111 protein-coding genes, 2 tRNA genes and 1 other RNA gene (2 of these 114 cut by a window edge) are annotated in these 111,031 nt (G+C 71.9%); 43 read left to right on the top strand and 71 right to left on the bottom strand.

Annotation, left to right across the window (positions count from 1 at the left end; all coding sequences use genetic code 11):
* From ESZ52_RS12505 to ESZ52_RS12530, 6 genes are all read right to left on the bottom strand, one after another.
* Window positions 1–52, bottom strand: partial view of a YceD family protein gene (locus ESZ52_RS12505; protein WP_181009976.1) — the 5' end (the start) only. It extends 536 nt beyond the left edge of the window; the window shows 52 of its 588 coding nt (coding positions 1–52); it begins with the start codon at window positions 50–52; the stop codon falls past the left edge of the window.
* A gap of 142 nt (window positions 53–194) precedes the next feature.
* On the bottom strand, window positions 195–692 hold the full coding sequence (gene coaD, locus ESZ52_RS12510) for a pantetheine-phosphate adenylyltransferase (protein WP_131105218.1): 498 nt from the start codon (window positions 690–692) through the stop codon (window positions 195–197).
* A gap of 28 nt (window positions 693–720) precedes the next feature.
* Entirely contained in the window at window positions 721–1,269 is a 549-nt protein-coding gene (locus ESZ52_RS12515) for a hemerythrin domain-containing protein (protein ID WP_131105219.1), read from the bottom strand.
* Window positions 1,270–1,327: 58 nt separating this feature from the next.
* A complete protein-coding gene (gene rsmD / locus ESZ52_RS12520; RefSeq protein WP_131105220.1) occupies window positions 1,328–1,918 on the bottom strand; it encodes a 16S rRNA (guanine(966)-N(2))-methyltransferase RsmD in 591 nt (196 codons plus the stop codon).
* A gap of 7 nt (window positions 1,919–1,925) precedes the next feature.
* Window positions 1,926–4,166, bottom strand: a complete 2,241-nt coding sequence (locus ESZ52_RS12525) for an ATP-dependent DNA helicase RecG (RefSeq protein WP_131105221.1) — start codon at window positions 4,164–4,166, stop codon at window positions 1,926–1,928.
* Window positions 4,166–5,899, bottom strand: coding sequence for a DAK2 domain-containing protein (locus tag ESZ52_RS12530; protein WP_181009975.1), 1,734 nt, complete (start codon window positions 5,897–5,899; stop codon window positions 4,166–4,168). The genes ESZ52_RS12525 and ESZ52_RS12530 overlap by 1 nt, the downstream gene beginning before the upstream one ends.
* Before the next feature lie 321 nt (window positions 5,900–6,220).
* Between ESZ52_RS12530 and rpmB the strand changes: the two genes are divergently transcribed.
* Window positions 6,221–6,406: a 50S ribosomal protein L28 gene (gene rpmB, locus ESZ52_RS12535; RefSeq protein ID WP_084617151.1), complete on the top strand. Its 186-nt coding sequence runs from the start codon at window positions 6,221–6,223 to the stop codon at window positions 6,404–6,406.
* A 124-nt stretch (window positions 6,407–6,530) separates the two neighbouring features.
* Here rpmB and thiL read toward each other — a convergent pair whose 3' ends face one another.
* Window positions 6,531–7,583 carry a thiamine-phosphate kinase gene (gene thiL / locus ESZ52_RS12540; RefSeq protein WP_238154527.1) on the bottom strand — a complete coding sequence of 351 codons (1,053 nt, stop codon included), beginning with the start codon at window positions 7,581–7,583 and terminating at the stop codon, window positions 6,531–6,533.
* Between the two features lie 49 nt (window positions 7,584–7,632).
* Here thiL and ESZ52_RS12545 point away from each other — a divergent pair, with 49 nt between their 5' ends.
* A complete protein-coding gene (locus tag ESZ52_RS12545; RefSeq protein WP_131105223.1) occupies window positions 7,633–7,866 on the top strand; it encodes an Lrp/AsnC family transcriptional regulator in 234 nt (77 codons plus the stop codon).
* Window positions 7,867–7,904: 38 nt separating this feature from the next.
* Window positions 7,905–8,345, top strand: a complete 441-nt coding sequence (locus tag ESZ52_RS12550; protein ID WP_238154526.1) for a DUF3515 family protein — start codon at window positions 7,905–7,907, stop codon at window positions 8,343–8,345.
* A 48-nt stretch (window positions 8,346–8,393) separates the two neighbouring features.
* On the opposite strand, the gene ESZ52_RS12555 is transcribed toward ESZ52_RS12550, so the two are convergent.
* From ESZ52_RS12555 to ESZ52_RS12565, 3 genes are all read right to left on the bottom strand, one after another.
* Window positions 8,394–9,527: a D-alanine--D-alanine ligase family protein gene (locus ESZ52_RS12555; protein WP_131105225.1), complete on the bottom strand. Its 1,134-nt coding sequence runs from the start codon at window positions 9,525–9,527 to the stop codon at window positions 8,394–8,396.
* A gap of 121 nt (window positions 9,528–9,648) precedes the next feature.
* Window positions 9,649–10,650, bottom strand: a complete 1,002-nt coding sequence (locus tag ESZ52_RS12560; protein ID WP_131105226.1) for an NAD(P)H-dependent glycerol-3-phosphate dehydrogenase — start codon at window positions 10,648–10,650, stop codon at window positions 9,649–9,651.
* The gene (locus ESZ52_RS12565) at window positions 10,647–11,330 is read right to left on the bottom strand and encodes a lysophospholipid acyltransferase family protein (protein WP_238160621.1); all 684 of its coding nucleotides are present in this window, start codon (window positions 11,328–11,330) and stop codon (window positions 10,647–10,649) included. The genes ESZ52_RS12560 and ESZ52_RS12565 overlap by 4 nt, the downstream gene beginning before the upstream one ends.
* A 115-nt stretch (window positions 11,331–11,445) precedes the next feature.
* Here ESZ52_RS12565 and ESZ52_RS12570 point away from each other — a divergent pair, with 115 nt between their 5' ends.
* Together ESZ52_RS12570 and ESZ52_RS12575 are read left to right on the top strand one after the other, a co-directional pair.
* Window positions 11,446–12,231, top strand: a complete 786-nt coding sequence (locus ESZ52_RS12570; RefSeq protein WP_131105228.1) for a CofC family guanylyltransferase — start codon at window positions 11,446–11,448, stop codon at window positions 12,229–12,231.
* Between the two features lie 9 nt (window positions 12,232–12,240).
* Entirely contained in the window at window positions 12,241–12,471 is a 231-nt protein-coding gene (locus tag ESZ52_RS12575) for a hypothetical protein (protein WP_131105229.1), read from the top strand.
* Window positions 12,472–12,504: 33 nt separating this feature from the next.
* Here the strand turns inward: ESZ52_RS12575 and ESZ52_RS12580 are convergent, their stop codons facing one another.
* From ESZ52_RS12580 to clpS, 6 genes are all read right to left on the bottom strand, one after another.
* Window positions 12,505–13,332 carry an HU family DNA-binding protein gene (locus tag ESZ52_RS12580; protein WP_131105230.1) on the bottom strand — a complete coding sequence of 276 codons (828 nt, stop codon included), beginning with the start codon at window positions 13,330–13,332 and terminating at the stop codon, window positions 12,505–12,507.
* A gap of 222 nt (window positions 13,333–13,554) precedes the next feature.
* Window positions 13,555–13,627: transfer RNA gene (locus tag ESZ52_RS12585), tRNA-Glu, on the bottom strand.
* A gap of 82 nt (window positions 13,628–13,709) precedes the next feature.
* A tRNA-Gln gene (locus ESZ52_RS12590) sits at window positions 13,710–13,781 on the bottom strand.
* Window positions 13,782–13,886: 105 nt separating this feature from the next.
* Window positions 13,887–15,440: a glutamate--tRNA ligase gene (gene gltX / locus ESZ52_RS12595; RefSeq protein ID WP_131105231.1), complete on the bottom strand. Its 1,554-nt coding sequence runs from the start codon at window positions 15,438–15,440 to the stop codon at window positions 13,887–13,889.
* Between the two features lie 69 nt (window positions 15,441–15,509).
* On the bottom strand, window positions 15,510–16,094 hold the full coding sequence (locus tag ESZ52_RS12600; protein WP_131105232.1) for a DUF2017 family protein: 585 nt from the start codon (window positions 16,092–16,094) through the stop codon (window positions 15,510–15,512).
* A gap of 2 nt (window positions 16,095–16,096) precedes the next feature.
* Window positions 16,097–16,429 (bottom strand): ATP-dependent Clp protease adapter ClpS, encoded by a 333-nt coding sequence (gene clpS / locus ESZ52_RS12605; protein WP_131105233.1) that lies wholly within the window; start codon window positions 16,427–16,429, stop codon window positions 16,097–16,099.
* A 49-nt stretch (window positions 16,430–16,478) separates the two neighbouring features.
* Between clpS and ESZ52_RS12610 the strand changes: the two genes are divergently transcribed.
* Entirely contained in the window at window positions 16,479–17,789 is a 1,311-nt protein-coding gene (locus ESZ52_RS12610) for a nicotinate phosphoribosyltransferase (RefSeq protein ID WP_131105234.1), read from the top strand.
* Between the two features lie 86 nt (window positions 17,790–17,875).
* Here the strand turns inward: ESZ52_RS12610 and ESZ52_RS12615 are convergent, their stop codons facing one another.
* The gene (locus tag ESZ52_RS12615; RefSeq protein ID WP_181009974.1) at window positions 17,876–19,420 is read right to left on the bottom strand and encodes an HNH endonuclease; all 1,545 of its coding nucleotides are present in this window, start codon (window positions 19,418–19,420) and stop codon (window positions 17,876–17,878) included.
* Between the two features lie 253 nt (window positions 19,421–19,673).
* Here ESZ52_RS12615 and ESZ52_RS12620 point away from each other — a divergent pair, with 253 nt between their 5' ends.
* Window positions 19,674–20,243 carry a DUF1697 domain-containing protein gene (locus ESZ52_RS12620; protein ID WP_181009973.1) on the top strand — a complete coding sequence of 190 codons (570 nt, stop codon included), beginning with the start codon at window positions 19,674–19,676 and terminating at the stop codon, window positions 20,241–20,243.
* A gap of 98 nt (window positions 20,244–20,341) precedes the next feature.
* On the opposite strand, the gene mgrA is transcribed toward ESZ52_RS12620, so the two are convergent.
* The 4 genes from mgrA to ESZ52_RS12640 form a co-directional block, all read right to left on the bottom strand.
* Window positions 20,342–21,388 (bottom strand): L-glyceraldehyde 3-phosphate reductase, encoded by a 1,047-nt coding sequence (gene mgrA, locus ESZ52_RS12625; protein WP_131105237.1) that lies wholly within the window; start codon window positions 21,386–21,388, stop codon window positions 20,342–20,344.
* A 45-nt stretch (window positions 21,389–21,433) separates the two neighbouring features.
* Window positions 21,434–22,573, bottom strand: coding sequence for a DNA glycosylase AlkZ-like family protein (locus ESZ52_RS12630; RefSeq protein ID WP_131105238.1), 1,140 nt, complete (start codon window positions 22,571–22,573; stop codon window positions 21,434–21,436).
* A 77-nt stretch (window positions 22,574–22,650) separates the two neighbouring features.
* On the bottom strand, window positions 22,651–24,033 hold the full coding sequence (locus tag ESZ52_RS12635; protein ID WP_131105239.1) for an MBL fold metallo-hydrolase: 1,383 nt from the start codon (window positions 24,031–24,033) through the stop codon (window positions 22,651–22,653).
* A gap of 158 nt (window positions 24,034–24,191) precedes the next feature.
* The gene (locus ESZ52_RS12640; RefSeq protein ID WP_131105240.1) at window positions 24,192–25,517 is read right to left on the bottom strand and encodes a homogentisate 1,2-dioxygenase; all 1,326 of its coding nucleotides are present in this window, start codon (window positions 25,515–25,517) and stop codon (window positions 24,192–24,194) included.
* A 77-nt stretch (window positions 25,518–25,594) separates the two neighbouring features.
* Between ESZ52_RS12640 and ESZ52_RS12645 the strand changes: the two genes are divergently transcribed.
* Together ESZ52_RS12645 and fahA are read left to right on the top strand one after the other, a co-directional pair.
* On the top strand, window positions 25,595–26,473 hold the full coding sequence (locus ESZ52_RS12645) for a hypothetical protein (RefSeq protein WP_131105241.1): 879 nt from the start codon (window positions 25,595–25,597) through the stop codon (window positions 26,471–26,473).
* Window positions 26,474–26,517: 44 nt separating this feature from the next.
* Window positions 26,518–27,738, top strand: coding sequence for a fumarylacetoacetase (fahA, locus tag ESZ52_RS12650; protein ID WP_131105242.1), 1,221 nt, complete (start codon window positions 26,518–26,520; stop codon window positions 27,736–27,738).
* A 48-nt stretch (window positions 27,739–27,786) separates the two neighbouring features.
* Here fahA and ESZ52_RS19730 read toward each other — a convergent pair whose 3' ends face one another.
* Together ESZ52_RS19730 and hppD are read right to left on the bottom strand one after the other, a co-directional pair.
* Window positions 27,787–28,656 carry an RDD family protein gene (locus tag ESZ52_RS19730; protein WP_181009972.1) on the bottom strand — a complete coding sequence of 290 codons (870 nt, stop codon included), beginning with the start codon at window positions 28,654–28,656 and terminating at the stop codon, window positions 27,787–27,789.
* Between the two features lie 138 nt (window positions 28,657–28,794).
* On the bottom strand, window positions 28,795–30,021 hold the full coding sequence (gene hppD / locus ESZ52_RS12660; protein WP_131105244.1) for a 4-hydroxyphenylpyruvate dioxygenase: 1,227 nt from the start codon (window positions 30,019–30,021) through the stop codon (window positions 28,795–28,797).
* Window positions 30,022–30,129: 108 nt separating this feature from the next.
* Between hppD and ESZ52_RS12665 the strand changes: the two genes are divergently transcribed.
* Complete coding sequence (locus ESZ52_RS12665) at window positions 30,130–30,609, top strand: Lrp/AsnC family transcriptional regulator (RefSeq protein ID WP_131105245.1); 480 nt, start codon at window positions 30,130–30,132, stop codon at window positions 30,607–30,609.
* Between the two features lie 4 nt (window positions 30,610–30,613).
* Here ESZ52_RS12665 and ESZ52_RS12670 read toward each other — a convergent pair whose 3' ends face one another.
* Entirely contained in the window at window positions 30,614–31,267 is a 654-nt protein-coding gene (locus ESZ52_RS12670) for an IclR family transcriptional regulator (RefSeq protein ID WP_131105246.1), read from the bottom strand.
* Between the two features lie 158 nt (window positions 31,268–31,425).
* Between ESZ52_RS12670 and ESZ52_RS12675 the strand changes: the two genes are divergently transcribed.
* Complete coding sequence (locus tag ESZ52_RS12675; protein ID WP_131105247.1) at window positions 31,426–32,385, top strand: type IV toxin-antitoxin system AbiEi family antitoxin domain-containing protein; 960 nt, start codon at window positions 31,426–31,428, stop codon at window positions 32,383–32,385.
* A 225-nt stretch (window positions 32,386–32,610) separates the two neighbouring features.
* Here ESZ52_RS12675 and ESZ52_RS12680 read toward each other — a convergent pair whose 3' ends face one another.
* On the bottom strand, window positions 32,611–34,362 hold the full coding sequence (locus tag ESZ52_RS12680; RefSeq protein ID WP_131105248.1) for a DEAD/DEAH box helicase: 1,752 nt from the start codon (window positions 34,360–34,362) through the stop codon (window positions 32,611–32,613).
* A 159-nt stretch (window positions 34,363–34,521) separates the two neighbouring features.
* Window positions 34,522–34,890, bottom strand: coding sequence for a DUF3039 domain-containing protein (locus ESZ52_RS12685; RefSeq protein ID WP_131105249.1), 369 nt, complete (start codon window positions 34,888–34,890; stop codon window positions 34,522–34,524).
* Between the two features lie 77 nt (window positions 34,891–34,967).
* On the opposite strand from ESZ52_RS12685, the gene ESZ52_RS12690 reads away from it, so the two are divergent.
* The gene (locus tag ESZ52_RS12690; protein ID WP_202865336.1) at window positions 34,968–36,218 is read left to right on the top strand and encodes a PQQ-dependent sugar dehydrogenase; all 1,251 of its coding nucleotides are present in this window, start codon (window positions 34,968–34,970) and stop codon (window positions 36,216–36,218) included.
* A 97-nt stretch (window positions 36,219–36,315) separates the two neighbouring features.
* Here the strand turns inward: ESZ52_RS12690 and ESZ52_RS12695 are convergent, their stop codons facing one another.
* Genes ESZ52_RS12695 through ESZ52_RS12725 form a run of 7 tightly spaced genes read right to left on the bottom strand, consistent with a single transcriptional unit; the run spans window position 36,316 to window position 43,979 of the window.
* Entirely contained in the window at window positions 36,316–36,900 is a 585-nt protein-coding gene (locus tag ESZ52_RS12695) for a YqgE/AlgH family protein (RefSeq protein ID WP_131105250.1), read from the bottom strand.
* Window positions 36,897–37,295: a VanZ family protein gene (locus ESZ52_RS12700; RefSeq protein ID WP_131105251.1), complete on the bottom strand. Its 399-nt coding sequence runs from the start codon at window positions 37,293–37,295 to the stop codon at window positions 36,897–36,899. Before ESZ52_RS12700 ends, ESZ52_RS12695 begins: the two co-directional genes overlap by 4 nt.
* Before the next feature lie 5 nt (window positions 37,296–37,300).
* On the bottom strand, window positions 37,301–38,764 hold the full coding sequence (locus ESZ52_RS12705) for an NAD-dependent malic enzyme (RefSeq protein ID WP_131105252.1): 1,464 nt from the start codon (window positions 38,762–38,764) through the stop codon (window positions 37,301–37,303).
* A 44-nt stretch (window positions 38,765–38,808) separates the two neighbouring features.
* Window positions 38,809–40,425 carry an ABC transporter ATP-binding protein gene (locus ESZ52_RS12710; RefSeq protein ID WP_181009971.1) on the bottom strand — a complete coding sequence of 539 codons (1,617 nt, stop codon included), beginning with the start codon at window positions 40,423–40,425 and terminating at the stop codon, window positions 38,809–38,811.
* Entirely contained in the window at window positions 40,422–41,372 is a 951-nt protein-coding gene (locus ESZ52_RS12715) for an ABC transporter permease (protein WP_131105254.1), read from the bottom strand. The genes ESZ52_RS12710 and ESZ52_RS12715 overlap by 4 nt, the downstream gene beginning before the upstream one ends.
* Complete coding sequence (locus ESZ52_RS12720) at window positions 41,365–42,417, bottom strand: ABC transporter permease (RefSeq protein ID WP_202865337.1); 1,053 nt, start codon at window positions 42,415–42,417, stop codon at window positions 41,365–41,367. Before ESZ52_RS12720 ends, ESZ52_RS12715 begins: the two co-directional genes overlap by 8 nt.
* Window positions 42,381–43,979: an ABC transporter substrate-binding protein gene (locus ESZ52_RS12725; RefSeq protein ID WP_131105255.1), complete on the bottom strand. Its 1,599-nt coding sequence runs from the start codon at window positions 43,977–43,979 to the stop codon at window positions 42,381–42,383. The genes ESZ52_RS12720 and ESZ52_RS12725 overlap by 37 nt, the downstream gene beginning before the upstream one ends.
* Window positions 43,980–44,068: 89 nt before the next feature.
* Between ESZ52_RS12725 and trxA the strand changes: the two genes are divergently transcribed.
* The 6 genes from trxA (at window position 44,069) to ESZ52_RS12755 (ending at window position 50,358) form a co-directional block, all read left to right on the top strand.
* Window positions 44,069–44,458, top strand: coding sequence for a thioredoxin (gene trxA / locus ESZ52_RS12730; RefSeq protein WP_131105256.1), 390 nt, complete (start codon window positions 44,069–44,071; stop codon window positions 44,456–44,458).
* Between the two features lie 145 nt (window positions 44,459–44,603).
* A complete protein-coding gene (locus ESZ52_RS12735; RefSeq protein ID WP_145968830.1) occupies window positions 44,604–45,422 on the top strand; it encodes a hypothetical protein in 819 nt (272 codons plus the stop codon).
* Window positions 45,423–45,759: 337 nt separating this feature from the next.
* Window positions 45,760–47,199 carry a hemolysin family protein gene (locus ESZ52_RS12740; protein ID WP_131105258.1) on the top strand — a complete coding sequence of 480 codons (1,440 nt, stop codon included), beginning with the start codon at window positions 45,760–45,762 and terminating at the stop codon, window positions 47,197–47,199.
* The gene (locus ESZ52_RS12745; RefSeq protein WP_131105259.1) at window positions 47,196–48,212 is read left to right on the top strand and encodes a hemolysin family protein; all 1,017 of its coding nucleotides are present in this window, start codon (window positions 47,196–47,198) and stop codon (window positions 48,210–48,212) included. Before ESZ52_RS12740 ends, ESZ52_RS12745 begins: the two co-directional genes overlap by 4 nt.
* Window positions 48,213–48,416: 204 nt before the next feature.
* Window positions 48,417–48,917, top strand: a complete 501-nt coding sequence (locus tag ESZ52_RS12750) for a SigE family RNA polymerase sigma factor (protein ID WP_131105260.1) — start codon at window positions 48,417–48,419, stop codon at window positions 48,915–48,917.
* Window positions 48,910–50,358, top strand: coding sequence for a hypothetical protein (locus ESZ52_RS12755; protein WP_131105261.1), 1,449 nt, complete (start codon window positions 48,910–48,912; stop codon window positions 50,356–50,358). The genes ESZ52_RS12750 and ESZ52_RS12755 overlap by 8 nt, the downstream gene beginning before the upstream one ends.
* A 241-nt stretch (window positions 50,359–50,599) precedes the next feature.
* On the opposite strand, the gene ESZ52_RS19325 is transcribed toward ESZ52_RS12755, so the two are convergent.
* The 8 genes from ESZ52_RS19325 to ESZ52_RS12790 form a co-directional block, all read right to left on the bottom strand.
* Window positions 50,600–50,740, bottom strand: coding sequence for a hypothetical protein (locus tag ESZ52_RS19325; protein WP_181009970.1), 141 nt, complete (start codon window positions 50,738–50,740; stop codon window positions 50,600–50,602).
* A gap of 40 nt (window positions 50,741–50,780) precedes the next feature.
* The gene (locus ESZ52_RS12760; protein WP_131105262.1) at window positions 50,781–51,059 is read right to left on the bottom strand and encodes a type II toxin-antitoxin system RelE family toxin; all 279 of its coding nucleotides are present in this window, start codon (window positions 51,057–51,059) and stop codon (window positions 50,781–50,783) included.
* Window positions 51,056–51,322, bottom strand: coding sequence for a type II toxin-antitoxin system Phd/YefM family antitoxin (locus ESZ52_RS12765; protein WP_131105263.1), 267 nt, complete (start codon window positions 51,320–51,322; stop codon window positions 51,056–51,058). Before ESZ52_RS12765 ends, ESZ52_RS12760 begins: the two co-directional genes overlap by 4 nt.
* 160 nt (window positions 51,323–51,482) lie before the next feature.
* Complete coding sequence (locus ESZ52_RS12770) at window positions 51,483–51,959, bottom strand: hypothetical protein (RefSeq protein WP_131105264.1); 477 nt, start codon at window positions 51,957–51,959, stop codon at window positions 51,483–51,485.
* A gap of 77 nt (window positions 51,960–52,036) precedes the next feature.
* On the bottom strand, window positions 52,037–52,615 hold the full coding sequence (locus ESZ52_RS12775; protein WP_337590171.1) for a P-loop nucleotide/nucleoside kinase family protein: 579 nt from the start codon (window positions 52,613–52,615) through the stop codon (window positions 52,037–52,039).
* 42 nt (window positions 52,616–52,657) lie between these two features.
* Complete coding sequence (locus tag ESZ52_RS12780; RefSeq protein ID WP_131104656.1) at window positions 52,658–52,900, bottom strand: toxin; 243 nt, start codon at window positions 52,898–52,900, stop codon at window positions 52,658–52,660.
* A complete protein-coding gene (locus ESZ52_RS12785) occupies window positions 52,897–53,145 on the bottom strand; it encodes a ribbon-helix-helix protein, CopG family (protein WP_131104655.1) in 249 nt (82 codons plus the stop codon). Before ESZ52_RS12785 ends, ESZ52_RS12780 begins: the two co-directional genes overlap by 4 nt.
* 82 nt (window positions 53,146–53,227) lie before the next feature.
* On the bottom strand, window positions 53,228–53,479 hold the full coding sequence (locus ESZ52_RS12790; RefSeq protein WP_131104654.1) for a hypothetical protein: 252 nt from the start codon (window positions 53,477–53,479) through the stop codon (window positions 53,228–53,230).
* Window positions 53,480–53,617: 138 nt separating this feature from the next.
* Between ESZ52_RS12790 and ESZ52_RS12795 the strand changes: the two genes are divergently transcribed.
* The 3 genes from ESZ52_RS12795 (at window position 53,618) to ESZ52_RS12805 (ending at window position 56,045) form a co-directional block, all read left to right on the top strand.
* Window positions 53,618–54,124 carry a hypothetical protein gene (locus ESZ52_RS12795; RefSeq protein ID WP_131105266.1) on the top strand — a complete coding sequence of 169 codons (507 nt, stop codon included), beginning with the start codon at window positions 53,618–53,620 and terminating at the stop codon, window positions 54,122–54,124.
* A 481-nt stretch (window positions 54,125–54,605) separates the two neighbouring features.
* The gene (locus tag ESZ52_RS12800; RefSeq protein WP_181009902.1) at window positions 54,606–55,400 is read left to right on the top strand and encodes an HIRAN domain-containing protein; all 795 of its coding nucleotides are present in this window, start codon (window positions 54,606–54,608) and stop codon (window positions 55,398–55,400) included.
* Between the two features lie 54 nt (window positions 55,401–55,454).
* The gene (locus tag ESZ52_RS12805; RefSeq protein ID WP_131105268.1) at window positions 55,455–56,045 is read left to right on the top strand and encodes a radical SAM family protein; all 591 of its coding nucleotides are present in this window, start codon (window positions 55,455–55,457) and stop codon (window positions 56,043–56,045) included.
* Between the two features lie 124 nt (window positions 56,046–56,169).
* Here ESZ52_RS12805 and ESZ52_RS12810 read toward each other — a convergent pair whose 3' ends face one another.
* A complete protein-coding gene (locus ESZ52_RS12810; protein WP_238154426.1) occupies window positions 56,170–56,490 on the bottom strand; it encodes a WhiB family transcriptional regulator in 321 nt (106 codons plus the stop codon).
* A gap of 337 nt (window positions 56,491–56,827) precedes the next feature.
* Between ESZ52_RS12810 and ESZ52_RS12815 the strand changes: the two genes are divergently transcribed.
* On the top strand, window positions 56,828–57,514 hold the full coding sequence (locus ESZ52_RS12815; RefSeq protein WP_131105269.1) for a TetR/AcrR family transcriptional regulator: 687 nt from the start codon (window positions 56,828–56,830) through the stop codon (window positions 57,512–57,514).
* Between the two features lie 81 nt (window positions 57,515–57,595).
* Here the strand turns inward: ESZ52_RS12815 and ESZ52_RS12820 are convergent, their stop codons facing one another.
* Window positions 57,596–58,405: a DUF2382 domain-containing protein gene (locus ESZ52_RS12820; RefSeq protein ID WP_131105270.1), complete on the bottom strand. Its 810-nt coding sequence runs from the start codon at window positions 58,403–58,405 to the stop codon at window positions 57,596–57,598.
* A gap of 157 nt (window positions 58,406–58,562) precedes the next feature.
* Here ESZ52_RS12820 and ESZ52_RS12825 point away from each other — a divergent pair, with 157 nt between their 5' ends.
* A complete protein-coding gene (locus ESZ52_RS12825) occupies window positions 58,563–59,303 on the top strand; it encodes a TetR family transcriptional regulator (protein WP_131105271.1) in 741 nt (246 codons plus the stop codon).
* 439 nt (window positions 59,304–59,742) lie between these two features.
* Here ESZ52_RS12825 and ESZ52_RS12830 read toward each other — a convergent pair whose 3' ends face one another.
* Together ESZ52_RS12830 and ESZ52_RS12835 are read right to left on the bottom strand one after the other, a co-directional pair.
* Window positions 59,743–62,178 (bottom strand): heavy metal translocating P-type ATPase, encoded by a 2,436-nt coding sequence (locus tag ESZ52_RS12830; RefSeq protein WP_131105272.1) that lies wholly within the window; start codon window positions 62,176–62,178, stop codon window positions 59,743–59,745.
* The gene (locus ESZ52_RS12835) at window positions 62,175–62,390 is read right to left on the bottom strand and encodes a heavy-metal-associated domain-containing protein (protein WP_238154454.1); all 216 of its coding nucleotides are present in this window, start codon (window positions 62,388–62,390) and stop codon (window positions 62,175–62,177) included. Before ESZ52_RS12835 ends, ESZ52_RS12830 begins: the two co-directional genes overlap by 4 nt.
* 174 nt (window positions 62,391–62,564) lie before the next feature.
* On the opposite strand from ESZ52_RS12835, the gene ESZ52_RS19490 reads away from it, so the two are divergent.
* Entirely contained in the window at window positions 62,565–62,921 is a 357-nt protein-coding gene (locus tag ESZ52_RS19490) for a four-helix bundle copper-binding protein (RefSeq protein ID WP_202865339.1), read from the top strand.
* A 34-nt stretch (window positions 62,922–62,955) separates the two neighbouring features.
* Here the strand turns inward: ESZ52_RS19490 and ESZ52_RS12845 are convergent, their stop codons facing one another.
* Together ESZ52_RS12845 and ESZ52_RS12850 are read right to left on the bottom strand one after the other, a co-directional pair.
* The gene (locus ESZ52_RS12845) at window positions 62,956–63,396 is read right to left on the bottom strand and encodes a heavy metal-responsive transcriptional regulator (RefSeq protein ID WP_131105273.1); all 441 of its coding nucleotides are present in this window, start codon (window positions 63,394–63,396) and stop codon (window positions 62,956–62,958) included.
* A 117-nt stretch (window positions 63,397–63,513) separates the two neighbouring features.
* Window positions 63,514–63,903, bottom strand: a complete 390-nt coding sequence (locus tag ESZ52_RS12850; protein WP_131105274.1) for a heavy metal-responsive transcriptional regulator — start codon at window positions 63,901–63,903, stop codon at window positions 63,514–63,516.
* A 104-nt stretch (window positions 63,904–64,007) separates the two neighbouring features.
* Here ESZ52_RS12850 and merA point away from each other — a divergent pair, with 104 nt between their 5' ends.
* Entirely contained in the window at window positions 64,008–65,411 is a 1,404-nt protein-coding gene (gene merA, locus ESZ52_RS12855) for a mercury(II) reductase (RefSeq protein WP_131105275.1), read from the top strand.
* Window positions 65,412–65,730: 319 nt separating this feature from the next.
* Here the strand turns inward: merA and mobF are convergent, their stop codons facing one another.
* The 3 genes from mobF to ssrA form a co-directional block, all read right to left on the bottom strand.
* Window positions 65,731–69,591 carry a MobF family relaxase gene (mobF, locus tag ESZ52_RS12860; RefSeq protein ID WP_131105276.1) on the bottom strand — a complete coding sequence of 1,287 codons (3,861 nt, stop codon included), beginning with the start codon at window positions 69,589–69,591 and terminating at the stop codon, window positions 65,731–65,733.
* 227 nt (window positions 69,592–69,818) lie between these two features.
* A complete protein-coding gene (locus tag ESZ52_RS12865) occupies window positions 69,819–71,045 on the bottom strand; it encodes a tyrosine-type recombinase/integrase (protein WP_131105277.1) in 1,227 nt (408 codons plus the stop codon).
* Between the two features lie 181 nt (window positions 71,046–71,226).
* Window positions 71,227–71,593: a transfer-messenger RNA gene (gene ssrA / locus ESZ52_RS12870) on the bottom strand.
* 120 nt (window positions 71,594–71,713) lie between these two features.
* On the opposite strand from ssrA, the gene ESZ52_RS12875 reads away from it, so the two are divergent.
* Window positions 71,714–72,205: a hypothetical protein gene (locus ESZ52_RS12875; protein ID WP_131105278.1), complete on the top strand. Its 492-nt coding sequence runs from the start codon at window positions 71,714–71,716 to the stop codon at window positions 72,203–72,205.
* Here ESZ52_RS12875 and smpB read toward each other — a convergent pair.
* From smpB to ftsE, 4 genes are all read right to left on the bottom strand, one after another.
* Window positions 72,189–72,665, bottom strand: coding sequence for an SsrA-binding protein SmpB (smpB, locus tag ESZ52_RS12880; RefSeq protein ID WP_131105279.1), 477 nt, complete (start codon window positions 72,663–72,665; stop codon window positions 72,189–72,191). The two genes, ESZ52_RS12875 and smpB, sit on opposite strands and share 17 nt — an antisense overlap.
* 94 nt (window positions 72,666–72,759) lie before the next feature.
* A complete protein-coding gene (locus tag ESZ52_RS19915) occupies window positions 72,760–74,388 on the bottom strand; it encodes a M23 family metallopeptidase (protein ID WP_131105280.1) in 1,629 nt (542 codons plus the stop codon).
* Between the two features lie 143 nt (window positions 74,389–74,531).
* On the bottom strand, window positions 74,532–75,455 hold the full coding sequence (gene ftsX, locus ESZ52_RS12890) for a permease-like cell division protein FtsX (protein WP_131105281.1): 924 nt from the start codon (window positions 75,453–75,455) through the stop codon (window positions 74,532–74,534).
* Window positions 75,452–76,147: a cell division ATP-binding protein FtsE gene (gene ftsE / locus ESZ52_RS12895; RefSeq protein WP_131105282.1), complete on the bottom strand. Its 696-nt coding sequence runs from the start codon at window positions 76,145–76,147 to the stop codon at window positions 75,452–75,454. The genes ftsX and ftsE overlap by 4 nt, the downstream gene beginning before the upstream one ends.
* Before the next feature lie 142 nt (window positions 76,148–76,289).
* Between ftsE and ESZ52_RS12900 the strand changes: the two genes are divergently transcribed.
* The 3 genes from ESZ52_RS12900 (at window position 76,290) to ESZ52_RS12910 (ending at window position 81,553) form a co-directional block, all read left to right on the top strand.
* The gene (locus ESZ52_RS12900) at window positions 76,290–77,612 is read left to right on the top strand and encodes an alanine racemase (RefSeq protein WP_131105283.1); all 1,323 of its coding nucleotides are present in this window, start codon (window positions 76,290–76,292) and stop codon (window positions 77,610–77,612) included.
* Window positions 77,609–78,955, top strand: a complete 1,347-nt coding sequence (locus ESZ52_RS12905; protein WP_131105284.1) for a D-arabinono-1,4-lactone oxidase — start codon at window positions 77,609–77,611, stop codon at window positions 78,953–78,955. The genes ESZ52_RS12900 and ESZ52_RS12905 overlap by 4 nt, the downstream gene beginning before the upstream one ends.
* A gap of 123 nt (window positions 78,956–79,078) precedes the next feature.
* Window positions 79,079–81,553: an ExeM/NucH family extracellular endonuclease gene (locus ESZ52_RS12910; protein WP_131105285.1), complete on the top strand. Its 2,475-nt coding sequence runs from the start codon at window positions 79,079–79,081 to the stop codon at window positions 81,551–81,553.
* 18 nt (window positions 81,554–81,571) lie between these two features.
* Here ESZ52_RS12910 and ESZ52_RS12915 read toward each other — a convergent pair whose 3' ends face one another.
* Entirely contained in the window at window positions 81,572–83,071 is a 1,500-nt protein-coding gene (locus ESZ52_RS12915) for an aldehyde dehydrogenase family protein (protein ID WP_131105286.1), read from the bottom strand.
* Between the two features lie 103 nt (window positions 83,072–83,174).
* Between ESZ52_RS12915 and ESZ52_RS12920 the strand changes: the two genes are divergently transcribed.
* From ESZ52_RS12920 to ESZ52_RS12955, 8 genes are read left to right on the top strand one after another with little or no spacing between them, the layout of a single operon-like run.
* A complete protein-coding gene (locus ESZ52_RS12920) occupies window positions 83,175–83,438 on the top strand; it encodes a hypothetical protein (RefSeq protein WP_131105287.1) in 264 nt (87 codons plus the stop codon).
* Window positions 83,435–83,818 carry a cation:proton antiporter gene (locus tag ESZ52_RS12925; protein ID WP_131105288.1) on the top strand — a complete coding sequence of 128 codons (384 nt, stop codon included), beginning with the start codon at window positions 83,435–83,437 and terminating at the stop codon, window positions 83,816–83,818. Before ESZ52_RS12920 ends, ESZ52_RS12925 begins: the two co-directional genes overlap by 4 nt.
* The gene (locus ESZ52_RS19495; protein WP_131105289.1) at window positions 83,815–84,807 is read left to right on the top strand and encodes a hydrogenase subunit MbhD domain-containing protein; all 993 of its coding nucleotides are present in this window, start codon (window positions 83,815–83,817) and stop codon (window positions 84,805–84,807) included. Before ESZ52_RS12925 ends, ESZ52_RS19495 begins: the two co-directional genes overlap by 4 nt.
* Window positions 84,804–85,094, top strand: coding sequence for an NADH-quinone oxidoreductase subunit K (locus tag ESZ52_RS19500; protein WP_131105290.1), 291 nt, complete (start codon window positions 84,804–84,806; stop codon window positions 85,092–85,094). The genes ESZ52_RS19495 and ESZ52_RS19500 overlap by 4 nt, the downstream gene beginning before the upstream one ends.
* Entirely contained in the window at window positions 85,091–86,566 is a 1,476-nt protein-coding gene (locus tag ESZ52_RS12940) for a complex I subunit 5 family protein (RefSeq protein WP_131105291.1), read from the top strand. The genes ESZ52_RS19500 and ESZ52_RS12940 overlap by 4 nt, the downstream gene beginning before the upstream one ends.
* On the top strand, window positions 86,563–88,083 hold the full coding sequence (locus ESZ52_RS12945; protein WP_131105292.1) for a complex I subunit 5 family protein: 1,521 nt from the start codon (window positions 86,563–86,565) through the stop codon (window positions 88,081–88,083). Before ESZ52_RS12940 ends, ESZ52_RS12945 begins: the two co-directional genes overlap by 4 nt.
* Complete coding sequence (locus ESZ52_RS12950) at window positions 88,080–89,891, top strand: complex I subunit 5 family protein (RefSeq protein ID WP_131105293.1); 1,812 nt, start codon at window positions 88,080–88,082, stop codon at window positions 89,889–89,891. The genes ESZ52_RS12945 and ESZ52_RS12950 overlap by 4 nt, the downstream gene beginning before the upstream one ends.
* A complete protein-coding gene (locus tag ESZ52_RS12955; protein WP_131105294.1) occupies window positions 89,888–90,412 on the top strand; it encodes a Na+/H+ antiporter subunit E in 525 nt (174 codons plus the stop codon). Before ESZ52_RS12950 ends, ESZ52_RS12955 begins: the two co-directional genes overlap by 4 nt.
* Before the next feature lie 73 nt (window positions 90,413–90,485).
* Here ESZ52_RS12955 and prfB read toward each other — a convergent pair whose 3' ends face one another.
* On the bottom strand, window positions 90,486–91,607 hold the full coding sequence (gene prfB, locus ESZ52_RS12960; RefSeq protein ID WP_131105295.1) for a peptide chain release factor 2: 1,122 nt from the start codon (window positions 91,605–91,607) through the stop codon (window positions 90,486–90,488).
* Between the two features lie 76 nt (window positions 91,608–91,683).
* The gene (locus ESZ52_RS12965; protein WP_131105296.1) at window positions 91,684–93,198 is read right to left on the bottom strand and encodes a nitronate monooxygenase; all 1,515 of its coding nucleotides are present in this window, start codon (window positions 93,196–93,198) and stop codon (window positions 91,684–91,686) included.
* A 188-nt stretch (window positions 93,199–93,386) separates the two neighbouring features.
* On the opposite strand from ESZ52_RS12965, the gene ESZ52_RS12970 reads away from it, so the two are divergent.
* Window positions 93,387–94,079, top strand: a complete 693-nt coding sequence (locus ESZ52_RS12970) for an arsenate-mycothiol transferase ArsC (RefSeq protein ID WP_131105297.1) — start codon at window positions 93,387–93,389, stop codon at window positions 94,077–94,079.
* Between the two features lie 17 nt (window positions 94,080–94,096).
* Here ESZ52_RS12970 and ESZ52_RS12975 read toward each other — a convergent pair whose 3' ends face one another.
* From ESZ52_RS12975 to ESZ52_RS13010, 8 genes are read right to left on the bottom strand one after another with little or no spacing between them, the layout of a single operon-like run.
* Window positions 94,097–94,750 carry an HAD-IA family hydrolase gene (locus tag ESZ52_RS12975; protein ID WP_238154427.1) on the bottom strand — a complete coding sequence of 218 codons (654 nt, stop codon included), beginning with the start codon at window positions 94,748–94,750 and terminating at the stop codon, window positions 94,097–94,099.
* Between the two features lie 30 nt (window positions 94,751–94,780).
* Complete coding sequence (locus tag ESZ52_RS12980) at window positions 94,781–95,272, bottom strand: pilus assembly protein TadG-related protein (RefSeq protein WP_131105298.1); 492 nt, start codon at window positions 95,270–95,272, stop codon at window positions 94,781–94,783.
* Window positions 95,269–95,676, bottom strand: coding sequence for a pilus assembly protein (locus tag ESZ52_RS12985; RefSeq protein WP_238154428.1), 408 nt, complete (start codon window positions 95,674–95,676; stop codon window positions 95,269–95,271). Before ESZ52_RS12985 ends, ESZ52_RS12980 begins: the two co-directional genes overlap by 4 nt.
* A gap of 41 nt (window positions 95,677–95,717) precedes the next feature.
* Window positions 95,718–96,107 (bottom strand): TadE family protein, encoded by a 390-nt coding sequence (locus ESZ52_RS12990; RefSeq protein WP_131105300.1) that lies wholly within the window; start codon window positions 96,105–96,107, stop codon window positions 95,718–95,720.
* Entirely contained in the window at window positions 96,104–96,295 is a 192-nt protein-coding gene (locus ESZ52_RS12995; RefSeq protein WP_131105301.1) for a hypothetical protein, read from the bottom strand. Before ESZ52_RS12995 ends, ESZ52_RS12990 begins: the two co-directional genes overlap by 4 nt.
* A 46-nt stretch (window positions 96,296–96,341) precedes the next feature.
* Window positions 96,342–97,271: a type II secretion system F family protein gene (locus tag ESZ52_RS13000; protein WP_131105302.1), complete on the bottom strand. Its 930-nt coding sequence runs from the start codon at window positions 97,269–97,271 to the stop codon at window positions 96,342–96,344.
* A complete protein-coding gene (locus tag ESZ52_RS13005) occupies window positions 97,268–98,134 on the bottom strand; it encodes a type II secretion system F family protein (protein WP_131105303.1) in 867 nt (288 codons plus the stop codon). Before ESZ52_RS13005 ends, ESZ52_RS13000 begins: the two co-directional genes overlap by 4 nt.
* Entirely contained in the window at window positions 98,134–99,363 is a 1,230-nt protein-coding gene (locus ESZ52_RS13010) for a TadA family conjugal transfer-associated ATPase (RefSeq protein WP_131105304.1), read from the bottom strand. Before ESZ52_RS13010 ends, ESZ52_RS13005 begins: the two co-directional genes overlap by 1 nt.
* A gap of 228 nt (window positions 99,364–99,591) precedes the next feature.
* On the opposite strand from ESZ52_RS13010, the gene ESZ52_RS13015 reads away from it, so the two are divergent.
* Window positions 99,592–103,341 (top strand): FtsK/SpoIIIE domain-containing protein, encoded by a 3,750-nt coding sequence (locus ESZ52_RS13015; protein WP_131105305.1) that lies wholly within the window; start codon window positions 99,592–99,594, stop codon window positions 103,339–103,341.
* Window positions 103,342–103,411: 70 nt separating this feature from the next.
* On the opposite strand, the gene ESZ52_RS19740 is transcribed toward ESZ52_RS13015, so the two are convergent.
* Both ESZ52_RS19740 and ESZ52_RS13025 read right to left on the bottom strand, forming a co-directional pair.
* Window positions 103,412–103,834 carry a hypothetical protein gene (locus ESZ52_RS19740; RefSeq protein WP_238154429.1) on the bottom strand — a complete coding sequence of 141 codons (423 nt, stop codon included), beginning with the start codon at window positions 103,832–103,834 and terminating at the stop codon, window positions 103,412–103,414.
* Between the two features lie 5 nt (window positions 103,835–103,839).
* Window positions 103,840–104,634 (bottom strand): GNAT family N-acetyltransferase, encoded by a 795-nt coding sequence (locus tag ESZ52_RS13025; RefSeq protein WP_131105306.1) that lies wholly within the window; start codon window positions 104,632–104,634, stop codon window positions 103,840–103,842.
* 143 nt (window positions 104,635–104,777) lie between these two features.
* Between ESZ52_RS13025 and ESZ52_RS13030 the strand changes: the two genes are divergently transcribed.
* From ESZ52_RS13030 to ESZ52_RS13040, 3 genes are all read left to right on the top strand, one after another.
* Complete coding sequence (locus ESZ52_RS13030; RefSeq protein WP_131105307.1) at window positions 104,778–105,326, top strand: PGPGW domain-containing protein; 549 nt, start codon at window positions 104,778–104,780, stop codon at window positions 105,324–105,326.
* An 81-nt stretch (window positions 105,327–105,407) separates the two neighbouring features.
* A complete protein-coding gene (locus ESZ52_RS13035; protein WP_131105308.1) occupies window positions 105,408–106,436 on the top strand; it encodes a DNA polymerase III subunit beta family protein in 1,029 nt (342 codons plus the stop codon).
* Entirely contained in the window at window positions 106,433–106,711 is a 279-nt protein-coding gene (locus ESZ52_RS13040; protein WP_131105309.1) for a hypothetical protein, read from the top strand. The genes ESZ52_RS13035 and ESZ52_RS13040 overlap by 4 nt, the downstream gene beginning before the upstream one ends.
* Before the next feature lie 16 nt (window positions 106,712–106,727).
* Here ESZ52_RS13040 and miaB read toward each other — a convergent pair whose 3' ends face one another.
* The 3 genes from miaB to ESZ52_RS13055 are packed head-to-tail and all read right to left on the bottom strand — an operon-like array spanning window position 106,728 to window position 109,766.
* A complete protein-coding gene (miaB, locus tag ESZ52_RS13045) occupies window positions 106,728–108,260 on the bottom strand; it encodes a tRNA (N6-isopentenyl adenosine(37)-C2)-methylthiotransferase MiaB (RefSeq protein ID WP_131105310.1) in 1,533 nt (510 codons plus the stop codon).
* Between the two features lie 7 nt (window positions 108,261–108,267).
* A complete protein-coding gene (locus ESZ52_RS13050) occupies window positions 108,268–109,017 on the bottom strand; it encodes a YoaK family protein (protein WP_131105311.1) in 750 nt (249 codons plus the stop codon).
* Window positions 109,014–109,766, bottom strand: a complete 753-nt coding sequence (locus ESZ52_RS13055) for a sulfite exporter TauE/SafE family protein (RefSeq protein ID WP_131105312.1) — start codon at window positions 109,764–109,766, stop codon at window positions 109,014–109,016. Before ESZ52_RS13055 ends, ESZ52_RS13050 begins: the two co-directional genes overlap by 4 nt.
* Window positions 109,767–109,867: 101 nt before the next feature.
* Here ESZ52_RS13055 and ESZ52_RS13060 point away from each other — a divergent pair, with 101 nt between their 5' ends.
* Window positions 109,868–110,422 carry a DUF5709 domain-containing protein gene (locus tag ESZ52_RS13060; RefSeq protein ID WP_181009904.1) on the top strand — a complete coding sequence of 185 codons (555 nt, stop codon included), beginning with the start codon at window positions 109,868–109,870 and terminating at the stop codon, window positions 110,420–110,422.
* Between the two features lie 66 nt (window positions 110,423–110,488).
* Here the strand turns inward: ESZ52_RS13060 and ESZ52_RS13065 are convergent, their stop codons facing one another.
* Window positions 110,489–111,031: the 3' portion of a regulatory protein RecX gene (locus ESZ52_RS13065; RefSeq protein WP_131105313.1), read on the bottom strand. 138 nt of this gene lie beyond the right edge of the window; only the last 543 of its 681 coding nucleotides appear in the window; the start codon falls outside the window, past its right edge; it ends in the stop codon at window positions 110,489–110,491.

Genomic DNA, 111,031 nt, shown 5'->3' on the forward strand with positions numbered 1-111,031 from the left:
CCAGGTCGCGGGTGTCGAACACCCAGCCCTGCTCCGTCTGCTGCGCAGCCATGATGAAGTCCTCGTCCAGCGTGGTCGTGTGTGGTGTGGCGGCGGTGCGACCCTCGTCCGCGGATGACGCCGGAGGGGAAACACAAACCGACGCACCAGACTACCGGAGCGGCGGGCTCCTGCTCAAATCCCGCCGTCCAGGCTCAGCGGAGCTCGTCGAGCGCCTCCAGGACCTGCGGCGGCACCAGGGCCGAGACGTCCCCGCCGTAGTGGTGGACCTCCTTGACCAGCGAGCTCGAGACGTGCTCGAGCGACGGGTCGCCGGGCAGGAAGACGGTCTCCACGCCGGTGAGGTGCTTGTTCATCAGCGCCATCGGCAGCTCGTAGGCGAAGTCGGTCCCGCCGCGCAGGCCCTTGACGATGGCCCCGGCGTCCACCTCCCGGCACACGTCGACCAGCAACTGCCCGCCGAACGACTCCACCCGCACCCGGTCGGCCAGCTCGGCCGGCAGTGCCCCCAGGGCCTCCTGCACCATCGCCACCCGCCGGGGTACCTCGAAGGTCCCCCGCTTGGCCGGGTTGTGCAGGACCGCGGCGACGACCTCGTCGAAGAGGGTGGCGGCGCGGGCGATGATGTCCAGGTGTCCGAGGGTCACCGGGTCGAAGGAGCCGGGGCACACGCAACGGCGGGTGGGCGTCATGCGTTCACCCTAACGACCCTCGCCGCCCTCACTCCTCCTCGTCGGCGGGGAGCACGCCCTCGCGGTGGGCCTCCTCGACCAGCGCCCGCACCGTCTCCACGGTCACGCCGACGTCCAGGTGCTTGCCGCGGATCTCCAGGAAGGTCGCGCCCAGGTCCTTGCGGTCCTGGTCGGAGACCTCCTCACGGGCGGGGTTGAGGATGGTCAGCTCCTCCTCGGTGATGTGGTGCTGGAGGACCTCGTTCAGCGCCTCGACGGCGTCGTCGAACTTCTGGGTGTCGGTGCCCTTGCACTCCAGGAGGGCCAGCAACGCCTCGTTGATCTCGGCGTGCTCCTCCTCGCCGTGCTCGGCCTCCTCGGTGTCGATGGCATCCTTGCGGCGCAGTCGCGGGTAGACCTGCTGCTCCTCGGCCTCACCGTGCGCGACGAGCACGGCGGCCAGCGCGGCCCGTGCCGCGGCCCGGTCGGCCGTGCTGTCGCGCAGCTCGCGCATCAGCGTCTCGAACAGCCGGTGGTCGTCCAGGATGAGGTCGACGACGTCTCCGGACACGGGCCGGGGGATGGGGTATGCAGTCACGACGGTGATCCTGCCACCGCGGCTCGGCCGTCGCTCGGCCAGGTCGTCAGATCCCCGGTCAGGCAGGTGCCGCCGGGCCGCCCTCCTCGACCGCCTCGGCGAGATGCAGGGCGGCCTCGCCGTAGGTGCGGGTGTCGAGGTGCGCCAGGCCCGGTGGCCAGGTCGGGCTCGGCGTGCGCCTGCTGCGCTCGACCACGACCAGCGCGTCGGGCGTCAGCCACCCGTGCCGGACCAGGGCCTGCAGGGTCCGGGTCAGCTCCTCCTCCCCCAGCGGGTAGGGCGGGTCGGCCAGCACGAGGTCGTAGGCGTCACTGCTCGGTCCGGCGGCCAGGAGCGGCTCGACAGCGCCGGGATGGACCCGGACCTGGCCGGTGAGGCCGAGCAGCTCGGCGTTCTGCTCCACCAGGCGCGCGGTGGGGCGGTGCCGCTCGACGGCCAGCAGGGCCGAAGCACCCCGGGACAGCGCCTCCAGCCCCAGCGCGCCCGACCCGGCGTAGAGGTCGAGGACCCGGGCGCCGTCCAGGTCCAGCAGCGCCTCGACGCGGGAGAAGAGTGCCTCGCGGACGCGGTCGGTGGTCGGTCGGGTGTCCCGGCCGCGCGGGGTGCGGATGGTGCGCCCGCCTGCGACCCCAGCGATGATGCGGGTCATGGCGCGCTCACCCGCGCTCCAGGAAGGCCGCGCGTTCCTCGTCCAGGCGCTGCAGCTCGGTGGCCAGGTCGGGGTGCTGCTCCAGCTCGGGGTCGGCCTCGACGGTGGCCCAGGCGAGGTCGTGCGCCTGGACGATGAGCTCCTCGTCGCGGGAGAGCCGGAGGAAACGCAGCCCGCTGCGGCCGCCGCTCTGGCTGGCGCCGAGCACATCGCCCTCCCGGCGCGTCTCGAGGTCCAGGCGGGCCAGCTCGAAGCCGTCGGTCGTCGCGGCGACCGCCTCCAGCCGCTCCAGCGTGGCGGGGTCGATCCCCTCGCCCTGGGTGACCAGCAGGCACAGCCCGGGCTTGCCGCCCCGCCCCACCCGGCCGCGCAGCTGGTGCAGCTGGGAGATGCCGAAGCGGTCGGCGTCCAGCACGATCATCATCGTCGCGTTGGGCACGTCCACCCCGACCTCGATAACCGTGGTGGAGACGAGCACGTCGATGCCTCCCTCGGTGAAGGCGCGCATGATGCCGTCCTTGTCCTCGGCGACCATCCGGCCGTGCAGCTCGGCGATCACCAGCTCGCGGGTGACCTCCAGCGAGCGCAGGGACCGCGCCACCTGGTGCACGCCGTGCAGCCGGGCGTCCGCGCCCGCGCCGTCGGCCGACCCGTCCGCCGTGGGTGGGATCGGTGCCCCCGGGCCCAGGTCGTGGGCGAACGGCAGGTCCGGGTCCTCGGGCTCCCCGATCCGGGGGCAGACGACATACACCTGGCCGCCCGCCTCGACCTCCTCGGCGACCCGCCTCCAGGTCCGTTCCACCCAGGCCGGCCGGTCGCCCGGTACCACGTGGCTGCTGATCGGCTGGCGCCCCCGCGGCAGCTCGCGCAGGGTCGAGGTGGTCATGTCGCCGTAGACAGTCATCGCCACGGTCCGCGGGATCGGGGTGGCGGTCATCACCAGCACGTGCGGCGCCGCACCGTCCGCCTTGGCCCGCAACGCGTCCCGCTGCTCGACCCCGAAGCGGTGCTGCTCGTCGACCACGACCAGGCCGAGCTCGGCGAAGGAGACCTTGTCCTGGATGAGGGCATGCGTCCCGACGACGATGCCGGCCTCGCCGGAGGCAGCGGCCAGCAGGTTGGCCTTGCGTTCCGCGGCCCCCTGGCTGCCGGTGAGGAGCGCGACCCGGGTGCCGCCCTCCATCCCGCCGAGCATCCCGCCCTCGGCGATCGGGCCCAGCAGGTCCACGATCGAGCGGTGGTGCTGGGCCGCGAGCACCTCTGTCGGGGCCAGCAGCGCCGCCTGCCCGCCGGAGTCGACGACGGTCAGCATGGCCAGGAGCGCCAGCACCGTCTTGCCGGAACCGACCTCCCCCTGCAGCAGCCGGTGCATGGGGCTGTCGCGGTCGAGGTCGGCGAGCAGGTCGGCGAGCACCTCCTCCTGGCCGGCGGTGAGGGTGTAGGGCAGCCGGTCCCGTAGGGCGTCCACCAGTCCCCCGGGACGCGGCGCGCGGGGCGTGGCGGGGACGGCGTCGGCCGAGCGTCGCGTCCGCGCCAGCTGCGCCTGCACCACGAACGCCTCCTGAAACTTCAGCCGCCACCGGCCCCGGCGGTGGTCGGCCTCGGTCCTGGGGCGGTGCACCAGGTGGTAGGCCTCCAGCAGGTCGGGGAGCCCGAGCTGCGCCCGCACCTGAGCCGGTATGGGGTCGGGCAGCCAGGTGAGTGCGTGCAGGACGATGTCCAGGCTGTCCCCGTGCACGATGGGCGACAGGCCCTTGGTCGCGGTGTAGACGGGCACCAGCCCGCCGAGCAACCACGTGCCGGAGGTCGCGTCGGCGCGGATGGGTGCGTAGTCCGGGTGGGTCAGCTGCAGGGTTCCCCGGTACTCCCCGATCTGTCCGGAGCAGACCACCCGCACGTCGGGACGCAGCCGGTCCTCGTGGCCGTAGGGCTTGAAGAAGGTCAGCTGGATGGTGGCGCCGGTGTCGTCCTCGACGTCCACGACAAGCCGACGCCCTCGCCGGTTGCGCATCTGGTGCGTGCGGGCCGAGCGCACCGTCCCGACGATGACGACGTCCTCCCCGTGCGGCAGGTCGGCGAAGGCCTCAGGTCGGGCCGGGTCGAGGTACCTGCGGGGCAGCCAGTCGAGCAGGTCGCCCACGGTGCTCAGTCCCCGGGTGCGCCCCAGCACGTCCGCGGTCTTCCCGACCAGCTGCTTCAGCGGGCGGTCGCGCGGGTCACCCTCGCCGTCCGGGTGCCGCTCGACCATCACTCGACACCGAGCAGCACGGGGTAGGTGGGCTGGTCACCCCGGAGGGTCACCACCTCGACCTGGTCCCCCCGCTCCTCCTGGGCCGCCGTCCGGTCCCGCAGGGCCCGCGTCACGGCCGCTTCGACGCCGTCGTCCGCGGCTTCGCCGAGCAGGACCGTCACCACCTCGATGTCCGGGCCCCACAGCAGGTCGACCAGGGCGCGGGCCACAGGCAGCACCTCGTCGTCGACCGCCACGATGCGCTCGGTGCCCAGGATGCCCAGCCACTGGCCCTGGGCACAGGGTCCGACCGGGGTCTGGGCGGAGCGCTCGGCGCGGGTCAACGCGCCGGTACGGACCGCGGCGGCGGCCTCGCGCATCCCCTCCACGACAAAGTCGGGCTCCCCCTCCGGGTCGAGCACGGCCACCGCGGCGATCCCCTCGACGAGGGACCGGGTGGGCACCACGTCGACCTCGACCCCAAGCGTCCGTGCCTCGTCCGCGGCGGCCAGGGCCACCATGGCCGTGTCCGCGTCGTTGGGCAGCACGACGACCCGGGAGGCGCGGCTGGCCAGGACGGCCGCCAGCAGCTGTCCCGCAGAGGCTCGCCGTCGGGGACCACCGGAGACGACGATGGCGCCCGAGCCGGTGAACAACTCGCACACCCCCTCGCCCAGGGCGCAGGCGATGACCGCAAGACCGGCGGGCGACTCGTCCGGGAGCTCGTCGGGGTGGGCGTGGCCGTCCCGCAGGGAGGTCAGCACGACCTCGGTGACGGACCCGGCCAGGCTCCCTGCCTCCACGGCGATCGCAGGATCGTCCAGGTGGACGTGCACACGAAACTCTTCCGGACCGCCGGCCACGACCACCGAGCTGCCGACCTGGGCCAGGTTGGTGCGCAGCCGTGCGGCACGCTCAGGGTCGCTCCCGGTCAACAGGTACATCACCTCCACCGCCCCGTCCGGGTCAGTCCCGTGGTGGTCACCAGCGGTGGCGCACTCCTGGCCACCCTCGGGCCCGCGGCTGGCGAACCCCCCATCGCCCGGCCTGTCGCCCCACCACTCGGGAAGCTCCTGGTTGCTCCCCGGGGTCCGTTCCCGCAGGACCGACTCCAGCGCCTCGATGGTCAGGACGAGCCCGGCGCCCCCGGCGTCCACGACGCCGGACGCGGCCAGCACCGGCAGCTGCTCCGGTGTGCGCGCCAGCGCCGCTCGGGCAGCGGTCAGGGCCTCGGTGACCACGTCGGCGACCTCCAGCGGCCCAGCACCTCCCACGGGCCGTCCGCGCTCGACCGCAGCCCGGGCCCCTTGTGCGGCCGCTCGGGCCACGCTGAGGATGGTGCCCTCCACGGGGGAGGCCAGGGCGTCCCAGGCGGTGCGGGCAGCGGCCTCGAAGGCGGCGGCCACGTCGGCCGGACCGGCGTGCGCGACATCCGGGTCGACGGCCTCGGCCAGGCCGCGGGTCAGCTGGGACAGGATGATCCCGGAGTTGCCACGCGCGGCCAGCAGCATCCCCCGGGAGATGAGCGTCATACCGTCCTTGAGCCGGTCGGTCCCCGCGCCCATCTCGAACTGGCCACGGACGTAGTCCAGCGCTCCGTCGATGGTCAGGTACATGTTGGTGCCCGTGTCACCGTCGGCCACCGGGAAGACGTTGAGCGCGTCGATCTGCTCCCGCGCCGCGCCCAGCAGCAGGCGCGCCGTCATCGCCCAGCGACGGGCGGTGACGAGGTCGAGGACGGGACGGGGCACAGGGCTGACTTTACGTCCCGGGGTCTGCGAGCGGCTCTGACGTCCACAGTCCCGGGCCACGCCCGCACTGGAGGGCTGCAGCGGGGGACGGATGAACGGCCCGGCGCGGGAATGGCATGGGTGTGGCTGGGTCGACGGCGGGACGGCCTGCCCGGTGGGTGTGGGCTCGCATGGGCCGGCGACGAGGTGAGGGACGAGATTTGGGGGGCGTGCCCGCTGTCCGGTACTCTGGACCGGTTGCCTGGCCCTCGGCGCACGCCTTCGTGCGGTGCCCGACCCCGGCGGAAGACCATCCATCTCACAGACATGTAGGAGTACACCGTGGCTGCCACGTGCGACGTCTGCGGCAAGGGACCGAGCTTCGGTCACAGCATCTCTCACTCGCACCGTCGCACCAAGCGTCGGTGGAACCCGAACATCCAGCGCGTGCGCGCCATGGTCGGCGCGACCCCCAAGCGCCTCAACGTGTGCACCTCCTGCCTCAAGGCCGGCAAGGTCACCCGCTGACCCCAGCCCCTCGCGGCACCTCGAGCCGGCGGCACCCACCAGGGTGACGCCGGCTTCGTCGTCCCACGACCAAGCGGGCGCTCAGCCTCCCCCGTGCTCCCCCAGCCTTCCGCCACCTGGCGACTCAGCCGCCGAAGTGGTCCCACCCGCCGGTGCGAGGGTCCAGGCGCCGGCCGCCGAGGGTGACGCCGGGCGCCGCACCGGTCGGCCCGTCGGTCGGCACGTCGGTGACCCGGCCCAGCGCGATCCACCCGGCCGGCGGCCCGTCCGGGAAGCACGCCAGCAGCTCGTGCTCCTCGCCCCCTCCCAGGACGCATACCTGCGCCGCGCTACCCACCGCGGGGGCGAGCCGGTCGGCGAGCGCCGCCACGGCCTCTTCTGCCAGCTCGAGCACCACGCCGCTGGCTCGGGCGAGACGGTCGCCATCCCTGACCAGGCCGTCAGAGACGTCGATCATCGCGCTGGCACCCGACCTGGCCGCCGCTGCCCCCTGCCTCAGGTCGGTGAGTGGTCGCAGGTGGTGGGCGAGCAGCTCGGCGACGAGACCCGCAGGCTCCTGTGAGCCCGCCTCGGCCCCGTGCCTGAGCAGCAGCTCGAGCCCGGCCGCCGAGCGGCCCAGGGGACCCGACACGGCGACCACGTCGCCCGGCCGGGCACCGGAGCGCAGCACCGGCCCGCCCACGCCGTCCGCCAGCTCCCCCAGGGCGGTGATCGAGACCATCACGACCCCGTCCCCGGCCCCGTTGAGGTCACCGCCGAGCACCGGGACCCCTGCCCGGCTGCAGCCCCACGCGAGCCCTTCGGTGAGCTCGCGCGCCCAGGCCAGGGGCAGGGACTGCTCGGCGACGAGGGTGACCAGCACGCCGGTACCCACCCCACCCATGGCGGCCAGGTCGGCAAGGTTCTGGGTGACCGCCTTGACCCCGACGTCGAAGCCGGCCGACCAGTCGTCCCGCCAGTCCGGGCCGCGGACCATGGTGTCGGTGGTCGCCAGCAGCGCACCGCGCCGCACGTCCAGCAGGGCGGTGTCATCTCCGGGCCCCACCTGGACCCCGGCGGTGGGGGTGCCCTGCAGGGCGGCGAGGACCTGCTCCAGGACGCCGGACTCCCCGACCTCGCCGAGGGTCGGGCCGGCGGACGGCATACCGGACGGGCCGGGTGATCGGTGCGGGCTCACCGCAGCACGGTAACCTCCCCCCAAACCACCCGACGAGAGGGAGTACACCGTGATCAAGGCCTACATCCTGGTGCAGACGGAGGTCGGGTCGTCGGCGCAGGTGACCGCCGCCATCAACGAGATCCCCGGCGTCGTGTCCGCCGACAGCGTCGCGGGCCCCTACGACGTGGTCGCGGTCGTGGAGGCCCCCACCGTCAGCGAGCTCGGCCGGGAGGTCATCTCGCAGGTGCAGGCCATCCCCCGCATCACCCGCACCACCACATGCACGGTCGTCGACCTCTGACGCGCACGCCACGACCCCGACGGGGACCCCTCCTCGCGGTGCTCGGTGCCGCGGCTGCCCTGCTGGTCTCCGCGTGCGGCGACGGGGCTGTCCGGGCGGTGCCGTTCGACGCGGCGGACTCCCCCGCCTGCCTCGCCGTCGCCGACCACTGGCCGACCACGGTCGGGCCCCACGAGCCACGGGTGACCGCCGTCCAGACCCGCGGGGTCGCCGCGTGGGGCGACCCCCCGATCGTGGCCCGCTGCGGCAAGCAGCCGCCCGGCCCGACCACCGAGCAGTGCCTGGACGTCAACGGGGTGGACTGGATCCTCACCGAGCTGGACGACGGGGCCATGTTCACCACCTACGGCCGCGACCCGGCCATCGAGGTGCTCGTGCCGGACACCTACGAGTCGGCGCCGCTCCTGCTGCCCGTCTTCGGCACCGCGGCCGAGCAGATCCCGCAGACCCTCGGCCGCTGCACGGCGGTCGGTGACTGACCGGTCGCCCTGCGGCGGGGAGCGGCGTGGCAGCGGCGGTCCTGCGGGTCAGCGCAGGCCGAGGGGACGCGCCAGCGCGAGCCCGACGAGCTCGTCGATGAGCGCCGGGTAGGTCAGCCCGCTGGCCGCCCACGCCTGCGGGTACATGGAGAAGGGCGTGAACCCCGGCATGGTGTTGATCTCGTTGACGATGACCGACCCGTCCTCGGTGACGAAGCAGTCGACCCGGGCCAGGCCCTCGCAGCCGCCGGCCTCGAAGGCGACCGCAGCCACCCGCCGGACCTCGTCCCGCACGTCCTGGGACAGCTCCGCCGGAGCAGTGATCCGGACGCTGTCCTCGTCGAGGTACTTGGCCTCGAAGTCGTAGAACTCACGGCCGCCCACCACGGCGATCTCGCCGCACTCACTGACCCGTGGCGGCTCCGTCCCCCGCCCCTGCAGGACCCCGCACTCGATCTCCCGGCCGACGATGCCCTGCTCCACGAGCACCTTCGGGTCGTGGTCGCGGGCCTTGTCGATGGCCACCTCCAGGTCCTCGGGCCGGTCGACCTTGTAGACGCCGACCGAGGATCCGGCGCGGGCGGGCTTGACGAAGACCGGGAACTGCAGCGAGGCGGCCGCGTCGAGGGCCGCCGCGCGGTCGCGCCGCCACTGCACGTCGCTGATGACCGCGTAGGGACCGACCGGCAGGCCGGCCTCGGCGAAGACCACCTTCATCAGGTGCTTGTCCATCATGGCCGCGGACGACAGCACCCCGCAGCCGACGTAGCGCAGGTCCGCCAGCTCCAGCAGCCCCTGGATCGTGCCGTCCTCGCCGAACGGGCCGTGCAGCAGCGGGAAGACGACGTCGACCTCCCCCAGGTCGGTGACCCGTCCGTCGTGGTCGACGCTCTGCCAGTCGTGGTCGACGCCGCCGAGAGGGACGATGACCAGCTGGCCGGTGTCCGGGACCTCGGGCAACCGGCCGTCGCGGATCTCCAGCGGCGCGGGGTCGTCCGTGACCAGCACCCACCGACCGGCGCGGGTGATCCCGACCGGCAGCACGTCATACCGCTCCCGGTCCAGCGCGCGCAGCACGCTCGCCGCGGTCGCGCAGGAGATCGAGTGCTCCTCCGAGCGGCCGCCGAAGACGAGCGCGATGCGGGTGCGGGAGTCGGCCTGGGGGGTGGGCTGGCTGTCCATCGCGCCCGAGCCTAGTCGGCCGGGTGCCGCCTACCGGGTATGACGCGCACGCCCCGCTCCTCGATCGCGGGCGGTCGTGCTGGCCCGTGACGGGCACCCCGCCGCTCCCCGGGCTCGCGGGTCAGCCGGCCTCGTGCTTGCGGGCCCGGGACATCAGCGCTCCGGTCAGCTGCTCGGGGGTGATCTGCCCGTCGACCACGGCCGTCACCCCCGCGCAGATCGGCATGTCGACACCGTGCTGCGCGGCCAGACCCACCACGGACCGGCACGACTTCACGCCCTCGGCCGTCTGGTGCGGCACCGCGAGCACCTCCTGCACCGTGCGCCCCTCGCCGAGCGCGACGCCGACCCGGTGGTTACGCGACAGGGGGGACATGCAGGTCGCGATGAGGTCACCGACACCGGCCAGACCCATCAGCGTTCGCGGGTCGGCTCCCAGCTCGCTGCCCAGCCGGGCGGTCTCGGCCAGTCCGCGGGTGATGAGGCTGGACTTGGTGTTGTCCCCGTAGCCGAGCCCTTCGGCCATGCCGACGGCCAGCGCGATGACGTTCTTGATCGCGCCCCCGATCTCTGCACCGACCACGTCGGTCTGGGTGTAGGGACGGAAGTAGGGGGTGGCGACCGCGGCTGCCACCTGCTCGGCGACGGCCAGGTCGGCCCCCGCGACCACGCTGGCGGCCGGCTGGCGGGCGGCGATCTCCTTGGACAGGTTGGGCCCGGAGAGCACCACGACCCGCGAGGTCTGCACCCCCGCGCCCTCGATGACCTGGCTCATCCGCAGCCCGGTCCCCAGCTCGATCCCCTTCATCAGCGACACCACGGGGCCTGTGGGCGGGAGCAGGTCGGACCAGGTCGCCAGGTTGTCCCGCAGGCTCTGGGAGGGGACGGCCAGCACCACCAGGTCGGCACCGTCGGCGGCCTCGGCGGGGTCGGTGGTGGCCGTGACCGCCGGGGGCAGCTCGACCTCCGGCAGGTAGTCGGGGTTGCGATGGTGGTCGCGGACGTGCTCGGCCACCTCGGCGCGGCGCGCCCAGAGCGTCACCCTTTCCGCGCCCGCGTCCGCGAGGACCTGGGCGAAGGCGGTTCCCCAGCTTCCGGCCCCGTAGATCGCGGCCCGGGTCATGCCTGGTCCTTCTGCTGGTCCTGGTGGTCCTTGTGCCGGGCCATGTCGTAGGGCTCGGCCGGCGGCTGCTCACCGCGGAGGTCGGCGAGCATGGCGGTGATGGCCGCCATCACCCGCCGGGTCGCCTCCTGGTGGGCTCGCGGGTCGTCCGGCCGGTCCATCAGGTCCGAGAGGTCGACGGGGGGTCCGGCCTGTACATGCTGCACGGGCCGCTTGAGGACGTTACCGGGACGGCGGGCATACCTGCCGAGGAGCTCCTGCGCACCCCACTGGGCGATCGGGATGACCGGAGCACCGGTGGTCAGGGCCAGCCGCCCCACCCCCGGACGGGCCTTCATCGGCCACAGGTCCGGGTCCCGCGTCAGGGTGCCCTCGGGCATGATCGCGATGGGCAGGCCCTCGTCCAACGCCGTCCGTGCCGCCACCAGGGCGTCGCCGGCCTTGCTCGTCGCGCGGTACACCGGCACCTGCCTCAGATGCGTCAGGGCCGACCCGAGCACGGGCACGCTGAACAGCGAGGACTTGGCCAGGAAGAACGGCGGACGCCCCTGGTCGACCAGGAAGTGCGCCACCGTAAGGGGGTCGATCTCGGAGTAGTGGTTGGCGGCGGCGATGAACCCGCCCTGCCGCGGCACGTGCTCACCCCCCGACCAGTTCCGCCGGGTGGCGACCTGCAGCATGGGCCGCACGGTGCGGATCACGAGACCGTACGACCACGGCAGGGGATGCTGGCTGGGCGGGGGTTTCACGCCCGTCATCTTTGCATCCGGACCCACCGGCCGCGAGGATGCCGTGATGACCGGTGCGCCTCAGGCCCAACCCGGCGGCGTGCGGTGGTCGCTCGTCGTCCCGGTCCAGGACGCCTCCCGCGCCAAGAGCCGCCTGGCGCCGCCCCATCCGCTCTCCCGGCCCGACCTCGCGCGCGCGGTCGCCCGGGACACCCTGGAGCAGGTATGCCGTGCCCTCCCTCCGGAGCAGGTGACCGTGGTCACCTCGGACGCCTCAGCCACCCGGGTCGCCCAGGACCTGGGAACGATCGTGGTCGTCGACCCCGGGCACGGGCTGAACGGCGCGATTCGCGCCGGTCTGAGGGCGGCGCAGGCAGCGCAGACAGCGCGAGCGAGGGTGACGACCCAGGCAGGCGGAGCAGTTCGGTCGCCAAGGCCCACGGAGCGTGCTGCCGGGTGGGCGGTGCTGCTGGGAGACCTGCCGGCGCTGCAGCCGCACGAGCTGGTGGCTGCGCTCGCGACCTGCGCGGCCCATGCCGCGGCGATCGTCCCGGACGCCGACGGCACCGGGACCGTCCTCCTCACCTCGACCACCACGCCCCCGGAGCCTGCCTTCGGGGCCGGCTCCGCTGCCAGGCACCAGCAGCGGGCGACCCGTCTGGAGCTGGACCTGCCGGGTCTGCGCCGCGACGTGGACACGGCGACCGATCTGGCGACCGCGCTGGAGCTGGGTGTGGGGCGGCATACCGCCCGCACCCTGGCGCCTCTCGGGTGGGCGACGGCCACAGACGGGTCGTCGTGGCCCTCCGTGCCACCTGCGTGGCCCGGCGCCGCGGACCCCGACCCCCGTTAGGGTGGAGACATGCAGGGCAGCGTGCACACCTTCGACGCCCCGAGCGGCAGCGGCAGCGTGCTGCTGGACACCGGCCGGGTGCTGCCCTTCTCCGGCAGCGTCTTCGAGGGCAGCGGTCTACGTCACCTGCGGCTGGGACAGCGCCTGTCGATCGAGGTCTCCGGTGACCCGGAGCAGGCGGGCACCGAGCTGACGCGGCTGTGGATCGTCGGGATCGGTCCCGGCGAGACCATCCGCTGACTCGCTCGCGCAGCCCGTCAGTCGGTCAGCCCGTCAGCTGGACTTCTTCGACTTCTTCTTCTTGGTGTCCTTGCCGTCCGCCTTGCTCGTCTTCCCAACCTTGGCGTCCTTCTTGCCCTTCTTGCCCTTCTTGACCTTGCCGTCGTGCTTGGCCTTGGTGTCCTTCGTGCCCTGCTTCACCTGCCGGGCAGCCAGCTCGTCGTTCTGCACGCGCGCCAGCTGGGCCTTCTTGGCCCAGATCATCCCCTGCGTGATCTCCTCACCACCGGCCATGATCCGACCGGTCGCCGGGGGCGCAGTGTCGGACCGGCCTGCGTCTGACCCTGTCTGCTCCCCGGGGTCGCTGTCCTTGCGCACCGACTCCGGAGTGCCACTGATGCGGTCCGCGCGACGACCGTTCCCACCCTCGCCCGGAGCTCCGTCCTGCTGACGGCTGACCCGGTCGGACTTCGACCGAGTGCCTTCCTTCCCGGACTTGGCCTCGGGTGAACCATCCGCCCGTCGCACCGACGAGGGTGCGCCCGTGCGCTCGAGCCGGCCGTCCGAGCCCACCCGGGCCCCCGCCAGACCCTGCGGCGGCAGCGCAGAGGGGTCGGCGACGACATCCTTGAAGTACGCACCGGGTCGGAAGCGCGGCGTGCTGGTGCCGGCGATCGGCACCGGCTCCCCCGTGCGTGGATTGCGCCCGGTCCGCGGTGCCCGGTCGACCTTCTCGAAAGTGCCGAAGCCGGTGATCCCCACCGACCGACCCGCCGCGACCTCCCTCAGGACGAGGTCCACGACTGCCTCCACGGCGGCGGCCGCCTGGGCCCGGCCCCCCAACCGGGGTGCGAGCGCCTCGATCAGCTCCGTCTTGTTCACTGCGGCCCTTTCCCCTCGGCGCCGGCGCTGACGGGTGTCGTGGTCGGACGCCCGCCACCGGCTGGTCACGTCACCCTACGCCGGTCCGCGACCCGATGTCCATGTGTCACAAGGCAAGTCACACATCAGCACTCCCTGCCACGATCCGGACGTCTGCTCCCCCAGAAGCCAGACATGACGAAGGCCCCCGTCGCTGGTGCGACGGGGGCCTTCGAACACGGGTAGCCCCGACGGGATTCGAACCCGCGCTACCGCCTTGAGAGGGCGGCGTGCTAGGCCACTACACAACGGGGCCGTGTTCCGACGCGTTCTGCGCCGAGCGGAGAGCCTACCTGACGGTGGCCTTCCGGCGAAATCGCGCTCTGGCGCGATCTGCGCTGGGGTACCAGGACTCGAACCTAGACTAACTGAACCAGAATCAGTCGTGCTGCCAATTACACCATACCCCAAGGGTCATCACCGGCCAGTTTCCCGGCCGGTGAACCGAGGAGAAACCTTACCCTGCCGCCCCGCCCGACCCAAATCCGCGGTCGGGCGGCGCCGGGTCGAGGGCCTCAGAGCTGCGTGCGGAGCCGACGCAGGCGGGCCAGCGTCTCCTCCTTCCCCAGGATCTCCATCGACTCGAAGAGCGGGGGGCTGATGCGCTGCCCCGAGACGGCAGTGCGCAGCGGCCCGAAGGCGAAGCGGGGCTTGAGACCCAGCCCCTCGATCAGCGCCTCGCGCAGGGCCGCCTCGATGCGTCCGGTCGTCCAGTCCACGCCGCCGCCCAGCGGCTGTGGCCGGCCGCCCGGGATGCCCTCCAGCGTGGCGATCGCGGCGTCGAGCACGGCAGACGCGTCCTCCTTGAGCTGGGAGCGGGCATCGTCGGCGATCTCCAGCTCCTCGGCACCCGCATAGAACGGGGCCACGAGCGGCACCGCCTCGGAGAGCACCTGGATCCGGGTCTGGATCAGGTCGGCCACCTGCTCCAGCCGGGCCAGCTCCCCCATGTCCGACTGGGGGCCGAGCACGCCGGCCTGCCGCAGCACCGGCAGCAGGCGAGAGGTGAACTCCGGCAGAGGGAGCCGCCTGATGTGGTCGGCGTTGATGGACTCGGCCTTCTTCTGGTCCCACCGGGCGGGGTTGGGGTTGACGTCGCGCACGTCGAAGGCCTCGACGAGGTGGTGGGGCTCGAAGATGTCCCGGTCGGGGCCGATCGCCCAGCCGAGCAGGGCCAGGTAGTTGACCATGCCCTCCCGGATGAACCCCCGGTCCCGGTGCAGGAACAGGTCCGACTGCGGGTCGCGCTTGGACAGCTTCTTGCTGCCCTCCCCCAGCACCAGCGGCAGGTGCGCGAAGGTCGGAACCCGTTCTGCCACACCGATCTCGGTCAGCGCCCGGTAGAGCGCGATCTGCCGCGGGGTCGAGGAAAGCAGGTCTTCGCCGCGGATGACGTGGGTGATCCGCATCATCGCGTCATCCACCGGGTTGACCAGCGTGTAGAGGGGTGCCCCGTTGCCGCGGACGATCACGAAGTCGGGGATGCTGCCCGCCGGGAAGGTGACCTCCCCGCGGACCAGGTCGGTGAAGGTGATGTCCTCATCGGGCATCCGCAGCCGCAGGACGGGGTCGCGTCCCTCGGCCCGGAAGGCGTCCACCTGTTCCTGGGTCAGGTCACGGTCGTAGTTGTCGTAGCCGAGCTTGACGTCCTGCCCAGCCGCGCGGTGCCGCTCCTCGACCTCCTGCGGCGTCGAGTACGACTCGTACGCCAGCCCCGCGTCGAGCAGCTGACGCGCCACGTCGGTGTAGATCTGCGAGCGCTCGCTCTGCCGGTAGGGACCGTAGGGGCCCCCCACGTCCGGGCCCTCGTCGTGGTCCAGGCCCAGCCAGCGCATCATCTCCACGATCTGGTCCATCGACTCCTGCGAGTCGCGGGCGGCGTCGGTGTCCTCGATGCGGAACACCAGCGTGCCGCCGTGGTGGCGCGCGTAGGCCCAGTTGAACAGCGCGGTGCGGGCCAGGCCGACGTGCGGTGTCCCGGTGGGGCTGGGACAGAACCGGACGCGGACGTCGGCGCCGGTCACCTCGTCGTGCTCGGTGGCGGACACGGGGGCGGAGTGAGTCGTCATGATGGGCGCCAGTCTAGGGACTGCGCGCCCGCGGGACGGCGGCTGGCCAGGATCGTCCCGGGTATGGCGTCAGCGCGACATGAGCGCCAGGGTCACCGACTCCTGCACCCAGCTGAGGAAGTCGTAGTACGCCATCTTCTGGGCCATGGCGGGGTCGAGCTCGACGTCGCCGGCCAGGGCCGCCTCGAGCTCGTCGTGCAAGCGCTCGGAGTCCTCATCGGTACGCAGGCCCAGCCGCTCCCCCAGGATGAGGCGGGCGTCGGTCAGCGCGATGGCCAGGGCTCGCCCCTGGTCCAGGTCGAGCTCCAGGACGGGCGGCGCGGCCTCCTCCAGGGCCGCGATGGCGGTGGCGAGCGTGGCGGCCTTGCGCTGCCGTAGCCCGTGCTCGGTGAGTCGGCGGAACTCCGCGGCCTGCTCGGGGTCGTCGCGGGAGGCGCTGGGCAGCAGCCGCGCAAGGGCGGGGTCGGAGGGCTCCTCCGGGTCCGCCTCATCGCCCAGGCCCGCGACGAGGTCGAGAAAGGGGTCGCCGGAGTCGGGCCGCTCCGGCGCGACGAAGCGGCGGGTCAGCTCGAGCACATGGACGAGGACGCCGATCTCCTCGGCGTCGAACTGCCCCACCAGACGCGAGCCCTTGCGCTTGAACGCCCTGGCCATGCTCAGGTGTCCTGCTGGAAGGTTGCCCACAGGCCGTAGCCGTGCATCGCCTCGGTGTCGGCCTCCATCTTCTCGCGCGTGCCCGTCGACACCACGGCCCGACCCTCGGTGTGCACGTCCATCATCAGCTTCTCGGCCTTGGCGCGGGAGTAGCCGAAGTGGGTCTGGAAGACCCAGGTGACATAGCTCATGAGGTTGACCGGGTCGTTCCAGACGAGGGTGATCCAGGGCTGGTCGGTCTCTGGCCGGTCCAGCAGCGCGACCCGACCACCCTCCTGCGGGCTGGTCTGCGGACCGGTGGGCGCGTCCGGCGGGAGAGGTGGGTCGACTGGCATCCTCCCACTCTAGGACGGGTGCCCGGGGGGCCGCGTCTAGGCTGACCGGGTGACCACGAGCACCGCGCTTCTCACCGACCACTACGAGCTGACGATGCTCCAGGCGGCCCTGGCCAGCGGTCACGCCGACCGACGCTGCGTCTTCGAGACCTTCGCCCGTCGGCTCTCGGGCGGTCGCCGGTACGGCGTGGTCGCCGGCACCGGCCGGGTGCTGGAGGCGCTGCGCGACTTCCGCTTCGGCGAGGCCGAGCTCGCCTTCCTGCGCGAGCGGACGGTCGTCGACGGCCGCACCCTGGACTGGCTGGCGGACTTCCGCTTCTCCGGCGACATCTGGGGGTATGCCGAGGGTGAGGTCTACTTCCCGGGCTCCCCCGTGCTGGTCGTGGAGTCCACCTTCGCCGAGGGGATCCTGCTGGAGACCCTCGTGCTCTCGATCCTGAACCATGACTCCGCGGTGGCCTCCGCCGCCTCACGGATGACCGCCGCCGCCGGTGACCGCCCCTGCATCGAGATGGGTTCCCGGCGCACGCACGAGGAGTCGGCGGTGGCGGCCGCACGCGCGGCCTACCTGGCCGGGTTCGGCTCCACCTCCAACCTGGAGGCCGGCCGGCGCCATGGCATCCCGACCGCCGGCACCGCCGCCCACTCCTACACCCTGCTGCACTCCGACGAGCGGGAGGCGTTCGCCAACCAGCTGTCCAGTCTGGGTCTGAGCACGACGCTCCTGGTCGACACCTACGACGTGACCACGGCGGTGCAGCTGGCGGTGGAGCTGGCAGGACCGGAGCTGGGCGGTGTCCGTCTGGACTCCGGCGACCTGGTCAGCCAGGCGCACGAGGTGCGGGCCCAGCTGGACGCGCTCGGCGCACACGACACGCAGATCGTCGTCACCTCCGACCTGGACGAGTACGCCATCGCCGCCCTGGCCGCCGCCCCCGTCGACCGTTACGGGGTGGGCACCAGGGTGGTCACCGGGTCCGGGCACCCGGCAGCGGGGATGGTCTACAAGCTGGTGAGCCGGGAGAGCACGGACGGGCGCATGGAGGGCGTGGCGAAGGCCAGCAAGGAGAAGACCTCGGTGGGTGGGCGCAAGTTCGCCCTGCGTCGGCGCTCCCCCCACGGGGTGGCACAGGCCGAGATCGTCGGGATCGACGAGCGGCCCTGGGCGGACGGCGCCGACGGTGACGACCGCGAGCTGCTGGTCCCCCTCGTGCGCGCCGGCGAGGTGGTCTCGGCCACGGACGTCCACACCGCCCGGGAGCACCACGCCAAGGCGCGTGCGGAGCTGCCCCTGGGCGCCCTGCGGCTCTCCGGCGGCGACCCTGCCATCCCCACCAGGTACCTGGACGACTGGAGCTGAGCAGTGAGGGCCGTACGCGCCGAAGCCTGACCCGGCCTGGGCGTACCTGGTCGAAGGTGACCTGCCGGTCGGGCAGTAGCGAGTGCTCAGGGCCCAGCCGGGGCACGGGGAAAGATGGGCAGCAGGGGTGGTGGTGGTCGATAGGTCCTCGGTGTCGGCGCGAAGTGTCGCGGGTGCTCCCTGGCCAGGTTGCAGCGGGCGCAGAGCCCTCGACCGTTGGCTTCTTCCGTGGGCCCACCGTCGGCGTGGCGCGTGACGTGGTCGATGTGCCGGACGGGCGCCCCGCACCACGCGTTGCGACAGGTGCGGTCCCGGGCGACGAGGAACGCCCGCAATGCACCGGTGAAGGCGCGCCGGCGAGGGTCCCGCTGGCTCAGGACCCCGGTCGCCGGATCGGTGAACAGCCGACGGATCCAGACCGTGGCCGCCCGCGCGCCCGAGGCGGCGGCTGAGCCGCCCGAGGCGGGTGGCGGGCCGCCGGAGGTCGGTGGTGAGCCGTGCCAGGAGGTGGGCAGCTCTGGGCCTGAGCTGGTCACCGGGCTGGGTGCGGGGGCTCCATGAATGAGGGTGCAGGAGAAGGACACACATCGCGGTCCGTCCGGGCAGTGGCCAGGAGGCACGTGACCTCCGGGGTACCCGTTCGCGCTGGCCTTGGCATCCGTCCGTGCTTGCTGGGCCGGGCCCGCTGCGGACTGATCCAGCGTGGAACGGAGGTTGGGCGGCTGGTCGGCCATCCGGGTCCGGGCGCCCTCGGTCTCTCCGGGCGGCTCGGGCACCGGGCGCAACAGCTCACAGGCCAGCTCGGCAGGGATCGGTCCGTAGCCGAGCAGCTCGGCCGGGTCGGAGGTGCCCGCGAAGAGTGCGGTGTCGGTGATGACGACACCGACCTCGACATCGATCCCGTCGACGACCAGGCGGCCGGTGAGGCGCTCGTACAACTCGTCGGCCATCAGCTGGTTGAGGGTGCGCGGGTCACCGCTGGACTTCTTGACCTCCGCGGCCGCCCGCAGGCTCTGGAAGACGGCGATCGCTGCTGGGGCGGGGAGCCGGGCGGTGAGGATACCCATCACATCCGGTGCGGCCCGCAGCGAGACACCGCGGTCGGCCGCGGCCTTCCGTGCCCGGGCGACGAACCCCTGGGGGTCGATCTCGTACACCAGGGCCCGGACGGTGCGCGCCAGCTCGCTCGCGGCGATGCCGGGCAGCACGTCGACGAGCCGGACGTCGACCTCGTCACGGTCCTCCCGCGACAGACAGGTGGTGAGCTCGGTGATCTGGCGGGCCTGGTAGGGCGAGACCGTCCCTTGCTCCAGCGCGGCCAGGGTGCGTGGCATCTGCTCCACCAACGCCCGCGCGCTGCTCAGCTCGCGGCGACCCCAGTAGGGAGAGGTGAGCCGGGCCAGGGCAAGGTCGTCCCCCACGGCCAGCCCCGCACGGGACGGGCTCACCCCATCAGCCAGCTGCGCCCGGATCTGGGAGGAGCGGAAGTCCGTCTGCAGGCGAGCGCCGACTCCCGTGGCCGCCCGGCCGAGCAGCTCGATCTGGTGGAGGACCTCCAGGCGCTGCTCGTCGGAGAGAGCTCCTAGATCATCGACACAACCGAGGAGGGACTCCCGGACGTCTGCCATCATCGCCGCGAGATCGTCAGGACCGCCGCCGGATGAGGTCGCAGCCAGCCCACTGCTGCCGCGCCCCGATTCGCCATCGTTGCGAGGTCGCATCCTTCTTCACCCCCCAGGGTGTGCGGCCGACCCCTCCGATCGACCTCTTCACCGAACACTAGAGGCGACCACTGACACACCCCCCTGCGTCCCCGAGACCCCTGGTCGACGAGCGCCGTCAGCTCTACGCTCCTGGGAGATGCCCGAGCCGGAGGAGGAAAGCATGCCTACCCACGTCGCCCTGCTCCGGGGCATCAACGTCGGCCGGGCCAACCGGATCGCCATGGCCGACCTGCGCTCGGTCGTGGCGGACCTGGGTCACGCGGAGGTGGCCACCTACCTTCAGTCCGGCAACGTGGTCTTCTCCCCTGCCCATGAGCAGGACCCCGTGGCCCTGGCCCTCGAGTTGAGCGACTCGATCCAGCAGCGTCTCGCCGTGTCCTGCCACGTGGTCGTGCTGACCGCGTCGCAGTGGCGGTCCATCGTGGCCGCCAATCCCTATCCAGCGCAGGCGGCTGCGGATCCCAGGACCGTGCACGCGGCGGTGCAGCAGGACGAATTCACCTCTGCCGAGCAGGAGGGCCTCACCCGGCTGCTGGTCGAGGCCACGGCAGCCGGCAGCCCCGACCACCTCACGGTGGCGGGCCGGGCGACATACCTGTGGACGCCCGGCGGCCTGGGCCGCAGCACGCTCGCCGAGCGGCTCACCCGCGCGAAAGGGCCAGGGAAGGACCGCACGACAGCCCGCAACTGGCGGACGGTCGAGGCGCTCGCCCGCCTTCTCGGGGGCTAGCGCACGGGTGTTGCCCGGCTGAGCGACGGCCGCACCCCGTTCGACGGCTGACGTGTGCCCGCTCGGCACGCTGCCGGCCAGTGCACCCCATGCTCGAGCTAGTCCTGCCGCCCCTCGCTCTGCCGCGCGTGCTGCCACAGGTCGATGCCGCTGTCGACGGCATGCTCCTCGATGCGGGCCAGCTCGTCGTCGGTGAGGTCGAGGTTCTCCAGCGCGCCGACCGAGTCGCGAACCTGCTCGGAGCGGCTGGCACCGACCAGCACCGAGGTGACCTCGGGACGGCGCAGCACCCAGGCGAGCGCGAGCTGGGCCAGGGTCTGACCTCGCTCGCGCGCCATGTCGTTGAGCGCACGCACATGCTCCAGCGCCTCGTCGGTCAGCAGGTCGGTGGCCAGCGACTTCCCTTGCGCCGCACGGGAGTCCTCGGGGACGCCGGACAGATAACGGTCGGTGAGCATTCCCTGCGCCAGTGGTGAGAAGGCGATGCAACCCACGCCCAGCTCGTCGACGGTCTCGAGCAGCCCCTCCGTCTCGACCCAGCGGTTGAGCATCGAGTAGGACGGCTGGTGGATGAGCAGCGGGGTGCCCAGGTCGGCCAGGATGGCCGCGGCCTCGCGGGTGCGCTGCGCCGAGTAGGAGGAGATGCCGACGTACAGCGCCCGGCCCGTGCGCACGATGTGGTCCAGCGCCCCCATCGTCTCCTCCAGCGGCGTGCTGGGGTCAGGTCGGTGGTGGTAGAAGATGTCGACGTAGTCCAGCCCCATGCGTTGCAGGGACTGGTCGAGGCTGGCGACGAGGTACTTGCGCGACCCACCCACCTGGCCGTAGGGACCGGGCCACATGTCCCAGCCCGCCTTGCTGGAGATGACCAGCTCGTCCCGCAGCCCGGCGAAGTCGGTGCGCAGGTGCTGGCCGAAGTTGCGTTCCGCGCTCCCGAAGGGCGGTCCGTAGTTGTTGGCCAGGTCGAAGTGGGTGATCCCGGCGTCGAAGGCCGTCCGGAGGATGTCGCGCTGGCGCTCCATGGGCACGTCGTCTCCGAAGTTGTGCCACAGCCCCAGGCTGATGGCGGGCAGGTCGAGCCCGGAGCGCCCCGTGCGGCGGTACTGCATACGGTCATAACGGTCGGCGGCAGGAAAGTGGTTCACCTCCCGATCCTCACACCTGGGACCGTCCGCCGCGAGCACGACCGGCTACTCACCACCCAGGTGCGCGGGAAGCACCGGGTCCAGGTCCAGCCACCGCGCGAGGTCCTCGATCTCGGCGATCACCCGCTCGCGGCGGGCGGCGCTCCATACCCCGTCCTCGTGCAGCGCGTCCACGTGCAGGACCCCGGCCTTGCGGTCGGCGGTCGCGTCCAGCTTGCCCACGAGCTGGTCACCGTCGAGCACGGGCAGTGCGTAGTAGCCCCAGCGACGCCTGGCCTTGGGCTTGTACATCTCCAGGACGTAGTTGAAGGTGAAGATCTGGCCCATCCGGGTGCGGTCGAAGACCAGCCGGCCGATCGGGCACAGCAACGCGGCCCGGCCGTCGAAGTCCGTGCCGTCGAGATGGCGGGGATCCACGCGCCAGGTGCCCGGCAGACCCTCGACGACCGCCTCCTCCCCCGCGGTGCCCCCGTCGATCGACTCGGTGGGGCACTGCGGACCACGAGGCCGCAGAAGGCCGCAGGCTGCCAGGCGACGACGGTCCTGTTCGGCCACGGCCTCCTCGAGCGGCAGGGCCGGCACGTCGGGGTAGACCCGCTCGGCGAGGTCCCAGAGGCGTTGCCCGCCCTTCCGGCCGGCGACCGCGACCTCGCCGCGCGCCACCATGAAGTCGAGCAGCCGCCCCAGGTTCTTGTCGTTCGTCCACCCGGTGGAGCGCCACGGCACCTCGGTCGAGTCGGGCAGACCACCGGTGGGGCTGGGCCCCTCCGCCTTCAGGTGGGCCAGCACGTCGCGCCGGGCACGGTCGTTGGCCGCCACCCACTCGGCGTTGCGTCGCTGCCACCCCAGCAGCTCGTCGCGGCCCGGCGGCGGGACGGGCCAGGCCGACATCTCCGCGGCGTACAGCGCGATGTCCTCAGCGGGGCGGATGTGCCCGAGCAGCTCCACCAGGGTGCGGTCGGCCAGCGAGCGGTCCAGCTCCGCCGTGTCGTAGTCGCTGCCCAGACGGCTCCACAGGACGAGGTGCTGCGCCGGCGCCACCGCGGTCACCGGGTCCATCTGCAGGTGGGCGAGCTCGCGCACGGTCTCGACAACGTCCCCCGGGCGGGGGCGGCTGAGGAGCTGAGCCCGGACGGCGACCCTGCGGGCGTCCCGGGCGGTGAGGCGGTGCGGCGGTGGCGGCATAGGGGCACGGTATGCCGTCCTGCGGACAGCAGGCGTCCGCGCGGTGCCCCTGGGCGGCGTGGGTGGCAGGCGGAGCGTCACGCCGCCCGGCTGAGCACCAGACCCGCCGGCTCGGCGTTGCTGAAGCTGTCGTCGACCGCGACGACGGTGCGGCAGGCAGCGGAGAGGAGCGAGGCGGCGATCGAGGCACGGTACCCGGCCGCACAGTGCACCCAGATCTCGCCGTCGGGCAGCTCGTCCAGCCGCGAGAAGAGCTGGTGCAGCGGGATGCTGACGGCGCCCTCGATGTGGCTCTCCCCGAACTCCAGGTCGCGGCGAACGTCCAGGACCTGGACCGGACGGTGGTGCCGGACCTGCGCCAGGTCGGCGAAGGAGGCGACCGGGAAGTGGCCCAGACCGCCGTCCGTCCAGTCCTGCGGCTCCCCGGTGGCAGCACCCTCCAGCCGGTCGATCCCGATCCGGACCAGCTCCCGCTGGGCGTCCTCCACCTGCTGCGCGTCGTCCCCGAGCAGGGTCAGCGGGGTGCCCCACGGGATGAGCCAGCCCAGGTAGGTGACGAACTGCCCGTCCAGGCCGAAGTTGAGGGTGCCGGGCACGTGACCGGCCGCGAAGACGGTGCGGTTGCGCAGGTCGACGACCCACTCCCCGGCGCGGATCCGGTCCGCGAGGAGCTCCTTGGCGACCGGCTCGGGCCGGTCGAGCTCGGCCTCGCGGGGGCCTGAGCTGTTGGCCAGACCCATCTGCACGTAGTAGGCCGGGTAGGCGTCCAGCCCAGCCAACGTCCGCGCGATCCACTCCTCCTGGTCGAGGGTCAACGCCGGGTTCTCGCGCCGCTCCCGAGCGATCGTCGACTCCGTCGCGCCTGCGGTCGACCCGGCCGCGCAGAAGGAGCCGAAGCCGTGCGTGGGCAGCACCTCCGCCTGCCCCGGCAGCTCCCCCGCCAGCCGGTGGGCCGAGGCGTACTGGTGGCGGACCAGCTCATGGGTGTGGTCCGGCCCGAGCAGGTCCGGCCGCCCGGTCGCGCCGAAGAGCAACGAGCCACCGGTGAACACCCCCACCTCCTGTCCCCCGTCGCTGAGTGCGTAGGACAGGTGGGTGAGCGTGTGCCCAGGGGTGGCGATGACGCGCACGGCCATGGTGCCCGAGACCTGGATGACGTCCCCGTCCTGCACCTTGACCCGTTCGAAGGACACCGAGTCCTCGGCGTTGACGTGGTAGGCCGCTCCCGTCCGGCGAGCCAACGCGAGCCCGCCGGTGACGTAGTCGTTGTGGATGTGCGTCTCGAAGACGTGCGTGATCCGGACGCCGTGCGTGGTCGCCAGCGTCAGGATGCGGTCGATATCTCGCTGCGGGTCCACGACGAGGGCGACCTCCCCGTCGTGCGCGAGATAGCTGCGGTCCCCCAGGCTCGGCGTCGGGATGATCTCGATGCTCACAGTTCGGGTCACGGCTCTGGTCACGGCGGCACACCTCTCGGGAGGGCAGCCAGGCGAGCGCGCTGCGCCGCACTGGTCTGCGGCACTTCATACCCCTGGGGAACACGGGCCCTGGGTACACGGGCACGCTACTCCCTGACCCGACTCCCGCGCTGGGATTCGGCGCGAGGTGGTGCGGACGGTCAGGTGGTCGAGAAGACCTCGTCCGCTCCGGGCTCCCGCCCGCGGGAGGCGGCCAGCCCGCGACCCCAGGACCCGGCATACTTCCCGTCGTCCACCGCCAGGCCCGCCTCCCCGAGCTCCAGGGGCCGGAAGGTGTCGACCATCACCGCCGTCTCGTCGAAGTACTCCACACCCAGCGAGGCTTCCGTCGCTCCCGGCTGTGGACCGTGCGCGTGGCCACCGGGGTGCACCGAGATCGAGCCCTTGCCGATCCCGCTGCCCTTGCGCGCCTCGTAGTCGCCGTCCACGTAGAACATGATCTCGTCGGAGTCGACGTTGGAGTGGTAGTAGGGCACCGGGACCGCCAGCGGGTGGTAGTCGACCTTGCGCGGCACGAAGTTGCAGATGACGAAGTTGTGGCCCTCGAAGACCTGGTGCACCGGCGGCGGCTGATGCACGCGGCCGGTGATCGGCTCGAAGTCACGGATGTTGAAGACGTAGGGGTACAGGCAGCCGTCCCAGCCGACGACGTCGAAGGGGTGGTAGGGGTAGGTGTAGACGGTGCCGACCATGCCGCCGGTGGAGTGCTCGCCGTTCCCGCGGTGCTTGATGTAGACCTCGGTCGGCTCGTCGCGGTCCGCGCCCACGTCCTCGGCCAGCAGGGGGCCCTGCGGGGTCCGCAGGTCGCGCTCGCAGTAGGGCGCGTGCTCGAGCAGCTGGCCGAACCGGGACAGGTAGCGCTTCGGCGGGCCGATGTGGGAGTTGGCCTCGATGACGTAGGCCCGCAGCGGCTCCACGAACCCCTCGTCGCCCTCGACCAGCGGGATCCACCGGTGGGTGGTGGCTCTCGGGAGGATCATGTAGTCGCCCTGGGCGACGTCGAAGGCGCCGAAGACCGTCTCCACCCTGGCCCCGCCGCGCTCGACGTAGACGCACTCGTCTCCGATCGCGTTGCGGTAGTAGGGGCTCGGGCTATCCGCGACGACATACAGCAGGCGGACGTCGGCGTTACCCAGCACGAGCCGGCGGCCGGTCACCACGTCGACCCCGCCCTGCAACTTCACGGTGCCGCCCACCTCTTCATCAGCGCGAGACTCGACGAAGAGGTCGTGCAGTGTGAGGTGGCGCGGCAGCAACGGGTGGTTGGCGACGGTCGACATGTCGCCCAGGTCCCACACCCGCGCGTCGGCGATCGCCGAGGGGATGTTGCGGTGGTAGAGCAGGCTGGAGTCGGAGGAGAACCCCTCCTCCCCCATGAGCTCCTCGTAGTAGAGGTTGCCCCGGTCGTCGCGATGCTGGGTATGCCGTTTCGGCGACACGTTGCCTCTGCACTGGTAGTGGGCCATGGCATCTCCTCAGGATAGCGTCCGACTATCGGACAGCACTGTCGCCTCTGGCACCACCTTGCAGTAGCGTGCGGGGCATGTCAACGACGCCAGCCCTGCGCGCGCTGTTCCAGGAGTGGATCGACGACGCGGCCGTCTTCCCACCCGGCAACGCGCCTCCTCCCCGAGCCTGGTCCGAGCACGTCGAGATGCTGGCCGGTTCCGAGGGCGACCTGCTGGGCCCCTTGCTGATCGGGGCGTCCGCCGTCGAGGAGCTCGGGCGGGCCGTCCTGGTGCACGGCGCACCCGACCAGGTGTCCCCCGTGGAGGTCGCGGTCGTCGGTCGGGCGGGGACCTCGGTCGAGGACGTGGCCGGGGCGGTCCGGTCGCTGCAGGACCACGTCCTGCTCAGCGTGACCGGTGCCGAGGTCACCCACGGTGAGGGCGACTGGCGTCGGCTGGTCGACCTCGGCCTACGCACGGCCGTGGAGGTGCCCCGCCAGGGCCGCCACCTCGCACGGGCACTGGACGACCTCGGGGCCGGTGTCGCGGAGGAGGTCGGCGGCTCCACCGCTCCGGCCGCGCTGGCCAAGTGGCGCATCCAGGCCACACCCGCCGCCCCAGCGCCCGACGCGCAGCAGCTGGCCGACTTCCTCCTGGCCACGCACGAGCGAGGCCTGGCCTTCAAGCTCACCGGCGGGCTGCACCGGGCTGTGGCGCCGGGCCCGTCGGCGGACGAGCCGCACGGTGCGCTCAACATCCTGGTGGCCACCCACCAGCTGCTCCGGGGCGGCACTGCTGCTGAGCTGGTGGCCACCTTGGAGTCGCAGGACGGCGAGGAGCTCGCTGCGGTGCTGACCGGCCTGACGACGCCGCAGGTCGAGGAGCTGCGGGGCCGGTTCGTCTCCTTCGGCTGCTGCGGCGTCCTGGACCCCATCGGCGACCTGGCCGACCTGGGCCTGATCGTCACGACCTGATCAACTGGCCTGGTCACACCCCATACCCTCACCAAGGAGAGTTCATGACCTCGTCCAGGCACGTGCTGGACCTGCCGTCCGACCACCCGTTCAGCCTGCACCACCTGCCCTACGGCGCCGTGAGCGCCGGGCCGGACGCGACGCCCCGGTTGGCGGTGCGGGTCGGTGACCACGCCCTGGACCTGGCCGCCTTCGCGGCCGACACGCCGTGGGCCGGGCCGCTGGCCGCACCGGTCCTGAACCCCTTCCTGGAGCTCGGCCCCTCAGCCTGGGCGGGGCTGCGGGAGCACCTGAGCAGGGCCCTGACCGACCCGGAGCGACGAGCCGAGGTGGAGGAGCACCTGCGCCCCCTGGCCGGGATGACCACTCACCTGCCGCTGGAGGTCAGGGACTACGTCGACTTCTACGCCAGCGAGCAGCACGCCACCAACGTGGGCCGCATCTTCCGCCCCGAGGGGGAGCCGCTCACGCCGAACTGGAAGCACCTGCCCATCGGCTACCACGGCCGCTCCTCGACCATCGTCGTCTCCGGCACCGACATCCCCCGGCCCGTGGGCCAGCGCAAGGCGCCCAGCGACCCGCAGCCCACCTTCGGGCCGAGCACCAAGCTGGACATCGAGGCCGAGCTCGGGTTCGTGGTCGGCGGCTCGACGCCGCTCGGTTCGTCCGTCGGGATCGACGAGGCGGCTGACCACCTGTTCGGCGTGGCACTCTTCAACGACTGGTCGGCCCGGGACCTGCAAGCCTGGGAGTACGTCCCGCTCGGCCCCTTCCTGGGCAAGAGCTTCGCCTCCTCGGTCGCGGCGTGGATCACCCCGATGGCGGCCCTGGAGACGGCCCGCGTCGAGCTGCCGCCGCAGGACCCACGGCCGCTGCCCTACCTCACCGGGTCCGGGGCCGGCCTGTTCGGGCTGGACATCACCATGGAAGTCTCGCTCAACGGGACCGTGGTCTCGCGTCCGCCCTACCGCCAGATGTACTGGTCCCCCGCGCAGATGCTGGCGCATCTCACGGTCAACGGCGCCCGCCTGTCCAGCGGCGACCTCTTCGCCTCCGGGACCGTCTCGGGCACCCAGCGCGAGCAGCGAGGGTCCTTCCTGGAGCTCTCCTGGAACGGCACGGAGCCGTTCACGCTCCCGGACGGCTCGGAGCACACCTTTCTGCAGGACGGCGACACCGTGACGATCACCGCCACCGCACCTGGCCCCCACGGCTCGACGCTCGGCCTGGCCGAGGTCACCGGAACGATCCGGCCCACCCGCTGAGCGACAGCGGCGGGGCGACGGCCCACTGGCACCGCCCCACCCTGGGCGTCAGCCGCGCTGGTGGCGCACCACGTTCGTCTTGGCGGCCTTGTCGTGCAGCGCCTGGCGCTGCGGGTCCCACAGGGGCCACAGGTAGTTGAGCAGCGTCGCGATCCAGCCCAGGTAGGGAATCTGCGGCAGCAGCTGGTAGACCGCGCCCCGGATGGCGGCCGCCCCCAGACTGGGGTTGCCGGGGGTCTCGCGCAGCCGGACCCGCAGCCCGGTGACGAGCTTGCCGACCGTGCCCCCGAAGAGGTGCACCATGCCGATCTCGTAGACGAGCCCGAGGAGCAGCCCGCCCATCGTGACCCGGAACAGGTCGGACTCGAGCCCGGCCGGCATCGGCGGGGCCACCGCCGAGCCGGCCTGGGCCGTCGAGAGGACGTCGTCCATCCACATCGTGAGGTTGTCCGCGAAGTTCGGCGCCGCCAGCGGCAGCACGATGACGAAGCCCACGATGCCCAGGAGGATCCCGTCGATGAGCCTGGCCAGCACCCGGTGCCACCACCCCGCCAGCGGCTGTCCGTCCGGGGTGGTCGCCAGGCTGCCGGCCTGGCCGGGGTAGCCCCCCGGCATCGGGGCGCCCTGCCACTGTCCCTGCTGGGCGTAGGGCTGGTGCGGGTCATACCCGCCCTGCTGACCGTAGCCGCCCTGTCCGTAGCCACCCTGCTGGCCATGACCGCCTGAGCCGTAGCCACCCTGCTGGCCCGGGGCGCCCTGCCCGGGCGCCGCACCCCAGGGCCGCTGCTGGCTCTGCCCGGCGCGGTCCAGCCCCGGCTTCTGCTTGGGCGAGGTGTGGTTGGTCCACTGCACGCCGTCCCAGTAGCGGAGGTTGGCCTGGTCCTGGGGGTCGTCGTACCACCCTGCCTGCTGACTCATGGCCCTACTCTCCCACGCGCCCCTGCGCTGCTCGGCCGTCGCTCCCACCGCCGCGGCCCAGGTCCCCTCATCAGAGCGAGGCGAGCGGGGCGGCATACCGTGCCGGTATGCCGCCCCGCCCAGGGAGCCACGGGACGCTCAGAGGTTGCCGCGCTGCTCCTGCTCGCGCTCGATCGCCTGGAAGAGAGCCTTGAAGTTGCCCTTGCCGAAGCCGAGGGAGCCGTGCCGCTCGATCAGCTCGAAGAATACCGTGGGACGGTCCTGGACGGGCTTGGTGAAGATCTGCAGCAGATAGCCGTCCTCGTCGCGGTCGACGAGAATGCCACGCTTCTGCAGCTCCTCGATCGGCGCCCGGACGTTGCCGATCCGCTCGCGGAGCTTGGGGTCCTCGTAGTAGGAGTCGGGGGTGGCGAGGAACTCGATGCCGTTGGCGCGCATGTGGTCCACGGTCGAGATGATGTCGTTCGTGGCCAGCGCCAGGTGCTGCGCGCCCGGACCGCGGTAGAACTCCAGGTACTCGTCGATCTGCGACTTGCGCTTGCCGATCGCCGGCTCGTTGAGCGGGAACTTGACCCGGTGGTTGCCGTTGGCGACGACCTTCGACATCAGCGCGGAGTAGTCGGTGGCGATGTCGTCACCGATGAACTCGGCCATGTTCACAAAGCCCATGACCTTGTTGTAGAACTCCACCCACTCATCCATCCGGCCCAGCTCGACGTTGCCGACGATGTGGTCCAGGGCCTGGAAGAGACGCTTGGGCTCGCCGTCGCGCTTGACGTAGTCCGAGGTTCGCTCGACGTAACCGGGCAGGTAGGGGCCGCTGTAGGTCAGCTTGCCGTCGGCACCCTTGCGCTGGACGAGGGTATGCCGGGTCTCGCCGTAGGTGGCGATCGCGGCCACGCGGACGGTGCCGTGCTCGTCGGTGAGGTCCTCGGGCTCCTGCACGACGGTGGCGCCGATGCTGCGGGCGTGCGCGATGCAGCGATCGACGTCCGGGACCTCCAGGGAGATGTCGACGACGCCGTCGCCGTGGCGGCGGACGTGGTCGTGCAGCGGGCTGTCCGGGTCGACGCCGCCCTTGATGACGAACCTGATCGAGCCGGACTTCAGGACGAAGGCCTTGTGGTCACGGTTGCCGGTCTCCGGGCCCGAGTAACCGATCAGCTGCATACCGAAGGCGGACTGGTAGAAGTGCGCCGTCTGCGTCGCGTTGCCGACGACGAAGTGGATGGAGTCCCACCCGGTCACCGGGAAGACGTCCGAGGACTCGTCGTAGGGCACCAGGCCCACGAGCTGCTTGAGCTGGTCGAGCTCGAGGTCGGCCTCGCGCTCCTGGTCGGTCAGATGGACAACGGTGTCTGTCATACCCCGAGCGTGCGGCCAGGCAGTGGCACAGGGCAAGTGGATGCGAAATTGCTGGGCAGCATGCACACATTGACCCGCAGAGACGATCCGCTGGTGCACACTATGTCTATGTCGGAGACGGTGGACGAGCTCGACGCCCGGTTGCTGGCCCTGCTGGACGAGGATCCACAGATCGGGGTGCTGGGTGCGTCTCGGGCCCTGGGGGTGGCGCGGGGGACGGTGCAGGCCCGCCTGGACAAGATGGTCCGTCGTGGGGTGATCGCCAGCTTCGCCCCGTCGTTGGACCCGGCTGCTCTGGGGTACCCCGTGATGGCCTTCACCACCCTGGAGATCCGCCAGGGCACCGGGGGCGGGCCTGTCGTCGATCATGTCTCCGGCATCCCGGAGGTGCTCGAGGCGCACACCATCACCGGCTCCGGCGACGTGATGCTCAGGGTGGTCGCGCGGGACAACGCCCACCTGCAGCAGGTCATCGACCTGGTCGTCAGCCACCCCCTGGTGGACCGTTCCTCGACCCTGATCGCGCTGTCCACCCGGATCCCCTACCGCACCATGCCCCTGGTCCGGCGCAGCGCCGGGTCCTCGTGAACGGTCAGCAGATCTGACCGGTGAGACTGCGGGCGAGCGCGCGGGCGGCTGCGACGACCTTGTCCTGGACAGGCGGAGGTGGGCCCATGGTCACCACCCCGACGGAGGCTTCCAGGCCGGGGACGTCCGGCACCCATGCGGCGACCCCGTGCGCGCCCGGCTGCAGCTCGCCGGTCGTGGCGACGGGCAGGCTGTCCCCGCTGCGCCGCCCGGCGAGAATGGCCCGCCCGGCGGCACCCCGGTCCAGCGGGTGTCGGCTGCCGACCCGGTAGGAGACGTGGAAGTCGGTCCAGCTCGGCTCGACCACGACGAGGGCCAGCGCTTGCTCCCCGTCGGCGACGGTGAGGTGGGCCGTGGCGCCGACCTGGTCGGCGAGCTCACGCAGCAACGGCCGGGCCAGCTCCACCAGCATCGGCCGCACGGACAGCTGCAGCCGGGTCACGCCCAGCCCGAGCCGCACCCGCCCGTCCTCCCCGCGGGTGACGAAGTCGCGGGCCTGCAGCGTCGCCACGAGCCGGTAGACGATCGCCCGCCCCACGCCGAGCTCCTGCGCCAAGGCCGAGATCGTCATCCCTGCCGAGCCCCCGGCACTGCCCAGCAGCTGGAGCACCTGCAGCCCCCGGTCGAGGGTCTGAGAGGTCTCCGCGGCCGAGGTCACCCCTGCAGGCTAGCGGCGTCCGAGCCGGCGAGCGGCGTCCGAGCAGGCAGCAGCGCCCGAGCAGGCAGCAGCGCCCGACGTCGGCGCGGCCCGGCTGCCCGGCGTGCCCTGTGGACAAGCCGAGTCATCCGTCCCGTCCCCTCGGCATGCTGGCTGCCATGGACAGCCTGGGTATGGTGCGGGCCGCGCTGGAGGCGCACGACCGGGTGCTCACGACCGAGGACCTGGACCGTCTCGGCCTCAGCCCCGCCGCGATCCGTCAGCTGGTGGCTGGCGGCGAGCTGCACCGCTACCGTCGTTCCGCCTTCATCGACGGGCATCTCTGGCGCGCCGCTCCGCCCTGGGAGCGCCATGCGCTGCGGGCGCGAGCCGTCGCCCGGTCCCTCGGCCTGCCCACCGGCCCCTACCTCCTGAGCCACCACTCCGCGCTCGTCCTGCACGGTGTCGGGGTGTTCGGCGTCGACGACCTGGTGCATCTGGTGCGCACCGACGGCGGCCGCGGCCGCAAGGACGGCACCGTGCACGTTCACGCACCGGTGCCGCCGAGCTTCGCTGCACCGATCCCCGCAACGCCCAGCGGGCTACCGACGGTGACGGTGGCGCACGCCTGCGCGCAGGTGGCAGCAGCATTCGGCACCGAGGCGGGCCTGGTCAGCGCCGACGCCGCACTGCGGCAGGACCTCACCTCACCGGCCCTGCTCGTCAGGGCCGCGCAGGACGTCACGGGCCGAGTGGCCTCCGTCGTCCATGACGGGATGCAGCTCGCCGACGGACGGAGCGGCTCCGCCGGCGAGAGCCGCACCAGGTGGCTGCTGCACTGGCTGGCGATGCCGCTGCCGGAGCTGCAGGCCGTGATCCGCGACGCCTCGGGAGACCTCGTCGCCATCACCGACTTCCTGTTCCGCGACCAGTGGACCGTCGTGGAGTTCGACGGTGCGCTGAAGTACGCCACGGCGGCTGACCTGGTGGCGGAGAAGCTGCGGGAGGACCGGCTGAGGGAGCTCGGCTACGAGGTCGTGCGGGTCACCTGGGCCGACCTGGAGCACCCCGCACGGGTGGTGGCCCGAATCCGAGCGGCTTTCGTCCGTGCGGCGGCCCGACGGACCAGGGCCGCCTGACCGGACGGTGGCGACCCGACGGGCCAGGGCAGCCTGGACCGGACGGTGGCGACCTCGGGTTGTGGCGCCTAGCACGGAAACTGACCGCAGGCGTGGATATCCCCCGCGGGCCGACACTTTCCCGGCACAGGGAGGGGTCACCCTTCGCCGGGTGACATCACACGGCAGCCTCCTGCCGGCCACCCCGAGTCCGGCGCAGAACTGCGCCGTGCAGGCCCCGCGGACCTAACGGCGCCCGACGAACCAGTGACGGATCTTCTCGATCCGTGCCTGCACCTGCTCGCTGGAGGCGGTGGCGAGCTCGGGGCCACCGCATACCCGGCGCAGCTCGGCGTGGACGACCGCGTGCGGCTGGCCCTTCTTCTGGGCGTAGGCCGAGACGAGCTTGTTCAGCTCCTTGCGGTGCTCGGCCAGCGCACGGTGGGCCGAGACGGCCTGCGCCCGTTCCTGACCGCCACCGCGGCCGACCTGCTTCTTCTGCCGCTCGCGCAGGACGTGCGCCACCTGGTCCGGCTCGAGGAGGCCGGGCAGCCCGAGAAACTCCTCCTCGTCCTCCGAGCCGGGCAGGCCGCCGAGGCCGAACTGCTCGGCGTCGAAGAGGACGTGGTCGAACTCGGCGTCGGAGCCGAGCGCCTCGAAACTGCCCTCCAGCTCGCCGGAGGCGTTGTCCTGGGCGTTGGCGGCAGCCAGCAGCCCGTCCTCCTCCGACCACAGCTGCTCGCCGTCGTCGTCCTTCTTCTTGTTGAGGGCGTGGTCACGCTCCTGCTCCATCGAACCGGCGTGCGCGAGAAGGAGGGAGACGTTGGGCAGGAAGATCGAGGCGGTCTCGCCACGGCGCCGCGCCCGGACGAACCGGCCCACGGCCTGGGCGAAGAAGAGAGGGGTCGAGGTGGAGGTGGCGTAGACCCCGACGCACAACCGGGGGACGTCGACACCCTCGGAGACCATGCGGACCGCGACCATCCAGCGCGAGGTCCCCTCCGCAAACTCCTCGATGCGGGCCGAGGCGCCGGAGTCGTCGGAGAGCACCACCGTGGGCCGCTCGCCGGTCAGCTCGTGCAGCTGCTTGGCATACGCGCGGGCCGAGCGCTGGTCGGAGGCGATGACCAGGCCGCCGGCGTCGTCGACGTGCCGGCGCACCTCGGTCAGCCGCTTGTCGGCCGCGCGCAGCACCGACGGCACCCACTCCCCCGACGGGTCCAGCGCGGTGCGCCAGGCCTGCTTGGTCACGTCCTTGGTCAGCGGCTCGCCCAGCCGGACCTCCAGCTCGTCGCCGACCTTGGTCCGCCAGCGCATGGTGCCGCCGTAGGACAGGAAGAGCACCGGCCGCACCACGCCGTCCCGCAGGGCCTCCGCGTAGCCGTAGGTGTAGTCCGCGGCCGAGCGCAGGATCCCCTCGGCATCCATCTCGTAGCGCACGAACGGGATCGCCGCGGTGTCCGAACGGAAAGGGGTGCCGGTGAGCGCCAGCCGTCGCTGTGCCGGCTCGAAGGCCTCCCGGACGGCCTCGCCCCAGGAGAGCGCGTCACCGCCGTGATGGATCTCGTCGAGGATGACGAGCGTGCGGGCAGCCTCGGTGCGGGCCCGGTGCAGCAGAGGCTTGCTCGCCACCCCGGCGTAGGTGACCGCCACCCCGTCATACTCGCGGCCGTGCCGGCCCTGCGCGTTGGCGAAGCGCGGGTCGATGCGGATGCCGACCTTCGCAGCCGCCTCCGCCCACTGGATCTTCAGGTGCTCGGTGGGGGCGACGATGGTGATCCGCTGCACCTCGCCGCGGTCGAGCAGCTCGGTGGCCACGCGCAGGGCGAAGGTGGTCTTGCCGGCGCCTGGGGTGGCCACCGCGAGGAAGTCGCGGGGCCGTTCGGTGAGGTACTGCTCCAGCGCCGCCGCCTGCCAGGCGCGCAGCTTTCCGGCGGTCCCCCAGGCGGCGCGCTCGGGATAGGCGGGAGGCAGATGGGAGGCGGCAGCAGTCGACATGGCCGACCCAGGATAGGTGCTTTTTCCGGGTGACTCACCCGGCCGGGCGCGCCCGGGAGAGGGGTGGACGACGTGGTATGGCGTGTCGTCCGGCGGTGGCGGTGACCCGGCGAGAACGGTCCCGTCCGGGCTCCGCGTCAGCCCTGCGGCCCGGGTCGGTCAGCCCTCGCCACCGCCGCCGCCACCGGGTCCGCCGCTGCCGCCGCTGCCCGACCCGCCGTCCTGCGGCTCGCGCAGGCCCTCGTAGATCTCCTTGCACATGGGGCAGACGGGGAACTTCTCGGGGTCGCGGCCGGGCACCCACACCTTGCCGCACAGCGCGATCACCGGGTTGCCGGTCATCGCGGACTCCATGATCTTCTCCTTGCGCACGTAGTGCGCGAACCGCTCGTGGTCGCCGGGCTCCTGCAGGTCCGGATCGACCCGGGTGTCCTCCCGCTCCAGCAGCGCCGTCTGCGTCTGCGGCGACATGGGGGCCTCGGGAGCCTCAGGAGCATCGAGCGGCTGGTCGGACATGCGGGTCTCCATACGGTCAGTGTAGGCAGGCCCTGACGATCACGGTCCGGACCGGCGCGAGGGATGCCACCCTCCGCTAGCCTCGAACGATGACGCGTCGCGCCCCCATGGCCTTGGTGGTCGCCCTCGTCCTCGCCGGGTGCGGGGCGGGCGGTGCGGACAGTGCGACGGAGGCCGGCGAGACCAGCGGCGAGGCCGCGAGCGGTGCGCTGACGACTGGTGTCCAGCAGCCAGATCCGGTCGACGAGACCAGCGGCGAGGGCGCGGACGGTGCGGCGGCGACTGACGCCGGCGGGGACCGCCCGACCGACTCGTTCGCGGTCACCGAGCAGGGCACCTTCGACGAGGGCTGGGCGATGACCTTCCTGCCCGGGACCGACCACCTGCTCATCACCGAACGCGGGGGCGCCCTGAAGCTGCGCGACCAGACGACCGGCGAGGTCACCGAGGTCAGCGGCGTCCCGCAGGTGCACCACTCAGGGCAGGCGGGGATGCACGACGTCATCCCGTCTCCCTCCTTCGAGCAGGACGGGACGATCTACCTCAGCTGGGTCCGCAGGACCGACGACGGGGTACAGGGCGTGGTCGGCCGGGGCACGCTCGACACGGACGCGGCCGCCCTCTCCGACGTCGAGGTGCTGTGGCAGCAGACTCCGCGGTCCGGGGACGGGCACTTCTCGTTGCGGATGCTCATCCAGGATGACCACCTGTTCGTCACGTCCGGCGACCGACAGGAACTGACCCCTGCGCAGGGGCTGGACACCAACCTCGGCAAGGTCCTGCGGCTGACCCTCGACGGGGAGCCGGCACCGGGCAACCCGTGGGCCGACCAGGGCGGGGTTGCCGCCGAGCTGTGGACCATCGGTCACCGCAACCCGCTGGGCATCGCGGAAGACTCCCGCGGACGGATCTGGGTCTCGGAGATGGGGCCGCAGGGCGGCGACGAGCTCAACCTGGTGGTGGCGGGCGAGAACTACGGCTGGCCCGAGGCCTCCATGGGCGTGCACTACGGCGGTGCCGACATCCCGGACCACGAAACCGGCGACGGCTTCCAGGCCCCGGCCGCCTGGTGGGTCCCGTCCATCTCGCCCGGCAACCTGCTCATCTACTCGGGCGAGCTGTTCGCCGGATGGGCGGACAGTGCGCTGCTGGGCGGCCTGTCCGGGCAGAACCTGGTGAGGGTCGCGCTCGACGGCGAGCAGGCCGACGTGGTGGACGGGTGGGACATGGGCGAGCGGGTCCGCGAGGTCGAGCAGGCCCCCGACGGCGGCGCGATCTGGGTGCTGGAGGACGGTCCGGGCGGCCGGCTGCTCGAGCTGCGGCCCGAGCCCACGAGGTAGGTCATCGAGTGCTGCACCCATGCGCGCCTGCGGGCAGATTCCCGTGCATCCCCACGTCACTCGGTGAGCGGCAGGCGTTCAGACCGGAGCGCGCAGCTCAGTTTTGGTCGGCGTCCGGGGTCCAGGTGGTGGCGAAGGAGACCGCGGAGCGCTGACGCAGCAGGACCTCGCGCCAGAGCTCGGAGGTGTCCTCGTGGAAGGGGTCGCGGGGCTCGCGGGGTATGACGTACCAGGCACCCTGGCGGATCTCGCCGTCCAGCTGGCCGGGTCCCCATCCGCTGTAGCCGACGAAGATGCGGAAGGCGCCGAGCTCCGGCACGACCAGCGGTGCGGGGGCGTCGAGGTCGACCAGGCCGATGCCGCCGAAGAGCAGCTGCGTGCCGAGCGGCGGGTCGCCGGGGTCGTGGCCCGGCACGCTGACCAGACCCATCGCCGTGTCCATCCCGACCGGCCCGCCCCGGAAGAGCACCCCGGGCGAGGTCACGAACGGCTGCCACTCGGGCAGGACGACGTCGACGCCGGCGTCCAGGGGCTGGTTGAGCACCAGCCCGTGGGCGCCCTCCTCGTCGTGGTGGAGCACGAGCACGACTGCATGCTCGAACGGCTCTCCCGTCATCGGGGTCGCGACGAGCAGCTCGCCGGTGACGTGCCCGGCAGGAGCCCAGGCGCTGCGCTCGGTCATCCTCTCCTCACCCGCTGGTCGACGGACGGCATACCCCCATCATGACGCCACCGGGCTACCAGGCGCGCCACGAGCACGCCGACGGCGACGCCGGACAGGTTGGCCAGCGCGTCCGCCAGCTCCGCGACACGGTTGGGTGCCAGCGCGTGCTGCAGCGGCTCGGCGGCCAGCGCGTGCACCAGAAGGAGGAGCACCACGCACCGGGCGCGGAGCAGCCCGGCCAGCGCGGTCGGCACCGCGAAGGCCACGAAGTGCCCGACCTTGTCCAGGCCCGGTATGCCGTCCGGCCCGGGCATGGTGGGGGCGTAGAGACCGGACACCTGGGCCACCAGAGCGAGGGTGAGCAGCACCCACCCGAGCAGGCGCAGCCGACCTGGAGCGGGCCGGCCCGTCATCCCGGTCAGGCCGTGCCCTCCTCGACCTTCTCGCCCTTCTCGCCCTTCTCCTGCTTCTCGCGCTCCTCGCGGTCCCTCCTCGCGGCGGCCTCGACGGCCTGGGCGACCGCCTTGGTCGCCTGCGGGTTGAAGACGCTGGGGATGATGTAGGTCGGGTTGAGCTCGTCCGGGGTCACGACGTCGGCGAGCGCCGAGGCAGCGGCCAGGAGCATGTCGTCGTCGATGTGCCCGCTGGCGGCGTCGAGCAGACCGCGGAAGACGCCGGGGAAGACCAGGACGTTGTTGATCTGGTTGGCGAAGTCGCTGCGCCCGGTGGCGACGACTGTCGCGTGGCGGCCGGCCTCCACCGGGTCCACCTCGGGGACCGGGTTGGCCATCGCGAACACGATGGCGTCCTCGTTCATCTGCGCGATGTCGTCGCCGGTGAGGATGTTGCCGGCCGAGACCCCGATGAAGACGTCGGCGCCGACGAGCGCCTCCTTGAGGGTGCCGGTCTCCATCGCCCGGTTGGTCTGGCTGGCGATCCAGGCCAGGTTGCCGTTGTCCCCGCGCATCACGTCGGGGCGGCGGGAGTGGATGACCCCGTCCACGTCCGCGACGATGAGGTCCGTGACCCCGGCCAGCAGCAGCAGCCGGATGATCGCTGAGCCCGCGGCGCCCGCGCCGGACATGACGACCTTGACCTCGCCCAGCTCCTTCTCCACCACGCGCAGGGCGTTCTTCAGCGCGGCGAGCGCGACGATGGCCGTGCCGTGCTGGTCGTCGTGGAAGACCGGGATGTCCAGCTCGCGCCGCAGCCGGTCCTCGATGTAGAAGCAGCGGGGCGCGGAGATGTCCTCCAGGTTGATCCCGGCGAAGCCGGGCGACAGGGCCTTGACGATGCGGACGATCTCGTCGGCGTCGTGGGCGTCGAGGCAGATGGGGAAGGCATCGATGTCGGCGAACCGCTTGAACAGCGCCGCCTTGCCCTCCATCACCGGCAGCGCCGCGAGCGGGCCGATGTCACCCAGGCCGAGCACCGCCGAGCCGTCGGTGACGACCGCGACCGTGTTGCGCTTGATGGTCAGGCTGCGGGCATCCTCGGGGTTCTGCGCGATCGCCTGGCAGATCTTGGCCACGCCGGGCGTGTAGACCAGCGAGAGGTCGTCGCGGTTGCGGATCGGCAGCTTGGACTTGACCTCGAGCTTGCCCCCGAGGTGCGCCAGGAAGGTGCGGTCGCTGACGCGGCCGATCTCGACCCCGTCGACCTGGCTGATCGCCTCGACGACCTCGGCTGCGTGGCGGGTGCCGTGGGTGGCGATGGTCAGGTCGGCCTGCAGCCGCTCAGTGCCCGACTCGCTGATGTCAACGGCGGTGACCATGCCCCCGACGTCGGCCACGGCGGTGGTGATCTCGGAGACCGCGGTCACCCGGGCGGGCAGCTCGAGCCGGACGGTGATGGAGTTGGACACGGAGGGCACAGGGCTCATGACGTCCTATTGTTCCGTATGCGGCCCGCAGCTTCGGACGGTGCTCATCGCTGCCACACCAGGACGTCGTCACACCAGGTCCGCACGAGCCCCTCGTCGTGCGAGGCGAGCAGCACACCGGCCCCCGTGGCGTGCTGGTGCTCGTGCACCGCCGCCACCACCGCGCGGGCGGTGGCCCCGTCCACCATCGCCGTCGGCTCGTCCAGCAGCAGGTAGTCCGGCTGCATCGCCAGCGCCCGCGCCAGCACGACCCGCTGCAGCTGGCCCCCGGACACCTCGTCCGGGCGCCGTTGGGCGATCTCGGGCGCCAGACCGACCCGGTCCAGCAGCGTGGCGACGACCTCCGGTCCGCTCGGTCGACCGGCCAGCACCAGCGGCTCGGCCAGGGTCCTGCCCAGGCTCCACCGCGGGTCGACGGACGACCGCGGGTCCTGGGGGACGTAGCCGATCCGTCTGCGGACGTCGGCCGGCACGCGGTGCCCGGTCCCCCGGATCCGTCGGCCGTCCAGCTCCACGTGCCCGCGGGCGGGGGTATGGAGCAGGGCCAGGGCGCGCAGCAGGCTGGTCTTGCCGGCACCGGAGGGGGCCATCAGACCGGTGGTCCGGTCGGGGGCGACGTGCACGTCCAGGCCCTCCGTGACGACGTGCCCACGGCCCCTGACGATGGTCAGGTCGACACCGACCAGGCCGGTGCGCCGCTCGGCGACCGGCGCGGTGGCCCGCGCCGGGCCGGAGGCCGCCGGCTCGCCCTCACAGGCCGGCGGGGTGACGGGCCTCTCGCCAGGTGCGGTGGCCGGGCCGACGGGCTGACGCGGCCGTAGTCGGTGGGCAGGGTGATAGCCGTGATGATGGGCCTGATGATGGCCGGCCCGGCGGACCCGCTCGACCACGGCACCGGGCTGCTGACGTCCGCTGGCCCGGCCTGCGTCGAGCTCGACGACAGCATCGGCGACCTGCTCGGCCAGGGACAGGTCGTGGGTGACGACGAGCACGGCCCGGCCCTCGTCGTGGGCCAGCACGCGCAGCTCGTCGCCCACCCGTACCGCGCGGTCGCGGTCCAGCCCCGTGGTCGGCTCGTCGGCGAGCACCAGAGCGGGATCCCCGAGCAGCGCCAGCGCGTTGGAGACCCGTTGGACCTGGCCTCCGGAGAGCTGGGCGGGCAGTCGGCCGTCCCAGGCTGCGTCGACGTCGTGCCGGGTCCGGGCACGCTGGGCCAGCGCAGCCACTCCCTCAGGCGGCACATGGACGCGAGCCTTCTCGCGCAGGTGGGCCCCGACCGACAGGACCGGTGTGAGCGTGGCCAGGGGCGCCTGCGGCAACCAGGCGGCGATGCGGCCGCGCTGGCGTTCCCACTCGCGGGCCGGCGGGTCGAGCAGGTCGACGGTCTGGTCCATGGCTGACCACCGGGCCTCCCCACGCACCCATGCCCCTGCCGGCAGCAGACCGAGCAGGGCCGAGATCAGCGTCGACTTGCCCGCGCCGCTCGGCCCCAGGAGGACGACCACCTCTGCCGGCCGCACCTGCAGGTCGACGTGGTCGAGCACGGTGAGGTGGACGCCGTCCTCCTGGGGCAGGGCCACACCGAGGCCCTCGACCACGAGGCCGAGACGCTTCTCGCCGTCAGGCCGGTCCTGCCCGATCCCGGTCACGCGGCCGGTCACGAGCGTCCCACCGACACGGGGCGCAGCCGTTCGGCCAGCCAGTACACGGCCAGGCTGAGCAGGACCAGCACCAGCCCCGGCAGCACGGCGGGCCACCAGTGCCCTGCCAGGACCGCCGAACGCGACTGCTCGATGAGCGTGCCGAGCGAGGCCCGGTCGTCCTGCAGGCCCAGCCCCAGGAAGCTCAGCGCCGACTCGTGCATGATCGCGTGCGGCACCATGAGCACGGTGGCCAGCAGCGCCCGCGACAGCACATGGCCCAGCAGGTGCCGGCTGAGCACCCACCAGCGGCTCGCCCCGGCCCCGACGGCGGCCTCGACGAAGCCGGACCCGGTCAGGGCCAGCATCTCTGCTCGCACGATCCGGGCGGTCGTCGTCCAGTGGGTCACGGCGACGCTGATCACGACGCTGCTCAGCGAGGGGCCCAGCAGGGCGACGATGACGATGCCGAGCACCAGGTGCGGCAGCGCGTTGACCGCGTCGACCAGGCGCATGAGCAGCGAGTCCAGCCAGCCGCCGGCGCGGTGGGCGACCGACCCTGCCAGCCCTCCGACGAGCACACCGATCACGCTGGAGGTGCCGGCGGCGGCGAGCCCGACCAGGAGCGAGACCCTGGCACCCGCCAGCGTGCGCTCCAGCAGGTCCCGACCCGCGTGGTCGGTCCCGAAGAGGTGGTCCGCGGAGGGGGGCAGCCAGGACCGGGCGAAGTCCGCCGTCTGCCCCACCCCACCCCCGCCGAGAAGGAGCACCGCCGCCAGGATCGCCACGAGGCCCAGAACCCACCGGGCACCCCGCGGGCCGGCCGTCGGGCCAGCGCCTGAAGTGGCGGCGGTGGCGGGCCACCGCCTGCGCATCTGCATACCGGGTCCGGCTGCCCGGTTGCTCGGGCCTCGCCCCACCCACGGGCGCAGGTGGGCGTCGCGCACGGTGCGCCACGGCTCAGCCATCGCGCTCCCCCACCCGCGGGTCGACGAGGCGGTAGAGCAGGTCGGCCGCCAGGTTGCCCAGCACCACGATGACCGTGCTCAGGACTGTGACGGCCGCAAGCAGTGCGAAGTCGAGCCGCAGCGCGGACTCGACGATGGCGCTGGCGATGCCGGGCCAGGAGAAGACCACCTCCACCAGCACCGCTCCGGTGATGAGCTCGGGCAGACGGACGCCGAGCACCGTGACCAGGGGCAGCAGGGCGGGGCGGACCGCGTGCGACCAGAGAACCTGCCGACGGGGTATGCCGCGGGCCCAGGCACCGCGCACCGCGGGCCCGGCGAGCGCGTCGCGGGTCGCGTCGCGGACGACGAGGGCGTACCAGGGCAGCTGGGAGAGGGCCAGCACCGAGACGGGCAGGACGGCGTGCCGCAGCACGTCCAGCGGGTGCACGCCGACGGCGCTCAGGCTCGTGGCACCGCCCGTGGGCAGCCACCCCAGCGCGACGGCGAACAGCCAGATCGCCACCAGACCCAGCCAGAACGGCGGAGCAGCCTGGAGGGAGATCAGGCCCGCGCCCACCGCCCGGTCGACCACGGCGCCAGGGCGCGTGCCGGTCCAGGCGCCCAGCAGCACACCCAGCGCCACAGCGAGGAGCAGGGCCACAGCCATGAGACCCAGCGTCCACGGCAGCCGCTCGGCCAGGACCGTGGCGACCGGGCGGCGCAGGATGGTCGAGGCGCCCAGGTCACCGGTCAGGGCGTTGCCCCACCACGCCGCCCACTGCTGCAGGGCGGAGGTCTCACCCATCCGCTCGCGCATCGCCTGCAGGGTGGGCCCGTCCATGGTGAGCGCCCGCTCCCCCAGGGCTGCCGCCACCGGGTCGAACGGCGCTGCCTGGGCCAGCGCGAACATGGCCAGGGTCACCCCGGCCAGCAGCAGCGGCAGCAGCAGGAGCCGGCCCAGGACCAGCCGGCCCACCGCGCGGTCGGTGCGGCGCCGGTGGGAGGAGGTGGTCGGTCCGGCGGCGGTCACTGACTGGCGCTGGTCCAGGCGGGCAGGTTCCACCACGGCCCGCCCTGCAGACCGTGCTCGTGCGGCTCGACCAGCGGCACGTCATACCCCTGCCAGACCCCTGCCCGGATGACGTAGTCATGACCCACGTAGGCCAGGAAGATCCACGGCAGATCCTGGACGAGCAGCTCCTGGACCTCGGCGTAGGCCGCGTTTCGATCCGCCTTGTCCCGTGCGCTCCGGCCGGCCTCGAGAGCGGCGTCCATCCGTGGCGAGCGGTAGTCGCCCGGGTTGTCGAAACCGACCCCGGCCCGGGAGGAGTGCAGCAGCGGGTAGGTGGACAGGTCGGCGTCGTAGGGGTTGCCGGAGCCGTAGACCAGCGGGTCCTGGCTCATCCGCGGCTCGATCGCGTCCCACGACAAGCCGTCGGGCGTGACCTCGATCCCCAGCTCGCGGGCCTGGGCCTGCACGTCGAGGGCGATGTTCTGGCGCAGGGTGTCGCCGGCGGGGTACATGAGCGTCAGCTCGGCGCGCTGACCGTCACGGACCCGGGTGCCGTCGGCGCCCGCCTGCCACCCGGCCTCCTCAAGAGCCGCCCGCGCCGCAGGGACGTCGGTGTCGACCTCGACGACGGAGGAGTACTCCGCGGCCTCGGGCGGGATCGGACCGTGCGCGGGCCGCCCAGAGCCGGCGAGAGCACCGTCGACGAGAGACTGCCGGTCCAGGCCGATGTTCAGGGCCTGCCGGACGGCCGGGTCGCCGGCGACCGGGTGCGCCTCGGGCATGATGATCGCGCGGAAGTCGCTGGTGTCGCGCCGCACCACCTCGAAGGCGTCGTCGCCCTCGAACCGGGCCAGCGCGGTGGCCGGGAGCAGCGCCCCGTCCGCCTCGCCCGACACCACCCTTGCCACGCGGGCCGCGTCGTCCTCGGCGAAGACGAAGGTGGCCCGGGCGACCTCGGCGCGCGGCCCCCAGTAGTCGTCGTGAGCTGTGAGCACCAGCCGGTCGCCGGGGCGGTAGGAGTCGATCGTGTAGGGGCCGGTGCCCACCACCTGTCCGCCGTCCAGGTCGCTGTCCGCTGCGACGACCCCCAGCACGGTGGCGACCGGGAAGGAGCCGTGCGGGTGCTCCAGGGTGAAGCGGACGGTGTGCTCGTCGACGGCCTCGACGGACGCCAGCGCCGTCAGGTCGGCCGCGACCGGGGAGCCGAGGTCAGGATCGAGCGCCGACTCGTAGGTGTAGACGACGTCGTCGGCCGTCAGCGGGGAGCCGTCGTGGAAGTGGACTCCCTCACGCAGCGTGTAGGTCCACGTCAGCCCGTCGTCGCTGACCTCGGGCAAGGACTCGGCGAGCAGCGGCTCGGGAGTGAGGTCTTCCCCGAGCCGGAGGAGGCCCTCGACCACCTTGCCGTCGCCCCAGCGTGCGTAGCCCAGCACCGGGTTGAGCGTGTCCGGCTCCGAGCCGAGGGCGATGACGACCTCCTGCGCCGACCCCGATGCGGCCGGGAGGTCCATGGCTGCCTGCGGGGTGTCGACCCGGGTCGGGTCGACGCAGGCGCTGGTCAGCAGCCCGACAGAGGCCAGCAGGAGGAGAGGCGTCCGTCGGGCGGTGGGCATGGGGTCGATGCTAAGGGGTGGGGACGCCCTCGCAGAGCACCCGGAAGGCACCGTGGAAGAGATCACGGTGCGGGTCTGTTGACGCCGTTATGAGCACCGTAGAGCTGACCGCAGAGACCTTCGAGCAGACCGTGACCGGCAACGACATCGTCCTCGTGGACTGGTGGGCCGACTGGTGCGGCCCGTGCAAGATGTTCGCCCCGGTCTACGACCAGGCCTCGGCCCAGCACGAGGACGTCGTCTTCGGCAAGGTCGACACCGAGGACCAGCAAGCGCTGGCCGCCAGCGCCGGGATCAGCTCGATCCCGACGATCATGGCGTTCAAGGAGGGCATGCTGGTCTTCAGCCAGGCCGGCGCGCTGCCCGCCCGTGACCTGGACTCGGTGATCACCCAGGTCAAGGAGCTGGACATGGACGAGGTCCGGGCCAAGGTGGCGGCTGCCCAGCAGGACGGCGAGAGCGGGGCCGGCCAGGCCTGAGGGCCACCCGGCACACGTCATACCCCGGACGGCGGATGAGCCTGCCGTCGGCTAACGGGACGCGGGTACAGCACGGGGGTCAAGGGGACGCGGGGGTCGACTTGCGCAGCCTGCCCCTGTGCACCAACCGCTGCGAAAGGACCGCATGATCACCGCTCGCCGAAGGATGACCCTGACCGCCGGAGTCGCCAGCCTTGCCCTCTTCGGGCTGGCCGGGTGCTCCAGCGACGACACTGAGGAGCCCACCACCCCGGCCGTCCAGGAAGAGCAGCAGGACACCGGGACCGAGCCCACGGAGGACCCGGCTGCCCAGACCGCCGCCGAGGACACCGCAGACAACACCGCCGACGATGTGGCCGACGCCACCGAGCCGGCCGGTGGCACGGGCACCGAGGACACGACCGAGGAGCCCGCTGCCGGCAGCGGCGACTACACGACCGCGCCCTGGGCGGAGCCGGTGACGGACGTCGGTGAGCTCCTCACGACCGTCGAGCTCGGCGACGTCGTGGTCGAGGTCTTCCAGGTCGGTGTCACCCAGGCGACCAAGACCGGCGGGTTCGTCGACCCGGAGGAGAACGAGCCCATCATCGACGTGGGCGACGACATCGTCTTCGTCAACTACGTCGTCACCAACCATGGTGACCCGCTCGACCTCGGCTCCACGCTGGTCGATGTCAGCCCCCGCTACGAGGACTGGCCGTACATGCAGGGGATGGACTCCATCACCGACTTCGAGCTGACGGAGGAGATGGGGGTCAACAGGACCGCCATCGCGCCGGGCGACATGCCCGACCCGATCATCTACACGCTGGGCACCGGGGAGAGCTTCTCCGTGGGTGACAACTTCCATCACCAGCCCGGGTCTGCCATCACCTTCGCGGCCCGCTACACCCCCGTCGACGACGAGGGCGAGCTGCTGCACGAGGAGCGCATCGAGACCGAGGCGTCCGCGACGATCGAGTGACCCAGGCCCGGGCCCGCGCAGCAGCATCGTGCGCGGACCTCGGAGCCCACGACACCACGACGCCCCGCCACCTCCTGGTGGCGGGGCGTCGCCGTCTGTGGTGTGAGCAGGGTCGTCTCGCGCCGGGAGCTGTGCTCGCGGAAAGACTCAGTGCACCGGACGCTGGGCCATGTGGTTCCATGCGCTTGTCTGCCCCTGGTGGGAACGTCCCCGCCCGCGTAGACGTTGCAGCCGAGCACACCATTTCGACACCCAGGAGCAAGACAGCGATGCCTTCTGCAGGAGCAGACCACACCGACGATAGGCCGGGCCGACCTCCCGTGGAGGTGGGCCCGCGATGACGATCGTCCTCTCCCTGCTCCTGGGTGTGCTGGTGGTGCTGGCCATCACGGCCGCCACCGGCTACTTCGTGGCGCAGGAGTTCGCGTACATGGCCGTGGACCGCTCCCGGCTCAGCGCTCGAGCGGAGGCTGGTGACCCGGTCGCCGCGCGGGCGCTCGCGGTGACGAAGCGGACGTCGTTCATGCTCTCCGGTGCTCAGCTCGGCATCACCGTCACCGGTCTACTGGTCGGGTATGTCGCCGAGCCGCTCATCGGGTCCGCTTTCGGTCAGATGCTGGGCGGGGTGGGCGTGCCCGCCGGTGTGGGCGTCGCGATCGGTACGGTCCTGGCCCTGCTCTTCGCGACCGTGGTCCAGATGGTGTTCGGAGAGCTGTTCCCCAAGAACCTCGCGATCGCCCGGCCGGAGCCGCTGGCCCGTGGGCTGTCGCGGACCACGATCATCTACCTCAAGGTCTTCGGCTGGCTGATCTGGATCTTCGACCAGTCCTCCAACCTGCTGCTCAAGGCGCTGGGCATCGAGCCCGTGCACGACGTGGAGCACTCTGCGACGGCCCGGGACCTGGAGCACATCGTCGCCGACTCCCGCGACAGCGGCGACCTGCCCGACGAGCTGTCCGACCTGCTGGACCGCATCCTCGACTTCCCCACCCGCGACGTCGGGCACGCGATGATCCCGCGGTCGCGGGTCGACACGGTCCGCGAGACCGACTCGCTCACGCACGTCCGGTCCCTGATGGCCACCGGGCACTCCCGCTATCCGGTCCTGTCGGCGGACGGTGAGGACGTGGTGGGCATGGTGGAGATCCACGAGGTCATGGCGGCAGCCAAGACTGCTGGTGCCGACGGTGCCGACGTCACGGTCGCCGACCTGCAACGGCCCGCGCTGGTGCTGCCCGAGTCCATGACGCTGCCCAACGCGACGCGGGAGCTGGCCGAGTTCCAGAACCAGATGGCCTGCGTCATCGACGAGTACGGCGGCTTCACCGGCATCCTCACCCTGGAGGACCTGGCCGAGGAGATCGTCGGCGAGATCACCGACGAGCACGACCAGCACCCCGACGTCGTCCCGGACGACGATGACGGGGTGTGGGTCATGGGCGGTGACGTCCATGTCGACGAGATCGAGCGGGCACTGAACCACGACCTCCCCCGGGGCGACTACGAGACCATCGCCGGCCTGGTCATCACCGAGCACGGCGACCTGCCGGAACCTGGGCTGCGCCTGTCCGTCGAGCTGCCGCCAGACCCTGCGGACCTGGTGCACGACGAGCCACGGCAACGGCACCTGCAGATCGAGGTGCTGGAGATCGAACGCCATGTCCCCGCACTCGTGCGCCTGACCATCCTCGAGGACGGCCCCACCAACCCGGACCGGAGCACCCAGGACGCCGCTGCGGATGGACCCACCGACGAGACCCCCAAGGATGACCGATGAACAACCCGTGGATCGTGCTGGTGGCCACGGTGCTGCTGATCGCGCTGAGCGCCTTCTTCGTCGCAGCCGAGTTCGCCCTCATCTCGGCCAAGCGCCACCGCCTGGAGGACGCAGCCCCCAACAGCCGCTCGGCCCGTGCCGCGCTGCGCAGCTCCTCCGAGCTCACGCTGCTGCTGGCCGGGTCGCAGCTGGGCATCACCGTCTGCACCCTGGCACTCGGGGCCATCACCAAGCCGGCCGTGCATTACGCCCTGACCCCTGCCTTCGAGGGTTGGGGCCTGCCGTACTGGGTCGCTGACACCGCCGGCTTCGTGCTCGCCCTGGTGATCGTGACCTTCCTGCACCTGGTCGTCGGGGAGATGGCGCCGAAGTCGTGGGCGATCGCCCACCCGGAGAAGTCCGCCACCCTCCTGGCGATCCCGATGCGGGCGTTCATGTGGGCCTTCCGGCCGCTCCTGCGGATCCTCAACGAGTCCGCGAACTGGTGTCTGCGCCGGATCGGCGTGGAACCGGTCAACGCGGTCAGCAGCGGCCAGAACCCCGACGACCTGCGGCACCTGGTCGAGCACTCGGTCAACGTCGGAGCTCTCGACGTCGGTTACTCGGCGCAGTTCTCGGGCGCCCTTGAGCTGCAGACCCTCACCGTCCGGGACCTCGTTCCGCTCGACGGCGACCCGACCGCAGTCCCGGTCGGCTCCACCGCCGTCCAGGTCCAGGAGGCCTCGCTGCGCTCGGGACACCGACGGGTCCTCGTGGGGTCGGCCGACGACATCGTCGGGGTGGTCCACGTCCGCGACACCCTCGAGGTGGCGGACAGCACCCCTGTGAACGGCCTCATGCGCGCGCCCTACCTCGTCGGTGCGGACGCCGCCGTGTATGCCGCCGTGTCCGAGATGCGCGAGACCGGCAACCAGCTCGCCCTGGTCACCGACGACGGCAAGGTCGTGGGTGTCGTCACCCTCGCCGACCTCCTCGCCCGCCTCTTCCCCCAGGTAGCGGGCACCGCTGTGTGAATCCGCTGCCGGTAGGCACCCCAGTCTGCTCTCACTAGCCCAGGGGCTGGAGCGACCGCGTTTCTCGTCTCGGCCCCGATGTCGGTCCGCGTCCTGGCAGCCTGATCAGCACTCGGAGGTCACCGAACTCAACCTCTCCGCGTGCTGGCACGTTGATGAGATGAGTGCCCACCGCGGGCCTCGTGAAGGACACGGTGAGGTGAGATGAAGAAGGACGTGGAGGAGGAGTTCGCGGACTTCGTCCGTGGCGTGTCTCCGCGGCTGCTGACCTCTGCGTGGATGCTCAGCGGTGACCCGCACGTCGCAGAGGAGCTGGTGCAAGAGTCGTTGGTGCGGGTGTATGTCCACTGGCGGCGGGCGAAGGCGGACAACCCGCTCGCCTACACCCGCCGGGTGCTGGTCAATCTGCATACCGACCGGTGGCGCAAGCGCCGGCGTGAGGTCTTGACCGACACGGTGCCCGAGATCGACCCCTCGCCTGGCCATGGCCAGCGGGTTGACCTGGCGCTGGACCTCGTCCGTGCCCTGCACGCCTTGCCGCGCCGAGAGCGTGAGTGTGTGGTGTTGCGGCACTACCTGGACCTGTCCGAGAAGGACACCGCTGCCACGCTCGGTGTCGCGGTCGGCACGGTCAAGAGCTCTACTTCCCGCGGGCTGGCCGCGTTGCGTGCCGCCCTGACGCAAGGAGAACCGAACCATGTCTGAACCTCTCGACAACTCCGTCCTGGACCTGCTGGACCGGGCCGATGAACTCGCGCCCGCCATGTCTGTGGACCCGGGTGCGGTCCTGGCTGTAGGACGCCGCCGTCGGGTGCGCCGGCGAGGCGTGTCGGCCGCCACCGGAGTCGGAGCAATGGCTCTGGTCGGCGCGCTGTGGCTTGGCGGACCGCTGAACCCGTTCGCGCCGACCGACCTGACCGGGGACATGGTGCCGGCGTCCATCAGCTGGCAGGAGGGCGTGGAGGTCCACCTGTTCGACAACTCCCCCAACCCGGTACACGAGGCAGGCCGAACACACTGGACGGGCACGCTGCGCAGCGGAGAAGGAGACGCCGCCCCAGAACTCGTCCTGACCCGCGACGGTGAACAGCTGGAACCGATCGCCGCGCAAGAGGGTCCTGGCGACGTGCTCGTCTTCACCGTCGACGGCTTGACCGTAGCCGCGTGGCAGTCACCCCCCGGCAGCCGCGGCGAATCTCCGTTGTGGGCGCCAGGTGTCTTTGCCAGCCAGGGCAGCGCGGTCGAGATCGACGGCGCTCAGCTTCACTACGCGGCGGCCGAGATCGTCCCTGGAGCCAGTGGTGAGCTGGAGGAGCTCTACTGGTTCACCGACGATGCCGCCTACGCCGCAAGCGGGACGCCCGTGGCCAGCACCGTCCTCACGGCGGGCGATGTGCAGGCTCTCATCATGGTGGACGAGGAGAAGCAGGCGTGGGGCACGGTCGACGTCGGACGCCCGGTCGGTCTGATCCACGTCGAACGCCTGGTCTCCGGTGCGGGCTCGAGCGGATGGATGGGCGAGGACGTCACCGCAACAAGCGTCGGTGTCCTGCCGCAGCATGCGTCGGCGCCGACCGCGGACCTGCAGACGACGGTGCTCGCGCAGGCCCAGCTGGGGACCCGTACTGTCGTCCTGGCCGCCGACCCCACGCTGATCACCGGACCGCCGTCGATCCGCTACCAGGCCGGAGGCGAGACCCACGTCCTGGAGAACTATGTCCAGAACGACACGCGCACCCTGGATGTCGGCACCGTCCAGCTGCTGGTCACTGCCCAGCCCACAGCGCTAGAACTTCGACTCGGTGAGAAGTTCACCCTGATCCCCGTCGAGGACCTGGAGAACCGGCACGCTCTGACCGCACCCGTCAAGGGCGGCCAGGTCGTCATCGTCCCCGGCTGGGAGCCGGACGTGACAGCCGAGGACATCCGTGTCCTGGTCGGGACCGACATGGAAGAGCGCTGGGTAGAGGTCACGTCCGCCCACATCGACGCCCTCTTCGACGGCCGACCACTCGTCGTGCTCGGACTGGACGACGACGCGCTCGAGGACGAAGAGAAGGTGCGCGGCGTAGGGGTCGACGCCACCGATGCCGGAACTGTCCCTTACCGCCTCGATGACGTCACCCCGCTCGAGACGGACCTCTAACCTTCCCCGGCAGGCATCGGCCGTTGCGGCCGGCGTCAGCCACTGTGCAGGCTGCTGCGCGCCACCGGACGTTGACGTGCGACAACCGGCACAGCGTGAGACACGGAAGTGGAGGTGGCGGGAATCTCCTCGCCAAGGCGCTGAACAGCGTCTTTGCTAGTTTCTGCTTACCCGTGTCAGTCCTGTGTCAGGTTCAGGTGGCCTGGTTCCCGCACGCGCGGTCGAGCCGGAAGAGCCGTCGTCACCACATCGACGCGGCGCCCCACGACCTCGCTGACTCCTCGCTCATGCCTGCCACGCGCAGCAGGGGGGTCCCAGCGTCGGGCAGCAGGTCCACGAGAGGGTCGAGGTCGCTGTCCGCGCTGGCGTCGCTTCGGGTCACCGAGCCGAACGGTCTTCGCGTCGCGAAGTCGTGCATTCGCTCAAGGCCGGCCGTAGACGTCACGGCGGTGCTCGATGCGAAGCACGATGACTTCGTGGGTGTGCTCGTTGATGCGGTAGAGCACTCGGTAGGTGCCGCGTCGAGCGGAGTGGATGCCTGCCAGCTCACCGCGCAGTTGCTTTCCGACGCGATGTGGGTTGTCGAGCAGGACCCCGGTGATGAACTCGATCACGGCTGCAGCAACCGGCTCGGGCAGCTTCGATCGGATGGCCCGTGCGGCTGGCGGTGTCACGACCAGCTCGAACGGCTGGGAGGTCATTGGCGCAGCGCGCGGACCGCGTCGGCTCCGCGGACGACGTCGCCGTCTCGGTAGGCCTGGTCGGCCTCTCGGATGTCGGCCAAGGCCTCGGGATCGCTGAGCACCGCCAAAGTTTCCTCCAGCTGGGCCAAGTCCTCGGGGCTGAGGATCACCGCGGCTGCCCTTCCGTTGCGGGTCACCGTGACTCGCTCATGCTCGCGTTGTACCCGGTCGATCACGTCGCTGAAGTGGTCGCGGACCTCGCGGAGGGACTCGATGCTCATGGCCACAATTGTGGCGCATTGCGTCTGCCACCGCAAGTGTCGCTTCTTGCCAAATGCGGCATGACCGGACGTTGCTTAGCCACTGCATCGGCCACGGGCCGATCCCGCGTTCGAGTCCGATCCGAGGGTCAGGTGACACCGGGGTTGTGGTGGTTCGCGTCTAGAGGTCCGGCCGCACCGCCCGAACGGCCGACAGCAGTCCCTCGGGCCGCTGCAGCCCCACCGTGTACTTGTGGCCGTTGCGCATGATCACTTGCACCGCGTCTCCCTTGCGCAGGGCCAGGACAGTGGCGCCATCGATCTGGCCGACTCCAAGGACGCCCATCTGTGCCAAGGGGTTCACTTCGACCCGGTGCAGTGTGGAGATTTCTCGCAGGCTGATCCTCTTGCGCCACACGGGAAAGAGACGCAGTCGCAATTCCGCAGCCGTGACCTCGACCACTCCGTGAATCACCAGGATCAGGCTCGTGACGCCCAGCCCTATGACGAGCCCGACCGTTCGATCCAGCGCCGAAATGGGTTCGGTCACGGCAGCGTAGACCACTAGCCCGGCCAACACCACCGCGCCAAGGCGGACAACCCACTGGAGTGGGGCAGGGAGGAAGAGCTTCTCCTGGAAGGCGGCCACATCGTTCACCGACCCTAGATTATCGCGAGGCCTACACCGGGCCGGCAGCACTAGAGTGGCCACGCTCCGGGCGGCAGGAGCGTGCACTAATCATGGTGGAGCAACGTTAAGGCATTGCTGAGCGCTGCAGAGTCGTCCGCGGTGTCGATCACGGTCCGGACGCCGTCGCGCTCGACGTCGCAGGGCACCCATCCGTCGTGCTGGACGTCTTGCCACCTTGGAACGCGATGGCCGGGGATGTCGGGCGTGCGGTTCTCGACCCTCCGGCGGTGTTCCCCCTCGTCCGTCAACGACGTCTCGATGACGATGAGTCGTGCTCCGGCCCCGTGTGCCGTGGACCTCCAACCGGCGCGGGCCTCGGGAACCGGGTTTACTGCGTCGATGACCACATGGCTTCCGAGCAACAGATTGGAAGCAGCGAGCTCCTGGATGACCACGTACTCATCTGGTCCGACGTCGTTGCCAAGGCGACCCAGGGCGGTCTCGACTACATCCACGCGTAGATAGCAGGCGCGCATAGCGGCGGCGAGACTCTTGGCGAATGTGGTCTTCCCCGTTCCAGGCCGGCCCGCAACCACCAGCAACCACGGACGACTCGTGGGCTCAACCGCTCCTGTCTCGACTTTGCCCGGCACGCTCCCATTCAAGCAGCCGTCCGGGAGCACAAGCTCGGCACGACGCGGCCAGCGGCAGATCCGCGCGCTTGATCAGGGCAGAAGGTCCCCGTACTTACGACGAGCCGGCATCGCATGAATGACCATCTCCTCGCCGCTGCGGAAGATCAGCACCACGGTCTCCAGGAGCCGCGCCTGAGTGTCGAAGCCCAGCCGCAGCTCGCTGCCCGGCCACTCCTCCTCCTCGAGCGGCTCGACCCACAACGCCAGGTCCGCAGCCTGCACCGCGTCCTCGGGCAGCACCCCGTGCTTGCGGGCGCTGCGGTGAACCTTCACGCGGCGTAGCCGGCCAGCGCCCGTCGAATCGCCTCAGAGCGCGACAGGTGCTCCCGCGCAGCGTAGGCGTCCAGCGCCGCGATCTCCTCGGCCGTGAGGCGCACCGCAATCACCTGCATCGGCTCCGCTCCACGCCCGGGACGCCCTCGCCCGCGGCGGTTCAGCTCCTCAACGTCGTACCCGGTCTCGGCCTCGTCGGCCCACCTCTGGATCTGCTCATCCGTCACTCGGTCGTCACCTTCCATGATCAAATCGTATAACGAAAACATGGCACGGGGAAGGCCAGGCGAGGTGCGGCAACCGGGCGACCTGCGGCAGAAAAGTGCGTCAGGCGGGTGCGTGGTCCGGCGCCCGACGGTCCTTACGTAACCATCTGAACAGATGCAGCAGCGACTGGTGGATCGCAACTCCGACAGCAGTATTTAAGGCAGCGAGGCCGGCCGCTCCGAGGAAGTCATTGGGTGACTCGATGATGTTCTCGGACCACAGAAGCAGGGGCCAGCCCAGGGTCGCGATCACGAGGCAGGTCTTCCACCAGCGGCCGAGGACCAGCCCGAACAACAGCATTGTGGGAATCATCAGTCCCTCCTCAGGTCCTCACCGTACGCCGTGAGGCCCGGTCCTGGCCAGGGATGCGGTCAGCGGCAAAGTCGGACGAGCGTAGCCGTCCTCCACGCGGCAGATGAGTGTGTCAGCGGAGGACGCCATGCTGCACCCATGATCGACGTGGGCGAAGTCATGGGTGAAGTCGCGAGGGTGGGGCTTAACGAGTCCGTGCGGGTTGCAGCCGGCATGTTCTCCAGCCGTGCCAAGAGGGCCGAGAGAAGGGAAGCGGTGTATGCGGACTTCCTCGCGGCCGTGGAGCGGGCGCATGTCCGGGTCGTCCTGGTTCATGCCGTAGCGGCCGGCAGGAAGCATCCACTCGGGGTCGTCGCCAATGCCACCGGCTACCGCGCGCATGTGGAGCTCGTTGATCGATTGGCCGACGATCTGGTGGCTCTGTCTGCTGCATTGCAGAAGGTGCATCGCGAGGGGGACCAAGAAGTTGCTGCCGCAGCACACAGAGCGGTCGACGCCCTCAGCGCGCTGGCAACAACTGTGCCGGGACGAGCCAAGAGACGCGCCCTGGGCAACCGGCGGAAGCAAGACCACGCCCTCGAAAAGACCCTAGTTGACGCCCTCCACGAATTTCGCAAGGCGGCAGCCATTGACGTCCGCAATTGAGCGCCCCTCGAGCATGCACACTGGTCGCAGTGGGGGAGGACGAGGTAACGTCCTGTGAAGTTGCTGCGAGCCGAAACCGAGGACAAGTGAAGGGATGGTCATGGCTGACGGCTGGGGAAACGGGGGATGCGGCTCCTTGGTGGGTTACGCAGTGGGGGCGGTCCTGGTTATCGGTGGGTTTTTCACCTTGTTCGGAGAGCCGGGCGTCGGGTTGTTGACCATGGGTGCGGGCGGTGTCGTGTTGTGGCTCACGCGCCGCGGTCCGAGCGCCAGCCGGCGGGCCGACTCAAGTAGCTCAGATGCGTCCGAGGTGGAACCTCCGGGCCCGCGCGTCACGGTCACCACGACTACTGTCCGTGACCGGACGCCGAACCGCCCTGCACAGGGTAGGAAGCAGAAGGGGCCCGATCACGCGCCGCCGCCAGCGCCTAGACCCTCGCAACTCATTCAGCCGTGGGGGCGGTGTCGCTTCTATACCGACGTGGAAGGGGAGTTCGCGCGGCCGGACAGCATCCGAGCCTTGCTCAGGTCCACCCCCGGGTTCAACAAGCCGGAAGGCGCCCAGCGGCAGGACCTCAGCGCGGTTCTTGTCGCAGATCCGGACAACCCTCACGATCCGCACGCGGTCGCGGTTTACCTCGAAAACCACCACGTGGGTTACCTCAGCCGCCACGAGGCCCGTCGCTTCGGTCCTGCGATCGGCAAAGCCGCGGCTGCGGGTGGGAGCTTCGCTGTCCCCGGCCGGATCTGGGGAACGAAGAACACGTACACCTCTGCGGATGTCGTCGGTCAGGTCAACATTTATCTGCCCGACCCGGCATTGATGCTCCCCGAAACCGAGCTGCCGGCTGAGGGGTACGTCCTGTTGCCCGGCAGGCACACGATTCAGGTGACCAAGGAAGAGGAGCATCATGACGTTCTCATCAGACACGTCCGGCCAGACCCGGGGAAACCTGTCGCGGTCGAGCTTGTGGTCGTCGAGGAGAAGCGACCCCGCTCGTCGGTGACCTTGGTGCAGGTCGAGCTCGACGGTGAGCGCGTTGGGGTCCTGACCCCGACGATGACGAAGCAACTTCAGCCCATCATCGAACACTTGGAGCAGATGCACCTGCGAACTTTCGCCCGTGCTGTCGTGTTCGGATCGAGCTTGAAAGCGGAGGTCACGCTTAACACCATCAAGGCGACCGATGGAGATGTCGACGAGTGGCTGCATAAGGTGGACCTTGAGCACGACTCCGCCAACCAGTTCGGCATCGCGGATGACGAACGGGGCTGAGCAGGCGTGGCATGGGCGTGCGGAGCGCTGTGTCTATGGCTCTAGCCTGTGATCGTGAGTTCTGCCCGTCCCTCGTACTTCGCGCGGATCCAGGTGCCGACACGGGAGTTTGTCGCGGCCGCCCTGGCATATGGGAGTCGGCCCGGCGCTAGGCAGCGGATCTTTCCGGCCGTGGTGGACGAGGACGAGCTGAATCGGCGCTACCTGGCGTTGCGCTCGGAGATCCTGCACCTCGCGGGCAGCGACGCCACGCTTCGAGCTCTGCTGGTGGACCTGGAGGATGACACGCAGGCGGTCGGGCACAGTGGCTGGGTGCCAGTCGTGCTGGCGACGCGTGCGGACGAGTCCGAGCGGGTGCTGCAACTTGCCCGTGAGGTGTGGGAGGGCCTGGGGATCCATCAGCATGACGCTGCGCTGCTGGAGCGCCCGCAAACCTACTGGGGCTTCCTCGAGGGGCGGGTGTGGATTGTGACGGTCGTTCTCAGCCTCGTGATGGCTCTCATCGCAGGGTCGGAGTCCTGGTTAGGACTGACCTGGGCGTGGATCGCAATACTCATCGCGTGGCTGGGGTTGTTCCTCGTTCTCTTCAGGCTTCGGGTTTTTGCGTTGATCAGAACGCCACGCGCCGAACTTCCGCACCTCTAGTCCGAGTGACTGGGCGAAGCGCGACCTAGCCACACGAGAGGCGGCAATACCGGATGCCTACTCGTGTGAGCCGGACGTCGTCTGCAAACCGTGCTTCCGCACGTAGCACGCCGGCGGCAAGTGCTCAGGCGCTTAATTCGTCTTCGTCGGGTTCTCTCGATTGGAGATCTGCAGAGATGGGTTCTCCTCGCAGGATGGCCTCTCGGTCCTCCTCTGTGAGGCCGCCCCAGACGCCGTAGGGCTCGCGGACGCGCAAGGCGTGCTCGCGGCACTCGGCCAGGACGGGGCATTGCTCGCAGACGGCGGTTGCGCGCTGGTCGCGGCGCCGGCGGGAGGGGCCCCGTTCGGCCTCGGGGTGGAAGAAGAGCTCGGGGTTCATCGTGCGGCACAACCCCTTGTGCTGCCACTCCCACAGCTCGGCGATCGGCTCGGACACAGTACTCACAGCAACTCCTTTGAGGTCCTCGGCTCGTCGGTGGGCATGGGACAGGTCGGAGTTAGGGGGATGGCGGGAGCGGCAAGGTCTACGACGACCTGCTCATAGGGTGCGTCTCCGCGGCGGACGTCGATCCGCTCGCGCAGCGCCGCGCGTCGGGCCAACCAGTCCTGCAGCGTTGCCAGCGGTGATCGAGAACGCTGACGGGGCGCCTCCCAGGGAGCTCGGGGGTGCTCTGCTGCCATGTGACCCCTTCGATTGCTTACGTCGTACACATTGGTGTTTACGGCGTAGACTCTAGCGGATCTGGGAGGCTGGTCAAGGACCGCAGAGAGCAAGGAGTGAGATGCCCGAGCACGAGGAGCTCGACCGTGAGCGTGTGGTCGCGGTGGCGCTGGAGCAAATCGATGCCGGAGGCCCTGGCGGGGTGAGTCTGCAGAGGATCGCGGCCCGGCTTGGGGTCCCGGTGCCGGACCTGTACCGGGTCGTGACGGGCCAGGAGGACCTGCTGGAGGCCGTCGTGGCGCATCTGGCCTCCCGGATCGAGGCGCCGTTGGACGAGCAGCTGACGCGCAGCTGGCAGGGTTACCTGCAGGCGCTGGCCCACCGCGCTCGCGAAGTCATGGCCGAGCACCCACGGGCCTTCGCGTTGCTGGCGACCCGCCATCCGGCCGCGCCCTGGCTCAGGCCGCCACTGCGCAGCCTGTCGCTGGTGGACGACTTCCTGGACCGGTTGATCGGTCATGGTTTCCGCGATGCGTCCGCGGTGCGGACCTACCAGGACTTCACCTCCTTCCTGCTCGGGCACCTGCTGCTCGAGTCCAGCATGCGCGGTGCGGAGACCAGCCCGCCGGAGGTGGCCCTGGACGAGGGCCGGGCCGAGCTGCCCACGACCGACGGTGAGCAGGACGTGCGTGAGCACGCCCACCTGGTCCGGCTGCGGCCGCTGCTGGCCCAGGACACCAGCGAGGAGCAGTTCGAGACCGCACTGGAGACCCTGCTGAACCGGCTCGAGATGGAGCTGATGCAGTAGTCCCGCTACCGGTACGGATAGGCAGAGCGCCCGGCCGCCCCTCGCGGGACGGCCGGGCGCTCGTGTCCTAGCGCTGCTGGCTCAGCGACGCGTGGTGCCGGGCCTGGTGGTGGTGTCGTCCTCGACGACGTCGACCTCCTCACGGGCGACATCGGTGGTCACGTCGCGCTCCTCGGTGACGGTGCGCCGGTCGATGCCCACCTCCTCGGTGGCCACGACGTCCTTGCCGACGACCGGGCGCTCCTCGTGCACGGCCACCTCGACCTCGTCCTCACCCAGGTCAGCGGTCGTCGGGGCGTCGCCGTGGACCGGCTCACGGACGATCTCGTACTCCTCGCGCTGCACCGGCACGGTGACGGTCTCCTGCTCGGTGACCACGTGCTTGCGCAGCCGGACCCGGCCGGTCTGCACCTTCTCGGTGCCGACCCGCACCTGCTCCTCGTGCAGGGTCATCCGCTCGTCGTCGCCGCGGCGCTCCACGTCGCCCAGGTCACGGTCGCGGTCGTCCCCACCCGCACCGGTGACGCCGGCAGTGTCGACCCGGCCACCCAGCTGCTCGCCGTCGGTCGTGCCGGTCGAGCCCACCTTGTAGTAGCGGTACAGCTCATCCTGCTCGGCCTCGGACAGGTGGGCGTCGGACTCCATGTTCGGGGCGTCCTTGACGTAGGACTTCTCATACGGGACGCGGATGCGGCCGTCGGCGTACTCGGCGTCGTCGAGCGGCACGAACGACTCGTTGGTGCCGAAGAAGCCGGTCTTGACCGTGACCCAGGCGGGCTGCCCGGTGTCGTCATCGAGGTAGACCTGACCGACCGACCCCAGGGTCGACCCGTCCCGGTCGACGACCTCGGCGGTGTACAGCTGGTCGATGTGCTCAGTGGTGATGCGCATGCTGCGCTCCCTTCTGCTGTGATCGGGGGTTCCGAACTTTTACACCGTAAACAGACGGTGCCGTGGACGGCATCCCGAATTGGCACCACCCCACGAGGTCGGCTACCGAGCGTGGTGACAGAGCAGGTGGCGAAGCCGGGTGCCTACACTGGAGCGGATGCAGGCGCACCCGGTGACACCCACGGCCGCGGCGTCCGGCCGCAGGCCGGGACGTCGGGGCCGTCCGGCGCTGGACCGCGACCGGATCATCACCGCCGCGCTCGAGCTCATCGACGAGACCGGTGTCGAGGCGCTGAGTATGCGCTCTTTGGGTAAGCACCTCGGTTTTGAGGCCATGGCGCTCTACCGCCACGTCGAAGGCCGCGAGGACCTGCTCGAGGCTGTGGTGGACCGCCTCATGTCCGGCCTGGAGCTACCGCCCGACCCGGGGACCTGGCAGGAGTACCTCAAGGTGGTCGCCCACCAGGTCCGGGGCCTGGCTCAGCAGCACCCGCGTGCGTTCCCCCTCGTGGCCACCCGCCACCCAGCCGCCCCCTGGCTGCGCCCCCCGCTGCGCAGCCTGGACGTCGTCGAGCACTTCCTGTCCACCCTCCGGGCGCAAGGCTGGTCACCGACCGGCGCCGTCGAGGCGTACCAGGCCTTCTCCAGCTTCCTGCTGGGCTACCTCCTGCTCGAGGCCGCCAACGCCGGAGCCCCCACCGGACCTCCCGATGCGCCCCTGGACGAGGGCCAGTCCCGCACCGGGACCGGTCCCGCCGTCGGACACGACAGTGACACCGACCTCAGCGGCTACCCCACCGTGCGAGAGCTCCGCCCTTATCTGGAGGAAGACAGGACCGACGCCGAGTTCGCCGCCGGTCTGGCGTCCGTCCTCGACCGCCTCAGCAACCTCAAGTAGGTCACCACCTGATGCGGCTCGAGCGGTAGGGACGCTGCACCACCTCGCTAGGACGCGATTTCCCGCAGACAACGCAGGGGACGTGCTGTTTACGCTGTATGATTCTGGAAGGCGCGATGGGACGGGACACCCAGGACGCTAGGTGGAGGCCGGCTGGGGGAGTTCGCGCGGTGTTGACGCTTGGAAGCCGGCCTCCTCCGCCCGTATAGGAGCCAACCCACCCTCCGCGCACTAGCGTGCGTCCCCACACTCCATGCGGCAGATCCGTGCGTTGCCGTTGCCGCTGGAACTTGCATACCTATGCAGTGGGGAGGGCCCTGGGGCGCTGTCTGCTGGCCCGTCGTTTCCTGTGCTCTAGTGGTTCGTGGTGTCCGAGTGGGTCGTCTATCGGGACACTGCGACCCTTGCGAGTGAGCCGGTTGCGCCGCGTCGGTATCTCTCAGGGAGTGCCCCTGCGCCCAACGCTGCCGATGGCCTGGAACAGCAGTGAGGGTCGCCCCCCGATGGAGTTGATGAAGATGGTGGTCACGGACAGGGCCATCGCGACCATCGCCCACACCGGGTACACCAGCCCGGTGGTGGCCAAGGGGATGCCGACGCCGTTGAACAGGAACGCCAGGGCGACGTTTTGGCGGGTGCGGCGGTAGCTGGAGCGGCTGATTGTCCGGGCGGTGATGACGGAGCGCAGGTCGTCGCGCAGGACGATGATGTCGGCGGACTCGACCGCGATGTCGGTGCCGCCGCCCATCGCGATGCCGACGTCGGCCTGCATGAGGGCGGGGGCGTCGTTGATGCCGTCCCCGACCATGACGACGCGGGTACCGTCGGCCTGGAGGTCTCGGACGATGTCGGCCTTGCCCTCGGGCAGCACCCCGGCGCGGACGTCTTCGATGCCGAGCTGGGCGGCGACGTGGTGGGCGGCGCGTTCGTTGTCGCCGGTGACCAGCACCGGGTCCAGGCCGGCGTCGCGCATCTGGGCCAGGGCCTCGAGGGCGTCAGCGCGGATCTCATCCCCCAGGGCGATCACCCCGAGCGGTTCGCTGTCGGCGGCCACGGCCACCACGGTGCGCCCGGCGGCCTCCAGTCGGTCGATGGCTGCAGCGAGTTGACTCAGGTTCACACCGCGCCCTGCGAGGAACCCGGGCCGTCCGACCAGGACGTCGCGGCCGGCGACGCGGGCGATCACGCCGAAGCCGGTGACGGACTCGAAGTTCTCCGCGGCCCTCACGGCGAGGCCCTGGTCGGTGGCGGCGTCGACGATGGCGCGGGCTAGGGGGTGCTCGGAGGAGGACTCGGCCGCCGCGGCGGTGGCGAGCAGGCCGTCCTCGTCGACCAGTGCCTCGATCTCCCGGACGCCGGGCCGTCCCTCGGTCAGGGTGCCGGTCTTGTCCAGCACGATGGTCCGGACCTGCCCGAACGTCTGGAAGGCCTCCCCGGTGCGCATGATGATGCCTAGGTCGGCGGCCTCCCCCGCGGCGCGCACGATCGCCAGCGGCGCAGCGATACCCACCGCGCACGGGTAGCCCATCACGAGCACGCCGAGGCCGGCGAAGACTGCGCGGCGCACGTCGGGTTCCCCGGCCAGCAGCCACGACCCGGCCAGCCAGCCGAGCAGCGCGAGCGCGGCGACGATCAGCACGGTGGGTGTGTAGACCCGCAGCACCCGGTCGACCAGGTGCAGGATGCCGGGCTTGAGCGCGCGGGCGTCCTCCACGTGGCGCACCACCTGGGCCAGGAAGCTGTCGGTCCCGACCCGGGTCACCTCCACCAGCAGGGTCCCGGAGGCGTTGATCGACCCGCCGACGACCTCATCCCCGACGGCCCGATCCACCGGTACCGACTCACCGGTAACCAGGGACAGGTCGACGGTGGAGTACCCGTCGCTGACCCGCCCGTCGACAGGGATCCGCTCCCCGGGACGGACCCGTACCAGGTCGCCGGCAGCGACCTCGGCGATGGGGACGTCGCGCTCGGCACCGTCGCGGACCACCCGGGCGGTGTCGGGCTGCAGATCGAGCAGCTTGCGCACCGCCTGACTGGAGCGGGTCTTGACCAGCAGCGAGAGCCACTCGGAGAAGATGTGGTAGTTCGCCACCAGCACGGTCACCGCGAAAAACGGCGCCGTCGGGTAGTCCGGCAGCAGGTTCGTCAGACCGATGACGCCGCCGGCGATGCCGGCGAACGCGCCAACCTCCAGCAGCACGTGTTGGTTGAGGATGCGCCGGCGCGCGGCTTGGTAGGCCATCCGCAGGATGTGCGGGGCGACCCCGAACACCACAGCCAGGGCCAGGGCCCCGGTGATCCACCCGGCTGCCGTGTCACCGATCAGCCCGGTCTCCCGGGCCGTGTAGGCCAGCGCAGCCGGGGCGATGATCAACAGCGCACCGAGAGCCGCGCGCGTCCTGCCGGCGGGACGCACGATGGCGTAGGACACCGGCACCATCAGGGCTACCACCGACGCCGGCACCAGCACCGACCAGATGCCGGAGACCTCAAGGATCAGCGCGATCGCGGCCAGGCTCGCCGCGACCGCGGCCAGCAGCCGCTTGCCCTCCCGGACGAGGTCGGCTTCCTCATCCTCGAACGGACGCAGCTTGCGCGGGTCGTACAGGTCGTAGCCAATGTCACGCAGCGTGGCCAGGATGTCCTCAGGTGCGATCAGCGCCGGGTCGTAGTCCACCAGCGCCTGCTCGTGGGTGAGGCTGACCGCGACCTGATCCACCCCCGCCTGGCGGCCCAGGGCCTTCTCGATCGTGCCGGTGCACAACGAGCAGTGCAGGCCCGCGATCCGAGCCCGAATCCGGGCGTGCCCGGCCAGGTGGCTCGGCTCCTCCGCCCACAGCTGCTCGGTACCGCTGTCGGCCGGAGCGGTCATCGAGACTGCCCCTGCACATCACCGGCGACCTGGTAGCCGGCGGTCTCTATCTGGGCCGCCAACGCTGCATGGTCGGTCACGGCCGAATCGAAACGCACCCGCACCTGGCCGGTGCGGTGGTCCGCGGTCGCCTCGCGGACCCCGTCCAGCCGGCGCAGCACCTTGCCCACGCGCTGTTCACACCCGCTGCAGGTCATGCCCTCGACCTGCATGGTCACGTTCTCCACCATCTGTCCCTCCGGTAGCAGTAGTCACTGAGCCAACGTGCCGCAGTGCTTGACGCAGACGGTCCTCGAAGGCCTCCTGCCAGGTCCCGCGCACGGGGTTGTTCGCCGATGATCAGACCACGGTAGACCTTCCACTCGACTGGAAGGTCAAGTCCTCCTGTGCGGACACGCCGCCGCTGTCGACCTTCCAGGCGCAGGAAGGCCCAGGGTGGGTGTATCGACCGTCTCCCCGCGCCCTCAGGGGCCGACCGGAAGGACCGGACAATTCCTCTCGTCGACAACCGCACCGAGCAGCTGATCAACGTCCTCGCCCACTGCGTCGCCAAGCGCGAGGCGTGCGCGAACGACTGCGCCAGCCAGGGCAACGCCGACCTCGCCGGCTGCATCACCCTGTGCCTGGACTGCGCGACGCTGTGTCAGGCGTTCATCCCGCTGCTCGCCCGCGGCAGCCAGTGCGCCGAAGCGGGCCGCAAGACCGCCGCAGCCTGCCGTCAGATAGCTGGTCCCGCCACCTGACCCGCTCGCCCCGGGCGGCCGGTGCAGCCTCAGCTCAGGGTTGGCACTGCACCGGCGCCTCCACTTTCGCCTCCACCTTCTGCCGCACATGCTCAATGAGCTGGCAGGTGGTCCCCGCGTCCGCCGGCGGTAGGTTGTCCGCCTCGGCGGCGAGCTCCACGAGTTGGCCGCGCAGGTCCTGTAGCTCGGTGATGCGCCGGTCGATGGTGCTCACCTGCGCGTCGAGCACCCCGCGGACGTAGGTGCAGGGCACCTCGCCCCGCTCCCGGAACCCGAGGATCTCTTTGACCTCATCGAGGGTGACCCCGAGCCGCTGGGCGGTGCGGATGAACCGCAACCGGTCGACGGCGTCCTCGTCGTAGACGCGGTAACCCGAAGGGGTGCGCCCCGGGTCGGGCAGCAGCCCGATCGACTCGTAGTACCGGATCGTCTTCGGGTTCACGCCCAACCGGCCAGCCAGCTCACCAATCCTCATCCCAACCTCCCGACCACAACCTTACAGCCAGCGGGAAGGGTGGTCCCCGTCGGCATGAGTCGGACCGGCCCACATGCGGAACGTTCTCGGTGCTGGCACCCGCACCGCCCGTGGGGGTCACAGGTAGCGGCAGACGGTCGTGGCGTCGCAGTGTGTGGGGTCGACCGTGGCGGCATCGTCGCGGAGGCGGGCGACTGTGTGCCGCAGTGCCTGCAGGTCGGCGATCTGGCGGTCCAGGTCGCCCAGGTGGGCATCGAGCAGGTCTTGCACGTGCTGGCAGGGCGGGACCCCGGCGTCGCGGATGTCGAGGACGTCGCGGATCTGGGCCAGAGTGAGCCCAGCAGTGCGGCTGCGGCGGATGAAGTCCAGGCGCGCCAGGGTCTCCGGGGCGTAGTCCCGGTATCCGCTGGCGGTGCGCTCGGGCGCGGGCAGGAGCCCGGCTTCTTCGTAGAACCTCAGCGTCTTGGTCGTGGTGCCGCTGGCCTCGGCCAGCTCACCGATCCGCACGGCGACCCTTTGCTCGATCCTTTTCGATGTTCACCTTGACCTTCCCCTGTACTGGAAGGTCCATTGTGGCCTCTGGAGACGCGCAACGCGAAGGATGGTGTGAGATGGGTGAGAACTACGACGTCGATCTGGCCGTCACCGGCTCAGGAGGCGCGGCCATGTCGGCGGCCATCGCGGCCAGCCAGGCCGGCAAGAGCGTGGTGCTGATCGAGCGCGGCGTCCTCGGCGGCACCTGCGTGAACATCGGCTGTGTGCCGTCCAAGACGCTCCTGGCAGCCGCCGGAGCGCGGCACGCCGCACTCACCAACCCCTTCGCAGGCGCTCCAACCTCCGCCAGGCCGGTGGATCTGGGCGCCCTGGTCGCCCAGAAGGACGCGCTGATCGAGCGCCTGCGCGAGACGAAGTACGCCGACGTGGCCGCCGCCTACGGCTTCGAGGTCCGCCCGGGCCAGGCCACCTTTCTAGACAAGGACACCCTGGCCGTCGACGGCCAGGCACTGCGGGCCCGGGCCTACCTGATCGCCACCGGCTCCACCCCCGCCGTCCCGGACGTGACGGGCCTGGACTATGTGGACTGGCTCACGTCCACCACGGCGATGGAGTTGCTCGAGCTGCCCGAGTCCCTGGTCGTCATCGGTGGCGGCTACGTCGGGATGGAGCAAGCCCAGCTGTTCGCCCACCTCGGCGCCCGGGTGTCGCTGGTCGGTCGCCTGGCGCCCCACGCCGAGCCGGAGCTCGCCCAGGGCCTTCGGGAGATCTTCGCCGACGACGGCATCACCGTGGTCGAGGAGCACGCCACCGCGGTGGCCACCGACGTCGGCCCTTCAGGACAGGAAGTCGTGGTGAGCGCCGCATCAGGCGCGCAGGTCCGCGGAGCACGGCTGTTGTTGGCCACCGGGCGCGTCGCGCGCACCGACGGTCTCGACCTGGCCGCTGCCGCGGTGGACGTGGACAAGCGGGGCTTCGTCGTGGTCGACGAGACCCAGCGCACCAGCAACCCGCGCATCTACGCCGCCGGTGACGTCTCGGGGGCCGCCCAGTACGTCTACGTCGCAGCCGCCGGCGGTCGGGCCGCCGCGCTCAACGCCCTGGCCGACGACGACGGGGCCACGCCAGCACGCGTGGACTACACCGGCTTGCCTGCCGTCGTGTTCACCCGGCCCCAGCTGGCCTCGGCGGGGCTGACCGAGCAAGAGGCCCTCGCCCGCGGCCACGCGTGCGACTGCCGGGTCCTAGACTTGGCCGACGTTCCCCGGGCGCTGGTCCAGCACGACACCAGGGGCGCGGTCAAGCTCGTCGCTGACGCCACTACCGGCAAGGTCCTGGGCGTGCACGCCCTAGCCGACGGCGCCGGGGAGATCATGCTGGCGGCCACCTACGCCATCAAGGCCGGCATGACCGTTGACGAGCTGGCTGACACCTGGGCGCCGTACCTGACCATGGCCGAGAGCCTGCGCATCGTCGCCGGCCTCTTCCGCAACCAGATGCCGACGTCCTGCTGTGCCTGAGACCCCTCGCATCCACCGACCCCGACCCGAGGCGCGGCCCGAGCGCGGCGGACGCCGGGCCCTCGGTGCTGGTGCAGCCGTGCTGCTGTGCTGCGTCGGGCACACCTTGCTGTTGGTCACAGTGGAGACAGGAGCGGTCGCTCCAAGGCCGCGCAGATACTTCCGCATGCTGATGCGAACCTCGTAACGGGTATGCAGCAGGCCGACCGCCCTCAATTCGGCGGATCCGGTCTGTCACGCACCTCCGCATGGGCCTTCTGCAGCGCGACGTCCTGCGGTCTACGAGCGCTGCTCAACCGTGGGGTCGGCTGATTATTCGTCACCGCGCCGGCCCGGACAGGCCCGGCGAAGGGGGTGCTTGGTACCGATCCTGCTCTTCTTGTCGCTGGGCTACTCGAACCCTGCGGCTCGGTGCGTCCGCTGTGGGCCTGGGCGATGACGACGAGTCTGCGGTGAGTCGGCGAGCCAGTCGACCCTGGTACCTGGCGGCCTCGGGTTCCTTGACCGGAGGACCGGTCGGGTTCGACTCGGTGGGTGGGATGGCGTGCGCGGCTCGCCAGACGGCGAGGTCGCCAAGCAGAGTGTCATCGACTTCGGGCGGCAGGGTCCGTTGCCAGGGTGTCCGGGCGGATACGCCTGCTTGGCGTGCCTCGGTGGCGACGTTCTGGGTGAGCTGCTGGACTCGGTGGGTGAGCCGGTCGAGGTAGGCGTTGGTGTCTGGGTCGTGTCGTAGGGCGGGTGGGATTCCGGGCAGCCACGGCAGCGGCGCGCCCCTGTGCAGCAGGGGGACGACCGCGCTGATCCGCCAGGACAGGGCGGCGGCGGGGTCGTCGGCCTCGGTGAGACTGTGTTTGCCGCGGTACAAGGTGGCCTCGTGCACGACCGTCTGTGGTGGGGTGCCGTCGACCCAGTGCAGGGCGAGCTGGCCGCGCAGGTTCGGGTAGGCCTCCTGCTGGGTGAGGCCGGGCAGCCACCGTTCGAGCGCGTCGTCCAGAGCAGCCATCCGCTGAGATCCGAGGTGGTGCTGGGCCAGGACGGTCAGGGCGTCCTGGTAGGCCAGCACCGCTTCCCGCAGCAGTCCGGCGGTGTCGCCGTGCTCGACGGTCGTGGCCGAGTGGGCGCGGCCGTCCCGGGCCAGGATGCCGGTGAGCACCTCCCGCGGCTCGACCACCTGCTCTTGGACCTCTGGGCCGACGGAGTCCAGGGAGGTTGTGGGCGTGGCGAGGTAGAGGTGGTTGGACTCCCGTCCGCGGGAGAGCGCGACGTACAGGCCTTGTCGGGTCTCGGGGCCGGTCAGGACGGTGTGCGTGGTGTCCACGGTGGCGCCCTGGGCGCCGTGGATCGTGGACGCGTAACCCAGCTGGACATGCTCGGCCACGTACCCCGCCGGGAGCCGCACCCGGCCCAGCCCGGACCGGGCTCGCCGGTCCTGACGGTCGACGGTGACGGCGCCGTCCGGGTGGACAGCCTGGACGCGCCACCGGTCCCCGTTCTTCACCCACGACCCGTCGCGGTCCCGTAGGCGCCGGTCGTTCCTGCGGGTGATGACCAGGTCTCCGGCACTGGCGCGGGTCCCGTCAGCCAGGACCACTTCCGGGCCGGGATGCTGTCCGGCGGTGGTGTGGAGTCGGTCCTGGCGGGCGCGGTGGTTCAGGTCGCGCACGGTGTCCCGGGTGGCGGCCAGCAGCAGGCTGGACCGGCCGGCCTGTCGGTCGGCTTTCCAGGCGGCGTACGCGGCCTCGGTCATGGTGCCGGCGTCGCCGGCGTGCACCCGGTCCCGTTCCAGGTAGTGCTCCAAGCCCGCGGGGTCCCCGTCCCGGACCGCGAGGGTGGCGGCGCCTTCTTCGGGGTCGGTGAACCGGTGCAGCTCGGTCAGGGTGACGGTGGTGCCGTGCGCGTACCCCTGCTCGGCCAGGTCGGTCAGGATCCCGCCCGCGGCCACGGCGGCCAGCTGCTGGTCATCCCCCACCAGCCGCACACTGCCACCCACCTCCACGACCTGCCGGATCACGGCGGCCAGGTCGCGGGTGCCGGCCATGCCCGCCTCGTCGATGACCACCAACGTCCGAGGCCCCACACCTCCGGCCGCGCCCGCGGTGGACGGTGACACCTGCGTCGAGGCAGCTGCCGCGGTGGTCTCGTGGAGGTACTTCGCGAGGGTGTCTGCGGGGATGCCGGTGGCTCGGGCCAGCTCCTCGGCAGCGACCGCGGTGGGTGCCAGGCCCAGGACGGTCCCGCCAGTGGCTTCCCAGGCGCGGGCCAGCACCCGCAGGGCGGCGGTCTTGCCGGCGCCGGCCGGGGCCAGGGCGACCTGGACCCGGCACCCGCTGGTGGCCAGGCCGTGGACCATCGCCACCTGGGACCGGTCCAGCCCCGGACCATCCACCCTCTGGGCCGCCAGGACGCTCTCAACCACGGCCGGGTCGGCTTGGCGGCCGTCCCGACGCAGCGCGAGGGACAGGAGTTCCTCCTCCGCGGCCAGGATCGCGCGCGAGGTGTAGGCCTGGCTGCCGTGCACCCGGTGGACGGGCTGCCCGTCCGCCCGGCGCAACACCCCCGGCTCACCCAGCTCGGGTGGCACTCCGACCGGGACCGAGAAACCCTCCAGGACCCACCGTTCCACCTCGCGCCCGTACTCGCCCAGCCGGGCCAGCGGCACCCCCGCGGTGCGGAGTTGACGGGAGGTCTCGGCCCGTACGTGCCACACCTGCCACGTCGCCCGCGACCCCTCCAGCACCGACAGCACCCGCGCAGCCACCACCTGAGGACGCACACCCCCACCGGCACCACGGCCGTGTTCCCGCCCCCGTCCCCAAGACACCCCCTGCTGCGTACCCACCCGCTGACCTGCAACGACGGCCGCGTCTCTGCCTGGGTATCTGCCTGCGTCTCTGGTGCGCTCCCGGTTGCGTCCCCACCGCGTACCCAGCGCGGCGGCGACCATCGCCTCCGGGCTGAGACCGCTACGGGCGAGCACGGCGGTGGCCTGCTGGTGCCAGGCCTGGCGCTGCTCGGCCTCCGAGCGAGGTTCGTGCTTGTCCGGCCGGGTCTCCAGGTTCGCGCGCTGGGCCAGATCCAGCGCCTCGATGGCGGTGGGCATGCGGCCGTGGTCTGCGAGGAACGCTGAGGCGAGCTCGCGCTGCCGGGCCTGGATCGCCTGCCGCCGCGACGACCACGCCATCAGCAGCGCCGGGTCGATCCCGTCGATCTCCCGCACCGCCCGTTTCCCCTCGGGTGAGGGCCGGTCGACGAATCGGACCCCGAGTCGGTCGACCAGTCCGGCCTCCAGGTGGGTGTTGTAGTGCTCCGAAGCCATCACGTTCGCCTTGAATAGCATCCGCCCGTCCAGCGACAGCCACCGGCTGCCGTCCTCGGGCAGCAACTGCACCTTGTTCGAGACCACCACATGGGTATGCAGGTCCGGGTCCCCGGTCCGCGAGTCACGATGGTCGAACGCCGCCGCGACCAACCCGACCACGGGTATCTGGCGGATGCCGCCCAGACCCATCCGCGTGAACGCCACCTCGCGCTCCAGCAGCGCCACAGTCGCCCGGACCGCGTCGGCGTGCGCCGCCTCCACCTGCCTCGCGACCTCAACCGGCGCCAGGGCCCACAACGCCGAGACCGACTTCACCGGGGAGAACGTCAGGTCGAAGCCCGCCACCGGCACCCGTGTCGGCTTGGACGCCTTGGCAACGAACCGGGTGAGCTCGGCCTCGTCCACCGGGGCCCGCCCGTGCCGTTGCTCGAACGCCTCCCGGGCGACCCGTGTGCGGATCGCTGCCCGCGCCTGCGCCGGGATCGGGACGTTCCAGGCCAAGCCTTGGCTGGTGTTGTGCTCGGTGAAGGCCCGAGCGATCACCTGCTTCAGGGTCGTGGCCTCGTACGTGGGGAACGCCCGGCCCAGGGCACCCCAGCGCCGCTCGGAGGCCCCGGGCTCCCCGGCGCGGGGATGACGGCCCTGACCGAACAACAGCTTCATCTGCTCCTCGGTCACCACCTCCCCCGCGGCCAGGTCCACACCGGCCAACCCGCTGCCCAGCCACCGGCCCGGAGACTCGCCTTTCTCCTCGTAGTACGCGGCCAGTCCCACCTGTCGCCGCTCGGTCGCGTCGTGCTGGGCAACCTGACTGGTCAGGTACGTATACCCGCTCCCGGCGGACAGCTTGTGCAACGTCATCACGCCTACAGAGGCGCAGGACCCACCACGCCGGGTCTCACACACGACACCGCGTGCATGAGGTGTGCCTGACGACGTGGTTTTTGCTGCTCAGGGCGGTGGTCGTCGAGTCGCGGGTGACGGAGAGGAGGGCGACGTGGCGCGGACTTCGGAAAGTGGGGGCTGGGTCGTCTTCGGGAGCGGGATCGGCGTGTGCCTGGTGCTGGAGGACGGGGTCGGGCCTCTTGCTAGGGGGCGTCGGTGTCGGAGGGATCCGTCGGAGGGCGTGGCTCGGTCGCGATGTCCTGGCTGAGCCGCTCGGTGAGTGCTCGGTCGCGTTCGGCGGTGGCGTGCTGGTAGCGCAGGGCGACGGTGACGTCCGTGTGCCCGCCGCGGTGGAGCAGCTCGGCGAGGGTGGCGCCCTGCTCGGCGTACTTGCTCAGACCGGTGTGCCGCAAGTTGTGGAAGCGGAAGCTTGGCCTCCCCGCGGCCTCGCGGGCGGCTCGCCACGCCTTGTCGAGCGCGGTCTGGGAGACCCGGGCACCGCGCAGACCCGCGAGGACCGGCGCCGTGCGGCCGGCCGGGGTGTAGGTGTCGAGGTGATCACGCAGGGCGGGCAGCAGCGCCGCCGGGAGCGCGATCGACCTGACGCTGTCCGCCTTGGGCGGTGTCAGAGCGTTGGCCTTGACGTTCCACTGCCGGCGAACGTGCAGCACCGCCCGTCGGGGGTCGTCCAGGTGCTCCAGGTCGCGGCGTTGCAGCCCCAGCAGCTCCCCGATGCGCAGGGCGCACCAGGCGGCCAGGGGGATGGCTATCTGCAGGTGCGGCGGCATCGCCTCGGTGAAGGCCCGCACCTGCTCCGGTGACGCCACGTCCCCGTGCTCGTCCTCGGGGCGCACCCGGCGGTGCTTGGGCGCGGCCGGGAACTCGAACCGCTCCAGTCCCCCGGCCTTCGCCTTCACCGCGGCGTTGAGCATGGACCGCAGCACGATCACCGTGTTCGGTGCGACGCCGTTGACACGAGCCCCGGGATGGCGCTGCGAGGGCCGGCGAGCCAGCGTGGCTAGATGCTCGGCCACACGCTCAGTCGTCAGCTCCACGAGCCTGACGTCCCCCAGCTCGGGGAGCACATGGTTCTTGAGCACCGAGCGGTAGGAGACCACCGTGGCCGGGGAGCGGCGAGGGTCGGCCTCGAGCGCGGCCAGCCACGTCTGCGCCCACTCCCCCAGGGTCAATGCCTCGGTCTGGACCCGCACCGCCTCCGCCTGCCGTTCCGCTCGCCGCTGCGCCGGCGGCACGAAGGTGCCTCGCGCGGCGTCCGCCTTGGCGATGTGCAGGGCTGCCTTGGCGTCGGTGATGGTCTGGAAGACCCCGAGCGAGTGGGTCGTGCCCTGGTGGTCCATCCGGACCCGGTAGCGGCCCCTGAACCGGGCGATGCCACGAGGCAGCCGGGCCCCTGCGTCCTTCGCGCTCACGCCATCCGCCTCCGGGTCGAGCCTGGGTGTGTCAGCCCTGTGTCAGTTCTGTGTCAGTTTTCCTGCCATCTTGAGGCTACTCCTGACCACCCGTGTCCAGACGCACGAAACCCCCAGATCCGCGTCCTTATGCGGAATTCTGGGGGTTGACGTGCGACAACCGGCACAGCGTGAGACACGGAAGTGGAGGTGGCGGGAATTGAACCCGCGTCCGTCACCGGGAAACCAGGGCTTCTCCGGGTGCAGTGCGCTCAGGATTTTCTCGGCCCCAGGGCTCGCGCGCACACGTTCCCTGACAGGCCCAGTCGAGTAGCAGTCCCGCACGGCCCCTCGACATGACCGTGCAGCTAGTCACCTAGTCGATGCCAGGATCTGAGCCGGTGACGAACTCAGGCTGACAGACTTGCGCTCGCTCAGGCGGCGAGGGCGAAGTCGCTGCGCTTGGAATTGGCAGCTATTGGTTTCGCAAGGAGCGTTTGACGAGATGACCTTGCATCCTCGACCCGCTTCCCCTGAAGTGCCGAATGACGTCGAAACCGATCACCCCCATGGGGGTGTCTCACGCTGTGCAGTTGTCAAGAAACCGGCCGCGAGGCCGGACTGGTCAGTCTACTGCGTCAACGGTGGGCAGTCCACGAAGATTCCCGGCCTCTGGCAGGGTGTCCGCCATGACGAGCTTCCAGCCGGACCGCTACCCCGCCAGCTTCGACCCGAGGCAGGAGGACATCCCTGCGCCGCTGCTGAGGAGCCTGAACATCATGGTGGCCGCCATGGCGACCGCGCTGGTGGCGTTGGGCGTCGTCCTGGCGGTCATCGGGGGCGAGCTCGTCACGCCCGACCTGTGGATGCTCGCTCTCGTGGCCTTGGCCACGGTCGGCGCCTGGGGCCTCGTCCTGGTGCTCCCAGTGAGGCTCCCGCGGAGTAACGGCGGGGACGTCCGTGGCGGGCCCGGCAGCCCGCACGGGGCCACCGTGGAGGCCGCCGTCATGGTGCGGGTCGCCGTTCTCGAGGCCCCGGCCCTCCTGGGCATCGCGCTGGCCTTCCTCAGCCACCCGGTTAACCTGCTCGTCTACGCGGTGCCCGCGGCGTTCTCGCTGCTCGGCATCTGGCTGTTCGCCCGCCCCCGCGTGGTGCTGGAGCGCCTCAGCCGTGGTGCTTGAGGTGGGCTGACATCGCCCGCTCCGCCTCGCGGCGGTCCTGCCGCTCGCGCAGCGTCTGCCGCTTGTCGTGCAGCTTCTTGCCCTTGGCCAGGGCGATCTCGACCTTGGCGCGGCCGTCCTTGAAGTAGAGCGAGAGCGGCACGATCGTGTGCCCCGCCTGCTCCGCCTTGGCGACCAGCTTGTCGATCTCGTGCCGGTGCAGCAGCAGCTTGCGCCGCCGACGTGCGGAGTGGTTGGTCCACGTGCCCTGGGTGTACTGCGGGATGTGCACGCCCTCCAGGTACAGCTCGCCGCCGTAGCTGGTGGCGTAGCCGTCGACCAGCGACGCTCGCCCTTGACGCAGCGACTTCACCTCGGTCCCGGTCAGCACGAGGCCGGCCTCGACGGTGTCCTCGATGTGGTACTCGTGTCGGGCCTTCTTGTTGCTGGCGATCAGCTGGCGTCCGGTCTCCTTGGGCATGGCCGCTCAAGTCTAGGCGAGGTCCGCGTATGCCGTCGCCACAGTTTCCGGGATCGGCGCAGCTGTGCGCGGGGTGGCGTGGGGTGGCCCCGGGTCAGAGCCAACCGCGGGGGTTGACGGGGGTGCCGTTCTCGCGGGTCTCGAAGTGCAGGTGGCAGCCGGTGGAGGACCCGGTGGTCCCGACGTGGCCGACCACCTCCCCCTGCCCCACCGCCTGGCCCGCGGCCACGACGGGCGCGCTCTGGAAGTGCATGTAGGTGGTGGTGAGGTTCACCCCGCGGTGCACGCCGTGGTCCACGATCACGTAGTGCCCGCTGCGGTCGTTGTACCCGCTGGTGAACACCACGCCGTCGGCGGCGGACACGACCGGGATGCCACAGCCCGCGGCGAAGTCCATGCCGGCGTGCAGCAGCCAGATGCCCAGCACGGGGTGCAGACGGTTCCCGAACTCGCTGGAGATCGGTGCGTTGACCGGGTAGGTGAGGTAGGAGGGCGGGGGCGACGGCAGCGAGGCCTCGTGGACGTCGTCGTCCTCCTGACGCTCCTCCTCCTCGCGAGCCTCCTCCTCCGCCCGACGGCGCTCCTCCTCCTCGCGCGCCTGCTCCTCGGCTCGCCGCTGCGCCTCCTCCGCCTCTGCGTCGGCCGCTGCCGCCCGACGCTCGGCCTCCGCCTGGGCCTCCGCGTCGGCCCTGCGCTGCGCCTCCTCGGCAGCAGCCCGCTGACGGGCGGCCTCGCGCTCGGCAGCCCGCTGACGTGCCGCTTCCTCGGCGGCGGCCTGCCGCGCGGCCTCCTCGGCAGCCTGACGACGAGCCTCCTCCTCCGCCCGCCGTTTGGCCTCCTCCGCCGCGAGCCGCTCCAGCTCAGCCTTCTCCTCCAGCTTGAGCCCGTGCGTGTCCTGGGCCAGCCGGGCCAGCTCCGCCTCCAGCTCGTCGGACACCTCCTGCTCGGCCTCCAGCGAGGCGAGCACGATCGTCTTCTGCGTCTCCAGCTCGGCTCGTGCCCGCGCCTGGTCTGCCTCGAGCGACTCCAGCTCGACCTTCGCCGCCTCCGCCGCGGCCCTCGCCTGGTCCTTGGCGACGACCACGGCCTCCGCCCGGGCCAGCAGGTAGGCGATGTCCTGCCGCACGCCCGTCAGCCGGTCCTGCTCGGCGACCTGCTCGGCCTCCTGCGTGGCCAACGAGCGGATCTGCTGGTCCTGGACCCGCAGGACGGTCCGGGACATCGCCATCTGGTCGACGGCGTCCGCCTCGCCGGAGAGCAGCTCCAGGGTGGCCGCCAGGGACCCCAGCCCACCCTGCTTGTAGCTCTCCCGCGCGATCGCGCCCACCGTGCTCCGGCTGGCCGCCTGCTCGTCGGCGTTGGCGACCAGTGCCTCCTCGATCGAGGCCTCGCTGGCGCGCGCCACCCCCAGCTGGGTCTGGATCCGGTCGGCCTCCGCCTCGGCGTCGGCCAGGTCCAGCTCGGCCTCCTGCAGGGTGATCCGGGCGGCCTCCACCTTGACCGTGGTCTCCTGGAGCAGCTGGTCCGCGGCGACCAGCTCTGCGCTGGTGTGCTCCAGGTCCTCCCCCAGCTCCGCCGCTCGCTCCTCGCTGCTCTCCCGCTCCTCGGCCGTCCGGTCGCGGTCCCGCTCAACTCGCTCCATACGCTCCCGGATCTCCTCCAGGGTCCCGGAGGCCAGGGCAGGGGTGGCGAGCCCGACCACCCCGACGAGGGCCAGCGCCACGGCCCGCGAGGATGTCCGCGAGCATGCCGTGCGGCGGGGTCGGCGGTGCGTGCCTGGGTTGGGCGTCGGGTGGGGCGTGGGACGAGGCGTCGGGTTGGGCCTTCGGCTGGACGTCGGGTTGGACATGGCGTACTTCTCCTTGTTTAGACCCTCACGTGGCGACGCAACGCCGCCCAGGCGGTGATGACGGCCAGCAGCAGTGCGCCGATGACCAGGACGGGGGTGATGAGCCAGACCTCGCGCTCGCCGATGAGGCTGACCAGCCCGCTCTCCCCGGCGAGCAGGTCGGACAGGAAGCCGCTGACGCCGAACCGGACCGTGGCCCACAGCAGACCGACGGCGAGCGCCGCCCCCAGCAGCGTGGCGATGACGGCCTCGACGACGAACGGCAGGTGGATGCTGAAGGCGGAGGCGCCGACCATGCGCTGGATGCCGGTCTCCCGTCGACGGGTCCAGGCGGTGAGCCGGATCGCGGTGGAGATGAGCAGGACCGCGCACAGCACCATCGCCGCGGCCAGGCCGAGGGCTCCGGCGCTGAGCACCCGCAGGAAGGTGAACAGCTGGTCCACGACCTCGCGCTGGTCCTCCACGCTGTCTACCCCCGGAGCCTGCTCGAAAGCGGCGCGGATCACGTCATACCGGTTGGGGTCGGACAGGTTGACCCGGAAGGAGGCAGGGATCGCCTCGGGCGGGACCGAGTCGAGCACCGAGGACCCGCGGAACTGCTCCCGGAAGCGTTCGTAGGCCTCCTCGCTGGGCTCGTAGAACCACTCGGTGACCAGCGGGCGCAGGCCCTCCAGGTCGGCCTCGAGCTGGTCGCGCTGCTCCTGCGTCACCCCGCCCTCCGTGCAGCCGACCGAGTCGGTGGAGTCCGGGGTGCACAGGAAGATCGAGACCTGCACGCGGTCGTACCAGTAGCCCTGGGCGGTGGTGACCTGCTGCTGAGCCAGCAGCCCCACCCCGAGGAAGAACAGGGAGACCATGGTGACCAGCACGACGGAGACGAACATGGCTCCGTTGCGGCGCAGACCGTTGCCGACCTCACCCAGCAGGAAGCCCGGCCTCACGGCTCCACCGCCTGCCGGTAGCCGCCCTCGGCCTGGTCGCGCACGACCCGGCCGTCGTGCAGCTGGACCACGCGCTTGCGGAACTGGTCGACGATCGTGGTGTCGTGCGTGGCCATGAGCACGGTGGTACCGGTGCGGTTGATCCGCTCCAGGATGGCCACGATCTCCTGGCTGGTGTCCGGGTCGAGGTTGCCGGTCGGCTCGTCGGCGAGCAGGATCGGCGGCTTGTTGACCATCGCCCGCGCGATGGCAACCCGCTGCTGCTCACCGCCGGACAGCTCGTGCGGGAGCCGCCTGCCCTTGTCCTCCAGCCCGACGAGCGCGAGCGTCTCGGGGACACGGCGGCGGATCTCGTGCCGGCTGGCGCCCAGGACCTGCAGCACGTAGGCGATGTTCTGGTGCACGGTCTTGCCCGAGAGCAGCCGGAAGTCCTGGAAGACGGTGCCGATCTGGCGCCGCAGCAGGTGCACGCGGCGGTGCGGCAGGGCCCCGAGGTCGTGCCCGGCCACCAGCACCCGCCCACTGGTCGGCTCCTGCTCCAGGATCACCAGGCGCAGGAGGCTGGACTTCCCCGAGCCGGACTGGCCGACGACGAAGCAGAACTCCCCCCGCAGCACGTCCAGGTCGACCTCGCGCAGCGCCCAGGGGTCACCTTTGGCATAGCGCAGGCTGACCTGTTCGAGGGTGATCATGGGGGGGGACGGCTCCGTGACTACCGATGACGTTGGGACGTATGTGTCGGCTGTGACAACGAGAACACGGTAGCCCAGAAGGCGCCGGAGTCAAGGAAGGCGCGAGCGGGCTTCGCCGATCCCGCGCACTATGGTCAGCGACATGGACCTCGACCTCAGCCCCCACGGTCCGGCCCCCTGGATGGATCCGGCGCACTACTGGCCCGCACTGTCCGCCGCCGTGACCGGCCGCGGCTACCCGCTGGTCACGGTCGACCTCACCGCGTTGGAGGGCAATGCCGCCGACCTGGTGCGGCGAGCGGGCGGGATGACCATCCGGGTGGCCAGCAAGTCGGTGCGCTGTCGTCCGGTGGCGGAGGCGGTCCTGGCCCTGCACGGGTATGCCGGCCTGCTGGCCTACTCGCTCCCGGAGGCGGTCTGGGCCGCCGGTTGGTGCGAGGACGTCCTCATGGGGTATCCCACCACCGACCAGACCGCCATCGCCGAGCTGCTCGACGACGACCTGGCGCTGGCTCGCGTCACGCTGATGATCGACTCGACCGACCATCTGGACGCCGTTGACGCGGTCCGTCCGGCTCGGGAACGGCCCGAGGTGCGGGTCGCCATCGACCTCGACCTGGCCTACGAGCCGCCCCGGGCCGGCCGGGTCACCGGACGGGTCGGTGTGTACCGCTCCCCGGTCGCCGCCGCCGAGCAGGCGCAGGAGCTGGCCCGCACGGTGGTGGACCGGCCCGGGTTCCGGCTGGTCGGGGCCATGGGGTACGAGGCCCAGATCGCCGGCGTGGGTGACGCGCTGCCCCCTACCCCGCCGGGGCTCCGCCACGGGCCGCGGGCCCTGGTCGAGCACGCCCGGACGCTGGTGCTGCGTCGCCTGCAGGCCGACTCCTGGGTCGACGTGGTGCACCGGCGGGCCGCCATGGTCGCCGCCGTCAGCGAGGTGGCGGAGGCGGCCGGCACACCCCTGGAGATGGTCAACGGGGGCGGCACGGGCTCCGTGCACCTCACCCGCGACGACCCGTCGGTGACCGAGATCGCGGCCGGCTCTGGACTTTTCGGGCCGGGGCTCTTCGACCGCTACCGCGCCTTCGCCCCTGCCCCCGCCGCGGCCTTCGCCCTGCCCGTGGTGCGCCGTCCGGCCGCCGATATCGCCACCGTGGCCGGCGGAGGGTGGATCGCCTCCGGCCCGCCGGGCCCGGACCGGGTCCCGACCGTGACCTGGCCCCGTGAGGTCGAGCTGATCAGCCACGAGGGGGTGGGCGAGGTGCAGACCCCGCTGCGGGGCGAGGGGGCGCGCGACCTGGCGGTCGGCGACCTCACCTGGTGGCGCCATGCGAAGGCCGGCGAGCTGGCCGAGCACACCAACGCCCTGGTGCTGGTCCGCTCGCGGGTCCAGGACGGAGAGGTCGTGGCCGAGGTGGAGGAGACCGTGCCGACCTACCGGGGTGAGGGCAAGGCCTTCGGATGAGGCCCGGCCGCGGGGCACGCCCGGCGTGGAGCAACTGGTCGGGGTCCGTCACCGCCGACCCGGTGCGCGTGGAGCACCCCCGCTCCGTCGACGACGTGGTGACCGTCGTGCACCGAGCTCGGGCGCAGGACCTGCGGGTGAAGCCCGTCGGGTCGGGTCACTCCTTCTCCCCCGTGGCGCAGGCACCCGACGTCCAGGTCCGGCTGGACGGGCTCACGGGGCTGGTCTCCGCCGACCCGGGGACCCGACGCGTCACCCTGCGCGCCGGGACGCCGCTGCACGCCATACCCGCGCTCGTCGACCCGCTCGGGCTCGCCATGACCAACCTGGGCGACATCGACCGCCAGACGGTCTCCGGCGCCGTGTCGACCGGGACGCACGGCACCGGGCTGGCCTTCGGCGGCCTGTCGACCCAGGTGGTGGCCCTCACCCTCGTCGACGGCACCGGCGTCGTGCAGACCTTCGGCGAGGACGACCCCGACCTGGCCGGAGCAGTCGTCTCGCTCGGCGCGCTGGGCGTCGTCACCGAGCTGACGCTGCAGTGCACGGACGCGTTCACGCTGGCCCTGGTGGAGCGGCCCGAGCCCCTGGCGCACGTCCTGGACGACTTCGCCGAACGCTGCCGGCTCGAGGACCATCTGGAGTTCTTCTGGTTCCCGGGTACGGACGTGGCCCTGACCAAGACCGGCACCCGGCTGCCTGCCGACGCCCCACGGGCGCCGTTGTCGCGGCGGCGCCGCGTGCTGGAGGACGAGCTGCTCGCCCACCGGGTGTACGAGCTGGTGTGCAGGGTCGGTGCCCGTCTGCCCCGCGTCGTCCCCCTGCTGAACCGGGTCGGTGCGGCGACCGTGGGCAACCGCAGCGTGACCGACCGCTCGGACCGGGTCTTCGCCACGTCCCGGTCCGTCCGCTTCCACGAGACGGAGTGGGCGGTCCCGCTGGCGGCGCTGACCTCTGTGCAGCGCGAGATCGACGCGGCCCTGCGCCGCCGCGGCTGGACGCCCAGCTTCCCGCTGGAGTTCCGTGCCACCGCGGCGGACGACCGGTGGCTCTCCACCGCCTACGGGCGCGAGAGCGGGTATGTGGCCGCGCACCTCTACCACCGGGAGGACCCGGGCCCCTACTTCCGACTGGTGCGCGACATCGCGCTGGCCCACGACGGCCGGCCGCACTGGGGCAAGATGCACGACCTGGACCACCGGGCCCTGACCGACCTGCTGCCCCGCATGGGTGACTTCGTGGCGCTCCGCGAGCGGCTGGACCCCGGCCGGGTCTTCGCCAACGCCTACCTGGAGCAGGTGCTTCCCGGCGCCGTGCGTGACGGGCAGGCCAGCGGCGGGTGAACTGTGGGCTGCTGCGTCCGCGAGCAGCCCCGTGTGTCGGACCCGCGCGGTAGTTTGGCTTTCGTCCCCAGCCGCACCCCGCCCGGTGTGCCGGCACCTTCACCTGGACTGGAGAAGACCGCGATGAACCCACTTCACCGCCTGCGGCGCATCCTCGCGCTGGGCGCCACCGGTGCACTCATGGCCACCGGTCTGATCACCCTGGCACCCACGGCGCAGGCAGCCGGTGACGGCTTGATCGTCCATGAGTTCTACGGGCGCGGCGGGTCCGCCAACCAGCCCTACACGCACAAGTTCGTCGAGCTGTACAACCCGACGGAGGCGGCGGTCGACCTGTCGGGCACCTCGCTGCAGTACCGCAGCGCCACCGGCACCGGCAACGCCAACGGGGTCACCGCCCTGTCCGGCACGGTCCCGGCAGAGGGCTACTTCCTCATCCAGCTGCCGGGGAACGCCGGCAACGGCGAGGCGCTGCCCGCCCCGGACCTGGTCAGCACCATCAACCCTTCGGGCACCACGGGCACGATCTTCCTGGCCGAGACCACTACCGCGACCAGCCCCGACAACCTGGACCTGGTCATCGACAAGCTCGGGTACGGCGGCTCCAACAGCCCCGAGGGGACGGCCGCGCCCTACCCGGGCAGCAACTCCAGCCCAGGCTCGCTGACCCGGACCGGACATCTCGACACCGACGACAACGCCGCCGACTTCACCTTCAGCGAGCGGGTGACCCCCCAGAACAGTGGTGGTGACGGCAGCGACCCCGACCCCGGTCCCGACCCGGAGCCGGTCGCGGTGACGATCGCCGAGATCCAGGGCACCGGCAGCACGACTCCCTACGCCGGCCAGGAGGTCATCACGCAGGGCGTGGTGACGGCCGCCTACCCCACGGGCGGCTTCCGCGGCGTCTACCTGCAGACGCCGGGCACCGGCGGCACCGCCAAGGTCCCTGGCGACGCCTCGGACGGCATCTTCGTCTTCTCCGACTGGGCCGCGGAGAACCTCCAGATCGGCGACTGCGTCGACGTCGAGGGCACGGCCGGGGAGTACAACGGCCTGACCCAGCTCAGCCAGGTCTTCGCCTCCTCGGCGCAGGGCTGCGCCGCGGTGACGCCGACCCCGGTGGCCACCCTGCCCGCCACCGACGCGGAGAAGGAGGTGTACGAGGGGATGCTCGTGCACCCGCAGGGCACCTACACCATCACCAACAACTACGCGCTGAACCAGTACGGCCAGATCGGTCTGGCGGTCGGTGACGAGCCCCTCTACACCGCCACCGACGTGGTGGAGCCGGGTGCTGAGGCGGAGGCCTATGAGGCCGAGAACCTCCGCCGGTACATCACCCTGGACGACGGCTCGTCCTGGAACTACCTGACCAACAGCACCGCCCAGGACACGCCGCTGCCCTACCTCTCGGCGGAGGAGCCGCACCGCACGGGCTCCCAGGTCACCTTCGAGCAGCCGGTCATCCTCGACTACCGCTTCCAGTGGAACTACCAGCCCACCGGCCAGGTCGTCGGCGCCGACAGCCCCTTCGACCCGGTGGTCTCCGAGAACGACCGGGAGTATGCCGTGCCCGAGGTCGGCGGCAACATCCAGATCGGTGCCTTCAACGTGCTGAACTACTTCACCGACCTGGGTGAGGACGAACCCGGTTGCGCCTTCTACGCCGACCGGGACGGCAACCCGGTGGCGACCGACTTCTGCGAGGTGCGCGGCGCCTGGAGCCGGGCGGCCTTCGAAAACCAGCAGGCCAAGATCGTGGCGGCGATCAACGAGATGGACGCCGACGTGCTGGGTCTGCAGGAGATCGAGGCCAACTCGGCACTGTCCTACAAGGACCTGCCGCGCGACGTCGCGATGGCCGACCTGGTCGGGGCGCTCAACGAGGCCGCCGGCTTCACACGGTGGGCCTACGTGCCCTCGCCGGTCGGGCAGGTGCCGGCCAACGAGGACATCATCCGCACCGGGTTCATCTACAACCCGAGCACCGTGCAGCTGCTCGGCCCCTCGCGCATCCTGCTCGACGACGCCTTCGCCAACGCGCGCTACCCGCTGTCGCAGAAGTTCAAGGCCCGGCAGACCGGCCACCCGTTCGTGGCCATCAACAACCACTTCAAGTCCAAGGGCTCCGGCGAGGACGACGGCACGGGCCAGGGCCTGGCCAACCCCTCGCGCGAGGCCCAGTCCCGGGCGCTGACCGAGTGGGTGGACTCCCAGTTCTGCGGCGAGGCGGTCTTCCTCATGGGCGACTTCAACGCCTACAGCAGGGAGACCCCCGTCCAGATCATCGAGGCGGCCGGCTTCACCAACACCGCCAAGGCGTACGAGCCGGACTCCACCACCTACCAGTTCTCCGGGCGCCTGGGCTCCCTGGACCACATCTTCGCCAACGACAAGGCGATGCGCCTGGTCACCGGGGCCGCGGTCTGGTACATCAACGGTGATGAGTCGATCGCCTTCCAGTACAGCCGGCGCAACTACAACGTCGTCGACTTCCACGCCGACGACCCGTTCGCCAGCTCCGACCACGACCCGACCGTGGTGGGCCTGGACACTGGCCCGCGCGGCAAGGGGAAGGGCAAGGTCAAGGGCTGACCTCGGCGGACCCAGGGGTCAGCTGCTGCCGCGCCGACGACCGCGCAGCGCCCGACCCGCCGCCCGGACCGGGGCGAGCGGGTCGGGCCGGCGCAGGGGCGCCATCAGCCGCGTGATGGCAGCCCGCTTCCAGCCGGGGTGGGGCGGGTAGACGACGCCGAGCGTGTCCGGGGTGCCCGGTTTGACCAGGACGGACCGGTGGTGGCTGAACTCCTCGACCGAAGCCCGGCCGTGGTAGGCACCCATCCCGGAGGCACCGACCCCGCCGAAGGGCAGGTCGGGGGCGACGATGTGCAGCAGGGGCGCGCCGATCGTCATACCTCCGGAGGTGGTGCGCTGCTCGAAGGTGCGCCGCACCTGCTCGTCGGAGGAGAAGACGTAGAGGGCCAGCGGGTGCTCCCGCGCACGGACGAACTCGACCCCTGCCTCGGCGTCGGCGACGGTCACCACGGGCAGGATCGGGCCGAAGATCTCCTCCTGCATGAGCGGCGAGGAGGGGTCCGGGTCGGCGATCACCGTGGGCGCGACATAGTGACGGTCCTGCGCATCGTGTTCCCCGCCGACCACCACCTCGCCGCCGTGCCCGTCGAGCAGCCCGACCAGACGGTCGTGGTGCCGGCCGTTGACGATGCGGCCCAGGTCGGTGCTGGTCCGCGGGTCGGCGCCGAAAAAGGCGCGGACCGCCTCCTCCAGGGCGGTGAGCAGCGGCTCTCGCGCCTCGGGGGTGACCAGGACGTAGTCGGGGGCGATACAGGTCTGGCCGGCGTTGGTGAACTTGCCCCAGGCGAGGCGGCGAGCCACGACGTCGGCGTCCATCGTGGCGTCCACGAAGGCCGGTGACTTGCCACCGAGCTCGAGCGTGACCGGTGTCAGGTGCTCGGCGGCCGCGCGCATGACGACCTTGCCGACCTCGGTGGACCCGGTGAAGACGATGTGGTCGAAGCGCTGCTCGAGCAGCGCCGTCGTCTCCGGCACCCCGCCCGTCACCACCTGCACCACCTCGGGCGGCAGGTGCTGGGGCACCAGGCGGGTGAGCAGAGCGGCCACCCGCGGCGTGACCTCGCTCGGCTTCAGCACGGCCGTGTTGCCCGCGGCGAGCGCCCCCGCCAGCGGGGTGAGCAGCAGCTGCACGGGGTAGTTCCACGGCGCGATGACCAGCACGACGCCCTTGGGCTGCAGCTGGATGCGGGCCGAGGCAGGCTGCAGGGTCACCGGCACCGACACCGGGCGCGGGGCGGTCCACCGGTCCAGGTGCGCGACCAGGTGATCGATCTCCTGCACGGTCGTCCAGGTCTCGGTGAGCCGCACCTCGAGTGCCGGCTTGCCGACGTCGGCGGTGACCGCCGCGTTGATCTCGTCCTCGTGCTCGACGACCAACCGCCGCAGGGCGGCCAGGTGCTCACGGCGGCGGTCCAGGCCCAGGGTCGTCCCGGAGCGCACGGTGTGCCGCAGCCTCTCCAGGTCCAGCCCGGCGAGCAGCGGTCCGGCGTGGCGGGGTTCGTCGGTGACGTACGGCATAGGGGCCATGCTGCCTCGCCCACCTGGGAGGTGCAGGGCCTGCCGTGGGAGCATGGAGAGGCACGCAGCCCCGACCCCGGTGACAGCACCAGCCCTCTGTGCCATGACTGATCTCGTCCTGACCGTCGTCCTCGTCGTCCTGGTCCTCAACGTGCTTGCCTGCCTGGTCCGCGTCCTGGGTGGACCCACCGCGCGGGACCGGCTGCTGGGGGTCGTGCTGGCCGGCACCACCGGTGCAGCGGTGCTGCTGGTCACCGCGGTGCTGGCGGAGGTCCCGGCCGTACTGGACGCGGCCCTGGCGGTGGTCGCCCTGGCCACGGTCACGGTGCTCGCGAGGGTGGGCGCCGAGCGTGAGGCGAGGGCGTGACCTGGGCAGCCTGGTGGACGCTGCTGCTAGCCGTCCCGGGGGTGTTCTTCGTCAGCGTGGGCACGCTGGGCCTGCTGCGCCTGGGTGACCTGCACAGCCGGATCCACGCCCTGACCAAGGCCGACACCCTCGGGCTGGGCCTCATCGTGCTGGCCGTACTCCCCCACGCCGGCTCGGTCGGCGTCGCCGCCAAGATGCTGCTCGTCTGGGGCCTGGCCCTGGTCTCGGCCGCGACGATCGCCCACCTGATGGCGCGGGGTGCGCCGCCGCGCGGGCTGGTGGAGGGCGGCGACCGCGAGAGCACCGGCACCGGCCACGGGGGGAAGGCGGGGGCCGGTCACCGCGAGCGCACCGGTGACCCCGCGGAGGGCCCACGATGAGCCTGCGCGACGTCACCGCACTCGAGCTGGTCGTGGGCTGTGGGGTGATCGCCGTCGCCATGGTCGCGCTGCTGGTCCCCAGGCGCCTGGCCGCGGCCGTCTCCTTCCTCATCTTCGGGGTGCTGCTCTCGGTCCTGTGGGCCCTGGCCGGTGCACCGGACGTCGCCCTGGCTGAGGCCGCCCTCGGCGCTGGCGTGACCGGGGTGCTCTTCATCGAGGCGGTCAGCCGGTCACGCACCCCGACCCCCCGGGACGTCGCCGGTCCCCGGCCCTGGCTGACGGCCCTCTTCACGGTCGGCGCCGCGGCCCTGCTCACCCTCGGGCTGGCACCTGCCCTGTGGCGGGCCGCGACGCCGCTGGAGGGGGCCACCGCGGGGCTCTCCGGGGCCGTCACGCAGGCCCTGCCGCAGACAGGCGTCGAGCACGCCGTCACCGGGGTGCTGCTCAACCTGCGCTCCTACGACACCTTTCTGGAGATCGTCGTCCTCCTCGTCGCGGTGCTGGCGGCCTTGGCGGTGGGCCGACCCGAGCGCATCACGGGAGCGACCAGCTCCCCCGCCGCCCCGACGCCGGCCGCGACGGCGGTCCCGGCGGTCCCGGCGGTCCCGCCACTGCAGACCGGGGCCACCGCACTGCTGGTGCCTGCCTTGGTGCTGCTCGCTGCATGGCTGCTGTTCGCCGGGTCCAGCAGGCCGGGCGGAGCCTTCCAGTCGGGCGCGGTCCTGGCCGCGCTCGTCCTCCTCCTGCACCTAGCCCACCGCCCGGTGCTGCCCATGGGCAGCACCCGGGTCCGGGTCGTGGCCGTGGCGGGCGTGCTGGCGTTCGTGCTCGTCGCGGCGGTCGGGCCGCTGCTCGGAGGCGCCTGGCTGCAGCTCGACCCCTCCTGGGCCACCCCGGTCATCATCGTCCTGGAGTCCGTCCTCGCGGTGGCGATCGGGGCCTCGCTCGCCCTGATCGCGCTCACCCTGCGGCAGGGATCGCCGCAGTGAGCGCGGTGGGCTGGTTCCTGCTCGTGGGGGCGGCGCTGTTCGCCCTCGGCACGGTGCGGCTGCTGACCGCGCCTGACCTGGTCGTCCGGCTGGTGGCGCTCAACATCGCCGGCAGCGGGGCCCTGCTGGCGCTGGTGGCGCTGGCCGCGCGCACCACGGACCCTGACGCGGTGCCCCACGCGCTGGCGCTGACCGGCATCGTCATCACCGTGGCGGTCACCGGCGTGGGCCTGGCCGTCGCGCGCCGCCTGGAGAGCGACCCGGAGAGAGGGCAGGACGAGTCGTGACCGCCGACCTGCTGCTGCCCGCGACCGTCCTGGTGCCGCTGACGCTGGCCTGCCTGTCCGTGCTGGCACGGGGCCACGCGGTGGCCGTGGTGGGCCTCGTCGGCACCGCGCTCAGTGCCCTGCCGGCCGTCGCGGTGGCCGTCCTCGTCGCCGTCGACGGCCCGGTCCGGCACGAGCTGGCCGGCTGGAGCCCACCGCTGGGCATCGCGCTGCGGGCCGACGGCCTCAGCGCCGTCCTGCTCGCGCTCACCGCCGTGGTCGGCACCGCCACCGCCGTGTATGCCGCCGCCCGCACCACCACCTACGACGACCACCGGGGCTTCTGGCCGCTGGCCTTGCTGCTGTGGGCCGGGATGGCCGCGGTGCTGGTCGGTGCCGACCTGTTCAACACCTACGTCGCGCTCGAGGTGGTCACGCTGGCCGCGGTGGGCCTGGTCGCGCTCGGCGGCCGGGCGTCCTGGGGTCCGGCACTCCGCTACCTGCTCGTGGCGGTGCTCGGGTCCATGTTCTACCTGCTGGCCGTGGCCGCGATCTACGGCATGACCGGCACCCTGGACATGGCGCAGGCCGGGGCGGTCATCGCGGCCGACCCCACGGCCGACACGCGGTGGCCCATGGGTCTGGCGGTGGTCGGACTGGGCCTGAAGAGCGCGCTGCTGCCCCTGCACGCCTGGCTGCCGCCCGCCCACGCCTCGGCGCCGGCGGCGGTCAGCCCATTGCTGTCCGGGCTGGTCGTCAAGGCCGGCTTCGTGGTCCTGGTCCGGCTGTGGTTCGAGGTGCTCGGCCCGGACCCGGCGGTCGCCGTCCTGCTGGCCTGCGCCGCCGCGGCGGCCGTGCTGGTCGGGGGCGTGCTGGCCCTGGTGCAGAGCTCGCTGAAACGGATCGTCGCCTACTCCACCGTGGCCCAGATCGGCTACCTCTTCCTCCTCTTCCCGGTGACCCTCGGCGTGGAGGACCCGGACCTGCGTGCCTCCCTGGTGAGCGGCGTCCTGCTGCTGCTCCTCGCCCACGGCCTGGCCAAGGCCTCGCTGTTCCTCGCCGCCGGCTCGCTGCAGCTCGCAGCCGGCAGCGACCAGCTGGCCGAGATCGTCGGTGCCGCCCGACAGCTGCGCTCGACCACGGCCGCGATGATGCTGGCCTCCATCAGCCTGGCGGGGCTGCCGATCAGCCTGGGCTTCTCCGGCAAGTGGCTGCTCCTCACCGGTGCCGTCCAGACCGGCCAGTGGTGGGTGGTGGTCCTCGTGGTCGCCGGCACCCTGCTGTCCGCCGCCTACCTGCTCAGGCCGTTAGCCACCGTCCTGCTCGCCTCGGACACCACCCACGAGGTGGAACCGGTCGACCTGCACGCCCTGCCCCCCGGGCTGCGGCACGTGCCCCTGGTGCTCGCGCTGCTGGTCGTCCTGCTCGGGCTCAACGCCGAGTGGCTCGCCACGCTGTCGGTGACCGGCCTGCCGGCGGGAGGCGCACCGTGACCCACCTGCTCGGCATACCGCTGCACCTCCTGCCGCTGGTGCTCCTTGGCCTGTCCCTGCTGGCCGGCGTCATCATCTTCCTCCTGCCCGAGCGGGCCAAGGTCGCCCGCACCACGGTCAACCTGACCGCCGCGATCGCCAAGGTGGTGCTCCTGGCGCTGCTGCTGCCGGTGGTGCTGGAGGAGGACCTGCCCGCCTGGCGCTCACCGCTGCTGCCGGGGGTGGAGCTGGTGCTGCGGATCGACACCCTGTCCCTGGTCTTCGCCTCGCTGTCGGCGGTGCTGTGGCTGGTGACCACGGTCTACGCGATCGGCTACCTGGAGGGGCGCCCCAACCGCAGCCGGTTCTTCGGCTTCTTCAGCCTGTGCGTCACCGCGACGGTCGGCATCTCCTTCGCCGGCAACCTGGTGACCTTCCTCCTCTTCTACGAGATGCTCACGCTGGTCACCTACCCCCTGGTGGCCCACTACGGCACCGTGGCCGCGCTCAAGGCCGCGCGGCTCTACCTCATCTACGCCCTGACCGGCGGACTCGTGCTGCTGGTCGGCATCGTCTGGCTGACCGCCATGGTCGGCCCCGTGGAGTTCCGGGCGGGGGGCGTGCCGGCGGTGGCCGCGCTGGCGGAGGCCGACCCCGTGGCCGCCACCTGGATCTTCGTCCTGCTCATCGGGGGTCTGGGGGTAAAGGCCGCCCTGGTGCCGCTGCACGGATGGCTGCCCCGGGCGATGGTCGCCCCGGCACCGGTCAGCGCGCTGCTGCACGCGGTGGCGGTGGTCAAGGCCGGTGCCTTCGGCATCGCGCGGGTGCTGGAGGACGTCTACGGCCCCCGGGTGGCCGAGGACCTGGGCGTGCTCCTGCCGCTGCTCGTGCTGGCCTGCGGCACCGTGGTCTACGGGTCGGTGCGGGCACTGGCGCAGGACGACCTCAAGGCCCGCCTGGCCTACTCCACCGTCAGCCAGGTCTCCTACGTCACGCTCGGTCTGGCGCTGGCCACCAGCGCCGGGATCACCGGCGGCATCGTGCACCTGGTCCACCAGGGGCTGATGAAGATCACCCTGTTCTTCTGCGCCGGGCTGTTCGCCGAGGCCCTCGGGGTGACGAAGGTGAGCCAGCTGGCCGGGATGGCCCGCCGGATGCCGGTCAGCGCCACCGCGTTCACGGTCGCGGGCCTCGGCATGATGGGGATCCCACCGGTGGCCGGCTTCGTCTCCAAGTGGTACCTCGGGCTGGGCGCCCTCGAGGCCGACCAGCCGTGGGTCGTCGCGGTGCTGCTGTCGAGCGCGCTGCTCAACGCGCTCTACTTCCTGCCGGTCATCTACGTCATGTGGTTCCGCGAGCCTGGCGAGCCTGTCCTGGCCGGTCAGGGTCACCACGGCCGGGGCGAGGCCCCCCTGACCCTGCTGGTCCCCGCGGTGACGACCGCCAGCCTCGCCCTGGCCGCCGGCCTGCTCGCCGCCGCCCCCTTCTCACCCCTGGCCGCTGCCCAGGTCATCGCCGAGCGGGTGGTCACCCGATGACCCTGCACCTGCTCTGGGCGACGGTCGTGCTGCTCCCCCTGCTGGGCGCCGCCGTCCTGCTCACCACCCGGGCGGACGGCGGACGGGCGTCCGCCTGGCTGCACCGCTGGTCGGTCCGCCTGGCCCAGCTCGCGCTGCTGCCCGCCCTGGCGCTGACCCTGCTGCCACCGGACGACCAGGGGAGAGTGGCCGCCGTCGAGGTGCCCTGGCTCATGCTCGGCACCACCGTGGCGCTGGACCCGGCTGGGCGGTCGCTGCTGCTGGTGGCCGTGGTGCTCTACGGCTCGGCGCTCACCGCGGTGAGCTGGCGGCACACCCGACGGGCGGCCGAGCTGGAGGCGTTCCTGCTGGTCAGCTTCGTCGGCAACCTGGGGGTGTATGCCGCCACCGACGCGGCGACCTTCTACCTCGCCTTCGCCGTGATGAGCTTCGCTGCCGCCGGACTGGTCCTGCACGAGCGCACCGGCGTGGCGCACCGGGCGGCCCGGGTCTACCTGACCCTCACGGTGGTCAGCGAGGCCGCCGTCCTCGGTGCCCTCATCCTCACCGTCGGTGCCGGCGGGATGGCCCTGGCCGACGCGCCCGCGGCGGTGGCGGCCTCACCGCATACCCCGGCCATCGTCGGGCTGCTCGTCGTCGGGTTCGGGGTCAAGGCGGGCCTGGTCCCGCTGCACCTGTGGCTGCCGCTGGCCCACCCGGCGGCACCGCCGGCGGCCAGCGCGGTCCTCTCCGGCGCGATGGTCAAGGCCGGGCTGATCGGCTGGCTGCGCTTCCTGCCGCTGGGCGAGGTCGAGCTGCGCACCTGGGGGATGGTGGTGGTGCTGCTGGCGCTGGCCGGGGCGCTGGGGGCCGCGGTCGTGGGGGTTGGGCAGCGCGACCCGAAGGTGGTGCTGGCCTACTCGACGGTGAGCCAGATGGGCTACCTGTCGGCCGTCGTGGGGGTCAGCCTGGTGCAGCCGGCGCTGGCCCCGGCGGCCACGGCCTCCGCCGTCGTCTACGCGGTCCACCACGGCCTGGCCAAGGGGGCGCTCTTCCTGGGCGTGCCGGTGTGGAAGCACCACCGGACCAACCGCAGCCGGTGGGTGGTCGTCGGCGGGCTCGCGGCCGCGAGCCTGGCGGTGGTGGGGGCACCGTTCACCTCCGGGGCGTTGGGCAAGTACGCCACCAAGACCGCTGTGGAGGGCGCCGCCCTGTGGGGGCTGGACCTGGTGCAGGTGCTGCCCCTCGTGGCGACCGGGTCGACGCTGCTGCTGGTGCGCTTCACCTGGCTGCTGCTGCACACGGAGCCGGACCCGTTGCCGGTCGAGTCGGACCCCGAGCTGCCGGCCTGGCTCGTCATCGTGCTGGCCTCCCTCGTCCTCCCGTGGGCGGTGACCGAGTCCTGGGTGCCGGTCACGGGGGTGCCTCAGCTGGACCCTGTCACCCTGTGGGACGCGACGTGGCCGATCCTGCTCGGTCTGGTGCCCGCCGTGCTGGTGTGGTGGTGCGCCCGGTCGGGGGGCCGGGGCTGGCGCGCGCACGCCAAGGCCGTCCGAGCCCTTCGAGCCATCCCTGCCGGTGACCTGGTCGTGCCGGCCGAGCGGGTGGTCACGCTCGCGGGACAGCGCCTGGGTCGGGCCGGCGGCAGCCTGGGCAACACCCGCGAGCAGGGTCTGGAGCGGCTGTCCTCGGGCTGGACCGGCTGGCGCGACCGCGCCGCCGGACCACTGGGCTCGTTGACCCGGTCCGTGGAGTCCTACCGTGGCAGCGGTGTGCTGGTGCTGGCGCTGCTCGGCCTGGTCGTCCTGGTCCAGGTGGTGGGCCGATGAGGTGGGTGGTCGCCGTGCTGCTGCGCGGGCTGGTGCTCGCCGCCCTGTGGTGGGTCCTGGTCGAGGGCCGAGCCAGGTATGCCGGGTACGGCCTGGCCGCGGTGCCGCTCGCCCTGGTGGTCAGCCTGTGGCTGGTCCCCGCCGGTGGCTTCGCGCTGGGCCCACGCCCGACGGGCTGGAGACAGGTGGCGGGCCGGACCGGGGGGGTGCTGGCCCTGGTCGGGTGGTACGCCAGGCAGGTGGTCGCCGGTGGCGTCGACGTGGCGCGGCGGCTGCTGCGCCGCGAGCCTGACGTCGCGCCCGTGGTGCGCCGCACCCGCTTCCACCTCCCACCCGGGCCGGCCCGTCAGCTGGCCGTGGGCATGTACGGGCTGATGCCCGGCGCCGTGGTCTCCGGGACCGACGGCGACCTGGTGTGGCTGCACTCGTTGGACGCCGCGATGCACCCGGAGCGCCAGTGGCTGGCACTGGAGGAGCGGATCGCCCGCGCGGCCGGCCTGGACCTGACCGACCAGCCGTGAGGGACGGCATACCCGCCGGACGGGCGGCAGCCCCGGGGCGCAGGAGCGACGCCAGCCCGGTCAGGCCTGCGGGTCAGGCCTCGGACCGCTCCTGGCCGCGCTTCCAGCGGATGCCGGCGTCGATGAAGTCGTCGATCTCCCCGTCGAGGACGGCGGAGGTGGAGCCGACCTCGTGGCCGGTGCGCAGGTCCTTGACCATCTGGTAGGGGTGCAGCACGTAGGAGCGCATCTGCTCGCCCCAGCTGGCCTTGACGTCGCCGGCCATCTCCTTGCGGGCGGCGTCCTCCTCGGCCTTCTTCAGCAGCAGCAGGCGGGACTGGAGCACGCGCAGGGCGGCCGCGCGGTTCTGGATCTGTGACTTCTCGTTCTGCATCGAGACGACCGTGCCGGTCGGGATGTGCGTCATCCGGACCGCGGAGTCGGTGGTGTTGACCGACTGTCCGCCGGGGCCCGAGGAGCGGAAGACGTCGATCTTGAGGTCTGACTCGGGGATCTCGATGGAGTCGGTGCTCTCGATGAGTGGGATCACCTCGACGGCGGCGAAGCTGGTCTGCCGGCGTCCCTGGTTGTCGAACGGGCTGATCCGCACCAGCCGGTGGGTGCCGGCCTCGATGCCGAGGGTGCCGAAGGCGTAGGGGGCCTTGACCTCGAAGGTGGCCGACTTCAGCCCGGCCTCCTCGGCGTAGGAGGTGTCCAGGACCGTGGTGGGGTAGCCGTGGCGCTCGGCCCAGCGCAGGTACATCCGCATGAGCATCTCGGCGAAGTCAGCGGCGTCCACCCCGCCGGCGCCGGCGCGGATGGTGATGACGGCGTCCCGCTCGTCATACTCCCCGTTGAGCAGGGTGCGGACCTCGAGCAGGGCGACGTCCTTCTTGAGCTTGGCCAGGTCGCGCTCGGCCTCCTGCAGGACGTCGGCCCCCTCCGGGCCGCCCTCCTCGGTGCCCAGCTCGACCAGCGCCTCGAGGTCGTCGATGCGCACGTCCATGCCGATCACCTTGTCGTGCTCGGCCTTGATCCGCGACAGCGCGGAGGTGACCCGCTGGGCGTTGTCGACGTCGTCCCACAGGTCCTGGGCCGAGGCCTGCGCCTCCAGCTCGCTCATCTGCGCCTGCAGCCGATCGAGGTCGGTCACCTCCCGCACCGACGCCATGGTCGCGCGGAGCTGCTTGATCTCGGTCTCGAAGTCGGTTGCCACGAGGATCAAGCCTACGCCAGGGCGGGACCTCCCCCGTCGCCTCGCCCCGGGACCCGGACGATCACGGCAGGGTGGCTCAGACGGCTGCGGCGAGTCCGCGCACGGCGGGCACCTGCTCCAGCAGGTAGCCCAGAGCCTGCACGGCGGTCCAACCCTCGGGGTGGCGGCCGATCAGCGCGGTGGCGCCGGAGAGGTCCTGGCCGAGGGTGACGAGGGTGTCCTCGACGTAGCCATCCTTGCGTTCCTGACCCAGGCCGATGTTGGCCATGAGCCCGTTGCACAGGCACTTGCGCCCCACGGTGTCCTCCAGGGCGCCGCCCTTCTTGAGGTACATGTGGACCGGCTCCGAGGCGCAGCGGTAGCCGATCTCGCCGTCCTCGCGCTCGTAGGGCTGGCGCAGGTAGGACAGGTCGCACAGGCGCGGGCGGGCCTCATACACCTCGACCTGGCTGGCGCTGCCCTCCAGGGTGGCGACCTTGAAGGGGAAGCCGGTGGGGCTGGCCCGCGGGTCGTTGCGCACGGAGAGCTCGCCGGTGCGCAGCTTGTCCAGCAGCTGCCCGCGCTCGCCGTCGGCCAGGCCGGAGTCGTGGCACAGCGCGAAGAGCGTCCCGACCTGGACCCCGACGGCGCCGGCCGCGAGCGCCTCGGCGACCTTCTCGGGGGTGGAGTAGGCCCCGGCCAGCCAGAACGGCAGCCCCAGGGCGGCGATCTTGGCCAGGTCGGCCTCGTCGCGGGCGCCGTAGAGGGGCTCACCGTCATCGTCGAGCTGCATCTTGCCCCGTGGCGGGGCGGAGTGGCCGCCCGCCGGGGGCCGCTCGACGACGAAGCCGTCGGGGCGGATGTCGGGGTCGCGGTGCAGGTAGGTGGCCAGCTGGTCGACGGAGACGATCGCGAGGAAGTCGGGTCGCCGCAGCGAGGGCAGGTCGTCGCCGAGCAGGTCGACGGGGTCGACCTCGATGTGGCGGCGCAGCTTGCCGCCCAGGACGTCGGCGCTGATCCGGCCGATGCCGCCGTCGGCGAGGTCGCGCAGGAGGGCGGGGATCTCCCGGGGGATGCCGGCGCCCATGAGTACGTAGTCGACGTCGGCCAGCATCGCGCCCAGCAGTGCGGTGGGCGTGGCCATCTGCACCTTCTCCAGGCAGTTGATGCCGACGGCGCCGCCGGAGCCGAAGGCCGCCAGGCCCTCCTTGGCCAGCCAGACCTCGGCGAAGTTGGCCACAACCGCCAGCTCCTGACCGGCGCGGGCGGTGGCCAGGGTCAGCTTGGGGATCGGCTTGTAGGGCGTGCCGGGAGCCCGCCCCCCGTCGATGAAGTACTTGTCGAGCACGGACCGGGCCATCTCCGGGCTCGGGAAGTGCTCCAGCGCGCGGCGGTAGTGACCACCCGGGTCACCGTCCTGCAGCACCCGGGACAGGACTGCGTCCATGGCCGTGCCGGAGACCACCCCGAGATGTCCGGCCCGGGCGACCCGGCGGGCCAGCCGCCAGCCGGAGACGGCGACGCCCATCCCGCCCTGGATGATGGTCGGGCGTGGTCGGGGCGGCTCCGAGGAGTGCTGCAGACGGAGGTGCTCGGTGGGGACAGCGGCCATAAGGGGAGGGGACCTCTCCTGGTCGGGAAGACACCTACGCAGACGTAGGTTTCGCTTGCGTAGGTTACGCTACCGTAGGTTCGGCTTCCTGTCGCATCGAGCAGGTCAGCGCGTCGGCGCGACGGCCAGCCGCCCCCGACGTACACTTCTCGTTAACCAGGTGTTCACCTGAGCGCGAGGAGGCGACCATGGAGCTGCACAGCCCGATGTACGAGCACGCGATGGCCCGTGTGCTGGAGGATCTCACCGAGCGGTTCAGTGACGGCTTCACCGCGGCGGAGGTGGCCGGTGTCGTGGCACGGGGGCGGACCCGGCTGGAGACGTCGGGGCGACCTGCGACCTTCGCGCCGGCGCTGCTGGACCACTGGGCCCGCGACGAGCTGCTCTCCCTGGCCCGGGCCGAGGGCCGCGCCCTCTCCCCCCTGCCCAAGGTCCTGTTCGTCTGCGAACGCGGTGAGGGCCGTTCCCAGGTCGCCGCCGCGCTGGCCGAGCACCTCTCCGGTGGCCGGGTGCTGGCCCGCTCGGCCGGGATCCGACCGACCGGCCGACTGAACCCGCACGCCCCGACGGTGCTGGCCGAGCGCGGCATCGAGCTGCGCAACCCGCTGCCTGGCGAGGTCCAGGAGGACGTGCTGGACGCCGCCGACGTGCTGGTGCTCATCGGTGTCCGGGACTGCGACCTGCTCGGCGTGCGCAGCGTGCGGTGGGACGTGGACGACCCGTACGCCCAGGACCTGCCCACCGCTCGCCGCATCGCGGAGGAGCTGGAGACCCGGGTGCGCGAGCTCCTGGCCGAGCTGGAGGTGCCGGTCGAGGAGCAAGGGACCGGCCCGGACAGCGAGAAGGGCCGCCGCCAGCCGGCGCACGCTGCCGCCAGCTGACCGGCAGTCAAGCCAGGTCAGGGGCGGCTGAGCCGGATCCCCTCCGCGTCCGCGGTCAGCCGCACCTGCGACAGGTCCGCCACGACCACGTCGGCGAACGGCGACACCTCCTCGGCGCTGCCCGTGGTGGTCACCGCCAGCGTCGCCGCACCCGCGGCCCGGCCCGCCCGCAGCCCTGCCGGAGCGTCCTCGACCACCAGGCAGCGGGCCGGGTCGACCCCCAGCAGCCGGGCGCCGGTGAGGTAGGGCTCGGGGTCCGGCTTGCCCCGGCTGATGTCCTCCGCGGTGACCACCACCGCCGGCGCCGAGAGCCCGGCCTGCGCCAGGCGCAGCCCCAGCAGCTCCCGGCCGGCCGAGGTGACGATCGCGGACCGGTGGCTCGTCGCGCTCAGGGCCTGGGCCGCACCCGGCAGGGCCCGGACCCCGTCCACGTCTCCGAGCTCGATCCGGTCGATGTGTGCCGTCGCCTCGTCCACATCCAGGTGCGGGGCGACGAGCTGCACGACCTGGCGGCTCGGCATGCCGTGCACATTGCCGAACGCGGCGGCCGGGATGCCGTGGTGCCGTGCCCAGGCCGTCCAGCTGCGCAGCACCGGGCCGCTGGAGTCGATGAGGGTGCCGTCGTTGTCGAAGAGGACCGCGTCGAAGGTCTCACCCCAGATGTCTCGCACGCCCCCATCGTCGCAGGGGGCACGCCGCGATCAGGGCTGCAGGTCGGAGCGCGCGCTGGAGGTGACGGTGATGCTGACCCCTCCCCCGAAGGCGCTGAGCACGGGGCTGACGACCGGGATCTGGGCCTGTCCGGTCAGCACCACGACCGCGGTGCGGCCGTCCGGGCTTCCGCTGCCGGGCCCGAGCGACCATGCAGCCACCCGGCCGGGTAGCGGACGCGCGGCCAGGTAGGCGCCCGCCGCCTCCTGCACGGAGGCGTCGGTGAGCGGGACACCGGCCCCGATCCCCTCGCCGTACGCGCGCTCTTCGACCAGCGCATCGCTGGCGTCGAGGGCGGCGGCGTCCGCCGCGTCCAGCAGGTGGATCCGGCTGAGCTGGACGGACGTCACTGCCACGATCGCGAGCACGATGGTCAGGGCGACCGCCAGCATGCCGATGAGCAGGATGCTGATCTGCCCGCTCTCGGGGTCGAGGCTCGCCCGGCCCTCTTCGTGCGGGCGGTTCGGGCGAGGGTGGCTCACCGTCCCTCCCGGAAGGCGTCCACCGGCTCGACGTGCTGCGCGGTGAGGGTGATGGTGGTCGGGACGGCCGACCGCATGAAGTCCGGCACCAGCGGCAGCGGCACCGCGAGCTCGGCGTCGACAATGACGGTGCTGCCGGGACTCAGGCAGGTGCCGGCCCCGCAGCCCAGGTGCACGGCAGCGTCTTCCGGCGCGAACCCGTGGGCTCCCAGGGCGAGGTTGGCTGCCGCGTCCGCCCGGGCCGTGGCGGAGTCCAGGTCCTCGGCCGTCGCGAAGGTGCGGCCCGCTTCGCGGGCGGCGGCCGTGACTGCGTACGCGCCGGCCTGCAGGCGTCCCAGCGTCCCGACCAGATAGAAGAGCGGCACGACGAGCAGCACGAGCAGGAAGGCCACCTCGACGGTCATCGAGCCCCGGTCCGCACCGTGGAGGCGGGTATGCTGCGGTTTCACTGGTCCTCCGCGTAGGCGTGCGCGGTGACGGTCATGGCCTCACCCGGTCCGAACGGCCCGAAGACGGGAAGCCGCACCAGGGCGGTGACCTCGACGACCTGCACCCCGCCCACCTGGGTGCGTCCCGCGGAGACGCTGACGCCGCCCGAGCCGGGGAGGCTGTCCCGGAGCAGGTCGGTGGCGCGCTGGGCCCCAGCCTCCGGCGTGCTGTCCGCCCGGGCGCCCAGCCGGGCACCCTCGAGGACGTGGGCGGTGGTCGTGTTGTGCACGTGCAGGACGAACGCGAGCTGCATCGCGGCGAGCAGGAGGATGCTCACGAGTCCGGCGAGCAGGGCGAACTCGGAGACCGCGGCCCCTCGCTCGGCGCTGCCGGACGTCCGGGTCACGACCCGACGGAGCTGACCGCGGTGGAGAACAAGCCGGTCAGCAGTGGCTCGGCGACCAGCCACAGGGCGGCGACGATCCCGGCCGTCATGATCGTGATCAGCACCCAGCCCGGGACGTCGCCGCGTTCTGGTCGGGAGGCCCAGACGTGGACCCGGTTGCGGTAGGTAGTGGTGAATCGGCGGTACATCGTAACTCCTTGTGTGGTGTGGTGCCTTACGGCTGGCGGGGTGGGGTCAGAGCGCGACGCGGAGCATGGTGACCCCCGGGTAGACGGCGAAGAGGACGGTCACGGGCAGGACCAGGAAGACGACGGGGATCATCATCGAGATCTCCTTCTTGCCGCCCTGCTCGATGAGGTCCTGGCGGGCGACCTCCCGGGCATCGGCCGCCTGGGCCCGCAGCACCTCACCCAACGGCGTCCCGCGCTGCAGCGCCACGACGAGACCGTCGGTGAACCGGGCGACGGCGGGGAGGCCGGTCCGTTGGCTCAGCCCGCCGAGCGCGTCGGGCAGCGCAGCCCCCAGCCTGGCCTCGGCCAGGCACAGGTCGAGCTCGGCCGCCAGCTCGCCGCGGGAGAGCCGGGCTACCCGTTCCAGGGCCTGGGCGGTCCCCTCGCCTGCGGTGATCGACAGCGCCAGCAGCTCGGCGATGGAGGGGAACTCGGCCATGATCTGGCGCTCGCGCCGGTGCGCTGCCCGGCTGAGCAGAGCGTCCCGCGCCACCACGCCGCCGAGGAAGGCACACCCGACGAGGACTGCGAGCGCGACGACGTTCGCCCCGCGCAGCCACCACCATCCCGTGGCGACGGCGACGGCGGCGGCCGCGAACAGGCAACCCCACAGCACCTGTTGCACCCGGAAGCCGTCGACGTCGACCTGCAGGCCGGCCCGCTGCTGACGCGCCCGCACCGAGTCGGTGCCGCCCAGCGCCCGGTCGAGCGCGCGGCCCAGACGCCCCGTCAGGGGCCTCAGCAGGTCGGCCAGCCGCCACGGTTGCGGATCGTCAAGGGCGAGCAGCCGAGAGCGTCGGGGGGCCCGGTCCAGGTAGGGCTCGATCCGGTCCACCAACGCGACCTGGCGGTGCCGAGGCAGACCGACCCAGCTCAGGATCACACCGGCGGCCAGCAGCAGCCCCAGCGCACCGCCCCAGCCGGCCTGCGTCATCTCAGGACTCGTTGTTCCTCGGGCAGCCGCCCGATGCTGAGCATCATCCGGTAGGCCAGCAGGCTGGCACCCGCACCGATGGCGAGCACCAAGGCGCCGCCGGGCGTGTTGTAGGCCTGCAGGGTGCTGCCTCGGGACGCGAGCAGGAGCAGGACAGCCCAGGGTGCAGCCATCGCCAGACGGGCGGCGTTGACGGTCCAGGACTGTCTTGCCTCGAGCTCCGCCCGCGACCGGGCGTCCTCGCGCAGGAAGGTGGACAAGGTGCGCAGCACCCGCCCGAGATCGGTACCGCCGACGTCGCGGGCGATGCGCAGCGCCTCGACCAGCCGGTCGGCCACCGGGTCGGACAACCGCTCCTTGAGCAGGTCGAGGCTCTCGGAGAACCGCCCCGTCGCACGGTAGTCGTGGGCAAACTCGCGGAACGGGCCGCGCAGCTCAACCGGTCCGCGGTCACCCAGTTGCACCAGCGCCTCGGGCAGCGCCAGGCCGGCCCGGACGGCAGAGTGCACGTGGTCCACGACGTCCGGCCAGACGTCGCGCAGCCGGCTGCGGCGCTGGCGCGCACGGACCCGGACGACGGTGACCGGGGCCAGGGTCGACATCACCGCGAAGCAGGTCGCCACGGTCCAGACCTGGGTGAGCGCATACCCCAGCAGGAGGACGGCGAACCCCAGCCCGAGCGACAGCCCCAGGAGGGTGCGGGCGCTCAGCCCGCGCACACCGGCCAGGACGATCTCGTCCTGCAGCCGGTCCAGGCGGGCCGACCGCGCCGGGGACCGGACCGGCTGCTCCCGCGGCCAGAAGGACCACCAGACCAGGGCCAGGCCCAGCCCCAGCCCGAGCCCCCACGCTGCGCCAGCCATCAGCGGCCCACCAGCAGCTGCCGCAGGTCGTAGCCGGCGCGGGCGAACCGTTCCGGGTGCGGCGGGTAACCCTCCGCACGCACGAGGTCGGCCCCGTCCTGGACGAAGATGTCGGCGATCTCTACGATCTCGCCCTCGACCCGGCCGGGCAGCGCGACGATCTCGCGGATGCGTCGGTGCCCGTCGGCGTCGAGACCCAGATGGACGACCAGGTCGACCGACCCGGCGACCGTGGGGACGACGAAACTGCTGCTCACGTTGCTCCCGGCCAGCAGCGGCAGGGTGCAGATCTTGGTCACCGCCTCGCGCGCCGAGTTGGCGTGCAGGGTGCACATCCCGGGAAGCCCGCTGTTGAGCGCGATGAGCAGGTCCAGGCTTTCCTCCTGCCGCACCTCGCCGACGATGATCCGGCCGGGCCGCATGCGCAGCGCCTCCTTGACCAGGCGGCGCAGGGGGACCTCACCCGTGCCTTCCAGGCTCGCCTGCCGGCACTGCATCGCGGTGACGTCGCGCAGGTTCACCTTCAGCTCGAAGACTTCCTCGCAGGTGACCACCCGCTCGTGCGCCGGGATGGCAGCGGCGAGGCAGTTCAGCAGGGTGGTCTTGCCGGCCTGGGTCCCGCCGGCCACCAGGATGTTCAGCCCGGCGACCACCGACGCCTCCAGGAAGTCGGCGGCGGCACTGGTCAGGGTGCCCAGCCGCACCAGGTCCGAGAGCTGTTCGGCGGCGACCACGAACTTGCGGATGTTGATCGCCCAGTGCCGGCGGGTGATGTCGGGGATGACGACGTGCAGTCGGCTGCCGTCGGGCAGGCTGGCGTCGACGAAGGGGTTGCTCAGGTCCACCCTGCGTCCCGAGCTGCGCAGCATCCGCTCCACCAGGTCACGGACCTGCTGCTCGGTGAGGAGGGTCGAGGTCAGCTCCGACCGTCCGTGCCGGGCGATGAAGACCTCGCTCGGCGAGTTGACCCAGATCTCCTCGACCGTCGGGTCGTCCAGGTAGGGCTGGAGGGGCCCGAACCCGGTCACCGACTCCAGCAGGACACGGTGCGCCTCCTGGCGGTCTGCCAGCGGGACCCGGCCCTCGACCAGCACGCCCTCGTCATACTCGTCCAGCACCTCGCCGATGAGGCTGCGGACCTCGTCGTCATCGCGGGCCGGATCGATGCGCCGCCGCCGGATCAGCTCCCGGACGTCGGCCTCGAGGCTCTGCAGCGCGGTCCCCTGCATGAACCCCTCCTTCCGGTCCACCGTCGCACCATCCCCGTGCCCGCCGGGGGTGTACCCATCAAAGGGCCACCCGACACGGCGCCGCAAGAGGTGTCAGCAAAGTTCTTGGCCGACTGGCTCAAATCTAGGCGGCGTGCCTCCTCCCACGGGGGCCTCCGGCCACATCTGTGGATAACTTCCGCGCCCAGCCGGGCGGGCTGCCCACCATGGCCCGGTGAGGACGCGGGCATGAAGGTGATCGTGAGTGACGGGCACGGGGGCCGGGTCCGCCACTTCGTGGTGCACGCACCGGCGGGAGCCCGGCTGGCCGACCTCGCGAGCAGGCTGGGCTACGAGCCATCTCCACCGGCCGCGGTGGACGTGCCGCTGCAGCACGGTCAGGAGCTCTGGCCGCTCCCCGTCTCCAGAACGCCCGCTGCTGCGGGCACCGGCTCTGCCCTGCGGGGGCCCGCCTTGGTGGTCGCCGCCGGCCCAGACGCGGGTGGCACCTTGCCGCTGCCGCCGGGGCGGTGGGTGACGGTCGGGAGGGCTCCTGCGTGCGACCTCGTCATCGCCGATCCCAGCCTCTCCCGGCGGCACGTGCGGGTGCGGCTGGACCGCGACTGCGTGCAGGTGGAGGACCTGGCCTCGACCAACGGTGTGACCTGGGAAGAGGGAGGGGAGGCATCGGTATGGCGTGCCGGAGATCGGCTGCTTCTCGGTCGGTCCGCCCTCGTCCTCGAGCCACGCCCACCCGCTCCCGCCTCGGTGGTGCCGCAGGACGGCCACCTGCAGGTGGTGCCGTGGAGGCGGGAACGCCCAGCTCCGCGCCCGGTCGATCTCACCTCCCCGCCCGAGCCCGTCCGCCGCACCGTGCGACGACCCAACGTGTGGACGTGGGCGCTCCCCCTCGCCGTGGCCGTGACGGTGGCGCTCGTCCTGCGGATGCCCTGGCTGCTGCTCTTCGGTCTGCTGGGGCCGGCCATGGTCTTCGGCCATCACCTCGGCGACCGACGTGCCGCGCGGGATGAGCATCGGGACGCCGTCGCGGCCCACCGCCGACAGCTCGAGGACCTCGACCTCGCGGCGGAGAACGCCCTGCGGGCCGAGCTGGCGCGCCGGCGGGAGACCGACCCCGGCGTCCTCGGGGTGACGGCCGCCCTGTCCGGAGGTCCGTCCACCCGGCTGTGGGAGTGCTCCGGAGAGCCCCTGTCCGTGGTGCTGGGCGAGGCGGTGGAGAGCGCCGACGTCATCGTCGACGGGGCCCGGCTGCGTCATGAACGGGCCCCCCTCACGGTGGACGTCCGTCCTGCCCTGGTGATCACCGGCCCACCCCGGCTCAGGGACGCCCTGGCACGGTCCCTGGTGCTGCAGCTGGCTGCTCGCCACCCTCCCGACACCTTCACCCTGGCGGTCGACCCGGACCGACTGCCTGACGGTGACTGGGACCTCCTGGCCTGGCTGCCGCATACCCGGCTGGGCGGGCACCGGGAGAGGGACGTGCGCTGGGGGACGGACCTGCGGCTGGTGGACGACGTGCGGGAGGCGCCGACCGATGTGCCGCGGGTGCTGCTGCTCGGCCCGCACGACGCGGTGCTCCAGCGCCCCGGCCTGCCGGACCGCCCTTTCCGCCCCACCCTGCTCCGGCTCGGCCGCGCTCGGACGTTCGCGGGGGCTCTGGCACCGATGCGGCCCCGGCAGCCGGCCGGCGCGGACGACCCGGACGCCGGGCGGCCCACGGCGCTGGGCGAGCTCGTGCCCTGGCCGGGCAGCCCGGGGGAGGCGGCCCGCGGGTGGTCCCGGCCGGGGCTGGCCGTTCCCCTCGGGCTGGCGGACGGCGGGCCGGTCACCGTCGACCTGGCGGTGGACGGCCCGCATGCACTGGTGGCCGGCACCACCGGCTCCGGCAAGTCCGAGCTGCTGCGGTCGCTGGTCGTGGGGCTCGCTCTGCACAACTCGCCGGCAGACCTGTCCCTGCTGCTCGTCGACTACAAGGGAGGCTCCTCGCTGGGCGCCTGCGCCGGGCTGCCTCACGTCACCGGGCTGGTCACCGACCTGGACCCCCACCTGGCGGACCGCGTGCTGCTCTCGTTGCAGTCCGAGCTGAGGCGCCGGGAGCAGGTGCTGCACGCCGCCGGGGTCCGAGACGTCCGCGACCCCGGTCAGCCGGGTCTGCCGCGGCTCGTCGTGGTCATCGACGAGTTCCGGGTCCTCGCGGAGGAGGTGCCCCAGGTGATGGACGGACTGGTCCGGGTCGCGGCCGTGGGGCGCAGCCTCGGCGTCCACCTGGTCCTGGCGACACAGCGCCCGGCCGGTGTGGTGGGCGCGGACCTGCGGGCCAACGTCAACCTGCGGGTCGCGCTGCGCGTGCGCGACATCGCGGACAGCTACGACGTGCTGGAGTGCGCGGACGCGGCCGCCCTGCCGGAAGGACGGCCGGGCCTGGCGCTGCTGCGGACCGGAGCCTCGCCGCCTCGCTCCGTGCAGGTGGCGGTGGCGAGGCCAGCACCCCGGGCGCGGGCCACGGACGGCTGGTGCATCACCGAGGCGGACGACCTCTGGGCCGCCCGGTCCGCCCTGGAGACCACCGACACGACCGAGGCGGACGAAGACGACCCCGTGCTGGACCTGGCCGCGACACTGGCGGCGGCCGCGGAGGCCACGGGCCTGCAGGCGCCGACGGTCTGGCTGCCACCGCTGCCCGAGGACCTTTCGTCGGACCCTGCCGCCGACACGGGGTGGGCGGTCGCCGACCTGCCGGGAGAGCAGCGCCAGCCGCCCCTGACCTGGTCCGGCGACCACCACATCGGCATCGTCGGCGCCTCGCGCAGCGGGCGCACGACGGCGTTGCTCTCGCTGCTGGCCCGCTCCTCCGCCTGGTTCGTGGCCCTGGACCTGGGGCGTGCCCTGGACGCGGGCTGGGCCGGCCCGACGGACCCCCGCTGCTGTGCCTGGGTGCTGCCGGACGACCGGGCGCACGCCCTGCGGGTCCTCGACCTGCTGCTCACCCTGGTCCAGGCCCGGCAGGGCGGGCCGCTCCTGCCGCGGGACCCGCTCGTGCTGGCCATCGACGGCTGGGACCGGCTCGTGGACCAGCTGGGTCAGGTCGAGGGCGGCCGCGGGATCGACGTGGCCCAGCGGATCCTGCGGGAGGGCCCCGGGGTCGGCGTGACGGGGGTCGTCACCGGCGACCGGTCCCTGCTGCTCGGCACCATGGCCACCCTGCTGCCCGAGACCTGGATGCTGCACCTCAACGACCCCGCCGACCTGCTGCTCACGAGGCTGCAGGCGGCGCAGGTCCCGAGGCATCAGCCGCCCGGCCGCGCGGTACGGGCGCGGGACGGCGTCGTCGCCCAGGTCGTGCGGCCCGACCCGCCCGGCGGGCGTCCACCACCCGGGCCGACCCCTCCCCTGCGTTGTCTGCCCCTGCCCCGCCTGGCGCACTGCACGGATCCGACCGTGTGGGCGGTCGGTGGGGACGAGGCTGCTGCCGTGGACCTGCCGGTCGGACCGGTCCTGGTGCTGGGGCCTCCGGGGTCGGGCCGCTCACGGACCCTGGCCGCCCTCGCCGCCGCCGCAGGAGGCACTGTCCTGCTGGTCGAGGGCGGCGATCCCCCCGCGGAGGACGACCTCCGGGTCCGGCTCCAGCGCCTGACCGACACCGACCTGGTCAGCGTCGACGACGCGCACCTGCTCTCCGGCACTCCCGTCGAGGACCTGCTCGTCGAGCATGCGGCGCGGCACGGCGCCCGAGCCGCCCTGCACGTCGCGGCTGAGCTCGAGGGTGCCGGAACGGCCTTCCGCGGGCTCGTGCCCCAGCTGGCCCGGTGCCGCACCGCCGTCGTGCTGCAGCCCGGTATGCCGGGTGACGGCGCGGTCGTGGGCGCCCGCCTACCGGTGGGGGACCTTCCGGTGCCGGGCCGCGGCGTCCTCGTCCACCGTGGGCGGACCGCCCGCATCCAGGTGGTCGCGCCGCTCCCGGGACCTGGTCAGGGATGACCTGGTGGTCCGCCGCCGCAGTGAGCCTCTGCCTCACGGCGGAGCCCTCGTGACCAGGAGTGGTCGGGAGTCAGTCGCGCCCGTCGTCCAGCTTGCCCATGAGCAGCACGGACGCGATCGTGAACACGCCGAGGACCAGCACGCCGGCGGCCACCCACCAGGGCGCGAACTGGAACATCGCGATCCCCAGCGGGATGAGCAGGAAGTTGAAGGCGATCGCCGGGGCCTGCGCACGGGGGTGGCGGCGCAGCAGACCCCTGGCGGTGTAGCCCAGCCCGACGGCGAAGACCACCATGGTCACCGCCGACATGATGATGATGAGCAGGTCCTGCCCCTCGCCGATGGCCACCTCGTAGCCGTAGAAGACCACGAAGCCGGCGATGATCACCGCCTCGAGCGCCAGCAGGCCGGCCGCCACCTGACCCAGGAGCAGCTGCCTGGGCGTGGGCTGCCGCGGGGTGGTCCGCTCGGGTGCGGCGTCGGCGGAGGTCATGGCGCTCATCGTAGGTCGCGCCCCGCCGCCGCTCCGACCCGCACCCGGGTGAGGCCCCGGGTGTGGAAGTGGTGGGCGACGGCATACCCGAGGCGCTGGTAGAGCTGCACCGCCACCGCGTTGTCGGAGTAGACGCCGAGGGTGGATGCGCCGTGCGCGGCCACCGCACGGCGGGTCAGCTGGGCGGTCAGGCCGGTGCCGAGACCGGTGCCGCGCAGGTCGGGCCGCACCACGATGCCCGCCAGGTGGGCCGCCCCTGAGCCCAGGACGTGGATGGCGCCGACGGCGGCCAGCTCGCCCCCGGCGTCCTCGACGCCGAGCCACAGGCTGGAGTAGCCGCGACCGGGGAAGCCCTCGAACACCGGGTTGTGCCTCCGGCCGAAGGCCTCGATCCGTGCGGCGTCCATGGCGTCGTCGAGCTCGACCAGGCCGGGCGGCGCCGGCGGCAGGTCGTCGGCCTCGTCGGTCCACATGAACGCCCACGTGCCGCCGGTGCCCGCGCGCCAACCCGGCGGTGGCGTCAGCTCCCGTCCCGGCGCGGTGGAGAACCACTCCGGGGACGCGTTCAGCTCCTCGGCCCGGGCGGCGAGCGCCGCGAGCGCCTCCGACTCCACCCCGACGGGCGCACCCGGTGCCACGACCGCCGCACCACCCCAGTGCCCCATCGGCCGCCAGCGCACCAGCGCGGCCCAGCCCAGCGGGCCGGCGACGGCGAGCATGTCGGCGGGTGCGGCATACCGGAGGAAGGGGTCCCCGGTGCGGTGCAGCAGCGTCGCACGGTCCACAGGTGCCCAGGTCACGCGGTCCAGGATCGCACGCGCCGGGTGGGGTGCCGGCCATCTGGTCCTGTGCGGACCACGGGTGGGTCCCACGCGTGGGTCACGCGCGAGGGTGGGGGTGGGTCCCCCAGGAAACGTCCGGGATCGCGGCCTAGGGTTGCGCCGTGAGTGCCACCGCCAAGCGACTGGGTCTGGAGACCCTGGGCTGGGTCGTCCTGGTCGCCGGCCTGCTGGCGCTGGTCCTGCCCGGGCCGGGTCTGCTGCTGACCTTCGCCGGGCTGGCCATCCTGTCCACCCAGTACCGCTGGGCCAGGCGGATGATGCACCCTGTCCGGGTCAAGGCCTGGCGGGGCGCCGCGGAGGGGGCCCAGACCATCCCCCGGATCCTGCTGTCCGGCCTGGCGGCGTTGGTGCTCCTGGCGGTGGGGGTGCTGTGGATCGTGCAACCCCCGGCCCCGGGCTGGTGGTCCCTGCCGCAGGCGTGGTGGCTCTTCGGCGGGGTCTCGGTCGGCGTCACGTTCGCCGTCTCCGCGGTGATCGCGCTGGGGCTGCTGGTCTTCGCCGTCCACCGGTTCTACCGCAAGCCGGACGCGCTCGAGGCGGTCGAGCGGCTCGAGGAGGCCCACCGGGCCCGTAGGGCGGCGACGCGCACGGCGCGCAACCGGCTCCGTCGGATGCGCGAGCGGGGCACACCCTGGCGACGGAGCGCGTGACCCCGCCACCGTGATCCGCCCCGTGGTGGTGCGCCGGCCGTGCCTTGACTCTCATCCAGGTCGAGACCTCAGGGTGGCGCCATGACGACGGACCCTGAGCAGCTGCTCTCCATCGGCGAGCTCTCCCGCGCGAGCGGACTGACCGTGAGCGCCCTGCGCTTCTACGACGGCGCCCAGGTCCTGACGCCTGCGTGGGTGGACAGCTGGTCCGGCTACCGCCGCTACTCCCCCGGGCAGGTGACGGAGGCGCGCATCCTGGCGGGGATGCGCCGGGTGCAGATGCCGGTGGCCGAGATGGCCGCCACGCTGGAAGCGCTCCGGGGCGGGGATCCGGACAGCGCCCGCGACCTGCTCTCGGCGCACCTGAGACGGCTCGAGGAGGGCCTGGAGGACGCGCGCCGCCAGCTTGCGCAGCTGCACCATGCGTTGGCCGAGCCAGCACGCCGGGACGCGGCGGCTGACAGGGCGCCTTCGGAGGTGCCTGCTCAGACCCTGCTGGCCATGCTCGCTGCGGTGCGGCACGCTGCCGGCACCGACCCGGAGCTGCCGGCCCTGAGGAGCGTGCTCATCGAGGTGGGCGAGGAGCTGACGGTCGTGGCCACGGACCGCTTCCGGATGGTGGTGGCCGGACGCTGGCACCGGGCCGGCGCGGCGGAACCCCAGGTGGGATCGGTGGTGCTGCCGACGGGTGAGGCGGACCGGCTGACCCGCTGGCTCTCCGGCCGGCACGGCTCGCTCGCCCTCACGGCCCAGGAGCAGCTGCTGGTCGTGCGCTGCGGGGGCGAGGAGCTGCGGCTCGCGGGGCTCGAGGAGACCTTCCCGGACTACCGCCGTGTGCTGGAGCACGGGGCCCCGCTGCGGCCGCTGCCGGAGGAACAGCTGCGCGCCGCGCTCGACAGGGAGGACGTGGTGGTGGACCTGGGCGGCGTCCTGGTCGACCGCGGCTTCCTCTGGGAGGCGGTGAGCCATGTGCCCGACTGTCAGGTGCTCCTGCCGGCCGACGGCGTCATCGCACCCCTCGTCGTCCGCTCCCCCGATGACCTCGACGTGGTGGCGCTCCTCATGCCGCTCGCTCCTGAGCGGTCCTGGCGGAGCCACGACCGGCCATGAGCGTCCTGATGCACCTGTGCCGCACGTGCGGGCACCGGGCCACCTCGCACGCGGGCAGGGACCGCGGCTACAGCGGGTGCCGGTGCTGCCTCGGCGACGGTGACGTCGATCCCCGGCCGGTGCTCGTCGACACCTTTGCCAGCCCCTCCGGACGGCTCGAGCCGCTCTACCCGCCCGGGACGGTCTGGAACGCGGGGACCATGCACCAGCTCACCCTCTGCGACTGCAGGGCCTGCGGTGCTGAGTACGGGCGGCTCACGGCCTTGTCCGGGTGAAAGGCGCCGGCGAGGGTCAGTCCGCGACCGCGCAGGCTGGGGTCGCCACCTCGCGTGGCGGGGGCGCCCCCACGGTGGGTATGCCGAGGCTCACCGTCGGCTTGCGGACCGCCCCCGGGGTGGCGCCCTCCTGCAGCGCGGCCCAGGCGTCCCCACCGCGGGTGCGGCGCACGGCATACACCCCGCCCTGGACGCCGGAGTCGGCGATGAGGTGGTGGGGGGCCCCGTAGGTCACCTGGACGGTCACCGCGTCGCCGGGCCGCGGACGCTCCGCCCCCTCGGGGACGGCGAAGTGCACGAGACGGTTGTCGCGGGCCCGGCCCGACATACGCTCGGTCTCGGCGTCCTTGCGGCCCTCCCCCGGCGCCACGAGCACCTCGACCTCGCGGCCCTCGAGCTCGCGGTTGCCGGCCCAGGAGACCTCCTCCTGCACCGCGATGAGCCGGTCGAAGCGCTCCTGGACGACGGCCTTGGGCACCTGGTCGTCCATCTCGGCCGCGGGGGTGCCGGGGCGGATGGAGTACTGGAAGGTGAAGGCGCTGGAGAACCGGCTGGCACGGACGACGTCCAGGGTGTCCTGGAAGTCCTCCTCGGTCTCCCCCGGGAAGCCGACGATGAGATCGGTGGTGATCGCCGCGTGGGGGATCTGCTCCCGGACGCGGTCCAGGATGCCGAGGAACCTGGCCGACCGGTAGGAGCGGCGCATCGCCTTCAGGACGCGGTCGGAGCCGGACTGCAGCGGCATGTGCAGGCTCGGCATGACGTTGGGGGTCTCAGCCATGGCGGCGATGACGTCGTCGGTGAAGGCCGCCGGGTGCGGGCTGGTGAAGCGCACGCGCTCCAGGCCCTCGACCTCGCCGCAGGCCCGCAGCAGCTTGCCGAAGGCCAGCCGGTCGCCGAACTCCACGCCGTAGGTGTTGACGTTCTGCCCCAGCAGGGTGATCTCGACCACGCCCTGCGCGACGAGCGCCTCGACCTCGGCCAGGATCTCGCCGGGGCGACGGTCCTTCTCCTTGCCGCGCAGCGCGGGCACGATGCAGAAGGTGCAGGTGTTGTTGCAGCCCACCGAGATCGACACCCAGCCGGAGTAGGCGGAGTCGCGTCGGGTCGGCAGGGTGGAGGGGAAGGTCTCCAGCGCCTCCAGGATCTCCACCTCGGCCGCCCTGTTGTGCCGGGCGCGGTCCAGCAGCGCCGGCAGTGAGCCGACGTTGTGGGTGCCGAAGACGACGTCGACCCAGGGGGCCCGCTCGACGATGGTGGAGCGGTCCTTCTGCGCCAGGCACCCGCCGACGGCGATCTGCAGGTCGGGGTTCTTCAGCTTGGCCGGGCGCAGCTGACCCAGGTTGCCGTAGAGCTTGTTGGCGGCGTTCTCGCGCACCGCGCAGGTGTTGAAGACGACCACGTCGGCCACCTCGGGGCGCTGCGCCGGTGGCAGGCTCGCGAGGTCGGTGTAGCCGGCCGTCTCCAGGAGCCCGGCCAGGCGCTCGGAGTCGTGCACGTTCATCTGGCACCCGTGGGTGCGCACGTCATACGTCTTGGTGGTGGTCATCGCCCCTCTAGGGTACGTGGTCACCCACCGGCAGCCGGCCGCCGACGAGGGGCGGGACGGCGACGGCGAGCAGCAGCACGGCCGGCACCAGCAGCACCGGGAAACCGACCGCCAGGTAGCCCAGGGCACCGAGCACCCCGCCGACGAAGAAGAGGGCGACGAGGGTGGAGAGCATCAGCAGCTTGCGGAGGTCGCCCCGGACCGGATCGGGGTCGCCCGCACGCTTGAGGTAGGTCATCTTGCCGAGCTCGATCCCGATGTCGGTGACCATGCCGGTGATGTGTGTGGTGCGGATGGTCGCGTCGGAGACCTTGGTGATCAGGGCGTTCTGCTGCCCCATGACGAAGCCCAGGGTGGCCACGATCAGCCACTCCCGGTGCACCCAGGTCACCTCCTCGGCCAGGGCGCCGACGATGAGGATCAGGACCGCCTCGACGAAGAGCACGAGGGCGAAGCGGTCCCGGCGGTGCCGCCGCCTGGCCCAGTTGAACTGGTGCGCGCAGGCCATCGCGCCCAGGACGAAGGCGACCAGGGCGACCAGACCGAACAGGACCAGGTGGGTGCCGCCGAGGACGAGCTGGTCGGCCACCGTCGCCACGATGCCGGTCATGTGGGAGGTGTAGAAGCCGACCGCCACGAAGCCGACGGAGTTGAGCGCCCCGGCCACCCAGGCCAGCAGATAGGCCAGGTGCCGGTTGGTCCGCTCGTCCCGCTCCCCGGCGGCGAGCCGCAGCACGTGCGGCAGGTGGCCGCTCACGACACCAGGCCCAGCACACCGCGGACGAGCGCCACGACACCGCCGGCCATGGCGACGGTGAGGGCGACGGTGCGGGCTGCGCGCAGGCTCACGCGCCTGGCCAGCACCGTCCCGGCGCCGATGCCGACCGGGACCGCAGCCACCGCGACCACCCAGGCCCCCCACGGCACGAGGTCGGCCGGAGGGGTGGCGCCGGCCAGTGCCTTGGTGATGATCGAGGCGCCGTTGGCCATCAGGAAGACCGGCTGCAGCGTCGCCGCGAACGAACGGTGGTCCCACCGGGAGGCGACGGCGTACACGGTCATCGCCGGGCCCGCGACCCCCGCCGTGGTGTTCATGAACCCGGCCAGCGCACCCGAGGTCAGCGCCGGCAGCCGGCCGGTGGCGTTGAGATGGCGCTGCAGGCCCAGGGCAGCCGCGATCGCCACCAGGACCGTCGTGCCGAGCACGGTGTCGAGCACGGCGGTGTCCGCGGTGCGGACCACCAGGGCCCCGACGACCGACCCGACGAGCAGCAGCGGCGCCACGCCGCGGAACCTGCGCCAGTCGATGTCCCGGCGCAGCACCACGGTGAGCACGAGCGCGGCGGTCACGGCGGCGACGTTGCTCAGGGTCACCCCGGCGACCGGACCGAGCACGAGGGAGAGCGTCGGGGCCGACACCAGGCCCATCCCCATGCCGGAGACCCGCTGCAGCACGGCGCCGAGGACGACGCACCCGAGCACGAGGAGCAGGATCGACCAGGCCACCGGGACAGTGTGGCTGACGCGACGTCTGCCCGCGTCGTGGGGCCTTCGGCAGAGGGCTAGGGTGAAGGCACGACAGTCACCGCGCGCAAAGGAGCAGCGTCATGAGCGACCAGGCCGACCGCGAGACCATGGGTGATGAGTTCGGTGTCTACAGCGTGGACGCGGAGGACCAGCTGCAGCCCGGCGACACCCTCGACGGCGACGGGGACGTGCTGGACCGGGGCTTCCGGGTCGGTGACCGCTACCAGTCCTCCACCGCGTACTCCGACTCCGAGGAGACGATCGACGTGCGCGTGCGCCAGGAGGAGGAGGACCCTTCCACGGCCTACGGCGCACCGCGCGACGAGTCCGGGATGGCGGCCGAGGACGACGGCTGGATCGGCGGAGACGACCCCGACGCGATCCGGGCCGAGCTGGACTACTACGGCAGCGACCAGCGGCGGGTCGGGCGCATCGTCGCCCCGGACGAGGGACGTTTCCCTGACCGGGAGGCACGGCTCATCGCGCGCGAGGGCCAGGCGACCAGCTGGGACTCCCCGGAGGAGTCGGCGATGCACTACGTCGACGATGTCGACGACGACGAACTGGCCGGTGAGGACGAGCTGACCGAGGTGGAGTGGGACCCGCGGGCGGTGCTCCTCGACGAGGAGCAGTGAGCAGCGGGCCCACCGCCCGAGCGGCGCCCGACACGGGGCTTCCCCGTGCGGCCCTCGACCGACCTGTCAGTCCCGGGCGTGCTCGGGCAGGTCGTCCAACGCCTCACGGATGACCTGGTAGGCCACGCCCGGCGCGTAGCCCTTACGGGCCAGGAACCCGGCCAGGCGCCGGGTCTGCACCTCCCGGTCGAGCCCGGTCATGGTGCGCAGCCGCCGAGCCACGAGCGCTCGGGCCGCCTCCTTCTCCTGGTCGGGAGGGATCTCCCCCAGGGCCGCGTTCACCAGGTGGTCGGCGACGCCCTTGGTGCGCAGCTCGTGGCGCAGGGCGCCGGCCGCCAGCCCCTTGGTCTCCTGGCGGGAGCGCACCCACATCTCGGCGAAGGCCTCGTCGTCCACCAGCCCGACCGAGGTCATCCGGTCCAGCACCCGGGCCGCGACCTGGGGATCGCAGCCCTTCTCCCGCAGCTTGTCCTCCAGCTGGCGCCGGGTGCGTGGGCCCATCGACAGCTGACGCAGCACGATCTTGCGCGCGACATCGTGCGGGTCGGGCGCCGACGCCTGGTGCCGGCCACCGGGAACCCCCGCGGGAGCGCCCGGTGGGGCGTCACC

It is taken from the genome of Ornithinimicrobium sufpigmenti, from assembly GCF_004322775.1.
In the GTDB taxonomy this organism is placed as follows: Bacteria; Actinomycetota; Actinomycetes; order Actinomycetales; family Dermatophilaceae; genus Ornithinicoccus; species Ornithinicoccus sufpigmenti.

Bases quoted from the DNA above. Each gene is read 5' to 3' on its own strand.
- coaD (WP_131105218.1), bottom strand. From the start codon at position 692: ATGACGCCCACCCGCCGTTGCGTGTGCCCCGGCTCCTTCGACCCGGTG.
- rsmD (WP_131105220.1), bottom strand. From the start codon at position 1,918: ATGACCCGCATCATCGCTGGGGTCGCAGGCGGGCGCACCATCCGCACC.
- ESZ52_RS12525 (WP_131105221.1), bottom strand. From the start codon at position 4,166: ATGGTCGAGCGGCACCCGGACGGCGAGGGTGACCCGCGCGACCGCCCG.
- ESZ52_RS12555 (WP_131105225.1), bottom strand. From the start codon at position 9,527: ATGGACAGCCAGCCCACCCCCCAGGCCGACTCCCGCACCCGCATCGCG.
- ESZ52_RS12560 (WP_131105226.1), bottom strand. From the start codon at position 10,650: ATGACCCGGGCCGCGATCTACGGGGCCGGAAGCTGGGGAACCGCCTTC.
- ESZ52_RS12565 (WP_238160621.1), bottom strand. From the start codon at position 11,330: ATGCTGCAGGTCGCCACCCGGCGGAACTGGTCGGGGGGTGAGCACGTG.
- ESZ52_RS12570 (WP_131105228.1), top strand. From the start codon at position 11,446: ATGACCGGTGCGCCTCAGGCCCAACCCGGCGGCGTGCGGTGGTCGCTC.
- ESZ52_RS12575 (WP_131105229.1), top strand. From the start codon at position 12,241: ATGCAGGGCAGCGTGCACACCTTCGACGCCCCGAGCGGCAGCGGCAGC.
- gltX (WP_131105231.1), bottom strand. From the start codon at position 15,440: ATGACGACTCACTCCGCCCCCGTGTCCGCCACCGAGCACGACGAGGTG.
- ESZ52_RS12600 (WP_131105232.1), bottom strand. From the start codon at position 16,094: ATGGCCAGGGCGTTCAAGCGCAAGGGCTCGCGTCTGGTGGGGCAGTTC.
- clpS (WP_131105233.1), bottom strand. From the start codon at position 16,429: ATGCCAGTCGACCCACCTCTCCCGCCGGACGCGCCCACCGGTCCGCAG.
- ESZ52_RS12615 (WP_181009974.1), bottom strand. From the start codon at position 19,420: ATGATGGCAGACGTCCGGGAGTCCCTCCTCGGTTGTGTCGATGATCTA.
- ESZ52_RS12620 (WP_181009973.1), top strand. From the start codon at position 19,674: ATGCCTACCCACGTCGCCCTGCTCCGGGGCATCAACGTCGGCCGGGCC.
- ESZ52_RS12630 (WP_131105238.1), bottom strand. From the start codon at position 22,573: ATGCCGCCACCGCCGCACCGCCTCACCGCCCGGGACGCCCGCAGGGTC.
- ESZ52_RS12640 (WP_131105240.1), bottom strand. From the start codon at position 25,517: ATGGCCCACTACCAGTGCAGAGGCAACGTGTCGCCGAAACGGCATACC.
- ESZ52_RS12645 (WP_131105241.1), top strand. From the start codon at position 25,595: ATGTCAACGACGCCAGCCCTGCGCGCGCTGTTCCAGGAGTGGATCGAC.
- fahA (WP_131105242.1), top strand. From the start codon at position 26,518: ATGACCTCGTCCAGGCACGTGCTGGACCTGCCGTCCGACCACCCGTTC.
- ESZ52_RS19730 (WP_181009972.1), bottom strand. From the start codon at position 28,656: ATGAGTCAGCAGGCAGGGTGGTACGACGACCCCCAGGACCAGGCCAAC.
- hppD (WP_131105244.1), bottom strand. From the start codon at position 30,021: ATGACAGACACCGTTGTCCATCTGACCGACCAGGAGCGCGAGGCCGAC.
- ESZ52_RS12665 (WP_131105245.1), top strand. From the start codon at position 30,130: ATGTCGGAGACGGTGGACGAGCTCGACGCCCGGTTGCTGGCCCTGCTG.
- ESZ52_RS12675 (WP_131105247.1), top strand. From the start codon at position 31,426: ATGGACAGCCTGGGTATGGTGCGGGCCGCGCTGGAGGCGCACGACCGG.
- ESZ52_RS12680 (WP_131105248.1), bottom strand. From the start codon at position 34,362: ATGTCGACTGCTGCCGCCTCCCATCTGCCTCCCGCCTATCCCGAGCGC.
- ESZ52_RS12685 (WP_131105249.1), bottom strand. From the start codon at position 34,890: ATGGAGACCCGCATGTCCGACCAGCCGCTCGATGCTCCTGAGGCTCCC.
- ESZ52_RS12690 (WP_202865336.1), top strand. From the start codon at position 34,968: ATGACGCGTCGCGCCCCCATGGCCTTGGTGGTCGCCCTCGTCCTCGCC.
- ESZ52_RS12695 (WP_131105250.1), bottom strand. From the start codon at position 36,900: ATGACCGAGCGCAGCGCCTGGGCTCCTGCCGGGCACGTCACCGGCGAG.
- ESZ52_RS12700 (WP_131105251.1), bottom strand. From the start codon at position 37,295: ATGACGGGCCGGCCCGCTCCAGGTCGGCTGCGCCTGCTCGGGTGGGTG.
- ESZ52_RS12705 (WP_131105252.1), bottom strand. From the start codon at position 38,764: ATGAGCCCTGTGCCCTCCGTGTCCAACTCCATCACCGTCCGGCTCGAG.
- ESZ52_RS12715 (WP_131105254.1), bottom strand. From the start codon at position 41,372: ATGGCTGAGCCGTGGCGCACCGTGCGCGACGCCCACCTGCGCCCGTGG.
- ESZ52_RS12725 (WP_131105255.1), bottom strand. From the start codon at position 43,979: ATGCCCACCGCCCGACGGACGCCTCTCCTCCTGCTGGCCTCTGTCGGG.
- trxA (WP_131105256.1), top strand. From the start codon at position 44,069: ATGAGCACCGTAGAGCTGACCGCAGAGACCTTCGAGCAGACCGTGACC.
- ESZ52_RS12735 (WP_145968830.1), top strand. From the start codon at position 44,604: ATGATCACCGCTCGCCGAAGGATGACCCTGACCGCCGGAGTCGCCAGC.
- ESZ52_RS12740 (WP_131105258.1), top strand. From the start codon at position 45,760: ATGACGATCGTCCTCTCCCTGCTCCTGGGTGTGCTGGTGGTGCTGGCC.
- ESZ52_RS12745 (WP_131105259.1), top strand. From the start codon at position 47,196: ATGAACAACCCGTGGATCGTGCTGGTGGCCACGGTGCTGCTGATCGCG.
- ESZ52_RS12750 (WP_131105260.1), top strand. From the start codon at position 48,417: ATGAAGAAGGACGTGGAGGAGGAGTTCGCGGACTTCGTCCGTGGCGTG.
- ESZ52_RS12755 (WP_131105261.1), top strand. From the start codon at position 48,910: ATGTCTGAACCTCTCGACAACTCCGTCCTGGACCTGCTGGACCGGGCC.
- ESZ52_RS12760 (WP_131105262.1), bottom strand. From the start codon at position 51,059: ATGACCTCCCAGCCGTTCGAGCTGGTCGTGACACCGCCAGCCGCACGG.
- ESZ52_RS12765 (WP_131105263.1), bottom strand. From the start codon at position 51,322: ATGAGCATCGAGTCCCTCCGCGAGGTCCGCGACCACTTCAGCGACGTG.
- ESZ52_RS12785 (WP_131104655.1), bottom strand. From the start codon at position 53,145: ATGGAAGGTGACGACCGAGTGACGGATGAGCAGATCCAGAGGTGGGCC.
- ESZ52_RS12790 (WP_131104654.1), bottom strand. From the start codon at position 53,479: ATGATTCCCACAATGCTGTTGTTCGGGCTGGTCCTCGGCCGCTGGTGG.
- ESZ52_RS12795 (WP_131105266.1), top strand. From the start codon at position 53,618: ATGATCGACGTGGGCGAAGTCATGGGTGAAGTCGCGAGGGTGGGGCTT.
- ESZ52_RS12815 (WP_131105269.1), top strand. From the start codon at position 56,828: ATGCCCGAGCACGAGGAGCTCGACCGTGAGCGTGTGGTCGCGGTGGCG.
- ESZ52_RS12820 (WP_131105270.1), bottom strand. From the start codon at position 58,405: ATGCGCATCACCACTGAGCACATCGACCAGCTGTACACCGCCGAGGTC.
- ESZ52_RS12825 (WP_131105271.1), top strand. From the start codon at position 58,563: ATGCAGGCGCACCCGGTGACACCCACGGCCGCGGCGTCCGGCCGCAGG.
- ESZ52_RS12830 (WP_131105272.1), bottom strand. From the start codon at position 62,178: ATGACCGCTCCGGCCGACAGCGGTACCGAGCAGCTGTGGGCGGAGGAG.
- ESZ52_RS12835 (WP_238154454.1), bottom strand. From the start codon at position 62,390: ATGCAGGTCGAGGGCATGACCTGCAGCGGGTGTGAACAGCGCGTGGGC.
- ESZ52_RS12845 (WP_131105273.1), bottom strand. From the start codon at position 63,396: ATGAGGATTGGTGAGCTGGCTGGCCGGTTGGGCGTGAACCCGAAGACG.
- merA (WP_131105275.1), top strand. From the start codon at position 64,008: ATGGGTGAGAACTACGACGTCGATCTGGCCGTCACCGGCTCAGGAGGC.
- mobF (WP_131105276.1), bottom strand. From the start codon at position 69,591: ATGACGTTGCACAAGCTGTCCGCCGGGAGCGGGTATACGTACCTGACC.
- ESZ52_RS12875 (WP_131105278.1), top strand. From the start codon at position 71,714: ATGACGAGCTTCCAGCCGGACCGCTACCCCGCCAGCTTCGACCCGAGG.
- smpB (WP_131105279.1), bottom strand. From the start codon at position 72,665: ATGCCCAAGGAGACCGGACGCCAGCTGATCGCCAGCAACAAGAAGGCC.
- ftsE (WP_131105282.1), bottom strand. From the start codon at position 76,147: ATGATCACCCTCGAACAGGTCAGCCTGCGCTATGCCAAAGGTGACCCC.
- ESZ52_RS12900 (WP_131105283.1), top strand. From the start codon at position 76,290: ATGGACCTCGACCTCAGCCCCCACGGTCCGGCCCCCTGGATGGATCCG.
- ESZ52_RS12905 (WP_131105284.1), top strand. From the start codon at position 77,609: ATGAGGCCCGGCCGCGGGGCACGCCCGGCGTGGAGCAACTGGTCGGGG.
- ESZ52_RS12910 (WP_131105285.1), top strand. From the start codon at position 79,079: ATGAACCCACTTCACCGCCTGCGGCGCATCCTCGCGCTGGGCGCCACC.
- ESZ52_RS12915 (WP_131105286.1), bottom strand. From the start codon at position 83,071: ATGCCGTACGTCACCGACGAACCCCGCCACGCCGGACCGCTGCTCGCC.
- ESZ52_RS12920 (WP_131105287.1), top strand. From the start codon at position 83,175: ATGACTGATCTCGTCCTGACCGTCGTCCTCGTCGTCCTGGTCCTCAAC.
- ESZ52_RS19495 (WP_131105289.1), top strand. From the start codon at position 83,815: ATGAGCCTGCGCGACGTCACCGCACTCGAGCTGGTCGTGGGCTGTGGG.
- ESZ52_RS12950 (WP_131105293.1), top strand. From the start codon at position 88,080: ATGACCCTGCACCTGCTCTGGGCGACGGTCGTGCTGCTCCCCCTGCTG.
- ESZ52_RS12955 (WP_131105294.1), top strand. From the start codon at position 89,888: ATGAGGTGGGTGGTCGCCGTGCTGCTGCGCGGGCTGGTGCTCGCCGCC.
- ESZ52_RS12965 (WP_131105296.1), bottom strand. From the start codon at position 93,198: ATGGCCGCTGTCCCCACCGAGCACCTCCGTCTGCAGCACTCCTCGGAG.
- ESZ52_RS12970 (WP_131105297.1), top strand. From the start codon at position 93,387: ATGGAGCTGCACAGCCCGATGTACGAGCACGCGATGGCCCGTGTGCTG.
- ESZ52_RS12985 (WP_238154428.1), bottom strand. From the start codon at position 95,676: ATGACCGTCGAGGTGGCCTTCCTGCTCGTGCTGCTCGTCGTGCCGCTC.
- ESZ52_RS12995 (WP_131105301.1), bottom strand. From the start codon at position 96,295: ATGTACCGCCGATTCACCACTACCTACCGCAACCGGGTCCACGTCTGG.
- ESZ52_RS13000 (WP_131105302.1), bottom strand. From the start codon at position 97,271: ATGACGCAGGCCGGCTGGGGCGGTGCGCTGGGGCTGCTGCTGGCCGCC.
- ESZ52_RS13005 (WP_131105303.1), bottom strand. From the start codon at position 98,134: ATGGCTGGCGCAGCGTGGGGGCTCGGGCTGGGGCTGGGCCTGGCCCTG.
- ESZ52_RS13010 (WP_131105304.1), bottom strand. From the start codon at position 99,363: ATGCAGGGGACCGCGCTGCAGAGCCTCGAGGCCGACGTCCGGGAGCTG.
- ESZ52_RS13015 (WP_131105305.1), top strand. From the start codon at position 99,592: ATGAAGGTGATCGTGAGTGACGGGCACGGGGGCCGGGTCCGCCACTTC.
- ESZ52_RS19740 (WP_238154429.1), bottom strand. From the start codon at position 103,834: ATGACCTCCGCCGACGCCGCACCCGAGCGGACCACCCCGCGGCAGCCC.
- ESZ52_RS13035 (WP_131105308.1), top strand. From the start codon at position 105,408: ATGACGACGGACCCTGAGCAGCTGCTCTCCATCGGCGAGCTCTCCCGC.
- ESZ52_RS13040 (WP_131105309.1), top strand. From the start codon at position 106,433: ATGAGCGTCCTGATGCACCTGTGCCGCACGTGCGGGCACCGGGCCACC.
- miaB (WP_131105310.1), bottom strand. From the start codon at position 108,260: ATGACCACCACCAAGACGTATGACGTGCGCACCCACGGGTGCCAGATG.
- ESZ52_RS13060 (WP_181009904.1), top strand. From the start codon at position 109,868: ATGAGCGACCAGGCCGACCGCGAGACCATGGGTGATGAGTTCGGTGTC.